Consider the following 111,584-nt stretch of genomic DNA (forward strand, 5'->3'; position numbering starts at 1 on the left):
CGAGCGATCCCGATAACGCCCACGCCATCCCGTACATGTGGGGCTCGATCGGCATCGGCTTCAACCCGCAAAAGGTCAAGGAAGTGCTCGGCGCCAACGCCCCGACCAACTCCTGGGACCTGCTGTTCAAACCGGAAAACGCCGAGAAGCTCAAAGCCTGCGGCATCAGTTTCCTCGATTCGCCGACTGAAATGATCCCGACCGCCCTGCACTACCTGGGCTACCCGGTGAACGATCAGGACAAACAGCACATCGCCGAAGCCGAGGCGCTGTTCATGAAGATTCGCCCGAACGTGGCGTACTTCCATTCCTCGAAATACATCTCGGACCTGGCCAACGGCAACATCTGCGTGGCCGTCGGTTACTCCGGCGACGTGCTGCAGGCCAAGGCCCGCGCCCAGGAGGCCGGGGACAAGGTGAAGATCGACTACAGCATCCCGAAAGAAGGCGCCGCCAGTTTCTACGACATGCTCGCCATCCCTCGCGATGCCGCCAACGTCGAGAACGCTTACCTGTTCATGAACTTCCTGATGCGCCCCGACGTGATCGCCGACATCACCAACAACATCGGCTACAGCAACGCCAACGCGGCGGCCACGCCGCTGGTCGATGAAGCGATCCGCAACGACCCGGGCTCCTATCCGCCGGAAGCGGTAATGGCGACGCTCTATGCCGTGCCGGACCAGCCGATTGCCATCCAGCGGATCATGACCCGTGGCTGGACCAAGGTGAAACTCGGCCAGTAATTCACTCAATTGATCTGTTGAGCCTGATATAGCCATCGCGAGCAAGCTCGCTCCCACAGGGATAGCGCGAACTTCAAGGTACATGCCGTACCTGTGGGAGCGAGCTTGCTCGCGATGAGGCCAGAACCTCCAGCACACATTTCAGCTTTACCCATTTCCGTTCACGCAGCGCCTTACCACCGCTGCCTCTCCTGCAAGTAGAACGGCCTCACCTGGCTCCCTCGGTTCAGGTGAATTTGGCGCCCTCGGGCGCCTTTTTTATTGGGGATCAATCAAAGGCCATTCGGCCAGCGCCCGATAACGGCCCTTGTGGGATTCGAACAGGGTGAATCGGTCGGCACGCAGGAAGAATTCCGGTGCGGTCGTGGACTCCGGCACCGGTGCCCGATACTGCCGTGCCAAGGTCAGGTGCGGACGATATTCCCTTGGTGCTTCCTCCAGCCCGAACGGCAACATCGCCTGTTCCAGGGCATACACCAGGCGCAGCAATGCCGGGGGCGCCTGCTGCGGCGCGAGCACCAGCGCCCCTGCCCTGCGCCACACGTCCAGCCGATCCAGCACCACCGTCAAGCGCTCGCCCGGTGTACGGATGGACGCCGCAGCGGTGCAGAGCTCGGGAATCTGCGCCACACCCACCGCCCCCAAAAACTTCAGCGTCAGGTGAAAGTTTTCCGTCGGCACCGGCCGTCCGTTGCGCAGTTGCAGCGCACTGCGCCACTGGGCGATCTCCCGGCGCATGGCCGGGGCACAGTTCAGCGCAAAGAACAGGCGTTTGAACGGCTCGCGGGTTTCGTCGCTCATGCCGGGCACCTCCTGGGAAGACTGCCTGAGTGTACTCAACCCTCGCGTACCGGCCAGCGCATTTCTGGCGCCGTGGGGCATGCGCGTTATAGTTCTAGCATCGAGAAAAACCGGAGGGGGCCATGCGACAGATCATCAGCAAGGAACCATGGTGGGCCAGACCGCCCGAGCCCGGCCAGGATGAACTCAAGCTGGAATGGGGCTGGCTGGTGCATTACAGCGAAGGCGAGCCGCGCTTCGAGTTCATCCGCGAGCGGCCGACGGACGACGAGATCCGCCAGCGCAAGAGTTGCAGGATCACCCCGACGCCGGAGTGATCCCGCGTGCAGTGTCAGGCCTGGAGGAGCACTTCGAACCCGCCGTACACCATGCGCTGGCCGTCGAAGGGCATCGGATTGACGTCCGGCTTCATGCGCGGGTCCTGCATCATCTTGTCCATTCCGGCATTGCGGGTGGCCTTGTCCGGCCAGATGATCCAGCCAAAGGCAACGGTTTCGCCTTCCTTGAGCTTCACCGACATTGGAAACGAGGTGACCTTGCCTTCCGGGACATCCTCGCCCCAGCATTCGACCACGCTCAAGGCACCGTTTTCCTTGAAGACCAAGGCGGCGACTTTGGCGTGCCTGATGTATTGCTCACGGTTGGCGGTGGGTACGGCAGCGATAAAACCATCGACATAAGACATGAGTGTTTCTCCTTGGGTCATGGGGTGTGCTGCTGGGTAGTCGGTTGCGCTGGCGTCCGATCGACAGTGCCGGTGCTCAAACCGACCGGCGGTGCAGTGCGTTCCGCCAGGCTGCCTTCGATCTGCGCCGCCATGTAAAGCGTGCAGGCCATGACGCCGCTGGTCGGGCTCTGCACCAGTTTGGTCCAGGCCTTGTCGAAGGTATTGCCCAGGCTACGGCGAATCAGCGCCTCGCTATCGGGCCGGTCAAAGGCCTGGATGAATGCGCGAATGCCAGCCACCCCTAGCGTGATCAAGCCACCGGCCAGTTTCCCGGTCGCTGCGGCCACGGCGCTGGCGGCCCCGCGCGGGGCCATCTCGGCTTCCATCCGCCGGCTGGCGCGCCTGGCCACCGGCGCCATCGCGGTGTCGGTCGAGCCCACCCCCTTGTCGCCACCGGCCTTATGGACTTTGTCGATCAGCGCGGCGAAGGCCGGCAAGGAGTTCAGCGGTTCGGTGTGCACGACCTGGTACAACGAGGCGTCCCTCGTCGGCGGAGGCCCAAGGGCGATGGCCGGGACTTTCTGGATGCGCCCGTTGAGCTGGGCCATCGGCACGCCGTGGCGGTTGGAGATTTTCTGCAGTTCTTCCTTGAGGATGTCGACATAGAACGCCGCTGCCAGGCCGAGAATCGCATCGGGATCGATTTCCACGGCCGCCGGGGCCAGGACCTTATCCTGATAGGCTTCGAGCAGGTACGCCGCCAGGCGTTTTTCCACGGCGTCCTGCTCACCCTTGGCGCTGATGGTGTACCAGCTGACCTTCATCGACAGCCATTCCTGGGTCCAGTAACTGCTGAACCACGGAATGAAATTCTGTTCGGTCAATTCATAGACCCGTGTGCGCCAGTAATCCATGGCGCCGCGGGCGTAGATTTTGCTCTGCTCGGTGGCCGCCTGCGACGCGATGACGATCTCCCGGTCCACTTGTTGCCAGGTGCTGGCAGGAACGATTACCGGTGCCACTTCCACCGGCGCGCGCACAGATGTGGCACACCCCGCCAACACCACCAGCACGGCAATGATCAGCGAACGCAGGTTCAAGATGGCGGCTTCCTGAAGTTGGCACCGGGCGAAATGCCCGACACGCAAAACTTTCGGTTTAAGTATAGGTGGCGATGTCCCGGAGCCCGCGAAAGGGCCCGCATCAACAGCGAAAAAACCGCCATCACTTGCATCGATAATCACCATCGCCGCGATTGCCTTCCGTTTGATGGCCGTCAGCGTAGGATCGATCCCAAGCCAACACGAAACCCCGAATCGGAGGGGGACATCATGCTGATCCATCTGCTGACCTGCCTGGCTCTGACGGCTTTCACATTGTGCGTATTTTCCTGGTACGTCCTGAGCGAGGAGCAAACATCATGATTCACACCGTCACCCTCGCCGTGCGTTTTCCGGTGTTCGGCAACAATTTCTACGCGCAGAAATTCGAGTCGCGTAAAGAGTTGACTCTGCTGTTCGACGAGAAGTTCGAGGCATTGCTGATCCCGGCAGCCGATCATCACTTCAGCAACGAAGTGGTCGGGCTCAATGATCAGTTCCGTTTTTTGAATGACGTGCTGGTCGAGCATCTGCTGGATATCGAGCTGGTAAAAGGCTCGACCCGTTCGTTCGGGTTCTGACAGCAACCGCCGGTCGCCTGGGCTCACAACGTTCGCTGGCTATTGCCAATCCCCTTGGCAATATCGATCCCCCAATCCATCGCCGCTTCCATGTCCAGCATGTGCGGCCGTGGGTCGTGGTTTTCATCGATGGCCGAGCCGTCCGGCCGATAGACACCGATGAACATGCCCAACGAACCGTCCTTCAATATCTCGGCCTTGACCTTGATGTTGCATCCGTTCGATAGCGTTTCCTTGTGTTCCATATGGCGCTCGGTCATGACTGCATTGCTCCCCTGACTGAATTCAAACCCTACTGGCCATGCTAGCTCAGCCCTCCGCAATGCGCCGATTGGCAGGACCGGAGGCTTGCCCTGACAGCGGCGCAATGCCACCTATACTGAAGTCCACCTCCCCCCCCCAGGGGATCTGCACGTCCAACAATAAAAAGCAGAGGTGGAACATGGTCTGGCAGCAAGTCTACGATCCGTTCGGTAACCCGGTGCTTTCAACGCTCATGGCGGCTGTGCCGGTGGTGGTGATGCTGGCGTCCCTCGCGTTTTTCCATGTCAAGGCGCACCTGGCGGCGTTGCTCGCCCTGACCTCGGCCTTGCTGATCGCGATCTTCGCCTTCGGCATGCCGGCGAACATGGCGGGGTCGGCTGCGCTGTTCGGTGCAGCCAACGGTCTGCTGCCGATTGGCTGGATTGTGTTGAACATCATCTTCCTGCACCGCCTGACCACCGAGAACGGTTCGTTCAAAGTGTTGCAAGACTCCCTGGCGCGCATCACCGATGACCGACGCCTGCAATTGCTCCTGATCGCTTTCTGCTTCGGTGCGTTTTTCGAAGGCGCGGCCGGATTCGGCACACCGGTGGCGGTGACCGGGGCGATTCTGATCGGGCTGGGCTTTTCGCCGCTTGCCGCTTCGGGGCTGGCGCTGATCGCCAATACCGCCCCTGTGGCGTTCGGTGCCCTCGGCACGCCGATCATCACCCTGGCCAAGGTCACCGGGCTGGATGAAATGGAGCTGTCGATGATGGTCGGCCGGCAGTTGCCCTTCTTCTCGGTGCTGGTGCCGTTCTGGCTGATCTGGGCCTTTGCCGGCTGGCGCAAGATGCTGGAAATCTGGCCGGCGATCCTGGTGGCCGGGGTCAGTTTTGCCGTGCCGCAGTTCCTGGTGTCCAACTATCATGGACCGATGCTGGTGGACGTGATCGCCGCGCTGATTTCCATGGCCTGCCTGACCGGTTTCCTCAAGGTGTGGAAACCCGCCACCGTGCACACGTCCGCCGCCCTGTCCGGCCGCGTCGACAACTCGAAGATCGATGCCGAGCACGACGAAAAGCCCGTACCCACTGCAACCTTCGCCAACGAAGCGAAGCCGGCAGTGATGCGGGCGTGGATGCCGTGGATCATCCTGACGATCTTCGTATTCATCTGGGGCACCCAGGGCTTCAAGAACACCTTCGACACCCGCCCTGCCATCGACCCGCAAACCAGTGCTGCCAAGCTCGATCCTCAAGGTAAACCGCTGCGCGAGGCGAACCCGCTGTTTGCGCCGGTCGTGACCTTCACCACCCTGCACTTGCAGGTCGAGAAAGTCCCGCCAGTGGTACCCGCGCCGAAAACCGAAGAGGCGGTGTACAAGTTCACCTGGTTCACCGCCACCGGCAGCGGCATTCTGCTGGCGGCGATTGTCGGCGGTTTGCTGATGGGTTACTCGATCCCGCAACTGATTCGCCAGTACCTGCGCACCCTGTGGGTGGTGCGTTACTCGCTGATCACCATTGCGGCGATGCTCGCGCTGGGCTTCCTCACGCGCTACTCGGGCCTGGATGCGACCATGGGCCTGGCCTTCGCCGCGACGGGCATCTTCTATCCGATGTTCGGTACCTTGCTCGGCTGGCTCGGCGTGGCGTTGACCGGTTCGGACACGGCGTCCAACGTGCTGTTCGGCGGCTTGCAACGGGTGACATCCGAACAGTTGGGCATCAGCCCGGTGTTGATGGCCGCCGCCAACAGTTCCGGCGGGGTCATGGGCAAGATGGTCGACGCCCAGTCGATCGTGGTCGCCTCCACCGCCACCCGCTGGTACGGCCATGAAGGGGAAATCCTGCGCTACGTGTTCTTCCACTCGATTGTGCTGGCGATCCTGGTCGGCGGGCTGGTGTCGTTGCAGGCCTACGTCGCGCCGTTCAGCCATATGGTGGTGGGTGGACATTGAGTCTGCGCACCCTGCTCACCACGCTTGCAACGCCCGGGCTCCATCGCCCGGGCGTTGGCATTTTCCGCGCGGATTTATTGAATGAAATCCTCCTTCAGGCTGACAAATACCCCATGGACAGTCGACTGTATCAGGCCAATGATGAAGGTCGGTGGCCTCCAGCGAGAATCGTGATCCCATGAACATTCTCTACGATGAGCGCGTTGACGGCGCCTTGCCCGACGTCGACAGACAGGCGCTGTTGCAGGCTCTGCAAACCCGCTTGCCGGGTCTGGAAATCCTGCATCAGCGCGAGGAACTCAAGCCCTACGAATGCGACGGACTGTCGGCCTATCGCACCACGCCGATGCTGGTGGCGTTGCCCCGATATATCGACGAAGTGCAAGGGGTGCTGCGCGTCTGCCATGAGCTGCACGTCCCCGTGGTGGCCCGTGGCGCGGGCACCGGTTTGTCCGGCGGGGCGCTGCCCCTGGAGAAAGGCGTGCTGCTGGTGATGGTGCGCTTCAACAACATCCTGAGCATCGACCCCGCCGCCCGTACCGCACGGGTTCAGCCCGGTGTACGCAATCTGGCGATTTCCCAGGCGGCGGCACCGTTCGGCCTGTATTACGCGCCGGATCCGTCCTCGCAGATCGCTTGCTCCATCGGCGGTAACGTCGCGGAAAATGCCGGTGGCGTGCATTGCCTGAAGTACGGCCTGACGGTGCACAATGTGCTCAAGGTCGACATCCTTACCGTCGATGGCGAGCATTTGAGCCTGGGCTCCAATGCCCTCGACTCTCCCGGTTTCGACCTGCTGGCGCTGTTCACTGGCTCCGAAGGCCTGCTCGGGGTGATCACCGAAGTCACCGTCAAACTGCTGCCCAAACCGCAGACCGCCAAAGTGCTGCTGGCTGCGTTCGATTCCGTGGAAAAAGCCGGGCGCGCGGTCGGCGACATCATTGCCGCCGGCATCATCCCCGGTGGCCTGGAAATGATGGACAACCTGGCCATCCGCGCCGCCGAGGACTTCATCCACGCCGGTTATCCGGTGGACGCCCAGGCCATTCTGCTGTGCGAACTCGATGGCGTTGAAGCCGATGTCTGCGATGACTGCGAGCGGGTGCGCCAGGTGCTGCAACAGGCCGGCGCCATCGAGGTGCGCCAGGCCAGGGACGAAGCCGAGCGCGTGCGTTTCTGGGCCGGGCGCAAGAATGCCTTCCCGGCGGTGGGCCGCCTCTCGCCGGACTACTACTGCATGGACGGCACCATTCCCCGTCGCGAATTGCCCGGCGTGTTGCACGCCATCGCCGAGCTCTCGAACGAATACGGCCTGCGGGTGGCCAACGTGTTCCATGCCGGCGACGGCAACATGCACCCGTTGATCCTGTTCGACGCCAATCAACCCGGAGAACTCGATCGCGCCGAAGCCCTGGGCGGCAAGATTCTGGAGTTGTGCGTGAAAGTCGGCGGCAGCATCACCGGTGAACACGGCGTGGGCCGCGAGAAGATCAACCAGATGTGTGCACAGTTCAACAGCGATGAACTGGCCCTGTTCCATGCCATCAAGGCCGCCTTCGACCCGAGCGGCCTGCTCAACCCCGGCAAGAACATTCCGACCCTGCACCGCTGCGCCGAATTCGGTGCCATGCACATTCATGGCGGTCAATTGCCCTTCCCTGAGCTGGAGCGTTTCTGATGCGCAGCCCTGATGATTTCGATGACAGCCAGTCACTGCTGGAACAGGTCAATCAGGCGCTGGAAAACGCCACGCCGTTGCGCATCCAGGGCTCCAACAGCAAGGGCTTTCTCGGGCGCACCACGGCCGGGGAAATTCTCGACACCCGCGCGCACCGGGGCATCGTCAGTTACGACCCGACTGAACTGGTGATCAGCGCCCGTTGCGGCACACCGTTGTCGCAGCTGGAGCAGGCGCTGGACGCCGCGCAACAGATGCTGCCCTGCGAGCCACCGGCCTTCGCCGACGGCGCCACCGTCGGCGGCATGATCGCCTGTGGGTTGTCCGGGCCACGGCGCCCGTGGGTCGGTTCGGTGCGGGATTTCATACTCGGCACGCGGGTCATCACCGGTCAGGGCAAGCTGTTGCGCTTCGGTGGCGAAGTGATGAAAAACGTCGCCGGCTACGACCTGTCACGCCTGATGGCCGGCAGTTACGGCAGCCTCGGGCTGATCACCGAAGTTTCCCTCAAAGTGCTGCCAAAACCCCGGCAGTGCCTCAGTATCAGCCTGGAAATGGACGCCGAACGGGCCTTGCTGCGCCTGGCGGAATGGGGCCAGCAGCCGTTGCCGATCAGCGCGGCTTGTCACGACGGCTCACGCCTGCACCTGCGGCTTGAGGGCGGTGAAGGTTCGGTGGCGGCGGCCCACGAGCGCCTCGGGGGCGAACGGCTGGAGGCTTGCTGGTGGGACGATCTCAATGAACAGCGCTTGAGTTTCTTCGATGAAGACCAACCGCTTTGGCGCCTGTCCTTGCCGAACAACACGCCGCTCCTGTCGCTGCCGGGGCGTCAGTTGATCGACTGGGGGGGCGCCCAGCGCTGGCTGAAATCCGATGCCGAAGAAGCGTACATCCGCCAGGTGGTCGACGAGGTCGGCGGCCATGTCACCTGCTTCAGCCACGGCCTGACCGACAGCCCGTTCCATCCACTGCCCCCGGCGCTGATGCGTTATCACCGCAACCTCAAACAACAACTCGATCCACGGGGCATTTTCAACCCCGGACGCCTGTACGCGGAGCTTTGAACCATGCAGACGACCTTGAGTGAAAGCGCCAGCCATCTGCCCCGCGCCGCAGAAGCCGAAAGCATCCTGCGCACCTGCGTGCACTGCGGCTTCTGCAATGCCACGTGCCCGACCTATCAATTGCTCGGCGATGAACTGGACGGACCGCGGGGGCGCATCTACCTGATCAAGCAAGTGCTGGAAGGCAACGACGTCACACAAAAGACCCAGCTGCACCTGGACCGCTGCCTGTCGTGCCGCAACTGCGAAACCACCTGCCCGTCGGGGGTCGATTATCACAACCTGCTGGACATCGGGCGGGCGGTGGTCGATGCGGCGGTGCCGCGCCCGCTCGGTCAGCGCCTGTTGCGCGAGGGGTTGCGGCAGACCGTGCCCCATCCAGAGCTGTTCAAGAGTCTGGTCAATAGCGGTCAGGTGTTCCGCGCGCTGCTGCCCGGCACTCTGCAAAGCAAGTTGCCGCGCAATGTCTACCCGGCCAAGCCGCGGCCCATGACCCTGCGTGAGCGTCAGGTGCTGATGCTTGAAGGTTGCGTGCAGCCCAGCCTGTCGCCCAACACCAATGCCGCCGCGGCGCGGGTGCTGGACCGGTTGGGGATCAGCGTCATCGCGACCCGCGAGGCCGGTTGCTGCGGCGCCGTGGATTACCATCTGGACGCCCAGGCCGTCGGCCTCGATCGCGCCCGGCGTAACATCGACGCGTGGTGGCCGGGCATCGAAAAAGGCGCCGAAGCGATTGTGCAGACTGCGAGCGGTTGCGGCGCCTTCATCAAGGATTACGGCCATCTGCTCGCCAGCGACCCGGCCTATGCCGACAAGGCGAAAAAGGTCAGCGTGCTGGCCCGGGATCTGGTGGAAGTGTTGCGCGACGAGCCGCTGGGAAAACTTGGCATCCACGCCTCCCAACGCGTGGCCTTCCATTGCCCCTGCACCTTGCAGCATGGACAGAAACTCGGCGGTGCCGTGGAAGCACTGCTGACCGAACTCGGTTTCAACCTGACGTCAGTCCCCGACGGGCACCTGTGCTGCGGCTCGGCGGGCACTTATTCGCTGACTCAGCCCGAACTGTCGCGGCAGTTGCGCGACAACAAGCTCAACGCCCTGGAAAGCGGCCATCCCGAGGTGATTGTCACGGCCAACATCGGCTGCCAGACGCACCTCGACGGCGCGGGCCGAACCCCGGTGCGGCACTGGATCGAACTGGTCGAAGACGCCCTGCCTTAACTAAACCCTGGAGATGTCCATGAACCGCAAAGCCGTGCTGAGCCAGACCGAAGTCCAGCAGATCATCAAAGCCGCCCGCGCCGAAGCACAGGCCAATCAATGGGCCGTGACCATCGTGGTAGTCGATGACGGCGGCCACCCGCTGGCCCTCGAACGCCTCGACGGCTGTGCGCCGAGCAGCGCATATATCGCCACCGAAAAGGCCCGGACCGCAGCCCTCGGGCGGCGCGAATCGAAAAGCTATGAGGACATGGTCAACGCTGGGCGCTACGCTTTCCTGTCAGCACCGTTGCTGACCTCGCTCGAGGGTGGCGTGCCGATCGTTTTCGATGGCCAGGTGATTGGTGCTGTCGGTGTCTCTGGCGTCAAGCCCGAACAGGATGCGCAAATAGCGAAGGCCGGAGCGCAGTGTCTGAAATGAGATTTCCGCATCACCCTAGATCCCTGTAGGAGCGAGCTTGCTCGCGATAGACGTTAACGATGACGTGCACCGTCTGGGTGAGTGCGGTGCATTTGAGACCATCGCGGGCAAGCCCGCTCCTACACAGGGTCCGTGTTCAACCAGCCGAGAGGAGTTGCAGCAATGACCCGTCTGACTGCCAAAGACTTTTCCCCGCAACTGCTGGAACTCTACGACTACTACGCCCACGGCAAGATCAACCGCCGGGAGTTTCTCGACCGTGCGGCGCTGTTTACTTTCGGCGGTTTGACGGCTGGTGCCCTGCTCGCCGCGTTGAGCCCCAACTACGCACTGGCCGAGCAGGTCGAGTTCACCGATCCGGACATTCTTGCCGAATACATCACCTACCCCTCGCCCAAGGGCCACGGCCAGGTTCGCGGTTACCTGGTGCGTCCGGCCAAGGCCACCGGCAAGGTGCCGGCGGTGGTGGTCGTGCACGAAAACCGCGGGCTCAACCCGTACATCGAAGACGTCGCCCGGCGTGTGGCCAAAGCTGGTTTCATCGCCCTCGCCCCGGACGGCCTGAGTTCGGTCGGCGGTTATCCCGGCAATGACGACAAGGGCCGCGAACTTCAGGCCACGGTCGACCCGGAAAAGCTGATGAACGACTTTTTCGCCGCCGTCGAGTGGATGATGAAACACCCCGCCGCCACTGGAAAAGTCGGTATCACCGGGTTCTGCTACGGCGGTGGCGTGACCAATGCCGCTGCCGTGGCCTATCCGGAACTGGGTGCCGCCGTGTCGTTTTATGGCCGTCAGCCAACGGCCGAGGAAGTGCCACGGATCAAGGCACCGGTAATGCTGCACTACGGCGAGCTGGATACACGGATCAACGAAGGCTGGCCGGCCTATGAGAAAGCGTTGAAGGCCGGGGGCAAGACCTATGAGGCCTATATTTATCCGGGCTGCAATCATGGCTTTCACAATGATTCGACGCCGCGTTATGACGAGGCGGCGGCGAAGCTGGCGTGGGAGCGGACGTTGGGGTGGTTTAAGAAGTATCTGGTTTGACCGGAAGTTGAGGCCGGCAGAACTGGCCTCATCGCGAGCAAGCTCGCTCCCACAGGTTCCTGAGTCGTTCACAGATTATGTGCTTCGACTCGGTCCCTGTGGGAGCGAGCTTGCTCGCGATGGCGATCTCACTGCTGGTGACTACTTCGGCTGAGCCACGGTCCGCAGATACGGCTTCAAGGTCTTGAAGCCATCCGGGTATTTCTTCTTCGCGTCTTCGTCAGACACCGAGGTCGGGATGATCACATCGTCACCCGGCCGCCAGTTCACTGGCGTGGCAACGGTGTGTTTGGCATTCAGTTGCAGGGAATCGAGCAGGCGCAGCACTTCATCGAAGTTGCGCCCGGCGCTCATTGGGTAGATCAGCATGGCCTTGACCTTCTTGTCCGGGCCGACGATGAACACCGAACGCACCGTGGCGTTGTCCACCGCCGTGCGCGTGCCGCCGCTGGCATTGGGGTGGATCATGTCGTAGAGCTTGGCCACCACCAGGTTTTCGTCGCCGATCAGCGGATAGTTGACCGCCGTGCCCTGGGTCTCGGCGATGTCACCGACCCAACGGTTATGGTCACTGACCGGGTCGACGCTGAGGCCGAGGACCTTGGTGTTGCGCTTGTCGAATTCCGGCTTGAGTTTGGCCAGGTAGCCCAGTTCGGTGGTGCACACCGGGGTGAAATCCTTGGGATGGGAAAACAGGATGGCCCACCCATCGCCGATCCATTGGTGAAAGTTGAGGGTGCCTTCGGTGGTGTCGGCGGTGAAGTCCGGTGCTTCGTCGCCAATACGGATAGCCATGTTCGATCTCCTTGCAGTGATGGACAGGGACGCCGTCAGGGCAGCGAATGCGCTTTCAACGGCATGGACGCGAAACAGTATAGGAGAGGTTCCGGGACTCGCCGGCCTGCGTTGGGTGAGTCGCTACCCCACCAGCGCAATCAGCTGCTGGCGCTGGGCATCGGTCAGCATCGGGCCGAAACCGGCCCGGGCATTTTCTGCCATGTAGCGCGGATTGCCGGTGCCCGGAATCACGCAGGTCACCGCCGAATGCGACAGCAGGAACTTCAGCGCCAGTTGCGGCCAGCTCTTGACCCCGACTTGCGCCGCCCAGCCTGGCAGCGGCTTATCCCTCAGCCTGGCCAGCAAGCCGCCACCGCCGAACGGCCGGTTGCAGATCACCGCTACCCCACGCTCACGGCACAACGGCAGCAGGCGTTTCTCGACTGCGCGATCATCCAGGGCGTAGTTGATCTGCAAAAAGTCCAGTGGCTCGGCCTTGAGTACCGCTTCCACTTCTTCATAGGCTGATGCGGTGTAATGGGTGATGCCGATGTAACGAATACGCCCTTGTTCCTTCCAGTGGCGCAGGGTCGGCAAGTGCGTCTGCCAGTCCAGCAGGTTGTGGATCTGCATCAGGTCGATCCGGTCGGTTTGCAACAGGGCGAAGGATTGTTCCATCTGCGCGATGCCTTCTTCGCGGCCCCGGGTCCACACCTTGGTGGCCAGGAACGCCGGTGAGCGCGGCTCATGGATCGACAGCAGTTCGCCGATGGTCTGCTCGGCGCGACCGTACATCGGCGAGCTGTCGATCAGCTTGCCACCCTTGTCGAACAACGCATCGAGCACCACGGGCAAGTCTTTGCAGGCCGGTTGCGCAGGCTCGACATCGAATCCGCGATAAGTGCCCAACCCTACGATCGGCAAGGACTCGTTGCTGGAAGGAATGGCGCGGGTCTGCATGGTCTTGCCTCCTGTTCCCGTCGACGGCTCGGGTTGTGCACCCGCCGGACCGAACGTGAAGACCGCCGAAGCACCGGCAGCCAGCGTGAGTTCTTCTCTACGGGTGTAACCCTCAGGATGGCTCATAAAACGCTTCTCACCAGTCGCCGGGGTCCGGGCTGTTGCGCCGACAACCCGGAAAACCCGCGCCAAGGGTCGATTGACTACACTCAGAAAGCCTTGCGCCAGCCACTTTCAAACCCCGAGCAGTCAATGCCGCCCACTAACGTTAGTCGAATGTTGCGCACCCTGTTGTTACTCGTCGTCATCGTCGCTGCGTTGTACCTGGCGCTGTGCGCGGCGCTGTTCGTGTTCCAGCGGGCGCTGATTTACTACCCGCAACCGCGCGCCATCGGGACCGCCGCGACGCTGCTCACCCTGCCTGTCGCCGACGCACGGGTGCTGGTCTCCATCCGACCGCACGAGGGTCCCAACGCGCTGATCTATTTCGGCGGCAATGCCGAAGACGTCTCGCGCAACCTGCCCGGGTTCTCCCAAGCCTTCCCTGACTACGCGCTGTATCTGCTGCATTACCGTGGCTACGGCGGCAGTTCCGGCTCACCTTCCGAAGAGGCCATTGCCCGCGATGCCATCACCTTGTTCGACCAGGTGTATGTCAGCCATCCGCATGTGGCGGTGGTCGGACGCAGCCTGGGTTCCGGGGTTGCCGTGCGCCTGGCCAGCGAACGCCCGGCCGCGCGACTGGTGTTGATCACGCCCTATAACAGCCTCGAAGGGCTGGCTGCCCGTCAATTTCGCTGGTTTCCGGTGCGCTGGTTGTTGAAGGATAAATACCAGTCCTGGCGCTACGCCGCCCGCATCACGGTGCCGACTCGTCTGATTGCCGCCGAGCATGATGAAGTGATTCCGCGCTCAAGTACCGAGCGTCTGTTAAGTCATTTCACCCGCGGTGTGGCGTCATTGCAGGTGATACCGGGGACAGGACATAACTCGATCAGCGACAGCCCTGAGTACCTCAAGAGGCTGGGGGATGGGTTGTAGCAAGCAAGGTAGAACATACCTGTGACCTGTGGCCGTTCATCCGAGAATTCACCAGCACTCAATAAAAACATATTTTTATGCCTATATTGATATTGTCGAACGTTCCCACTCTCAGAGGGTGCCGTCATGAATATCAAAACCCTGGCTTTGCTCCTGCTGGCTTTCTGTGCGCAACCGGTCTGGAGCCAGACGCCCGCCGCCTCACCTGCCGCTGCCGACAGCCCCGCGCTGACCACGCGCCTGGCCGAGCGTGACCTTTGGGTCGAACACATTTTCTGGATCAGAAACTACGCACTGGCCAATCAATCCGCCGACAAAAAGCAAGCCAAAGTCGCGGCGGACCAAGTCGTCGACAACGCGACCAAAATCGCCAACAGCATCGCCCCGCTCTACGGCCAACCGGCGGCGGATCAACTGCTCAAGCTGCTTGCCGGTCACTGGGGCGCGGTGAAACACTACAGCGATGCGACCGTCGCGAAAGACGCCAAGGGCAAGCAGGCTGCCGTCACCGAGTTGACCAGCAATGCCAAGGCGATTGCGGCGTTTCTGGCTACGGCGAACCCCAATCTGCCTGAGGCGACACTGGTGACGATGTTGTCGGCCCATGGCGGTCACCACGTCGCCCAGATCGATGAGTTTGCCGCCCACGATTACGCCGGCGAAGCCCGTACCTGGGCGATGATGCGCACGCACATCCTGGCCCTGGCCGATGCGCTGACCGCCGCGCTGGTCAAGCAATTCCCTGACAAGTTCTGATATCGCGCGAGGGCATCCCATGCTGGAAGGACTGGGCCGAACACAGCAGGACCTGCTCAATGTACTGCTGCACCATGCGGGCGGCATGAGCATTGACGAGTTGGCTGAACACCTGGCCGTCACGCGCACGGCGATCCGCCAACACCTGGCGGCGCTGGAGCGTGACGCTCTGGTGCTGCGCGGCGACACCCGTCCGACGGGCCGGCGTCCGGAGCAGCTGTATCGGCTCACCGACCACGCGCGGGAGCAGTTCCCTCGCCACTATCAGCTACTGGCCAGCATATTGATTGATGAAGTGGCGGACATCATCGGTCCTGAAGCCCTGGCCTCGCTGATGCGCAGCATGGGCCGAAAACTGGCTTCGGACCTGGAACAACAGGTCGTGGATGAAGCCAGGATCGTGCAGCACATGAACCAGACGGGCTACGAAGCCGAGGTGTTTTTTCGCTCAGGAGGCACCCCGGAAATCGTCGCGCATAACTGCGTGTTCCATCGCCTGGCCGCCGAGCACCCGGTGGTCTGCGAACTGGACCTGGCCTTGATCGGCGCACTGGGCGGCGGTGAAGTCGAACACAGCGAATGCATGGTGCGCGGCGGGCATGTCTGTCGTTTCAGGCTGCGACCGAGCGAGGACCAGGATCCCGTTTAAACGGCGCACCACGCCTTACCCTTCGTCGGACGCCTCGGCTGCTGTTTGTCCGCCGTGAACCTTGTGTCGAGTCACCAGTCATACCCAGCGCTTTCCCCACTCCTATCGTCGTCATCTCATCCGAGTTGCCCGTCCCATGCGCCAAACTGTCGTTGCCTTGCGCTTTTCTTCGCTGTGCCTGTTTTCCCTGCTTCCGGTTTTTGCAAGCCCCGCCCACGCCGATGGGCAACGGCAACTGGTAGACGCCATCAACGACTATCGCGCCCATCCGCAACGCTGCGACCGGCGGCCGACGCAACGCTTATCACCCCTGAAGCTCAAGTCGAACCTGGCCCTGCCCGTTGGCTATGGTGGTGGGTTGCGGGACCGGTTAAAGGCTTCCGGCTATCAGGCAACCATGGTGCGGTCCATCCGCGTGGTGGGTGCACGGGATGCCGAAGAAGCCTTCGATATGTTCCAGGACGAGCACTGCGCCGCGCTGCTCGACAACCAATACGCCGACATCGGTGTCAGCCGCGCCGGGAGCGAGTGGCAAGTGGTACTCGCCAAGCCGGTACTCGACGGGCAAACCAGCGATCCACGCAGCGCCGCACAGGCGTTGCTGGCGCAGGTCAACGCGGCCCGGGCCAAGCCGCGACTTTGCGGTCGCCAGCGTTTTGCCGCCGCACGGCCGCTGTCCTGGAGTGCTGCCCTGGGCTCCGCAGCACAAGGCCACAGCAAGGACATGGCCTACGGCAATTATTTCGCGCATCAAGATCCCGACGGTGACATGCCCTATGACCGTGCAAAGGCCGCCGGCTACCGTGGCCGGCAGATCGGTGAAAACATCGCCGCCGGGCAAGGTTCACCCAGCAAGGCCATGGCCGGCTGGCTCGCCAGCCCCGGGCACTGCGCCAACCTGATGAACCCAATGTTCACCCAGGTCGGGGCCGCGTACGCCGCCAACGCGCGCAGCGACAACGGTGTTTACTGGACGATGCTGTTTGGCGCGCCCTGAGCCGCCGGCCGGACCCACCTTGCGGGCATTAAAAAGCCCGCACTGGGCGGGCTTCGTGGGTGAATGTAATAAGTAGGTGGCCGGCGCTGGTCTCCGGCTTACAAGGTTTATCAGGCCTCCCACAAAAGAGCCGTGAAACTGTAATGGAACTCTTCTGCTTCACACGGCATAAGGGCTGGATCCCAGCGCGGGGATCTTTCTAACCGTGTACCCTTCGGAACGCGCCCCACGTCTCCTTGCTATCCTTTTGCGCATCAGTCTGCGTCTTCACCTACAAGGTTGAGGATAGCAAAACAGGCACGATTGCCAACCGCCCTTTTAGACCGATTTCGACCAGCAGAAAACATGGCAGGATGGAAAAAAACTAAGCCCGCAGCGCGGCTCGAAAGAGGCTGCGCATCCAACATTGATGGCGCCTGACACGCCGCCTTCGCTGTAGGAGCGGGCTTGCCCGCGAAGGGGCCGTTAGCTTCAACATCAATGTTGACTGATACTCCGCTTTCGCGAGCAAGCTCGCTCCTACACAGCGAAGGGGCCGGCACATCCAACATCGGTGCCTCAGGCAGGCCGACGCACCACCCTCACCTTGCCGCTATCGCCGCCACCGCAGAACAACCGCTCGCCACCATCGGATTCCAGCCCCGACACGCCCACGCCTTCGGGCATTTTCAGGCTTTGCAGCACTTCGCCCGATTGCGGATCGATCCGGCGCAGCTCGCTTTCATCGCCTTCCCACGTGCCGTGCCACAGCGCGCCGTCCACCCAGGTCACGCCGGTGACGAAACGGTTGGATTCGATGGTGCGCAGGATCTTGCCGGTCACGGGGTCGATCTGGTGGATCTTGCGTTCGCGATACTGGCCCACCCACAACGTCCCTTCGGCCCAGGTCAGCCCCGAATCGGTGCCTGCGCCGGGGGCAGGAATGGTCGAGAGGATACGACCGGTGCGGGGGTCTATCTTGTGGATGCGGTCTTCGGCGATCTGGAACAGGTGTACCCCATCAAACGCGGTGCCGGCATGGGCAGCGACATCGATCGAGCTCAGCACCTTGCCGCTTTCCGGGTCCAGGGCGTTGATTTTATTGTTGCATGCGAACCAGACCTTTTCGCCGTCCCAGGTGACGCCGCACACGTGGTCGACATCGGCAAACGGGCCATATTCACGAATGATTTCAGCAGTTGCGTGTTTCATTCCGGCATTCCTCATTGGGGTTGGTGGCGTTCATCCTAGCCACCGGGCAGCGGCGCCGGGAGTAACAAGGTCGTCGTGAATCCCGGCACGGGCGGCGTCATCCAGCGCCGCGCGCGGCCACGGCCAAACCATTGCACCTTGCCCTCCTCCGCCAGTGTCTCGAGTGTCCGCTGTACCGTGCGCTGGCTGGTACCCAGCGCCAATGCCAGGGCGGAACTCGACCACGACTCGCCATCGGCGAGGCAGGCAAATACCGCGGCAAATTTTTCCTCGACCGGCGGCGCCAGTGTCACCACCTGTGTACACACCGGTGATTGCAGGGCAAAACCGCGAGCCGTCGCGGTGATGCCGGCCAAGGGCTTGAGTGCTTGACGCAGCCGGCCGATTTCCACGCGAAGCCGTGCGCGATGGGATTCATCCGAGAGTTTCAAACGGAACGCCCGGGCGATCAGCGTTTCCCGCGTAACGTCGGCGGGCCACGCCTCGGCCAATGTGCGGGCGAGTACGAACAGGATCGGCCTTGTAGCGAGCGACACCGACATGCCACAGCCGTGCACAACGTACCGGCAGGCATCCACCACCAGTGACGTTGAACAGAACAACGCTTCAACGTCATCGAGCAACAGCGGCCGTACTTCACCCCGCGCAATCAGGCGCGCCGCCGGGGCATCGAGCAGGCGCGCAGCGTGTTCGACCTCAGCCATCAGCGCGGCAATCCCCGCTTGACTGGCAGCTTGCCCGGCCCTGTTCAACGCCTCCCGCGCCGCGTGCGATTGCAGGCGGCGAATGGCGATCCCCGCCAGCACCAGTTCATGGGTTGCCCGCAAGGCTGGCGGCAATGGGTCGGGGTCGAGTTCGGCCAATAACTGCTGCGCCTCGTCGAGCTGACCGATCAGCAGCAACCGGCGGATTTGCAGATACCGCGCATGGGCGGCATTGACCCGGTCACCGTGGTGTTCAAGGGTGACCCGCGCCGTTTCGAGCGCCTTGACCGGCCAGCCGAGTTCCCGCGAAGCCAGGGCGATCTCGGCCTCGGCCACCACGCATCGGGCACGGGCCAGCACTTCCCTGGGCGCAAAGGCCCGTTGCGCACGCTTGACCAGCGCACGGGCCCGCACCAGATCGCCCAGTTGCGCCATGGCGATACCGCGCAGGGCCAGCGCCGGCGCATCGTCGCGCAATGCCACACGGTCCAGTGCGCCCAGCGGATTGCCCGCCGCCAGCGCCTGGGCGGCGGCCGCGATCATCGAGTCCATCGAAATCCCGCCACGCTTGTCACTCCCATCATTCGATACCCGGGTTTAGTCTAAATCACGACCTTTCACCAGGAGCGTACAACGATGAACACGCACAAAACCGCGACCCGGGAACAATGGCTGGCGGCACGCTTGCAACTGCTCGAAGCGGAAAAGGCCCTGACCCGACGCAGCGATGAAGTCGCCAGGCAACGCCAGGCATTGCCATGGGTTCGCCTCGACAAGACGTACCGTTTCGATACCGACAGCGGCGGCGCAACCCTGGCCGAGCTCTTTCAAGGGCGCTCGCAACTGCTGGTCTACCACTTCATGTTCGGGCCCGACTACACGGCCGGCTGCCCGTCCTGCTCAGCCATCGCCGATAGTTTCGACCCCGTCGTCATCCACCTGGCGAACCACGACGTGACCCTGATGGCGATATCCCGCGCGCCGTTGGCGAAACTGCAGGCCTACAAGCGTCGGATGGGCTGGACCTTTCCCTGGGCCTCGGCCGCCGACAGCGATTTCACCGCCGACTTCAACGTTTACTTCACCGAAGCGCAGCAGCGTGAAGGGCTGGTCGAGTACAACTATCAGCGCGGCGGCCATGCCATGGACGCCAGTGAAATACCGGAACCGGTGAAACAGTTCGCCGCGACGTGTGGCACCGATGCGCCGACCTACACCCGCGACCGGCCGGGGTTGAGTACGTTCGTGTTGGAAGACGGCGAGATCTATCACACCTACTCCACCTACGCCCGGGGCCTGGACGGATTGTGGGGCATGTACCAATGGCTCGACCGCGCGCCCAAGGGGCGCAATGAAACGGGGCCCTGGTGGCGCCGGCATGATGAATACCAGTGAGCGCCAGCGGCGTCACTGACCGTCGATGAAGACATCCGCCAGCTTGTCCACCAGCGCAGGCTTGGTCTGCGAGACCCGGCGCCGGGTCGCCCATTCCTGCCATTCCTCGGCACGGTCCAGGGTGTAGCGCGGCACAAAGTCGCCGCGCGACGCTGCTCCCGGTTCTGCCAGCCGGTAAAGCTGCTTCCTTCGACCATGAAATTCGGTAGGCAGGCATCGCCGTGGGTGACCGCAAGATCATAGGTTTCAGGGAGCGTCGACAGCATCTCTGCGAAAACACCCTCAGCGGTCCGACCCAGCCGCTCATCGTCAAAGTCTGCCTCGTCAACGAGCCCGGCACTCACTCGACTCCTGGCGGCGGCTATGCGCTGCTCCAAGGGGTGATCAAAGGGACATGTCTCAATTGGCATCTGGTGCAGAGTACGTAGTGCCGCCGCCAGGATGCTGATGACTTGGGGTGGAGACAAATCGTTGGCACTGGCCAGATCATGTCCAGGGACGGCACTCATGAGTAACCAATGGCGATTATTTTCTGTCGTAGCATCAAGAACTGTTGGCCCAGGCAGGTCAAGCCGGTTCATCCAGCGAAGACGCTCAATCTCTTCCGGCAGCTCACTGTGTACGCCAATGGGCTCGGACTTCACGAACAGGTGTTCCCCATTGATGCAGCGGATGCGAGAAACCTCGGCTCCTGACTCTCCGATAGTTTGTCGTTCAATAGGCGCCCCACTGAATTTTTGGGACCATTGGGTAGGAATGTACATACTGTCACTTACTCAAGTGTTGGCGGATTTACTGCCAGTCGGTTGCATGACAAGCAAGACTCAAACCCTGCTCACTTCGAAGCCAAGGCAATCACCACCGCGGACAGGTAGAGGCCAACGCCAAAGACGGTATGATTTATTAAACTGCGCATGCAGTTCTTGGCCGGCGTCGGCGTCTTGGAGGATGCAAATCCTGCCCCCATGGCGGGCTGTATAACAAAAAGCGGGACTGCCACTGTTGCCACGCCCAAAGCGATTGCTGGCAGGAAAGTGGGTTCCTGCAGCCAGGCGACGCCTTGAATGCACGCCAGTAACACCGCGAAAGCAACACCCGTGGCGTAGTGCGCCACCCAGCCCAGGATCACTTCACCTCGCACCGGCATCGCTTGCCCAATGCTGGCATGAGCGAATTTGCCTTGGCATACATGACCTACCCAGCGCCCGACGAAAGCGAAATTCAGCGTTGGAACGCCAAAGGCCTTCATGAGGAACATCCACAAATCCATGACGACGGTAGCGCCAACCCCCAACAGAAAAACGTGTGCAACCACTTCCAGCGATGCCATACCTACCTCTTGTTCATGGACCAATTAATCTTGCCGATGCATGATAGAAGTTGAAGTCAACTTCAAGTCAATGGGCTGAAAATGGATATCACTGAGGTCGTCAAACGCACGGGAATTCCTGCCCACACATTGCGTTTCTACGAGAAGAAAGGCTTGATCGCGTCAGTCAGCCCGCGCGGGGCTCGCCGTCAGTTTGCGTCTGCCGTGGTTGAGCAGTTGGCTGTTATCGCACTCGGACAGGCAGGCGGTCTCTCACTGGACGAGATACGTGCCATGCTTTCCCCGAATGGTAAGGCCGTTGTTGATAGAGACGTGCTTTTGGCCAAGGCGGATGAGATTGATGCGACCGTCAAGCAACTACAGGCGATGAGCCGGGGATTGCGGCATGCGGCCGCATGTCCAGCCCCTAGCCACGCAGAATGCCCGAGATTTCATCGGTTACTCAAGGTCGCAGCGGCTGGCGTCTTTAAACGGGGCAGGCATTCGGCGCCACATCCTGCGCCCGTTCGGCCTTGAGCACACCGCACGAGCGCAATGGAGTTCCTGGCATCCTTGGAATATGGCAGTCCCTATCTCGAGCTGGAATGTGAGTTCAACCTGGAACTGACAGCCCCCTCAGCGTCAATACTCCGACATCACCACCATCACTTCAGCGTCGGCGCCATCCTGGCCTTCCGCCAGATAAATATGACCAATCGAGCTGTTGAAATAGGCTGTTTCTCGACAGCCAATGCTGATTGATTCACCCGTTTCGAATTGAATGCGCACACGACCTGAAAGGACCACGGCGAACTCTTGTCCGGGGTGACGGATGTAGTCTTCGAACTGATTCAGCTCGCGCGCACAGATCCGCGCGTACATGGGCGTCATGCTGCGTCCGGGGAAATCCCCCGCCATCGGGTGATATTCGTAATTGCCCGTGCTGTAACCCGCCGCACTGTCGATGGCGGTGCTGACCGCCGTGGGCTGTACAGCACTGACGCCCGCCTTGGCCGGACTGAAAAGCTGGGCAATGTCCACACTCAGGGCCCGAGCGGCGGCCGCGAGTTTTTCGTAACTCACCGACACTTGCGCCAGCTCCATCTTCGACAAGGTCGACAGCGCCACGCCCGAACGCTCGGACAGTTGTTTAAGCGTCAACTTCTGGTTTTTGCGGATGACACGCAGGCGCGCACCGACCTGGGCGCGATCTATCAAGGGATGGTCCGTGGGACACGAGACTCGATCGGAACTCATGCAGACTTCTCTGTCGTACGAAAAACGGTGCCTGGGGCTGAGCCAAGACAAGGGCTGGAAATAATACCTCAAGGCAATGGGTTGACTGCGGAATTCTCATATCTTACATTTCTCGTATCTGAGAATTATAAAAATAAGGGGAAAACTTTTTTCCCCATCCCCAGAGACAGGAGTGATTTCGGTATGCAGGACAGCGAATGTTTCGATTTCGCCATCATCGGCGGTGGTATTGCGGGGGCCTCCCTGGCCTATCGCTTGGCCGGGCAAGCCAGCGTTGTGGTGCTCGAGCGTGAGAGCCAGCCGGGCTATCACGCCACCGGACGCTCCGCCGCGATGTTCATGGAAAGCTATGGCACACCGCAGATCCAGGCATTGACCCGCGCCAGCCGGGACTTCTATGAGCAACCGCCCACTGACTTCACCGAACATGCACTGCTGGAGCCTCGCGGCTGTCTGTACATCGCCGGCGAGGGGCAACAATCCCTGCTGCAACAAACCTTCGATGCCGGGCAGGCACAGGCTGGCAATGTTTCATTGATTGATACCGAGCAGGCCCTCGCGTTGGTGCCCTGCCTGCGCCCAGAGGCGATTGTCGGGGCGATGCTCGAAACCGACGCCCGTGACCTGGACGTCCACGCGCTACATCAAGGTTTTTTGCGGGCCATGCGCCGTGCCGGTGGCGTGCTGCAGTGCGATGCCCAACTGAGCGTCGCCACCCGCGAAGGTCGTCACTGGCACCTGACACTGGCCGACGGCCGCCAGTTGCGCGCACGCAACCTGGTGAATGCCGCGGGTGCCTGGGCCGACCAGGTGGCACAGCAGTGCGGCGTGCAGCCCATTGGGTTGCAGCCCTGCCGACGCAGCGCCTTTACCTTCGACGGCCCTGAAGGCATCGACTTCTCACGCTGGCCTGCGGTGATCGGCATCGACGAAAGCTTTTACTTCAAACCGGACGCCGGCCAACTGCTGGGTTCGCCGGCCAACGCCGATCCCGTCCCGCCACAGGACGTGATGCCCGAAGAGCTGGACATCGCCACCGGGATCTACCACATCGAAGCCGCCACCTCCTTGTCCATCCGCCGCCCACGCCACAGCTGGGCCGGCCTGCGCTCGTTCGTCGCCGACGGTGATCTGGTGGTCGGCTGGGACGATCACTGCGAAGGCTTCTTCTGGCTGGCGGCACAGGGCGGTTATGGCATTCAGTCAGCAGCCGGAGTTTCGCAACTGGCCTGTGCCCAATTGCTCGATCAACCCCTACCCGAAACACTGCGCCGCCAGGGCGTCGAGCCACAACGCCTGGCACCTGGCCGCCTGCGTTAATCATTCATCCCGATGAGGTTCCATAGCATGTCTGACAATCTCCAGCGTTACCCCAGCCACCTGCCCTATCCGTTCTCCAAAGCCATTCGGGTCGGCGATTTTTTGTTCCTCTCAGGGCAAGTACCGATGACCCCTCTGGGTGAAGTGGTGCTCGGTGATATCCGCGAGCAAACCGAGGCCGCCATGGCCCGCATCGGCGAGACCCTGGCCGAATGCGGGGTGGGTTTTGACCAGGTGGTGAAGGCCACGGTGTGGCTATCGGACATGCAACATTTCGCCGGTTTCAACGAGGTGTACAAGCGCCACTTCCAGAACGGCTTTCCGGTGCGCTCCACGGTCGGCGGCGCCCAGTTGGCGCTGGGGGTCGACGTGGAAATCGAAGTCCAGGCCTGGGTCGGCGCCCGCTGATCCACCCCTGCCGTTTGCCAGTGCGATGCCCCGGGACGGCCATGAACAGTGGTCGTCCCCATAAGCCATAACAAAAACAATTCGAGGGAAATCGTCATGAAAGAAAGTCTGAAAATAGCCGGTGCATTTGTCGGTGTGATTGTCGGTGCAGGATTCGCCTCCGGCCGGGAGCTGCAGATGATGTTCGTGGATTTCGGCGTATGGGGACTGCTCGGGACGGTGGTCAGCGCCGCACTCTTCACCTTTCTCGGGATGGCATTGGCGGGCATGGGTAGCCGACTACAGGCAAAGTCCCACAAGGACGTAGTCCATGCACTGTGCGGACGCTACCTGGGCACCTTTGTCGACCTGATGATCACCTTCTTCATGTTTGCGGTGACCGTGGTCATGTTGGCCGGCGGCGGCGCCTTGCTGGAACAACAGTTCGGCATTCCCGCCATGTTCGGCAGCGTGGCGGTGACCCTGATCGTGGTCGCCATCGTGTGCCTGGATGTGCAGAAAGTGATTGGCATGATCGGCGCCGTCACTCCGCTGTTGATCCTGACGGCGGTAGCGGTGGCCCTGTATGGCGTCGCCACCCGGGGCTTGAGTTTCGGTGAGCTAAATCAACTGGCCAGCCAGCAAGACGCTGGCGCAAGCCATTGGCTGCTGGGAGCGTTATTGTACGTGTCTTACAACATCGTGGCCGGGGTGCCGTTTCTGGCGATCATGGGCGGCGCTGCGAAATCCGAGAAGCAAGCCATCTGGGGTGGCATCTTCGGTGGCGCGTTGCTGGGGCTGCTGATGCTGGTGATGAGCCTGGGATTGCTGTCACGCCTGGACAGCGTGGCGGATTTGCCAATGCCCATGCTGTCCATCGCCACGGAGGTTTCGCCAGTCCTCGGTCTGCTGATGGCGGTGATCATTTTCCTGATGATCGTCAACACGGCCGTCGGTACCTTGTATTCCTTTTCGGCCCGGCTACTGCCGGCAGGCACTCGCAAATTCCGCGTCGGCTCAGCGGCCGCTGGCGCACTGGCTTTCGTCGGTAGCCTGGTCGGGTTTGTCAACCTGGTGGGCCAGGTCTATCCACTCTTTGGCTACCTGGGCTTTTTGCTGATTGGCGCAGTGGTCGTTGGCTGGTTACGCGTAGGACGCCTGGCCCAGGCTTAATCAGTCGATAGTGGCGTGCTGAGCAAAAAAACGATCAGTGCGACCATGACCATCAACGGAATCGGCAGGCCGTACGGGGCGATACTCATGCCAGCGGCTCAAATAGACTGTCAGCGTCCAGAGCAAACCGGTGCTGGCGTTGGCGGTCACAGTTCCAGCCCCATGTATGGCTGATCGATCAGAATCAGTGCCAGGTAGATCAGCGAACGGAGGACCGTTGCGCGGAGCACGCATTTGGCACAATGTTTTCTTCCTGACTCAATCGTTGAGGCCTCATGATCCGCGACTTTCGAAACGTTGACCTGGAGCCCGTATTGGACATTTGGCTACGAGCGTCAATCCAGGCGCATCACTTCATAGCCCCCGAATTCTGGCGTAGCCAGCTTGCTGCCATGCGTGAGGTCTACCTACCCGGCGCCATGTCCCGAGTGTTTGAGGCAGACGGGACGGTAGCAGGATTCTGCTCTGTATATGGAGACACACTTGCGGCGCTATTCGTATCGCCTGAGCGTCAGGGGGACGGTATAGGTACGCAGCTTCTCGCGGATGCCATGGCATCCAAGTCAACTCTACAGCTGACTGTGTATTCAGCGAATGCGCCTGGTATCCATTTCTATGAGAACCAGGGCTTTGTAGTTCTCAATGAACAACTGGATGCGCACACTGGCCACCTTGAGAAGGTGATGCGCTGGGTCGCCTAATCTGACTAATGTAGCTACAGGCGAAAGGAAAATGACAGGTCGCGCTAGCTTCAGCGTAAGCGTCTGCCCAACTGACCTTGCGTCGTTAAGGGCCCGTGATTTTCGATGGGAAGTCGGACAAGGAGCAATCAACAGCTGGCGCAACCCCGGCGGGTACTCCGTACCATCCGCGATCTCAAACCGTAACGCCGATGAAGATCAGCAGCTCCAGAAGCGACTCAGTCCATTGCCCGCGTCGTAACTTCGACGTTTGATCGCGCCTGCCCCGGGCGTTCAGAAGCGAAAGCGCAACTTATCTATCGTGCAGATGTTTTTTCAAGAACGACCGGGTTCGTTCCTGGACAGGGTTTTGCAGGATCTCTTGCGGTGCCCCCTCATGCCTGAAACGCACACCCGCAATCAGCTTGCTGGACCTGCTTGCGCAAAACTCGCGGGTACGACGAGTCTCCTCGGTCAGTGGCCAGCTCGACCTGGTCATTGAGGTCGAATCGCGAACCATTGATGATCTGAACCGGGTCAGAGATGCAGTAGCCAGTCACGAATCCGTTGAAGACATCACCACCGCTGTCGTTCTGCGGCGCGATATTGATCGGCAGAGTTCCTGATTCCCCTGGGGGAGAAGTCTTGAGACCGACTCCCCGCCAAAGCCCCCTCGATTCATGAGCAATCCGGCAACAGTGTTTATCCCGCCGACCGATTTTTGCGCCCCCGCCAAACGCCTAATATCGGCTCTACCCAAGTGAGCAAACCCAGTCAGATGCAACCCGCTCACAAGGCTGAACATCCTTGCAGGACAACGCTTCAACCACGAGGTGAAGATCATGAAACTGTTGAACATCGCACTCTTTGTTGCCCTTGGCGCCGCCGGTGCCCAGGCCTTTGCAGAGGACAGCCACTCAACTGCCGCCACCAGCCAAACGCCGGTTGAAACCTACACATACGGCACCAGGCTCGATATCAAGCGCGTCATCGAAGTATCGGAAGTTGCCGATGAATGCGGACCGGTCCCGGCGCGCATGACCTATGAAGATTCCCGGGGTCAACGCCGCACCATTGAGTACCAAGTAATGGGCAGCGGTTGCTCGAACGGTTGAGCACTGTATGGACGATGGAGGGTCGACACTCCATGCGTACAGCGCCAACCACAACGCTATACAGATGCACCGACAATTTTTTCATCAGCCGCGAGCAAACCCGGAATGGAATGCTTCAGAAATTCCACCCAGGTTTTTATTTTTGCATCCACGAACTTGCGTGACGGGTAGATCGCAAACAGGTTCAGCTCTTCAAGCCGATACCCTGGCAGTACCCGCACCAAAGTCCCCGCCCGCAGGCCCTCGACGGCCGAAGCAATCGGTTGAATACCAATCCCCATCCCGTTCTTGATCGCGAATGTCATGGCGTCAGCCGTGTTGACGTGGAAGGGCGACACCGGCGTGCTGAACGTTTCTATCCCAAGCGGGCCTTCAAACACCCAGTTCTCGGCTGGCATGACCGTGTTGACGATTCGCAGGCAATCATGGCCTTCCAGATCACCCGGCGATTCGGGCGTCCCGCGTTTTTTCAGGTAAGCCGGCGAGGCGCAGAGAATGCTGTAGGTGATACCCAGCCGCTGGGCGACAAACCCGGAATCGGGCAGGTCCCGCGCCAGTACAATCGACATGTCATAGCCTTCCTCCAGCAAATCCGGCAGCCGATTGGTCACGGTCAGGTCAAACAGAACCGAAGGATAGGTTTCTCGGTAGCGGGCAATGGCGCCGATCACGTAATGGTTGCCGATGGCCGACATGGCATGGATTTTCAGCCGGCCTGCGGGCATGACCTGCGCCGTACCCGCCTCTTCGTCGGCCTCGCGCATGTCCTGCAGAATCCGCTCGCAGCGCTGCAAATAGCGCACGCCGGCTTCGGTCAGAGCCAGGCGCCGGGTGGTGCGGTTGATCAGCCGTGTTTGCAGCCGGGCCTCCAGGCTGGAAACGGCTTTTGAAACGTTGGTCGTGGTGGTGTCCAGCATCGCGGCCGCCGCGGTGAAGCTGCCGCTTTGGGCCACTGCCGCGAAACAACGCAGGGTCTGGAAAACATCCATCGTTTTCACCTCAAGGGATAGGCAAACAGGACGGCCCCGTGACGGACCGCCCTGGCGTCAGCAACTACTGCTTGCGCGGAATGAATCCGGGGATACCGGTTTCAACCACCGAGTTGAAGCGTATACGGGTTGTGATGTCTTGCTGGATTTCAACCATGGCCCTGAGCGGCAAGGTCGAGATATCGATATTTTCCCGGATATGGCTCGGCGTTGCCGAGGTGGTCAGGAACGCTACCCCACGTTGTACCGACCAGGCCAGCGCCACCTGGGCCGGGGTTTTCTGCACACGCCGGGCGATGCCGGCAAGCACCGGGTCCTGCAGCACATTCGGTTCCATGCCATGCCCCAGTGGCGCAAACGCCAGCAGGATAATCCCGTGCGCCTTGCAGAACTCCAGCAACTCCCACTCCGGCAAATAAGGGTGGGACTCGACCTGCACCACGGCGGGTTTTATCCGGGCGTCGGCAACCAGCGCCTTCAGCGCCTGCAGCGTGATATCGGACACCCCGATGGACCTCACCCGCCCCTGATCCACCAGCCGCTCAAGCGCCCGCCACGTCTCGATCAACGTCACGCCGTCGTCGTAGATGACATTGCCCTGCTCATCCCTCGGGTCCTGGTTGTCGCCGGGTTGAAAGGCAAACGGCGTGTGGATCAGGTAGCAGTCGATGTAGTCCACTTGCAGGCGTCGGCAACTGGCTTCGAACGCGGGCTCGACGCGCTCGGGACGATGGTTGGTGTTCCACAGTTTGGTGGTGATGAACAGCTCCTCGCGCCGGACTTTGCCGGCCTCCTGCACTTCCTTCAATGCAACGCCAACCTGCGCTTCGTTGCGATAACGCTCGGCGCAATCGAAATGGCGGAAACCGGCGGCCAGCGCCTCCTTCACCGCTTCAGTCGTGGTGGCGAGATCGCGCAACAACGTACCGAACCCAACCGCCGGCATTTCGACCGCCCCATGGTTGAGCAGGAATCCGGTATCGCGCAGTCCGTCGTGAAAGGCTTCATAAGTCATGTCATTACTCCAGGCCGCAGCCATTATTGATACGAAGGTTTCTGCCCGTCGCCCGACGCAACGCGTTGCTCGAAGGCACCGACGGAGTTGCCGCCCAGCGCAACGAACAGTTGCACGGTGTCGAGGTACTGCGCGGTTTTCACGCGGATCTGTCCCAGCAGTGCCTGCTCATAGGCACGCTCCGCTTCCAGGACCTGGAGAATGCTGTTCTCGCCTTGCGCGAAGGCCTGCTGGTTCAACTGCAAACTGGTTTCGGCCGCGCGCAATGCGTCGGTCTGGGCCAGATGTTCCTCGGCGTCATGGTTGATCGCCTGCAAGGTGTCGGCGACCTGGCCGAACGAGGTAATGACCGTCTGTTGGTAACCGGCGAGTGTCGCTTTGTAGCCGTCGACGGCAGCTTGTTGTTCAGCCTTGAGCGTGCCGCCATCGAAAAGCGGTCCGGCCAACCCGGCAGCGAAACCCCAGAGTGCCGCGCCGCCATTGCCGGAAGCCGCCTGCGCCAGGGACGCGGACAGCGTGACGTGGGGATAGAGATTCGCCGTCGCCACGCCCACCGCTGCGCTGGCCATGTGCAGTTGCGCCTCGGCTTGCAGCACATCCGGCCGGTCGTGGGCCATTTCCGAAGGCAGGCTCACCGGCATGTTCGACGGCAGGGCAAACTCGCTCAAGTCGAAGTCGGGAGCGATCCAGTCCGCCGGCCCCTTCCCCGTCAGGATCGACAGCGCATGGCGTGCGGCATCGCGTTGCTGAGCAAGAGGCGGCAACAGCGTGCGGTCCTGGGCGAGACGGGTCTCGGCCAGCGATACATCGATCTGCGTGGTGCTGCCATTGAGGTGGGCCATGCGCACCAGCTCAAGGTTCCTTGCGTCATTGGCCAGCAGCTTTTCCACGGCCCGTATCTGTGCGTTGGCGGAGGCCACCAGCAACGCCTGGCTGGCGACGTTGCCGGTCAGGGTCAGGTACGCCGCTTCGTAGCGGTGCCTTTGCAGGTCGGTAAACGCCTGCTGTTGTTCAACCAGCCGCTTGTTGCCGCCGAACACATCAAGGTCGAACCCCACTCGCGGTCCTATCGCGTAGAAATTGGCGATGGAGGGTTCCTTGGTGTTGTGCAGCCGTTGACGACCGGCCACGCCAGCGAAATCAACCTGCGGATACAGCGCACCCTGCGCCGCCGCCACAGAAGACGCGGCTTGCCGGATCGTGGCATCGGCGGCCACCAGATCGAGGTTGCCGTCGATTGCTCGACGAACCACATGGTCGAGTTTCTGCGAGCGAAAGGCAGTCCACCAGTCACCACTGACCTTCCTGCCGAGGTCGATGCGAGGGTTGCCACCCTGGGCCAGACGTTGCTCGGCCTGTGGGTCATAGTGCTGCGACGTACTCGCCGCCGGTGTTTGGTAGTCGGGGCCAACGGTGCAGGCCGTCAGCAATACCAGCAGCGACAACGCCACGATCTTCGTTTGCATCCAGTAGCGGTTGATGACCAGCGCATAAGATTTCATTTGGCAAACTCCACGAAAACTAATTGGCCGCAACGGGCTTGCGAAGCAACAACACCAGCGGGCTCACCACCAGCATCACCACCATCAGGATCTTGAACTGGTCGATCACGGCGATGAACGCGGCCTGGCCGGTGATCATTTCGTTGAGCCCGTCGAGCACCTGCAACGGCGCCGAGGCCAGCGAATGCGCAGCCGCGCGGTACGGCGTCAGGTTGCTGACCAGCGCCATGTGCATCGCCTGGGTGTTGTTGAAGAAGAACAACTGCACGATCGCCACGCCCAGGGTGCTGCCGTAGACACGAGCCAGGTTGAACAGGCCTGTGCCTTCGGGGCGCAGCGTCGGGTCGAGCGTGCTGAACGCGACCTTGGTCACCGCCGGCATCAGGATGCCCAGGCCCACGCCCTGGATCGCACCGGCGACGGCCACGGGCCACTCGTCCATCAGCGGCGAATAGCCGAGCATCAGCCAGTTGGCATAAACCACCACCGCCACGCCTGCCGCCACGAAGGGACGACGGTCAAAGCGCTCGGGCAGCCGCCCCATCAGCACAAAGGCGCCAACCAGGCCCATGCCACGGGGAATCGTCAAGGCGCCGGTAGTGTCAGGCGGATAGCCGAGAATCTCGTCCAGCATCGGTGAGGTCAGGGCCATGGTCGACAACAGCACGAAACCGAGGGCGAAAAAGATCACCGTCGACAACACGAAGTTGCGGTCCTTGAGCAGGCGCTTGTTGAGGAAATGCACATTCGAGGTCAGCACATGCACCACGAACAGATAGGCCCCCAACGCAGACGCCACGGCTTCGAGCCAGATCTCGGGCGAAGCGAACCAGTCCAGGCGCTCACCCCGGTCGAGCAACATTTGCAGGCTGATCAGGCCGAGGGTGAAGGTGCCGAAACCGAAGAAATCGAACGCAGGAGGTTTCTCGGCCTTCTTTTCGGTCAGCAACAGCGCCGCCACCAGGAAGATAAACGCCGACAGTGGCACGCTGAGGTAGAACATCGGCCGCCAGCCAAAATGTTCGGCGATCCAGCCGCCGATACTCGGGCCGCTGACGATGCCGAACAGCACAATCGCCGTCCACTTCGCGCCAAACGTTGCACGCTTGTCCTGCGGCAAGGTTTCCATGGCAATCGCCATCGACAGCGGCGCCAGTACGCCACTGGCGATGCCTTGAATGATGCGCGCCCCCACGAACTCCAGCGGCGTCGCCGCCACCGTGGCGAGCAACAAGCCAAGGACGAACATCGCCAGCGCCGCCTGATACACGAGCTTCAAACCAAAGCGTCCGGCCAGCCATTGCGCGAGCGGCATGCTGATCGCACTCGCGGCCAGGTACGAAGTGAAAATCCAGCCCGCCTGATCGTCGCTCATCGACAGGCTGCCCTGAATCAACCTGAGTGCCGCGTTCGGCAGCGGCAGGTTCGCCGACTGCATGTAGGTCGCCAGCAAGGCGGCGAACCTGAGCGAGCGCGCACCCTCCCCTCCGGGGTTTACCACCGATTGGGTGTTCATCAGAAGTTACCTGCGGTCAGCAATGCCTTGAGCGGGTGCCACCAGGGGCTTTGAAACCGGGTATTGATCCGCACCGTGGCGCTGGTCCCGGAGAACAGCGGCAGTGCCGGGTCCACCTCGTCGAGCTCAAGCCGTACCGGTACCCGCTGCGTCACCTTGACCCAGTTGCCGGTCGCATTCTCTGGCGGCAGCAGCGCAAAATCCGACCCGGCCCCCGGGCTCATGCTGGTGACGTGGGCCTTGAACACGCGATCCGGGTAGGTATCGATGCGGATGGTGGCTTCCTGCCCCGGGCGCATGTGGGTCACGTCGGTCTCGCGGAAGTTGGCCTCGATCCAGATCTCGTGACCGGACAACAAGGCAAAGGCCGGCGCGCCGTTGTTCACATGGTTGCCCACCTGCAGGTCGTCAACCTTGGCCACGATGCCATCCTGCGGCGCATACACCGTGGTGTACGAGAGGTACAACTGCGCCTCGTCGAGCTGCGCCCGGGCCTCGCGCACCGTCGGGTGACTGTCGGCATCGATGTCCGGATTGCCGTTCAAGGCGACCACGGTGCTGGCGATCTGTTGTTCGATGGACGCGATCCGTTGCCGCGCCACCTTCACGTCGGTGTCGGCACGTTCGTAAATCGACTTCGAAACGAACTCAGTCGCAACCAGGGCCTTCTTGCGGGCAAAATCCTTTTGGTCGAAGTCAGCCGACTCTTTCGCCGATTGCAGTTCAGCTTGTTGCTGTCGATAGCTGGCCTTGAGCCCGTCGATACGCAGCCGCGCCACGCCCAGTTGTGCTTGCGCGCGGTCGACGGCGATCTGGAACGGTTTCGGGTCGATCCGGAACAACACCTGGCCCTTGCGGACCTGCTGATTGTCCTCGACGGCGATCTCTACCACTTGTCCAGAGATCCGCGCATTGATCGATGCCTTCGCCACTCGGGCGTAAGCGTTGTCGGTCGAAACATACGCCTGCCCCGACACATGGTGGGCATAGCCCAGCGCCGCGAACAGGATAGGAACACCCACCATCAACCAGGGGCGCAACCTCTGTTTCAGTGGTTTGTCGATACGCGAGTCAGCCGGGTTTGGGCCTGGGTGCTCGAAGGTCTGCGAAGCCGGGATATCGAACGATTTGGTCATGATCGAGTTCACCTTTAGCCGGGTAATCGGGCCGGCATCGGCAACAAGCGCCAGCGGCCCGCAGGTCAATAAATGCTGTAAACAAACAAGCCCGTGCGCGGTCAGGAGGATCGCTCCCACCGCGTCGGTTTCGTCGCCGCAACACTCAGTTCGCGCTCGGCTACCACAAACCCTGGAACAAGGAATTTCTGATTCCTTAATTTTGTGCGATGGTGTAAGAATATCCCTCGACCCACCCTCCTACAAGGATTTTGTACGACATGGCACAAAATAAATCGACAGAGGGTAAAGCCCGCGGCCGCCCTCGCGCCTACGACCCGCAGACAGCGTTGCAACAGGCGCTCGGTGTGTTCTGGAACACCGGCTATTCCGGCGCGTCGCTCGATAGCATCGCCACCGCCGCCGGCATGAATCGCCCCAGCCTCTATGCGGCATTCGGCGACAAGCACGCGCTCTATATCAAAGCGCTGGAGCAATATTGGGAGTTTGCCGCGGCGTCCATGCGCGAGGCGCTGACGGACCTAGAGCTGCCGTTGGCCGAGGCCTTGCAGCGTTTCTACGAGGGGCAGTTATCGATTTACTTCTCGGGAGACGGCCAGCCGCGCGGTTGCTTCGCCATCGGCACGGCAACCACCGAAGCCGTCGAAGACCCGGAAATTCGTGAAGTGCTGTCCGACCGCTTGAGCCGGCTGGATGCCGACCTGGAAGTTCGCCTGCAAGCGGCGAAAAATGCCGGCGAGTTGAAAGGCGATGCAGACCCGGCGGCTCTTGCCGTGCTCGCCTCGTCTCTGCTGCACAGTATTTCGATCCGTGCCCGGGCCGGTAAATCCCGAGCCGAACTGACGGCGCTGGCACGCCAGGCGATCAGAGTGATCTGCGGTGAGTGAAAAACTCGAAGATGTCCTCGCCGGACAGTTGGCCGTGATCTTCTGCGGCATCAATCCCGGAATGACGGCCGCCGCCCAGGGGCATCATTTTGCGGGGCGCGGCAATCGCTTCTGGCGCACGCTGCACCTCGCCGGGTTTACTCCCGAGGAAGTGCGGCCGGAAAACGATCGGACAATCTTGAGCTATCGATGCGGATTGACCGCGGTGGTCGAACGGCCGACGGCCAGCGCGGATCAGTTGTCCCTGCGCGAGTTCACCGCCGCCGCTGCCGATTTCGAACAGAAAATCGCACGCCATGCGCCGCGTTTCGTGGCGTTTCTGGGCAAGGCGGCGTATGGCGCGCTGTCCGGTCAGCGGGAGATTGCCTGGGGCTTGCAGCCGACGACGTTCGGCAATGCCTCGGTCTGGATCCTGCCCAACCCCAGCGGGAGAAATCGTGGGTTCAGCCTTGAGCAACTGGTCACGGCGTACCGCGAACTGCGCCTGACCGTCGACGAACAGCGACGGCTGTAATCACGCCGGAGGAATCGTCGCGAGCATACCGATCAGGATGGTCAACAGCAGAAAACCGCCGAGAAAAATCGTCATCTTGGCCATGCGGCCTCCCACACTATGAATTGGCGGTACAGGAGGCGCCGAGCGCTGCCGTACCGGAAATTTATTGTGGGCTGGTGGCTGTATCCGTTACAGAGGCAGATTGCGCTGAAAAATACGGATCAGATCCGTTTTCAGGCCGTGCTTTCGCGCGTTTCCCATAGAAAAGTTTGCGCGCGATGTCCACAAACGGCGTGACGATCAAACCGTGCAGCGTCAGGTAACGCTCGTGATCCTGCTCACCGGTGCCGTATTGAATGGCCTCGGGTGTGGACCGGGTGACGTACAGCGTGCCGAACATCCAGTCCCACAATGACAAATTGATGCCGAAGTTCTTGTTGAAGTGTCTCGGTGCATCGCTGTGATGAATCTGGTGTTGCGCCGGGCTGCTCAGCACCCGCTCAAACACCGGCCCGAAGGAAAACCAGACATGGCTGTGGCGCAGGTTGGCCGCCAGGCTATTGAAGATAAACACCATATAGGTCACGCCAAACAGCGTATAGCGGCTGATCTCCCCGCCGCAGGCGTACCAGAAGACACCGGCAAAGGCGCCGACGCAGATGATGTCCGTGAGCTTTTCGACCACTTCTTCCAGAAAGTGCACGCGGCTGGCCGTCGCCGGCACCAGCACGGGCGCCGAATGATGGACTTTGTGGAACGCCCACAGGTACCGCGAATGAAAAGCGCGGTGGCCCCAGTAATGGCTGAAATCCTTGACCAGAAATACGCCCAGCCCATAAAGCAGGGTCAGCGCCAGGTGTTCCTCCACTTGCGTGCGCGCGCCCCACAGGTGGGTGAAGAACGCGATGTAGTCCGCTGAACGCAAGACATACGGATCGACCAGGCCGACGATGGGCAACACCAGGGCAACCTTGAGGATGGCGAGTACGAAGTAATAGCGGTAGTCGAGCAGCGCCGAGCGGTGCAGGTAAACCCGACGGCCGCCGATGAACTGGCCGAACGAGCGTGCGTCGGTCAAGCCCCGGGATTTGCGCCAGCGGAACAGGCAATAAGCGGCGCCGTAAGACATGCAGAGAAAGGATAGACCGAGTCGACCGTTGACGTCGAAAATGCCCAGGAACTGCCGGGTGACCGGCTCGATCACCCACTGGAATAAATGAAAATGGATTGCGGCAAGAACATCCATACCAGGCTGCCCGACGTAAATGGAAGGGCAATAGTAAATGAGAATGAGTCTTTAGTGTGTTGAATTATGCCCAGTTGTCAGCCACCCAACGCAATGATTGCAAGGATCAGCACGCCCCCCGTGGCAGCCATGATCACCCCACCCTGCCATTGCGTGGCGCCAGCGTATCTGGCGAGCATCCAGCCGGCGATGAACAGCACCACGAGGCCGATCAGGTTGGACAGGCGGATGGCGAGTGCCGTCTGATCGAGCAGTATGAACGGCACCACCAGTGGAAATGTCGAGCACACGACCAACAGGAAAACACCGAGCGCACCCTTGAAGTCGTTCCAGCCCAGGCCCGCCCTGGTCGGCAAGGGGGGCTGCTCGAGCAGTCGACGGCGCAACAACTCCAGGCCCTCGCTGCCGGCCGCCACCGCCAATTGCAATGGCAACACTTGCGCAATGAGTGCCTGACCGGCCGCGGCGTCCGTGCCATTGCGCAGGGCGAGGTACAGCTTGATCCTGCGCGTGCGCTCGACCAGTGCGCGCAACAGGTACATGACTGCATCGGCCAGTCCCCAGGCGAGATTGCAACCGAGTGCGGCAATCATCATCGAGCGCTCGGCTGCCTGGTCTGCCGTGGCCACGCTGATGGTGCCGGTGAACGTCATGGCCATCAGCAGGCCGAAGATCACCTCGGTAATGCGCTCGACAGGGTCAAGTACAGGCGCCCTTTCGAATTGACCTTGGGTTTGCATGAATTCACCTCGCCCGGGGGTACCTGCACGATATCGGTCAACGCTTCGCCCAGGCAGCGGGTGCTCAAGCTGGATATCCGCGTCCCCGTCAAGTGTAGATTGAACGGCTACACTCATGCGCACACGTCACCTGTTTCAAGAGGAGTGATTCATGCTTGATTACTTCGCGCTGGGCCTGCTGATCTTTGTCGGGCTCATCTTGTTCTACGGGGTCATCCTGCTCCACGACATCCCCTATGAAATTGCCGTCCACCGCAACCACCCTCACCAGGATGCGATCCACGCCACCGGCTGGGTCAGCCTGTTCACCCTGCATGCGCTCTGGCCATTCCTGTGGATCTGGGCGATGGCCTATCGAGAGGACCGGGGCTGGGGTTTCAGTGACGGACACTCACCCAAAAGCCATGTGGTTCACCTCGAACAACAGGTCGCCGAACTGCAAGGGCGGATCGAGCGCCTCGAGGCGGCGACGGGCACGACACTGAGCAGGCTGCCAACGGACAATCTCGGCGAGGGCATTTGAACCATGGATCTCTTACTCATTCTGACGTATGCCGCTCTCTGCGTAGCCATCTTCAAGATCTTCCGCATTCCCCTGAACAAATGGACGGTGCCCACGGCGGTGCTGGGCGGGATCGTGATCATCGGCGCGCTGATTTTCACGATGAACTACAACCACCCCTACTCCGAGGTGGCGCGTTCCTATTTCGTATCGGTTCCGGTAATACCCGTGGTCAGCGGCCAGGTGATCGACGTGCCGGTGAAGACCAACCAGCCCCTGGAAAAAGGCGATGTGCTGTTTCGCATCGATCCCGCGCCTTTCGAATACCGGCTGAAATCCCTCAAGGCACAACTGGTTGCCGCCCAGGCCGATCGCGCCCGGATCACCGAGCTGATCAAGCGTAATTTCGGCACCCAACGGGAATTGGATGCGGTGGTCGCTCGCAGTGATGACCTGAAGGCACAACTGGACAGCGCGCAGTACGAACTCGACAACACCACGGTCCGTGCGCCGAGCAAAGGCTTCGTCACTCACGTTTCGTTGCGTCCGGGCATGATGGCCACCAAGTTGCCACTGCGCCCGTCGATGGTCTTCATTCCCGCCGAAGGGCATTACTTCGCGGCGTGGATGCGCCAGAACAGCCTGTTGCGCCTGACCGAGGGCGACGAGGCCGAAGTCGCTTTCGACGGCATTCCCGGAAGGGTTTTCGAAGGCAAGGTCAAAACCGTGGTTTCGGTCATCGCCGAAGGCCAGGTCCAACCTTCGGGCACGCTGCTCGGCTTCACCGGTTCACCACCGGCCGGCCGGGTCCCGGTGGTCATTGAAATCACCGATCCCGACTATGCCCAGTACGCCGACCAGATGCCCGGCGGCGCCTACGGCCAGGCGGCGCTGTACAGCCAGCATTTCCATCACATCGCGATGATGCGCAAGATCCTTCTGCGCATGGCCGCGTGGATGAACTACATCTTTCCGTTCCACTAACCCGGCAGCGACGGCAACTGGCTCAATCCTTGAATTGGGTCAGTTGCCGGTACAGCTAACCGGCCTGATCGCGATAGAACACGTCGTCGGTATACGGATACCACCAGTCCTGAATCTTCGGCTGGTGGTCGATGATGACCATTTTCGAGCGGCGGAACGCTTCCAGCCCCTGACGCCCGAGCTCACGCCCAAGCCCCGACATCTTCCAGCCACCGAACGGCAGCGCATCGTTGTCGATCAGCGGATTGTTGACCCAGACCATCCCCGCCTCCAGGCGCTCGGCGGCTTCCATGGCTTCGGCCAGATCCGTGGTAAACAGCGAGGCACCGAGGCCGAACGGCGAGTCGTTGGCCAACCGCACCGCTTCATCGAAATCGCTGACACGACAGATCGCCGCCACCGGGCCGAAACACTCTTCCTGAAGAATCGCCATGTCACCGGTCACGCCGGTGAGGATGGTCGGCTCATAGAACCAGCCGACGCTGTGCCCGGGTGGAATCCGTCCGCCACAGACCACTTTCGCACCCTTGGTCACGGCGTCATCGACCAGGCGCATGACTTTATTACGCGCCGCCTCGCTGACCATCGGCCCGATTTCCGAACGCTCCAGGCCATGGCCAATGCGCAAGGCACGGGCGCGCTCGGCGAATTTCGCGACAAACTCGTCATGGATTTCATCGACGACGTAGAAGCGTTCCGCCGAGGTGCAGATTTGCCCGCTCAAGTGGAACGCAGCGGTCACTGCGCCCGCCGCCGCCACTTCCAGCGGTGCATGTCGGGAGATGATCAACGGATCGCTGCCACCGGCCTCGATCACGCAAGGCTTCATCCGTTCGGCGCAGGCCACGGCAACCGCTTTGCCTGCTGCCACGCTGCCGGTGAAGGCCACCGCGTGGGTCTGCGCCGACTGCACCAACAACTGCGCGGTGACAGCATCGCCCGGCACACAGGACACCAGCCCGGGCAGCAACGCGGTGAAATGTTCCATGAACTTGAGGGTGCACAGGGTCGTGGCCTCCGCCGGCTTGATGATGCAGGCATTGCCCGCCGCCAGCGACGCGGCGACGGTCCAGCACATCAGCAGGATCGGAAAATTGAACGGCATGATGTGCACGCTGACGCCATAGGGCTCGTAGCGCACATGCTGGAACGAGCCGATCTGCGTGGTGCCGGCAACCTTGCCGGCATCGTCCCGGGCCATCTCCGCGTAGTAGCGAAAGATCGGCGCGCAGTTGGCCAACTCGCCCATGGCTTCGGGAAACGGCTTGCCCATCTCCAGGGTCATCAGGCGTGCGACTTCACGGTTGCAGGCCACGTTCTGTTCGATGGCGTTGGCCAGTTGATGCAGGCGTGCGGCGCGGCTTTTGGCATCCACTACACGCCATTGTTTTTGCGCGACGGTGGCGGCATCGATGGCGGTTTGCACATCGGCTTCGCCACACACGCCGACTTGCCCGACCGGTTGCAGGGTCGCCGGGTCAAGCACTTCGCGCACACGACCAGCGGTCAGCGGCAAGAACTCGGGATTGATGAAGCGCAAGGCAGAATCGCAGTTAAACGTGGCCATGGGATGATCCTTGAACCAATCGATAAGGGGTTTCGCGTAACGTCGCCAGGGTCTCGGCGGGCAGTTCCTCACGCCAGCCCGGCACGTGCCGGTCGAGCCATTGGCGCAGGGGCGCAAAGGCCTTGGCGTCCAGGGCGCGGACAAACAAACCCAGGGTGCGCGGCAAGTGCGCCAGGTAACCGTGCTTGCCGTCCCGCCCGGCCAGACGCACGAAAATTCCCAGCACCTTGGCGTGACGCTGGGCGGCCAGGCGCCGGTAGTCTTCGAGAAAATGCAGCGCATCCAGCTCCGGGCGTTGCAGCAGGTAATGACTGATCAGTGCCGCCCGCAGTTCCTCGGGCACATCGCGCCGGGCGTCTTCGAGCAGCGACATCAAGTCATAGGCTGCCGCCCCGACCAGGGCATCCTGGAAATCCAGCAAGCCGCAGGCGGCGACGCCTTCGCGGCCTTGCAGGAGCATCAGGTTGTCGACGTGAAAGTCGCGCAGCACCAAGGCTTCGCGACACTGTGCAACGTCGCGGCAGGCCTCGGCGAACAGCGCCAGATACTCATCGCGCAAGGCCTGTGCCGCCTCTTTGCCAATCAACAACGGCACATACCAGTCGATAAACAGCGCGTACTCGTCCGCCAGTCGATGCTCGTCGTATGGCGCCAGTTCCGCGGCTGGCGCTGCGCGATGCAACGCCACCAGCGTATCGACCGCCAGGTGATACAACGCCGACTCCGAATGCCCGGCCAGCAGCAGCCGGGTGTAGGTGTCTTGACCGAAATCCTCGATCAGCGCCAGCCCCGCCGCCTCGTTCACTTCCAGCAAGGCCGGCGCGGACAGGCCCAGCCCCTGCAACTGCCGGGCGATCCGCACGAACGGGCCGATGGGCTCACTGTCGGGGGGCGAATCCATCAGCAACAGGCCGGCGCCCTCCAGGCGGAAATAACGCCGGGTCGAAGCATCCGCCTGCAGCGCGATCAGCACTGTCTCGGCGTGACCGGCGCGGGCCAGAAAGGCAGCGCGCTGGCCTTCACGGGTTGGCAATGACGCCAATGCATCTGTCATGGCGATCACCGGATCATGTAGACCTTTTTGATGGTCTCGTGGACGGTACACACACCCTTCCAGTCCTTGCCGAAGAAGGCGGCGGTGTCCGGCTTGATCTCGATCACCTCGCCGGACTCGTGGACGTAGGTGCAACTGCCTTCGAGGAAGTGGCAGAACTCGTCGCTGGTGACATGACAGAACCACTTGCCCGGGGTGCAGATCCAGATGCCGCATTCGGACTGGCCTTCGGGGCCTTTGTGCAGCACCACGCCGGAGACACGGGATTCACCTTCAAGCATGGTCGGGATCACGCCCCAATCCTTGACGTCAGTGATGCTTAGCGGGTCGTACAGAAACGGGGTAGTCATTTATTTTCTCCAGATTTTTGTAGGAGCGAGCTTGCTCGCGATGGTCGTCAACGATGACGCGCGCTGTCTGGATGACGGCGTTGTCCTGGCGTTTTTCGCGAGCAAGCTCGCTCCTACAGGGGTGGGGTATTCAGGTTCAGGCCAGCATGTAAACGTTGCGCAGGGTTTCGCGGACGTCGCATTCACCCGTCCAGCCGGCCGGGAACAGCACCAGGGTGTTGGGACGAACCTCGATCACTTCGCCGTTGTCATGGCGGTAGGTCGCGTGCCCCGCGATGAAATGACACAACTCGTCCCGGGGAATCGACAGCCGCCAGCGTCCGGGAGTACACACCCACAATCCGGTTTCCGGGCTGTTGTTCGGGCCCTTGAACAGTAAGCGGCCGCTGGAATGCGAGACGCCTTCGACGGCGTCGCTCTGCACGCCCCAGTCCACCAGGTCGGTGCGGCTGCTGACGGCTTCGAGGTACGGCGTGATACCCGCCGTGGTGGATGAATCAGGCATGGTTAAGCACCTTGTCGAGAATCGCGGCCGCGTCTTGCGGCCCCTTGCGCGATTGCATCTGCGCGCTGGTGCGCTGCAGGCGTTGGCGCATCGCCTCGTCGTTGAGGCACGCGTGGAGTTTTTCCGCGAGCTGTTCTTCGCTCCATTCGTAGCGATCGAGCTTGAAGCCGTGGCCGCTTTCTTCGGCGCGCATGGCGTTGTCGTGGCCGTCCCAGACGTAGGACATGACGATCGCCGGTTTGCCGAAGAACAGGCACTCGGTGAAGCTGTTGTTGCCGCCGTGGTGGATCACCGCGTCGACCTGGGCAATCACCGACGGCTGCGGGAACCAGTTGGAAATCTGCACGTTGTCCGGCAGGTCCGGGTACTCATCCAGGTGTTCGCCGACGTTGAACAGTGCCCGATACGGCAGCTTGCCCACCGCCTCGATCAGGCGCTTGAGCAACTCGACGTCGCCGGAACCGAGGCTGCCGAAGCTGGCGTACAGCAGCGGCTTGTCGTTGTGGGCGCGGAACGGCGGAATCTCGTACGGCGTGTCGTGGCGCACGCAACCTTGCAGGTAATGGAAACGCTCGGCCGGCAACGGATGGCGGCGGTCGAACTTGACCGCATCCGGGTACAACAACAGGTTCATGTACGGTGAGGCTTCAAAGAAGGTGCCCAGCGGATACGGCTGCTCGCCATGGGCCTGGAGGAACTGGTTGAAGTCGTCGTGGATCGGCCCGACCACTTCTTCGAAACGCTGGCGGAATTGCGCGTGGCCGGCCTTGTCGTCGATGCTCATGCCCGACAGGTGCGGCGGGATATCCGGGTCTTCGATCTCGTTTTCCGAGCAGGATATGATCCGCACCCACGGCTTGCCGTATTGCTTGATCGCCGGGAACAGGATCACGTTGTCGACGCAGATCAGGTCGGGCTTGACCTTGTCCAGCACCGCCGGCAGGTCCTTTTGCGCCCACTTGGCGGTTTCGACGATGGCGGCCCAGCATTCCTTGACGTAGTTGTCGATCTGGCCCAGCGGCGACTTGCGGAAATTCGGAATGTGGCCGTTGATGAAATCCACCCAGTAGCGGGCCATCTCTTCGGCCGGCATCGGCGCCGACATGTTGACCCTGTGCTCTTCAAAACCATAACCGGCGTAGACACCGCTCATGCCCGGGTCGGTGAGGAACACCGCTTTATGACCCAGGGCTTCACACGCCTGGGCGATACCGACTGAGTTCAGCGCCGGGCCGTAGGCGGCTTCGGGGAAGAATGCGATCACTTTCTGTTTCATCGAGTGCTGCTCCTGCCTGGTCTTTTTATTGTTCAGCGCGTCAATACGCGGGCATGCCGGGCCTGCCAGCCCAGCCGGATGGTCGTGTCGATTGCAAAATGGGCGAATTCGAACTGTGAGGACGGCACGCGCACGATCAGCGGCTTGTCGCTGAGGGGGGTCTGCACGTGCAGGTTGGTGTCGAGGCCGTGGTAGGCGACTTCGACGATCTTGCCGCTGACCTGATTGGCGCAATCGCTGCCCTGCTCCGTCAGCACTTGCAGACGTTCGGGGCGCACCACCACGGCAACGGATTGGCCGGTCACCGGCGGCGCGTCGGTTTCGACGCTCAGCTCCTGGCCGTTGACCCGCACCGAGTGCGGGCCCGAGCGCACGCCTTCGAGCAGGTTGCTGACGCCGATGAAGTTGGCGACAAAACGACTGTTGGGGTTTTCGTAGAGTTCGGTCGGGCTGCCGCACTGGCAGACCTTGCCGCCATCGAGCACCGCCATGCGGTCGGACATCACCAGGGCTTCTTCCTGGTCGTGGGTGACGATGATGAACGTGATGCCACTCTCGTGTTGCAGGCGCTTGAGTTCCAGCTGCATCTTTTCCCGCAGCTTCTTGTCGAGGGCACCCAAGGGCTCGTCGAGCAGCAACACCCGAGGACGCTTGACCAGTGCCCGGGCCAATGCCACTCGCTGGCGCTGGCCACCGGAAAGCTGATCGGGCTTGCGCTCGGCCAGCTCGCCCAGTTGCGCGGTGCTCAGCACTTCATCGACCCGCCGGCGGATTTCGCTTTCCGGCAGGCGCTCCATCTCCAGGCCGTAGGCAATGTTCTTGCGCACGGTCATGTTGGGGAACAGCGCGTAGGACTGGAACATCAGGTTCAGCGGACGCTTGTTGGCCGGCAGCGGCGAGATGTCATTGCCGTCCAGGTAGATGCAGCCACCGCTGGGGGTCTCGAAACCGGCGAGCATGCGCAGCAGCGTAGTCTTGCCGCAGCCGGACGGCCCCAGCAGCGCGAAGAACTCGTTCTCGCGGATGCTCAGCGACACCTCGTTGACCGCCAGGCCGTTGCCATAAGACTTGCTGACCTTATCCAGGATCAATACCGCAGATGAATTATTCATGGGTGCGAGGAGCCTTGTTGAGACGCTGCGAAGCCAGCAGCGCGGTGATGCTGACCAGCATCACCAGCGTCGCCAGGGCGTTGATTTCCGGGGTGACGCCGAAGCGGATCATGGCGTAGATCTGCATGGGCAAGGTGGTGGACGCCTGGCCGGAGCCGGAGTTGAAAAAGGCGATGATGAATTCGTCCACCGACAGGGTGAACGACAGCAAACCGCCGGCCAGCACACCGGGGAAAATCACCGGCAGCAGTACCCGGCGAAAGGTGGTGAACCAGCTCGCACCGAGGTCTATCGAGGCTTCGAGGATCGAATAGTCGAAGTGCTTGAGCCGCGTGCGCACCACCGCGCAGACGAAGGCGATGTTGAACACGGCGTGGCTGATGATGATCGAGTGCAGCCCCAGGCCGACCTTGAGCAGGTTGAAGAAACTCAACAGCGCAATCGCCAGCACGATGTCGGGGATGATCATCGGCGCCATCAGCAAGGTGTCGACCACCTGGCCTTTGTGGTTGTCCTTGCGGCGCAACTCGATGCCCAGCGCCAGGAACGTGCCGAGCACGCAGGCAATCAAGGTCGCCGACAAGGCAACGATCAGGGTGTTGAGCGCCGCCGACAGAATCGCCGTGTTGTGCGCCAGTGCCGCGTACCACTTCAGCGATACGCCGCCCCAGGCGGTGGGCAATCCGGACTTGTTGAACGACAGCAGGATCAACACCAGGATCGGTATATAAAGGAAGGCGTACACCAGACCCAGGTGCGAACCCAGCACGGTGGCGCTGACAGAACGAGACTGACTCATGAACGCGCCCCTTCTGCACGACGGGCCACCAGTGCCTGGATGAACAACAGGATCAACATGATCGCGATCAGAAAGAAGCTCAGCGCCGCGCCAAACGGCCAGTCCCGCGCCGTGAGGAATTGCGAATAGATCAGGTTGCCGACCATCTGCACCTGCTTGCCGCCCAGCAGGTCGGCAGTGATGAAGTTGCCGATGCTCAGCACGAAGACAAACACCGCGCCCGCCGCGATACCCGGCACGCTCAGCGGCAGGATGATCCGGCGGAAGGTCATCCAGCCCGAGGCGCCGAGGTCTTTCGAGGCGTCCCACAATTCGTTGTTGATCCGCGACAGCGACGAGAAAATCGCCAGGATCACAAAGGGGATATAGTTGTAGACCAGCCCCAGCACCACGGACGATTCGGTGTACAGCAGGCTGATGGGGTCGCCGCTGTAGCCGAACACTTGCAGCAGGCGGTTGATCAGACCTTCGCGGTTGAGCAGGACGATCCAGGCGTAAGTACGGATCAGGTAATTGCTCCAGAACGGCAGCATCACCAGAAACAGATACACCGCCTGACGCCGCCGTGGCGCGCGGGCAATCGCATAGGCCGCCGGGTAGCCGATCAACACCGCGAATACCGTGGCCAGCCCGGCGATCTTCGCTGACTTGAGCAGGATGCCGAGGTACAGCGGATCGAACGCGCGCTGGTAGTTTTCCCAGGTGAACAACCAGTCGATGCCGCCATACGCGCCGCGTTCGACAAAGCTGTAGACCAGCACCAGCAGGCACGGAATCACCAGGAACATCAGCAGCCAGCCGAAGCCGGGCGCAAGAAGCCAGGCCGACAGGCGCCTGTCAGCATGCAAAGCACTCATTACCCATATCCTCCCGCCTCAGGGCAGAGGCGGCTTGCGAGCGTGGCGAGGCGTGCCGGGCATGCCTCGGGTCGACGTGGCGTTAGTTCTGCGCCGCCATGATTTCGGTGACGGCGCGGGTGTAGGCCTTTTGCGTGGTGCCGCCCAGGTCGCGCAATTGCTCCATTTTCAGCAGCTCGGCAGGGGCGATGGTCAGGTTGGGGTATTGCTTGAGCAAGTCAGCGGACAACCCGGCCATGGCCGCCTGGTTGGGGACTTTGTAGAGGATGTTTTCGGCGACCCAGGCGTGGTTGTCCTTGGCCAGCATGAAGTTGATGAACTTGAAGGCTTCGTCCTGGTGCCTGGAATTCTTGAGCACCACCATGGTGTCCACCCACAGGTCGGAACCTTCCTTGGGCACCACGAACCTGATTGCCGCGTTGGCCTGGGTGCCGTAGTTGCACCAGCCGTCCCACGCATGCGCCATCAGCGATTCGCCGGAAGCGAGCTTGGAGTAGAAGGTGGTGTCGTCGAAGGAGAGAATGCGTTTCTTGGTGGCGATCAGTTGATCGCGAACCGCGGCGATTTGCGCGGGGTCGTTGTCGTTGACCGACCAGCCCTTGGCGAGGAAACCGGCACCGAGCATCCAGCGGTCGGTGGCGAGCATCGTCACCTTGCCCTTGAGGGCATCGCTCGGATTGAGCAGCTCGTTCCAGCTCTGCGGCGCCGGCGTCACCTTGTCGGAGCGGTAGCAGATGCCTGTGGTGCCCCATGTGTAAGGCACGGAGAACCGGTTGCCCTGGTCATATTCCAGGTGAGTGGCTTCGGGGTAGAGGTTTTTCAGGTTGGGGACCTTGACCGGATCGATGTCCGCCAGCAGCCCCTGTTTGTGCAGGACTTCGGCGAAAGGCGAGGAGACGAACACCACGTCGTACCCTTCACCACCAGACGCCATCAGCTTGCCCATGATTTCTTCGTTGGTGGCGTGCAGCGCCTTGTCGACGTCCACACCGCTGGCAGCCTTGAACTTCTCCAGCGCATCCGGAGCCATGTAGCCGTCCCAGATGGAAATCACCATGTCTTTCGCACTTGCAGCCTGTGAAGCGATCGCCAGGGAAACGGCCAACCCCACGCACAGAAGATCATTCAGCTTGCTCATAAATACTCACCCGACGATTGTTTATTGTTGTGTTCGAAGGCAGTACGGCAAAACGAGAAACGATTACTGGTGTTTTTTTTTAGAAATTAGGACCAGTATCAAAAGATGTCAACGCTTTTTTCCGGCCTGACGACTGACCGGCGCATGACATAAGATGAGCAACCGAGCCCGACAGCGGATCACCACGAGAAAAGACGCTTGAGCACGACAGTCGAAAAAAAACCGCGCACCAATCACCTGGAACTGGCCCGGCGCATCCTCGAGCACACTCAGGAAAGCGGCCTGATGGCCGGCGACCCGGTGGCCGAACAGGCCCTGGCCCGGACCTTCCAGGTCTCGCGCACGCTGATTCGCGGCGCGCTGAAAGTGCTGCTGGAAGAAAACCTGCTGAGCCATGAAGCCGGCAAGGGTTACCGATTGCTGGCATCGCCGACAGGCCAGGCATTCAACGCCACCCTGCCGCAAGCCGAGGAAGAAGAACTGGCTGCCTCGGTACTGCGCGATCGCATGGCCGGGCGCCTGGGCGACAGCATCAGCATCAGCGAACTGATGCGCCGCTACGACATCGGCCGGCCAGCGGCGCAAAAGGCCCTGCAGCAATTGAGCGAAAGCCAGGCCATCGAGCGCGGCCCCGGCCAGTCCTGGCTGTTTCGCCCGTCGCTGAACAGCCTGGCTGCTCTGGAAGAAAGCCTGAAATTCCGCCTGATTCTCGAGCCCGAAGCCTTGCTCAGCCCGAGCTTCAATGCGGACCCGCAACGCCTGGCGCTGTTGCGTAGCGCCACGCAAAGCCTGCTCTCAAGCCCGGTGGAAGATTTCGATATCCAGCAGTTTCGCGAACTGGACATCAGCTTCCACGAACTGCTGGCCCAAAGCTGCGGCAACCGCTTCATCAGCGACGCCCTGCTCCAGCACCAGGGTCTGCGGCGCCTGCCGAACCTGCTGCCATCGGTGAGCGTGCACCGCCTGCAGGAGGCGCTGCGCGAACACCTGCAGATCATCGCGCAGATCGAACGCGGGCAGATGGAGATCGCCGCCGACCTGCTGCGCCTGCACCTGCGCCTGAGCGCCGCGCAACGCCCGCAAACCGCCAACCGTGGCATCCCGCAAAGTCATCTGTTCGGGCGTCGCTAACCGACTCGCAAAAACATGATGATTTTTTTTTGAAAATAAGACAGCATCCAAAACACCTTCAGGAGCGGCGGGGCTGACCCGCCATGGACAGTCCCTCGCCATGCAAAAACAAAAACTGATCGCCCTGTTTCCGGAAGCCAGTTTCGGCGCGGCCTTGAACTGCATTGGTATCGCCCAGTCGTTGCGTGAACTGGGCGCCAGACCGGTGTTCATCTGCCATGAACATTTCCAGGGGTTGTTCGCCGAATACGGTTTCGACGAATACCCGATTCCGCAAGTGAGCCCGTTGTCGGCGGCGGAACACCAGCACTACTGGGAGCGCTTCATCGAGCGCAGCATTCCCTACTTCGACCAGACCCCACTGGCGCAGATCGACAGCTACGTGGCGCCGGCCTGGGAAGCCATCATCGACACCGCCATCGAAGCGGAAAAACCCTTGCAGCAGTTGCTCGGCCGCCTCAAGCCCGACGTGATCGTGCTCGACAACGTGGTGATGTTCCCGGCCATTGCCAACGCCGGTTGCCCGTGGGTGCGGATGGTGTCCTGCGCTGAAACCGAGCTGCCGGATGCGGCCGTCCCGCCGTACCTGTCCGGATGCCTGGCCAGTGACACGAAGGCCTGCGAGCGTTACTCCGAGCATTACCTCAAAGCCGTCGCACCGGCCCATGAACGCTTTTCGCAGTTTCTCCTGAGCAACAATACGGCGCCGTGTCCTGCAGGGCAGTTCCTCACTGACTCGCCATGGCTGAACCTGCTGCTGTCGCCGACGCCAGTGCGCTATGAACGCCAGCAACCGCTCGACCCGCAGCGCTACGTCTACCTCGACGGCTGCGTACGACGGGAAGCGCCGTACATCGTCCCGGACTTTCCACGGCACAACGACGCGCCGCTGATCTACCTCAGCTTCGGCAGCCTCGGCGCGGCCGACACCGGGATGATGAAGCGCCTGATCAACACTATCGAAACCTTGCCGTACCGTTTCCTGGTCAACGTCGGCGCCTACCGCGACATGTACACCACCGTGCCGGACAACGTGTACCTCGACAGCTGGTTTGCCCAGCCGGCGGTGCTCAAGGAATGCGATGTGTTCATCCATCACGGCGGCAACAACAGCTTCTGCGAGGCGCTGTATTTCGGTTTGCCGTCGCTGATCATTCCGTATTGCTGGGACGGCCACGACAATGCCGCCCGCGCCGGGGAAGTCGGTGTCGGCCGCTATCTGCCGCGCTTTGCCGATCCCCTGGCCGCCCTGCCCGCCGCCCTCGAACAGCTGCTGGCGGATAAACCGATGAAACAACGCCTCATAGCGTTCAGCGAACGCATGCAGGCGACCCGCGGCACCGACATTGCCGCGCGCGCCATTCTTGATCTCTAGCCAAAACAACAAAAACCCGTCGGGCAACCGAACGCAATCGTCGCTGCCCGACACACCGCCGGAGTTTCAGCATGAATGCCCCACCGCGTCTCGATTCCCTCGACCATGTCCTGCCCCATCCCTTTTGGCAGGACACTGTCACCCCACCGCCCGCTGCACCTTCCGTCACCGGCACGGTGCAATGCGACCTGGCAGTGGTCGGTGGTGGATTTACTGGATTGTGGACGGCGTTACTGGCGCGCCAGCGCAACCCCGGGCTGAGCATCGCGATCATCGAGGCGCGACGCTGCGGCGGCGAGGCCAGCGGGCGCAATGGCGGTTTCTGCGCACCGAGCATTTCCCATGGGGTGTCCAACGCGCTCAAGCGCTGGCCGGATGAAGCACAGCAACTGATCCGCCTCGGCCGGCAGAACCTTGATGAACTGGCCGCCGACCTGCAACGCTTTGGCATGCACGTCGAGTTCGAACGCCAGGGCAAACTCAACGTCGCCAGCCAACCGTGGCAGATCGACGGGTTGCGCTCGATGCAGCGCAACTATGCGCAGTTCGGTATTGACTGCCAGTGGCTGGAAGGCAGCGACCTGGCACAGAAGCTTGATTCACCGGCGTATGCGGCCGGCCTGTTCGAGCCCAATTACGCCCTGCTCAACCCGGCGAAAATGGCCGCTGAACTGCGCCGCGTTTGCCTTGAACAAGGCATTCAGCTCTTTGAAAACAGCCCGGTCCTAAAACTGTATGCAGACAAGGACAACGTGCGCCTGCGTACAGAAAGCGGCGAAGTGACCGCTGGAAAAATCGCCCTCGCCACCAACATCGCCCCGCCGCTGCTCGGCCATCTGGCATCGAGCGTGATCCCGGTCTACGACTACAGCCTGGTCAGCGAACCCTTGAGCGATGCGCAGCTGCAAGCCATCGGCTGGACCGGCCGCTACGGCATCGCCGACGCCGGCAACCGGTTCCACTACCTGCGCAAGACCGCCGACAACCGCATTCTCTGGGCCGGCTTTGATGCCATCTACCATTTCGGCGGACGCCGCGACGAGGCACTGACCCAGCGCCCGCAAAGCTTCCAGCGCCTCGCCGAACAATTCCAACAAACCTTCCCGGCCATGGGCGATGTGCGTTTCAGCCATGCCTGGGGCGGCATCATCGACACCTCCGCACGCACCACGATGTTCACCGGTTGCGAGCACCAGGGCCGCGTCGCCTATGCCTTGGGCTTCACCGGGCAAGGGGTGTCCGCCAGCCGCTTCGCCGCACTGAACATGCTCGACCTGCTGGCCGGCGAGCGCACTGAACGCACCGAACTGATGATGACTTCCAAGGCGCCGTTCCGCTTTCCGCCCGAACCCTTGCGTTACGTCGGGGTGAAACTGGCCCAACGCTCACTGGCGCGCGAAGACCGCGACGGTCACCGCGACTGGCTGCTCAAGTCCTTCGATGCCTTTGGCATCGGCTTCGATTCCTGATCCGGAGACCACCATGTCCACAGCCCTGCCCCGGCATGTCCTCGACTTCGCCAGCGACCTTGCCCCCCGTGAAACTGAAATCAACGACCCGGCCGTGGTCGACGCGCCTTATCGCAGCAAAAGTTGGCGGCACTTTGTGGCACCCGGGAAAAACGCCGTGGCCGGCATCTGGGAGGCGGGACCGCATCGGGAGCGCTGTCAGTGCGATTACGATGAGCTGTGTCACATTCTGCAAGGCTCGGTGCGTCTGACCGATGCCGAGGGCGTTGCGCGCACGTTCGGCCCCGGTGATTCTTTCGTCGTAGCCAGCGGATTCAATGGCACCTGGGAAAACCTCACCCCGGTGCGCAAGGTCTACTTCATCCTCGGCTAACGTACCTGATTACGCCCGCTGCGCTTGGCCTGATACAGCGCATCGTCGGCACGGGTCAGCAGGGTTTCCGGCGTGTCACCGGGTTGAGCATGAGCCACGCCGAACGACGCGGTGATGGTGTCCAGCACCGTGTCAGTACCCCGGGCCTTGACCCGCAGCGCCTGGATTTTCAGGCGCAGGCGCTCGGCAAAAGCACCGGCGGCCGCCAGATCCGGGCAATCCTTGAGCACGACACAGAATTCTTCACCACCGTAACGCGCGGCAATGGCCTCGGCCGGCAGCGAGTCTCGCAACACCTGGGCGACATGCTGAAGCACGCGGTCACCCAGGGGATGGCCGTACTGGTCGTTGAAGTGCTTGAAGTGGTCGATATCCAGCATCACCAGGGCCACGCCGGTCGCCGCGTTGTTCATCGCCTGCTCGAGCTTGCGATTGAAGGTGGTGCGGTTGAGCAATTCGGTCAGGCCATCGAGGGTCGCGGCCAGTTGGGCGCGCTCCAGTTTGTCGCGCAGGCTTTTGATTTCATGCTGCGCCGACTGTAACTGGGCGAGGAAGTGTTCCTGCTGCCCTTGCATCAGCCGGGTGCTCTGTTGCAGCTGGACCAGGATGCTCGGCAAGTGCTCGCTGGCGGGCTCTTCGAGCATTTTCAGGTATTGGCCAAGGTTGGCCTGGAAATTCTGATTGCCCTTCACGCTGCGCGAAACATCGCGCTCCATGTCGTCGACCAGGTTGATCGCTTCCTGTTGCCCGGAACGGGCGTCCGTCAGTTCATCGCGGATGATGTACTCGCGAAACAGTTTGGCGGCCGACTCCGGCGGGAAATAGTCGAAGTCGCTGACCACCCGGTCCAGGTGCCGATTGAGTTCCGGCTCCTGGCCTTTGCTGTAGGTGTACCAGAGCGCGTAGTGCACCGGGTTGGGCGCAATGTTGTGACGAACCATCAGCGGCACTGCCTGCTTGAGCAACGCCGCTGCCTCGCGGGAGTCTTCCGGATACAGCGCTAGAACAGTCGCACGCGTGTCTGATTGGCTCATGGCTTCACTGTGGTTGTTATCATCGGCGATTGGCAAACTCGCTGAGCATAGCCATACGCCCGACAAACGACCATCCCGAATCACACAATCATTTCAACCCGGTACGCCTGTCCCACAGGCCCGATCAACTGTTGGTCGGCATCAAACCGGCCATGTTCTGGCGCCGACGGTACGCGGTATCGCAATTGGCCAGCCTGCTTTTGGTGGGAACGAGCCTGCTCCGGGCGGCGTTCCGACGAAGACGGCGGCACATCCAACATCGATGTGACCGACATACCGCCTTCGCGGGCAAGCCCGCTCCCACAGGTTTTTGTGAACGACATAAATCACTGGGGGGGGGCTTGCCCGCGATGAGGCCAGCACAGTCATTTGTTCAGCCTGAGGGCTTGCTGCACCGCTCCATCCACGCTAAACCCACTCAGCAGCACCCCGCTAACCTCCACCTGCGGCAACGCCGCCAACGCCGTTTGTGCGTCGTCCTTCAGACGCGCCAGAATCAGCTGTTTGCCTTCCTGATGCACCCGCACAAAAAACTCCTGCAACGCCTCGATGCTGGTGCCATCCAGATCGGGCGATTCCTCAAGACTGAGAATCACCGTATGAATCGGCGATTGCGAATGCCGGATCAGACGCAAGGCGCCGCCAAGAATCCGCTCGACGTTGGCAAAGAACAACGCTTCCCCCGGCCGCACAATCATCACGCCAGACACTGCTAGCGCCGTTGGGTGGCGTTGCAGGTCGACAAAGTCGTGACCGCCATCGATGCGTCCCAGAATCTGGATATCCGCCGCCGACATCTGCTTGAGCATCAGCAACATACTGATCGCCACCGCCACCAGCAAGCCGTCCAGCACCCCCAGCACCAACACCGCACCCACGGCGCAGATCACCAGCAAGCGGTCACGGCGCCAGATGAAATACCGTCCCAGCGGCTGCAGGCTCAAGCCGCGCCCCAGGGCATGGATGACGATGGCGGCGAGGATCGGTTCCGGGGTCAGGGCGATGTAAGGCAGAACCGTCACGACAATGATCAGCACCACCAGCGCCGCCACGACACCGGCCAGGCGCGAAGTGGCACCCGCCGCCTCATTGGCCGACGTTGCCGAATACCCTGCCCCCGCCGGCATGCCGTGGAACAGGCCGGACAACAGGTTGGATGCCCCCAGCGCAAGCAGGTCGCGGTTCGAGGTGACGCGATCACCGTGCTTGAGCGCATAGGCACTGATCGAGCCATAAGACTCCGCATACAGAATCATCACCATGGCGAACGCCAATTCACCGAGACGCAGCCAGTCGGCAAACGGCAGTACCGGCAATTTCGGCACCTCCAGGCTCAGGTCGATCACGCCGATAAGCTTCACGCCATAAGCCGGCAGGTCCAGCCACTGCCCCGCCGCAATGCCGATCACCACCACCAACAAACCACCTGGCAGGCGCCGCAAGCGCGCGAACAGCCATAACAAGGCCAGCGCCACGGCGCCGACGCCAGCCGCCGCCCAGTTCCATTGCGGCAGTTGTTCCAGCAATTGCGGCAGAAAACCCACCAGGTTGGCCTCGGTCAAATGCACGCCGACCACGCTGGCGACCTGCTTGAAAATAATGGTCAGCGCCAGGCCAAAGGCAAACCCGCGCAGCACCGGTTTGGCGATGAACGAGGTCACGCTGCCGAGTTTGAACAGCCCGGCCAGCAAAAAAAACGCCCCGGTCACCAGCACCAGGCCGATGGCCAGGGTCGAGCGAAGCTCAGGATCGCCATTGGCCAGGGTGGCGGTCGCAGCGGCCAGCACGGCGGCGGAAGATGAAGTGGCCGAGACAATCGCAAATCGGCTGGTGCCGAACAGGCCATAACACAGCAACCCGGCAAACAAGGCGATCACCCCGGCCTGGGGCGCCAGTGCGGCGATGCTTGAATAGGCGACCGCTTCGGGCAGCAACAGGCCGGCAATCGACAACCCTGCCAACAGGTCCTGCCAGCGATTGGGTTGCTCGATGGGATTAGCGTTTGGGGCGCTCGACAATCCGGTGTCTCCAGGCGAAAAAAAACCGCTGCACATATCACGTGCAGCGGCCACTGTAGCTGAAAATCAAAAGATCGCAGCCTTCGGCAGCTCCTACACCGGCCGCGAACCGCTGCGATGTATCGGTCAACCCGATCTCTTGATCTTTAACGTCAGGCAGTCAGCGAGTAGATCAGCGCCGTAATCGCCACCAGGCCCACCGCCGTCACGAAGACGTTGGACGCCTGACCGCGATAGCGTGCCATCGCCGGCACCTTGCGGATGGCGTACATCGGCATCAGGAACAGGATCGCCGCAATCACCGGGCCACCCAGGGTTTCGATCATGCCGAGGATGCTCGGGTTCAGCGTGGCGACGATCCAGCACACCACCAGCATGAACGCGGCGGTCATGCGGTCCAGGGTCTTGGCGGACGGACGCTTGCCGCTCTTGACGATCAGGCCCTTGAGGCCTTCGCTGGCGCCGATGTAGTGGCCCAGGAACGACTTGGAAATGGCCACGAAGGCTATCAGCGGCGCCGCAAAGGCGATGGTCGGGTTGCTGAAGTGGTTGGCCAGGTACGACAGGATCGACAGGTTCTGCGCCTTGGCTTCAGCCAGTTGCGCTGGCGACAGGGTCAGCACGCAACTGAAGACGAAGAACAGCACCATCACCACCATCAGCAGGTGGGCGCGGGACAGGATCTGCGAGCTGCGCGCCTCGGCGTGCTCGCCATAGCGGCGCTTCTGGTCCACGGCGAACGCCGAGATGATCGGCGAGTGGTTGAACGAGAACACCATCACCGGAATCGCCAGCCACATCGTGTGCAGCAACGCCGAAGGCGCCGGCACGCTGCTGGCGGTGGCGAGGATGCCGCCGTTCCAGTGGGGAACCAGGTACACCGCCAGGAACAGCAGCGCAACGATGAACGGGTAGACCATCAGGCTCATGGCCTTGACGATCAATTGCTCACCGCAACGTACCACTGCCAGCAGGCCGAGGATCAGCACCAGCGACAGCACGGCGCGCGGTGGCGGCATGATGTGCAGTTGATGCTCGAGGAAACTGCCCACGGTGTTGGTCAGGGCCACGCTGTAGATCAGCAGGATCGGGAAAATGGCGAAGAAGTACAGCAAGGTGATCAGGGCACCGGCCTTGATGCCGAAATGCTCTTCCACCACTTCAGTGATGTCGGCGCCTTCGCGACCGGACAGTACGAAACGGGTCAGCCCGCGGTGTGCGTAGAACGTCATCGGGAACGCCAGCAACGCCAGGATCAGCAGCGGCCAGAAACCGCCCAGGCCTGCGTTGATCGGCAAAAACAGAGTACCCGCACCAATCGCCGTGCCAAACAGGCCCAGCATCCAGGTGGTGTCTTGGCGATTCCAGCTCGACAGTGTTGCTGGTGTCGCGTCTACATAGCGTTCGTTAACGCTATTGGCCTGATCATTCATCCGGTGGGATCTCCACATTCCGGTCACTTGCCACCCGGCCTGGACGCGTCGGAATACCCGACAGGCGGCGTCCGGCCGAAACAGGGGCGCGATTCTGGAGGATTAGTGAACAGAAGCAAAGGCTTAGGTGAGGAACGGTGGTACCAGATAGATGAAAATCCCCTGTGGGAGATCCCCTGTGGGAGCGAGCTTGCTCGCGATGGCTTTGGCACATCCAACATCTATTTGACTGACACACCGCTATCGCGAGCAAGCTCGCTCCCACAAGGAATTGCGGTGTTTTCGAGGCTACGTTTCATCGCCAGATGGCATCCGTCACTTGATAAAGGTCCATCGTCATGTATTTTTAACTGACCTGCATTCCTTCTGGAGTCTTCCCATGCCACTGGTTCGCGTCGACATCAAAAAACATCAGGACCCCAACTACGCCAAGCGCATCGGCCAACTGATCTATGCCGCCATGCACAACACCATCGGCGTGCCGGAGAACGATAATTTCCAGATACTCGCCGAACACGATACGCAGCATTTCATCTTTGATCCCGGTTATCTGGGCATCAACCGCACGGACCAACTGGTGGTAATCCAGATCACCATGAGCGAAGGCCGGACCGTCGAGCAGAAACAACGCCTCTACAAAACAATCGCCGAGAGCCTTAACACAGAGCTGGCCGTGCGCCTGGAGGACGTTTTCATTAATCTGGTGGAAGTGAAAAAAGAGAACTGGTCGTTCGGCAACGGGATTGCCCAATACGCCCTCTGATACTCAACCTGCAACCCCGAGAATGCCCCATGCCCCGAGTTTCCCGCAAACAAGCCGATCTCAACCGCGAGACCATAGTCGAAGCCGCCACACGGCTGTTTCGCGAACGTGGTTTGCACGGGATCAGTGTGGTCGATGTGATGGCCGCCGCGGGCCTGACCCACGGCGGATTCTACGGGCACTTCGAATCCAGGGAAGCCCTGGCGCAAGAGGCCAGCGGCAGAGCCTTCGAGCAGGCCGCGCAGCGCTGGCAAGCGCGGGTGGCCGAGCATGACAGCAAGGACGCCGCCCGCCGCGCCGTGGTCGAACCGTACCTGTCTCGCGAAAGCCGGGACAATCCGGGCGACAGCTGCCCGGTGGTGGCCTTTGCCGGGGACATGTGCCACGAGACCGCCGAAAGTGGCTTGCGCCAAACCTACCTGCAGGGCCTGAACAACCTGCTCGATTCCCTCGGCTCGCTGCTGGACGCAGAGGACGAAGCCGGCAAACGGCAGCAGGCGCTGGTGCAGTATTCGCTGATGTTCGGCGCGCTGATGCTGTCCCGGGCCACCCGCGGCGACCCGCTCTCGGACGAGATTCTCGAAGCCGCCCGTGCCACCCTCATGTCGTCGAAACAAAGCGCCGCTCGAGCCGATTTTACGATACCCACAGGGAGCCAAGCATGCCCGTAACCGTTCTGGTACTGGTTGAAACCATCAATGATTACCTGCCCATCCTCGAGCATCAGGGCTTCCATCTGATTCTGGCCCCGACGCCCGCCGAGCGCGCCGAGGCCATTGTCGGCCACGCCGGGCAGATCGATGCCGTCCTCACCCGTGGCCCATTGGGGCTGTATGCCGATGAAATCGCCGCGCTGCCCCACCTCAAGATCATCTGCGTGATCGGTGCCGGCTATGAACACGTCGACCTGCAGGCCGCCGCCGACCGGGGCATCACCGTCACCAATGGCGCCGGGGTCAACGCCTCGTCCGTCGCCGACCATGCCATGGCGCTGCTGCTGTCGCTGGTGCGCGATATACCCCGCTGTGATGCTGCCGTACGACGCGGCGAGTGGCCGAAGATCATGCGCCCTTCCCTCGCTGGCAAACGCCTGGGCATCCTTGGCCTCGGCGCGGTCGGCATGGCAATCGCCAAACGCGCCAGCGCCGGTTTCGACATGACCATTGGTTACCACAATCGCCAGCTTCGCAGCGATGCGCCCTACACCTTCTGCTCGACCCCGACCGAACTGGCGCGCACCTCGGACTTCCTGATCGTCGCCACGCCCGGCGGCCCGGCCACCAGGCACCTGGTCAATCGCCAGGTACTCGACGCGTTGGGGCCCAAGGGATTTATCGTCAACATCGCCCGGGCCAGTGTGATTGCCACCGCTGACCTGATCAGCGCCCTGGAGCAACGCCGGATCGCCGGTGCCGCGCTGGATGTGTTCGACGCCGAACCGAAGGTGCCGGATGCACTCAAGACCCTGAGCAACGTGATCCTCACGCCCCATGTCGCCGGGCTGTCCCCGGAAGCCACCCAAGGTACCGTCGAACTGGTGGGCAAGAACCTCGTGGCGTTTTTCTCCAGCCAACCGGTGCTGACGCCGATCGACTTGCCACCTGCCACGAGCCATGTCGCCCAGTGACGGCGATTCAAACAGCTGTATCAAAAACAATGATTGGCCGGCAACACGCTCGCCTATAAGAGCCATTCGCGGTTGTGGGTGCGCAGTCTGGGCATTAGATTAGCCAATAGTTTCAGGCCTCCAGAATAAGCAGAAGGGATAAGCATGGCGCTTAATGACCAGTCCACCCGTATCCGCACCGGCGAAGAGCTCGATGCCAGCCTGATCGATCCGTACCTCAAGGCCCATATTCCGGGGCTCAGCGGCTTGCCACGGATCAGCCAGTTTCCGGGCGGCGCTTCCAACCTCACCTACTTGCTGGAATACCCCGAACAGGAATTCGTCCTGCGTCGCCCGCCCTTTGGCCACAAGGCCAAGTCGGCCCACGACATGGGCCGTGAATTCCGCATCCTCAATCAACTGCGCGACGGCTTTCCGTACTGCCCGAAAGCCTATGTGCACTGCACCGACGAATCGGTGATCGGTGCCGAGTTCTATGTCATGGAGCGGGTCAACGGCATCATCCTGCGCTCGGACCTGCCGCCGGAACTGGGCCTGGATCCGGCAAAAACCGAAGCCCTGTGCAAGAGCTTCATCGACAAGTTCGTGGAATTGCATCGCGTCGACTACAACGCCTACGGCCTGGGCGACCTGGGCAAACCCGAAGGTTACGTGGCGCGGCAAATCAAAGGCTGGAGCGATCGCTACGAAAAAGCCCTGACCCCCGATGCGCCACAATGGCAATCGGTGAAAGCCTGGCTCAACGACAAGATGCCGGCCGACCATCCGGTCTCCAGCATCGTGCACAACGACTACCGCTTCGACAACGTGATCCTCGACCCGAACAACCCGATGCAGATCATCGGCGTGCTCGACTGGGAACTGACCACCCTGGGCGATCCGCTGATGGACCTGGGCAACACCCTCGCCTACTGGATCGAAGCCGATGATCCGGCGCCGGTGCAGATGATGCGCCGCCAGCCGAGCCATGCGCCGGGCATGCTGACCCGCCGCGAGTTCGTCGATTACTACGCCGAACGCTCGGGCATCCGCATCGACAATTTCGACTTCTACTACACCTACGGCCTGTTCCGTCTGGCCGGCATCGTGCAGCAGATCTACTACCGCTTCTACCACGGCCAGACCCAGGACAAACGCTTCGCGCAGTTCATTCACATGAACAAGCTGCTGGAGCAGATGAGCTTGCAGGTCATCCAGAAATCCAACCTCTGAGCCTGATGCTATTCAATCCACCGATCCACCGAACTCCTGTAGGAGCGAGCTTGCTCGCGAAGGTCTTTAACGATAACGCTCGCTTACTGACCAAACGCAGCAAGCCGTCCCTACCAAACAGCATCAGCAAAACCCCGGCATTCGACTCGATAACAAGACTTTTTATAAGGGAATCCCAATGTCCAAGACTCAGTTGTTCGACCTCGACGGCAAGATCGCTTTCGTCTCCGGCGCCAGCCGTGGCATCGGTGAAGCCATCGCCAAACTGCTGGCCCAGCAAGGCGCCCACGTAATCGTCTCGAGTCGCAAACTCGAAGGCTGCCAACACGTCGCCGACGCGATCATCGCCGCCGGCGGCAAGGCCACCGCCATCGCCTGCCACATCGGCGAAATGGAGCAGATCAGCCAGGTCTTCGCCAGCATCAAGGAACAGTTCGGCCGCCTCGACATCCTGGTCAACAACGCCGCGACCAACCCGCAGTTCTGCAACGTGCTCGACACCGACCTCAGCGCCTTCCAGAAAACCGTCGACGTGAACATCCGCGGCTACTTCTTCATGTCGGTCGAAGCCGGCAAACTGATGCGCGAAAACGGCGGCGGCAGCATCATCAACGTGGCGTCGATCAACGGCGTTTCGCCGGGGATCTTCCAGGGCATCTACTCGGTGACCAAGGCGGCGGTCATCAACATGACCAAGGTGTTTGCCAAGGAGTGTGCGCAGTTCGGGATTAGGTGCAATGCATTGTTGCCGGGCCTCACCGACACCAAATTCGCCTCGGCGCTGGTAAAAAACGAAGCCATTCTGAACACCGCTTTGCAGCAGATCCCGCTCAAGCGCGTGGCTGACCCGAGCGAAATGGCCGGCGCGGTGTTGTACCTGGCCAGCGACGCCTCCAGCTACACCACAGGTGTTTCGTTGAATGTGGATGGTGGTTTCCTGTCCTGATGGCCTGAGTCCCACAAATCCCGGTGGGAGCGAGCTTGCTCGCGATGGCGGTATCAGATTCAACAATGATGTTTACTGATATACCGCTATCGTCGGAACGCCGCCCGGAGCAAGCTCGCTCCTACAGAGTGATACCCCCAAACGGGTCGAGGTTACTGCGTGACACAGCGAGTAGTCGTGGTGACTCGGGTCACCTGCCCGTCTTCGGCCCGTACATCGCCCAGGACATCGGTTTTATCCATGGCCTGGCAGGTGCGTTCAGGAGGTGGTCGAGTGACCGGTGGCGGCGGTGGCGGACTGGCGCAGCCGCCGAGAATCGCCACGCAGAATGCCAGCGACACAGGTGAGATAACGCGTTTCCCAAAAATATTCATAGGTTGACCCGCGATAAGTTATCGACACATTTTTGTGACAACAAAACCGGCGCGCAAAATCCACACACCTGTCACAAAAATAAATATCTGCGAATCATTGATAGTGCAGCCGGTGGCCAACACCCATAAAAGCTGACAGTTCTTACATCACAGGATCAGGGTGTTACAGAGAGTTGCTTTGCAGTTCGTAACGCAATTCTTCGATCAATGCGGCGACCGATAGCGCATTTGCACCTTAACCCTGCCCCTTCGACCGCCATTCACCAGAGAACAGTCCCTGCTCCCGCGCCCAGACAATCGCCTCGCTGCGGCTGTGCACATTGAGTTTGGAATACACCGCCGCCACATGGTTGCGCACCGTGTTCGGCGCGAGTTTCAGGCGCGCGGCGATTTCCTTGTCGGTCCGGCCTTCGCAAATCAGGCCCAGCACTTCGCGCTCACGGGCGGTCAGGTCGGTGAAGGACACGCTGGGCAACTTCGGTGAATTGACGTTCTTCACCTTGGCCAGTTTTTCGATCAGCGTGCGGCTGAACCAAGAGGCGTCCTTCATCGCTTCCTCGATGGCCGACACCAGTTCCAGCTCGGTGCGCCTGCGCTCGGTGATGTCCACCAGCACCAGCAGATAGCACGGGTTGTCTTGAATGCTCACCGTGTCCGCCGACACGGTGCAATCGATCAGCCCGGCGTCTTTTCTGCGCACGCGCACATCGATGCGGTCCAGACTGCCGGTTTTCTCCAGCGCGGCGAACAGCCAGATGCGCGCGTTTTTGTCATCGATGAAATCGATCTGCGCAATGCTGATCCCAAGCACTTCCTCACTGGGATAACCGAGGGTATCGAGGAACGCTTCGTTGACGTCCAGCACCCGTTGATCAGCCGCGCCACACAGCAGAGTCGGCACCGGGGACAGGCGAAACGCTGTGGCAAAGCCTTGCTCCGCGCTGATCCGGTCGGTGACATCGTCCATGATCAACACCAGCGATTGCGGCTCGCCATGGCTGTCGGTCAATACCAGGCCGCGCACGCGGTGGACCCAGGTACGCTCTTCGTCCGCCGCCGAGGTCACCTCCACCAGCACATCGCTGAACGTCTCGCCGCGAGCCACACGGTTGATCGGATAGCTGTCGACTGGCACGACGTGATTGTTGCGATGGCGCAAGGCGAAGCGTTTGGCATAGGCCTCGGCGTTGGCACCCAGATCGCTGACTTGCGAGACACCGTGCATGGCCAGCGCCGCCTCGTTGGCCCACAGGATGCTCTGGTCGGGGTCCAGCAGAATTACCCCGTCGGACAAACCGGCGATGATTTGCTGCAACTGGCGGCGATTGGTTTCAGTGGTCAGGACGTCCTGGCTCATGGGTTCTCCCCGCGTGCGGCGGCGCCGTCATGCGCCGGCCTGTGAAGATTACGACCGCGCGCGTTCATTATCGTGCAGATGTAGGAGCTGCCGAAGGCTGCGATCTTTTGATTTTCGACGTCAGTTGAATGGCTGAAGATCAAAAGATCGCAGCCTTCGGCAGCTCCTACAGGGATTGTGTACTCCCGAAATATTCGGAAAATGCTTTCATCCATGGCGTCCACGCTAACGGCTAACGTTCATTTGCCAATACATTTCAAGGAGGGCAAGGAATGCCTGTCGCTGCAAATGGATGTCGCCTGCGCAACGCTCGATTTTCGGAATCCGTCGTATTTATCTGCTGACCGCTGTCGCCCATCAACGAGAGCCTGTGTTCGCAAATTGGCGGATGGGCAGGCTCGTGGTCGAGCAGTTGCGTTGTGCCGATGAAGCATCGCTAGTGACCTCCATGGCCTGGGTTGTCATGCCGGATCATCTGCATTGGTTGATGGAATTGAAGCATGGCACGTTGGCCGAGTTGATGTGCCGAATCAAATCCAGAAGCAGCCGTTCGATCAATTTCATGCGTGGCGATCAAGGTCGTCTGTGGCAGCGAGGGTATTACGACCGGGCATTACGTCGTGATGAAGACATCAAGGATGCGGCCCGGTACATCGTCATGAACCCTCTGCGGGCGGGATTGGTGAAACGGGTGGGTGATTATCCCTTGTGGGATGCCATTTGGATTTGAAAGGTCAAGATCAAAAGATCGCAGGCTGCGCCAGCTCCTACGGGAAACGCGCACATCCGCAAGGGTTGTACTCGGTCAATGTAGGAGCTGGCGCAGCCCGCGATCTTTTGACTTTCAGGCTGCCAATTGACTGGCAATCGTCGCCGAAGCCGCCAGCATCGCCCGCAACAGCACCGCACACCCGGCCGCCAGGTCATCCGGCGCGGCATTTTCGATTTCGTTGTGGCTGATGCCGCCTTCGCACGGCACGAAGATCATTCCGGCCGGGCCGAGTTCGGCGAGGAAGATCGCGTCGTGCCCTGCGCCGCTGACGATGTCCATGTGCGACAGGCCCAGGCCTTGGGCGGCGCCGCGCACGGCTTCGACACAGCCTTTGTCGAAGTACAGCGGCGGGAAGTCGGCCGTTGGCGTGAGTTCGAAGGTCAGGCCGTGTTCGTCGCAGGTGGTTTCGATGACTTCGCGCACTTCGGCGATCATCGAGTCCAGGCGCGCCGGTTCCAGATGGCGGAAGTCCAGGGTCATGCGCACTTCGCCGGGGATGACATTGCGCGAGCCGGGATAGGCCTGCAGGCAACCGACGGTGCCGCAGGCGTGGGGTTGATGGCTGAGGGCGGCGCGGTTGAGCGCTCCGACGATCACCGCGGCGCCGACCAGGGCGTCCTTGCGCAGGTGCATCGGGGTCGGGCCGGCGTGGGCTTCGACGCCGCGCAGTTTCAGGTCAAACCATTTCTGCCCGAGGGCGCCCATGACTACGCCTATGGTCTTGCGTTCGTCTTCAAGGATCGGGCCTTGCTCGATGTGGGCTTCGAAATAAGCGCCCACGGCATGGCCGGTAACCTGACGCGGACCGGCGTAACCGATGGCGTTCAACGCTTGCCCCACCGTCACGCCATCGGCATCGACCTTGGCCAGGGTTTCCTCGAGGGTGAATTTTTCCGCGAACACGCCGGAACCCATCATGCACGGGGCGAAGCGCGAGCCTTCTTCGTTGGTCCAGACCACCACTTCCAGCGGCGCTTCCGTCTCGATGTTGAGGTCATTGAGGGTGCGCAGCACTTCGACGCCGGCCAATACACCGAAGCAGCCATCGAACTTGCCGCCGGTGGGCTGGGTGTCGATGTGGCTGCCGGTCATCACCGGCGGCAGGTCGGGGTTGCGCCCGGGACGGCGAGCGAAGATGTTGCCGACGGCGTCGATGCTGACGGTGCAGCCGGCATCGATACACCATTTGACGAAAATGTCCCGGGCCTGGCGGTCCAGATCGGTCAGGGCCAGGCGACAAACGCCGCCCTTGACCGTGGCGCCGAGCCTGGCCAGCTCCATGAGCGATTGCCACAGGCGGTCGCGGTTGATGTGCTGATGGCTGGACTGCAGAACGTCGACGACAGCGTTCATGATGATCTCCTCAGGCTGTTCTTATGGATTTTTCAGGTGTTTCGTCGGTGGATTCAAAGCCCTCATCGCGAGCAAGCTCGCTCCCACATTGGATCTCCAGCGTTTACAAATCCCCTGTGGGAGCGAGCTTGCTCGCGATGGGGCCATTCGCTACACCGCAGATTTAGCGACAGACGGGCTGGGCCGCATCACACTCAACCCATAATAAATAATCCCACCCAGCGCCGAGCCGGTAAACCAGCCATAGCTGTAGAACCAGCTGAACGCATCGCTGCCCAGGGACAGCAGCGTCAACACCACCGGCACGCCAAAGGCCAGGAAACCGCACCAGTTCCACGCCGGATACACGTCATCGCGGTACAGGCCGGCAAGGTCGAGTTGCTGTTTCTTGATCAGGAAATAGTCCACCACCATGATCCCGGCAATCGGCCCCAGCAGGCTGGAATAGCCAAGCAACCAGTTGGAATAGACGGTTTCGAGGCTGACGTCCGAGACAATCAGGCCCAGTTTTTTCAGCAGTTCATGGGCCATCAATGCCAACCCGACAAACCCGGTGAGCAACACCGCTTTGGTGCGGTTGATGGCCTTGGGCGCGATGTTCTGGAAGTCATTGGTCGGCGACACGATGTTGGCTGCGGTATTGGTCGACAACGTGGCGATGATGATCAGCGCCATCGCCAGTGCGACCCACACCGGGCTCTGGATATGACCGATCAGGGTCACCGGATCGGACACCGTGACGCCCACCAGTTTCACCGACGCGGCAGTCATCACCACGCCGAGGGACGCGAACAGGAACATGGTCAGCGGCAAACCGATGATCTGCCCGACGATCTGGTCCTTCTGGCTTTTTGCGTAGCGACTGAAGTCCGGAATGTTCAGGGACAGCGTGGCCCAGAAGCCGACCATCGCCGTCAGCCCGGCGGCGAAGTAGCTGGCCACGCCGGCACCTTCGGGGCGCTTGGCCGGAATCGCCAGCAATTCGCTCATCGACACGTTGGGCATGGCCCAGACCAGCAGGCCTGCGCCCACCAGCACCAACAGCGGCGCCGACAGGGTTTCCAGCCATTTGATCGACTCGGCGCCGCGAATCACCACCCACAGGTTCAGCGCCCAGAACACCATGAAGCCGATGACCTCGCCAGTGCCGCCCAGGGATTTCCAGCCCTCGAACACCGAGCCGAGGAACAGGTGAATCGCCAGCCCGCCGAACATGGTCTGGATGCCGAACCAGCCACACGCCACCAGGGCCCGGATCAGGCACGGAATGTTGGAACCGAGCACGCCGAAGGACGAGCGCAGCAACACCGGAAAGGGAATGCCGTACTTGGTGCCGGGAAAGGCGTTAAGCGTCAGGGGAATCAATACGATGATATTGGCGAACAGAATCGCCAGCAGCGCTTCGCCGACGGTCAGGCCAAAATACGCGGTCAGCACACCGCCGAGGGTGTAGGTCGGCACGCAGATCGCCATGCCCACCCACAGCGCGGTGATGTGCCATTTGTTCCAGGTGCGTTCGCGCACCTTGGTCGGTGCAATGTCGTGGTTGTAACGGGGACTGTCGAGGACATCGCTGCCGGCTTCGAGCTCGAACAAGCCGTCGCGCTCGGTCACTTGCGATCTGATCTGTTGCATGGCCGCTCCACTGTTCTTTTGATTATTGTTGCTCATCAGGGGCTGGCGGCATCAATAAACGTGCCGTGTACCCCGAATACGCATCGGGCAGTTCCATAAACACATTGCAACCAACTGATGTTTATCAGTTTTATTCGCTGACTCGATTATTTGTCAGGCCACTCAGGCCGAATGCCAGCAAGTTGTCCGGACAGTCAGGACTCAAACTGGTGCGTCGATCTTTTTTTCAATGGCTGCGCATCAACCATAGACCATACTCAAACAGCTGATTTCACATAGGAAATCTTGACTATTTTTCGATCCTGTCAAGTGCGTCAAAATGGTGAGTGGTCTCACCATTTTGGTGATTCTTGTATTTAATCGTTAAATATCAATTAGTTAATAACAGCATAAGCTTATAAAAAATATTCTTGCCGATTCTGATAAGTGCAGCTAGCGTTTAATCCTGACAGCGTTGACAGGATTAGTTCTGTGCGAGCTGTTTTGAATAAAACATCTAGAACCGGCATAAGCCGGTCATTGCCTGCGAGGAACTCGGAATGTCTCTGTTGATCCGTGGCGCCACCGTTATTACCCATGATGAAAGTTATCGCGCCGATGTGTATTGCGCAGACGGCGTGATCAAGGCCATCGGCGAAAATCTCGATATACCTGCAGGCGCCGAAGTGCTTGACGGCAGCGGCCAGTACCTGATGCCCGGCGGCATCGACCCGCACACCCACATGCAACTGCCTTTCATGGGCACTGTGGCCAGCGAGGACTTTTACAGTGGCACGGCGGCGGGACTGGCTGGCGGCACCACATCGATCATCGACTTCGTGATTCCCAATCCGCAGCAATCCTTGCTCGAAGCCTTCCATCAGTGGCGCGGCTGGGCCGAGAAGTCGGCGTCGGACTACGGCTTTCACGTCGCCATTACCTGGTGGAGCGAGCAGGTCCGCGAGGAAATGGCCGAGTTGGTCAGCCAGCACGGCGTCAACAGCTTCAAGCATTTCATGGCCTACAAGAACGCGATCATGGCCGCCGATGACACCCTGGTGGCGAGTTTCGAACGCTGCCTGGAACTGGGCGCGGTGCCGACCGTTCACGCGGAAAACGGTGAACTGGTGTATCACCTGCAACGCAAACTGATGGCCCAGGGCATCACCGGGCCGGAAGCGCATCCCCTGTCGCGCCCTTCCCAGGTTGAAGGCGAAGCCGCGAGCCGGGCGATCCGCATCGCCGAAACCCTGGGCACGCCGCTGTACCTGGTCCACGTCTCGACCAAGGAAGCGCTGGACGAAATCACCTACGCTCGGGGCAAAGGGCAACCGGTCTACGGCGAAGTACTCGCCGGGCACCTGCTGCTGGACGACAGTGTCTACCGCGATCCGGACTGGCAAACCGCCGCCGGTTACGTGATGAGCCCGCCGTTCCGCCCTCGCGGCCATCAAGAGGCGCTCTGGCATGGCCTGCAATCGGGCAACCTGCACACCACCGCCACCGACCACTGCTGCTTCTGCGCCGAGCAGAAAGCCGCTGGCCGCGACGACTTCAGCAAGATCCCCAACGGCACCGCCGGCATCGAAGACCGCATGGCGGTGTTGTGGGATGAAGGGGTGAACAGCGGACGCTTTTCGATGCAGCAATTCGTCGCGCTGACGTCCACCAACACGGCGAAGATCTTCAACCTCTACCCACGCAAAGGCGCAATCCGCGTCGGTGCCGATGCCGACCTGGTGCTGTGGGACCCGCAAGGCACCCGGACCATTTCCGCCACGACCCACCATCAGCAGGTGGACTTCAACATCTTCGAAGGCAAGACCGTGCGCGGCGTGCCCAGTCACACCATCAGCCAGGGCCGCGTGGTCTGGGCCGACGGCGACCTGCGGGCCGAACGTGGGGCCGGGCGCTACATCGAACGGCCGGCGTACCCGGCGGTGTTTGATTTGCTGAGCAAGCGGGCTGAGCTGCACAAGCCTGTTGCCGTGAAACGCTGAGAGCGGCCTTCGGCCTTTCGCTGGCAAGCCAGCTCCTACAAGGGAAATGCATTCCAACCTGTAGGAGCTGGCTTGCCAGCGAAGGCGTCGTCACAGACAACACAAAAACAATGCCCATTCAGAGGCAGCACCTCAAATAACCGTGAGGCCAAAACCGTGATCAAGACCCTGGACCATCTCCCGCATCCCCATGAGAATGCGACCGCCCTCGCCGGCCATTTCACCGATCTGGCGCCGCCGCTCAACGAGCGTCAGGCGCACCTGGAAGCCTCGCGCTGCCTGTATTGCTACGACGCGCCCTGCGTGAATGCCTGTCCGAGCGAAATCGACATTCCCTCGTTCATTCGCAACATTGCGCAGGACAACGTGCAAGGTGCCGCGCAGAAAATCCTCTCGGCCAACATCCTCGGCGGCAGTTGCGCCCGGGTGTGTCCGACGGAAATTCTTTGCCAGCAAGCCTGTGTGCGCAACAACACTCACGAATGCGCGCCGGTCATGATCGGCCTGTTGCAACGCTACGCCGTGGACAACGCCCACTTCAGTACGCACCCCTTCCAGCGCGCTGCCGCCACCGGCAAACGCATCGCCGTGGTGGGTGCCGGTCCGGCCGGGTTGTCTTGTGCTCACCGCAGTGCCATGCACGGTCATGACGTGGTGATCTTCGAGGCGCGGGAAAAAGCTGGCGGCCTCAACGAATACGGGATCGCCAAATACAAGCTGGTGGATGACTACGCGCAAAAGGAGCTTGAGTTCCTGTTGCAGATTGGTGGGATCGAAATCCGCCACGGGCAGAAACTCGGGGAGAACCTGACCCTCAGCGAACTGCATCAACAGTTCGATGCGGTGTTCCTCGGCCTCGGGCTCAATGCCAGCAAACAGCTGGGCCTGGCCCACGAAGACGCACCCGGCCTGCTCGCCGCCACCGACTACATCCGCGAACTGCGCCAGGCCGATGACCTGAGCCAACTGCCCCTGGCCGACCATTGCATCGTCCTCGGCGCGGGCAACACCGCCATTGACATGGCGGTGCAAATGGCCCGCCTCGGCGCCCACGATGTGAATCTGGTGTACCGCCGTGGCGTCGAGGACATGGGTGCCACCCATCACGAACAGGACATTGCCAAGGCCAATCAGGTGCGGCTGATGACCTGGGCTCAACCGGAAGAAGTGCTGCTCGATGACCAGGGCCGCGTGCGCGGCATGCGTTTCGCCCGCACCCATCTGGTGGAAGGTCGCCTGCAAACCACCGGTGAAACCTTCGAACTGGCCGCCGATGCGATTTTCAAGGCCATCGGCCAGGCCTTCGACGGCAGCGCCCTCAGCGATCCGCTGGCCCGTGAGCTCAAGTGTCAGGGCGAACGCATCGAAGTCGATGAACAACTGCGCACCAGCATCCCCGGCGTGTATGCCGGCGGCGACTGCACCAGCCTCGACCAGGACCTTACCGTGCAAGCCGTGCAGCATGGCAAGCGCGCCGCCGAGGCAATCAACGCTCAACTGATGCTCAACGTGGAGGCTGCGTAAATGGCCGATCTGTCGATTGTCTTCGCCGGCATCAAAGCACCCAATCCCTTCTGGCTGGCCTCCGCGCCCCCCACCGACAAAGCCTACAATGTGGTCCGCGCCTTCGAGGCCGGCTGGGGCGGCGTGGTCTGGAAAACCCTGGGGGAAGACCCGGCGGCGGTGAACGTGTCGTCGCGCTACTCGGCGCACTTCGGGGCTAACCGGGAAGTACTCGGTTTTAACAACATCGAGCTGATCACCGACCGCTCTCTGGAGATCAACCTGCGGGAAATCACCCAGGTCAAAAAGGATTGGCCGGACCGCGCGCTGATTGTGTCGTTGATGGTGCCCTGCGTCGAAGAGTCCTGGAAAAACATCCTGCCGCTGGTGGAGGCCACCGGTGCCGACGGCATCGAACTGAACTTCGGCTGCCCCCACGGCATGCCGGAACGCGGCATGGGCGCTGCAGTCGGCCAGGTGCCGGAATACGTGGAACAGGTCACCCGCTGGTGCAAGACGTATTGCTCGCTGCCGGTGATCGTCAAGCTCACGCCGAACATCACCGACATCCGCGTCGCCGCCCGCGCCGCCTACCGTGGCGGTGCCGATGCGGTGTCGTTGATCAACACCATCAACTCGATCACCAGCGTCAACCTCGAACGCATGGTCGCCAACCCCATGGTCGGCAGCCAAAGCACCCACGGCGGTTACTGCGGCTCGGCGGTCAAGCCGATTGCCTTGAACATGGTCGCCGAAATCGCCCGCGACCCGCAGACCCAGGGCCTGCCAATCAGCGGCATCGGCGGCATCGGCAACTGGCGCGACGCCGCGGAATTCATCGCCCTGGGCAGTGGCTCGGTGCAGGTGTGCACCGCGGCGATGTTGCACGGTTTCCGGATTGTCGAGGACATGAAGGACGGATTGTCGCGCTGGATGGACAGTCAGGGCTACGCCAGCATCTCGGAATTTTCCGGCCGCGCGGTGGGCAACACCACGGACTGGAAGTACCTGGACATCAACTATCAGGTGATCGCGAAAATCGATCAGGAGGCGTGTATTGGTTGTGGTCGTTGCCATATCGCTTGTGAGGACACCGCGCACCAGGCCGTGGCCAGCCTCGAGCAGGCGGACGGCACTCACAAGTATCAAGTGATCGATGAGGAGTGTGTGGGCTGCAACCTGTGCCAGATCACCTGCCCGGTGCAGGACTGCATCGAGATGGTGCCGGTGGAGACGGGCAAGCCGTTCCTGGACTGGAATCATGATCCGAGGAATCCGTATCATGTCAGCCCTTGAGGTTTTCAGCGTTTGAGATTACGCCATCGCGAGCAAGCTCGCTCCCACAGTAGATTTGTGTCGTACGTCAATCCTGAGTACACCAATGATCCCTGTGGGAGCGAGCTTGCTCGCGATGAGGCCGGCCGCTACACCACAAATCTCAAGGCTCCAACCCAATCCCCCGCAAAATCACACTGGTCACCGTCTGCACTGCTTTTTCGAACTGCATGTCCGACAGCGGCTGATGATCGTTGAGAATATTCACCTGGTGATCGAAGTCGGCATAGTGCTGGGTCGAGGCCCAGATCATGTACAGCAGGCTCGAGGGTTCCACCGGCAGGATGCGTCTATCGTCCACCCACTGGCGGATTTTCGCTTCCTTCATCTTGGCCCAGTCGTACAGGCTCGCGTCCAGCGCTGCGCCGAGGGTCGGCGCGCCATGGATGATTTCGTTGGCCCAGACTTTCGAACCGTAAGGCCGGCTGCGGGAATGGTTCATCTTGGCGCGGATGTAGCTGCTGAGCACCACACGCGGATCATCGAACATCTCGAAGCACAGCGCGTCCTGCTTCCAGACTTCCAGCAAGTCGAACAGCACGGCGCTGTACAGTTCAGTCTTGGTGCTGAAGTAGTAGTGCAGGTTGGAACGCGGCAGTTGCACTTCAGCAGCGATGTCGGCCATGGCGGTGCTGCCGAAGCCCTTTTCAGCGAAGACCTTTTCCGCCCCCAGCAGGATTTTTTCGACGTTACTGCGACGAATCTCGATCTTGTGATTGCCCATGCGGATCCCCGACAACAACGTTGGGCAAGACTAGCATCCGCTCTGGACCGCGGCGACAGGGGAAAACGAAACTTCGTACAGCCGCTGTCGTAAAGCTAAACTCTGCACACTTGGAAACTGCCTGAGGTCCCCACGATGCTGCTCAAGAAAACCCTGACCGTCACTGCCCTGCTCGGCTCGCTGCTCGCTGCTTCTTCGGTGTTTGCCCACGCCCACCTGAAAAGCCAGACACCGGCCGCCGACAGCACCGTGGCCGCGCCAGCGCAATTGCGCCTGGTGTTCTCCGAGGGTATCGAGGCCAGTTTCACCAAAGTCACGCTGACCCGGGATGGCGCACCGGTGGCGGTCAAAGCGCTGACCACCGAAGGCAGCGATAAAAAGACCCTGATCGTCACCCCGGCTGCGCCGTTGGCCGCCGGGGCCTACAAAGTCGAATGGCACGCAGTGTCGGTCGACACCCACAAAAGCGAAGGTGCCTACGCCTTCAAGGTTGGCCAGTAATTCATGGCGAGCGCGCTGGTGCTGTGCCGCTTCCTGCATTTCATCGTGGTGTTGATGCTGTTCGGGGGCTGGGTGTTCAGGCCCTTGCTTGCAAATGGCGAAACGGCACTGGATCAGCGACTGGCACGGACCTGCCGGTGGCTGGCCGTGGTGGCGCTGGCCAGCGGGGTCTGCTGGTTGCTGCTGATTACCGCGAGCATGGCCGGGGCGTGGGACGCGGCCTTCGATCCGTCGACCCTGGGCCTGGTGCTGGGCAACACCTTTTTCGGCCAGGTCTGGCGCTGGCATTTGCTGATCAACCTGCTGTTGCTGGCGTTGCTCCTGACCCCATTGCGCGCCAGCCTTGCGCTGCGCCTGATCCTCAGTGGTCTGCTGCTGGCCACCCTGGCCCCGGTTGGCCACGGCGCCATGCTCGATGGCACCGCCGGGCATTTGCTGATCCTCAATCAACTCATTCACTTGATGTGCGTGGGTGCCTGGCTCGGCGGCTTGATGCTGCTGGTGATGATCTTGCGTCAACCCGATGGGCATTCGATCCGCGTGATGTTGCAGCGCTTCAGCGGCATCGGTTACGGCCTGGTCGCCGGGTTGCTGATCACCGGGCTGATCAATGTGCGGGTGCTCACCGGGGCGTTCTGGCCGACTCCGCTGTTCAGCGGTTTCGCCTTGATCCTGTCGATCAAGGCATTGTTGGTGGCCTCGATGCTGGGCCTGGCGTTGTTCAATCGCTTGCGGATCAATGATTGCGAACAGCGTCTGCAAACACTGCGCGCCAGCGTGATGCTGGAGTGGATGCTGGGGCTCGGCGCAGTGGCGGCGGTCTCGCTGCTAGGCACCCTGCCGCCAATGATCTCTAACTGATGTATCCATCCCCTGTGGGAGCTTGCTCGCGATAGCGGCCTGACATCCAACAGAAATGTTGACTGACAGTCCGTCATCGCGAGCAAGCTCGCTCCCACAGTTTTATCCCACAGGTTTCCCGGATATCCCGAAGCCTGCACAAGTCATCGTATAACTTCCGATTGACAACCCTCGAAAATCCCGCAAATATCGCCGCCAATGTTGTACGACGACATATGACAACAATAAAAACAACAAGAAACAATGGAGCGTCACAGTGAGCAAGCTCGTCCGCAATTCCTCCGCCCGTTCTTCGCGTCCAGACTTTACCCGTCGTCATACCCTGAGCCTGATCGGCTGCAGCGGCCTGGCCCTCGTCCTGCCCATCACCTGCCAGGCCGAAGGTTTCACTGACGACGCCAAAGCCACGCTGAACCTGCGCAACGCCTACTTCAACCGCAATTACACCAACCCGGCCTATCCCCAGGGCAAGGCTGAAGAGTGGACGCAAAACTTCATTCTCGACGCCCGGTCCGGGTTCACCCAGGGCACCGTGGGCTTCGGTGTCGATGTACTGGGCCTGTACTCGCAGAAGCTCGATGGCGGCAAAGGCACCGGTGGCACACAGTTGTTGCCGATCCACGACGACGGCCGCCCCGCCGACAATTTCGGCCGGCTCGGCGTGGCGCTCAAAGGCAAGGTCTCGAAAACCGAATTGAAGGTAGGCGAATGGATGCCAGTGCTGCCGATCCTGCGCTCCGACGATGGCCGCTCGCTGCCGCAGACCTTCCAGGGCGCTCAGGTGACCTCCAGCGAAATAAGCGGCCTGACGCTGTACGGCGGTCAATTCCAGAAAAACAGCCCGCGTAACGACGCGAGCATGGAAGACATGTTCATGAACGGCAAAGCGGCGTTTACCTCGGACCGTTTCAATTTCGGCGGCGGTGAATATGCGTTCAATGAAAAGCGCACGCAGGTCGGCGTCTGGTACTCGGAACTCAGTGACATTTACCAGCAGCAATACTTCAACCTGACGCACAGCCAGCCCGTTGGCGACTGGACCCTGGGCGCCAACCTGGGCTACTTCATTGGCAAGGAAGACGGCAGTGCCAAGGCCGGTGACCTCGACAACAAGACTGCGTTCGCCCTGCTCTCGGCCAGATATGGCGGCAACACCTTCTATGTCGGCCTGCAAAAACTCACCGGTGACAACGTCTGGATGCGGGTCAACGGCACCAGCGGCGGCACCCTGGCCAACGACAGCTACAACTCCAGCTACGACAACGCCCGGGAGAAATCCTGGCAAGTGCGCCACGACTACAACTTCGTCGCCCTGGGCGTTCCGGGCCTGACCCTGATGAATCGCTACATCAGTGGCGACAATGTGCACACCGGCGCCATCACCGACGGCAAGGAATGGGGCCGCGAATCCGAACTGGCCTACACGGTGCAGAGCGGCCCGCTGAAAAACCTCAACGTGAAATGGCGTAATGCGAGCATTCGCAAGAGCTTCAGCACCAACGAGTTCGATGAGAACCGGGTGTTCATCAGTTATCCGATCAGCCTGCTGTAAACACAAAACCACTGTGGGAGCGAGCTTGCTCCGGGCGGCGTTCCGACGATGAGGCCGTAACATTCAACATCTGCATTGACTGTTATACCGCCATCGCGAGCAAGCTCGCTCCCACAGGTTCCACGCCAGTCTGGAGATCAATGCCAGCATGTATGAACCGACCCTCCGTCAATTTCCACCAATGTCGCGTTGACAAGTGCCGGAAACCCTAAGGATACTCCAGCACAGTCATACGACAACCTACAACAAATCAATAACAACAACCGCGTGTCCAGGATTCCCATGACGACCACAGCAACCGCCCGCCCCCCTTTCAATCGCCTGCTGCTGACCGGCGCCGCCGGTGGCCTCGGGAAAATCCTGCGCGAAAGCCTGCGCCCCTACGCCAATGTGATTCGCCTGTCGGATATCGCCGATATCGCGCCGGCTATCGATGACCGCGAAGAAGTGATGCCCTGTGACCTCGCCGACAAGCAGGCGGTGCATCAACTGGTCGAAGGCGTGGACGCGATCCTGCACTTCGGCGGCGTGTCGACCGAGCGCTCGTTCGAAGAGATCCTCGGCGCCAACATCTGCGGCGTGTTCCACATCTACGAAGCGGCGCGCCGCCACGGCGTGAAGCGGGTGATCTTCGCCAGCTCCAACCATGTGATCGGCTTCTACAAGCAGGACGAAGTGATCGACGCCCACTCCCCTCGCCGCCCGGACAGCTACTACGGCCTGTCCAAGTCCTACGGCGAAGACATGGCCACCTTCTACTTCGACCGCTATGGCATCGAGACCGTCAGCGTGCGCATCGGCTCCTCGTTCCCGGAACCGCATAACCGCCGGATGATGAGCACCTGGCTGAGCTTCGGCGACCTGACCCGACTGCTCGAACGCGCCTTGTACACGCCGAATGTCGGCCACACCGTGGTCTACGGCATGTCCGACAACAAGGACATCTGGTGGGACAACCGTTATGCCACGGCCCTGGGTTTTGCCCCGCAGGACAGTTCCGAAGTGTTCCGCGAAAAAATCGAAGCCCAGCCGATGCCAGCCGCCGACGACCCGGCGCGGCTCTATCAGGGTGGCGCCTTCTGCGCAGCCGGTCCGTTCGGCGACTGAGCCCGCGCCGCTCACTTGATCCCCACGACAAAAACCAAGGGAATGAGTTGCCATGCAAGCCGAATTGATTGTCGACGCCCGCAACGCCGTCGGTGAAAGCCCGGTCTGGGTGCCTGAGGAAAACGCGCTGTACTGGGTCGATATTCCCGCTGGCGGTTTACAGCGCTGGAGTGCCGAAACCGGGCAGGTGGATGCCTGGAAAACCCCGGAGATGCTCGCTTGCATCGCCCGTCATCGTGACGGAGGCTGGGTCGCCGGCATGGAAAGCGGGTTCTTCCACCTGCATCCGCGCAACGACGGCAGCCTCGACAGTGAACGGCTGGCCCGCGTCGACCATGCCCGCACCGACATGCGTTTGAACGACGGCCGTTGCGATCGTCAGGGACGCTTCTGGGCCGGCAGCATGGTGCTGAACATGGGCGCCAACGCCGCCGAGGGTAGGTTGTATCGCTACGGCGCCGGGCAGCGCGAGCCGCTCGACGCCCGACTGAGCGGTTTCATCGTGCCCAACGGCCTGGGCTTCAGCCCGGACGGACGCACGATGTTCCTGTCCGATTCCCATCCCCAGGTCCAGCAGATCTGGGCCTTCGACTACGACATCGACACCGGTACGCCTTCGAATCGACGCGTATTCGTCGACATGAATCAGTACTGCGGGCGTCCCGATGGCGCGGCGGTCGACGCCGATGGCTGCTACTGGATTTGCGCCAACGATGCCGGGTTGATCCACCGTTTTACCCCCGACGGCCGACTTGACCGCTCCCTCGCCATACCGGTCAAAAAACCCACCATGTGCGCCTTCGGTGGCCCTCGACTGGACACGCTGTTCGTGACCTCGATCCGCCCCGGCGACGACCATGACCCGCAATCACTGGCCGGTGGCGTGTTCGCCGTCGACCCCGGCGTAACAGGTTTACCCGAACCCCTTTTCAACGATTGAATGATGAGGGAGCTTCTGTGGCGAGGGATAAACCTCAAAAATCAAGTAGCAGGTCACTATGTCGCTGACACTGATCGAACTCGAAGACGAATTCACCCATCTCACCCTCGCCCCGGAACTCGGCGGCAGCATCGTCAACTGGACCGCGCGCAGCTCTGGCCAACCCTTGTTGCGCCGCGCCGATGCGCATGCCCTGAACACCGGCCTGCCCGGCAAGCTTGGCTGCTTTCCCTTGATCCCCTGGTCCAATCGCATTGCCGAAGGTGGTTTCGATTGCCCCGACGGCTGGCTGGCACTGACGCCCAACAGCCTCACCGATCCCCTGCCGATTCACGGCAGCGCCTGGCAGCAGCCGTGGCAGGTGATTTCCCGATCTGAAAATGAAGTAATCCTGCAACTGGACAGCACAACACCCTTCGCCTGGCGCTCCCGGCAACGCTTCCATTTGCACGCGGGCAAGCTGAGCATCGAAATGCACGTCACGCACCAGGCTGAAAACGCGGCGTGGCATGGTTTGGGGCTGCACCCGTACCTGCCGCGGACAGCGAACACCCGACTACAGGCACCGGCCCGGCACGTGTGGTTGTGCGACGCGGCAAAACTGCCGACAGAACTCAGCGCATTGCCGCTCGAGTGGGATTTTCAGCAACTCAAGTCATTGCCCGAAGCGCTGGTGGACAACGGTTTCTGTGAATGGGACGGCCACTGCCTGATCCATCAACCCGACCTCGGTTATGAACTCGACTGCCAGGCCACAGGCAGCGATTACTATTTGCTCTACTGCCCGGTGGGTCAGGGGTTTTTCTGTATCGAACCGGTGAGCCACCCGGTCAACGCGCACCACCTGCCCGGTCGGCCAGGCTTGCGTTTGCTGGAACAGGGCCAATCCACCGAACTGTGCTTTACCCTGCAGTATCGGCCGCTTCAGGCTGGCGCCGCCAACAGTTGACTCAACACCGCGCGCAACTTGCCGGGCTTCACCGGTTTGTTCAGCAAGGGTGCGTTGAGCCGCTGCAACGCACGCCGACAATGGTCGGTGCGGTCGGCGGTAATGATCACCGCGGGAATGTCCTGGTGGAAATGCTCGCGCAAATGTCGCACCACATCACAGCCGACCACCCCGTGATCGAGATGATAGTCCGCGAGAATCAGTTCCGGCGCCTGCCCGCGTAGCGCCGCCAGCGCAGCCGCTTCATCGGTGGCGGTCAGCACGTCGCAGCCCCACTGCCCAAGCAACGCGCTCATGCTTTCGAGAATGCTCACTTCGTTGTCGAGCACCAGTAAACGGCGGCCCGGCAGCGGGTTGCCGGTGCCCGGTTGTGGCACCGCCTGGCTCACGGGCAATGGAACCTCGTCGGATATCGGCACCTCGATGCTGAACATCGAACCCCGCCCCGGCAACGAGTACACGCCGATCTTATAGCCAAGGATCTTGGCGATGCGCTCGACAATCGCCAGCCCCAGGCCCACGCCCTTGCGGTCGGCGGCGCGGCCGACGTCCAGCTGGTTGAACTCGAGGAAGATCGAATCGAGCCGGTCCGCGGCGATGCCACGCCCGGTGTCCCAGACCTCCAGGCGCAACATCTCGCCGCGACGCCTTGCCGCCAGCAGGATGCTGCCTTCGTCGGTGTAGCGGCAGGCGTTGCTGAGGAAATTGCGCAGGATCCGCGTCATCAGCCGCAAGTCGGTGCTGATGGCGTAATCGGCCATGCGCACCCGAAGGTTCAAGCCGGCCGCCTGCGCGACGGACTGAAACTCCGAGACCAGCGGCCCGAGCAGTTCGTCGAGGCGGTACGGGGCGATGTCCGGCTTGACCGCGGCCTGATCGAGCCGGGAAATGTCGAGCAAATCCGTCAGCAGGTCTTCGGCCCCTTCCAGGGCCTGGTGAGTACGTTCCACCAGCAGTTGTTCGGCTTCCGGCAATTGGCGTTCGCGCAGGGTCGAAATCAGCAACCGCGCGGCATTCAGCGGTTGCAGCAGGTCGTGGCTGGCGGCGGCGAGGTATTTGTCCTTGCTGTGATTGGCCGCCTCGGCGGCATCGCGGGCGTCGCGCAAGGCCCGGGCGATCTGTTTACGCTGGGTGATCTGCTGCTGAAGGTTACGGTTGGCTTCGAGCAATTCATTGGTGCGCGCGACGACGCGCAACTCCAGTTCGTCATTGAGTTGCTGCAGGCGTTGCTGGGCCAGTTTGCGCTCGGTGATATCGGAAACGAACCCTTCCACCAGCCCTTCCTGGCCGGGCTTGAGCAACAGGTTCATCAATACATCCAGATGACTGCCGTCCTTGCGCCGCAAGCGGGTTTCATAGCCGTGCAGGCTGCGCTGGTGCCTGAGGATTTCGCCGATGTTTTCCAGCTCCTGCGCGCCGTCGACAAACAGGGTGCTGGCCAGGTCGGTCAGGGAGAACAGCACCTCCTGCGGGTCCTGGTAGCCGAGCATGCGTGCCAGCGCCGGGTTGGCGGCGCGCATGCCATCGTGCAGGCTGACCTGGAAGATCCCGTGCACCGCGTTTTCGAACAGCCACTTGTAGCGGTTACGCTCGGCTTCCAGATCATCCAGGCGCGCGGCCAGTTCCGGGTAATGACTCTTGCGCGCCGAATGGCTGCCCAGCCCCAGCAGCCCGGCCAGGGCTCGTTGTTGCTCGTCAGAGGGCTTCGCCATAGACGACCTCGACATCACGCTGGCTGGATTCGCGCGGGTTGGTCAGGATGCATGGATCGTGCATCGCATGCTGCGACAGGAATGGAATGTCCGAGGTCCGCACGCCATGCAAACCGAGGGTTTCGTGAAAGCCGATGGCGTGCTTGAGGGCGATCAGGTGTTCGACCAGGCGCCCACAGATCTGCCGGTGATTCAGGCCTCGGCAGTCGATGCCGAAGGTCTCGGCGATCACCTTGAAGCGCTCCGGCGCCGAGTTGTAATTGAAGGCCACCACGTGCTCGACGAGCACCGCGTTGCACAGGCCGTGGGGCAGGTCGAGAAAGCCGCCGAGGCTGTGGGACATGGCATGCACGGCACCGAGGATGGCGTTGGAAAACGCCAGCCCGGCCTGCATGCTGCCGAGCATGATTTTTTCGCGCAGGGCGATGTCGGTCGGGTTGGCGATCATTTGCACCAGGTTGCCATTGATCAGGCGCATCGCCTCCAGCGCATGGGGATCGGTCAGCGGCCCGTGGCCGGTGGACACGAAGGCTTCGATGGCATGCACCAAGGCGTCGATGCCGGTACAGGCCGACAGGAACGGGTCCATGCTCAGGGTGGTTTCCGGGTCGATCAGCGAAACGTCCGGCACCACGGCCTTGCTGACGATGGAGAACTTCATGCGCTCCTGCTGATTGGAAATGATCACGAATTGCGAGACGTCGGCCGAGGTGCCGGCAGTGGTCGGAATCAGGATCAGCGGCGGGCTGGGCACGCGGATGGTGTCCACGCCCTCGAATTCGAGAATGCTGCGGCCATGGGCGACGACGATGCCGATGCCTTTGCCGCAGTCCATCGGGCTGCCGCCACCGACGGCGACGATCACGTCGCAGTGGTTTTCCCGGTACATCTCGGCGCCGAGCATCACCTCTTCGACCCGCGGGTTGGGCGAGACATCACTGTAAAGGCAGTATTCGATGCCCAGGGCCTGCAGGCTGGCTTCGACATCGGCGACCCAGCCGGCGGCAATCACGCCGGGGTCACTGACCACCAGGACCTTGCGCGCGCCAAAGGTCTTGGCGTAATTGCCGACACTGTGCCGGCTACCGGCACCGAAGATGATTTCAGGTGAAACGAATTTGCGCAGCTGGTTGAGACTCTGGCTCATTGGAAAGCCTGTTTTTATTGTTTTGGAAGGTAGAAACCACACTAAACCATCCAGCTGTGAATGCAATCAGACCAATGGGTAGCACATTCAAGTTCACCGCAGCCCCCTGTAGGAGCGAGCTTGCTCGCGAAGGTGTGTCAGCAAAACAGGTGTCAACTGACACACCATCGCGAGCAAGCTCGCTCCTACAGGGGATTTGTGTCGCCAGACTATCCGCGATAGATCAGCTGCGAAGCCTTCGCGTTACGCAGCGTCAGATGCTCCATCCCCAACCCTGGCGCCTCGGCTTCTTCGCGGGCCTTGAGGATCACCCCGTGGTGGGGCGACTTGCTGCACACCGGATCGGCATTGGCGGCATCGCCGGTCAACATGAAGGCCTGGCAGCGGCATCCTCCCAGGTCCTTGTGCTTTTCGTCGCAGGAGCGACACGGCTCCTTCATCCAGTCATCGCCGCGAAAGCGATTGAAGCCGAACGAGTCGTTCCAGATGTGCGAGAGGCTGTGCTCGCGCACGTTGGGAAACGCTACCGGCAACTGCCGGGCGCTGTGGCAAGGCAAGGCCGTGCCGTCGGGAGTGATGTCGAGAAACAGGTTGGCCCAGCCGTTCATGCAGGTCTTGGGACGTTCCTCGTAGTAGTCCGGGGTGACGAAGATCAGCTTGCACGGGTGGCCCTGGGCTTCAAGGCGTTCGCGGTATTCATTGGTGATGCGCTCGGCACGCTGCAGTTGCTCACGGGTGGGCAACAGGCCGACGCGGTTCAGTTCGGCCCAGCCATAGAACTGGCAGGTGGCCAATTCGACGAAGTCCGCTTCCAGCTCCAGGCACAGCTCGATGATCTGCGCGATCCGGTCGATATTGTGCCGGTGGGTGACGAAGTTCAGCACCATCGGGTAGCCCTGGGCTTTCACCGCCCTGGCCATGGCCAGTTTCTGCGCAAAGGCCTTGCGCGAGCCGGCGAGCATGTTGTTCACCGCTTCGTCGGCGGCCTGGAAGCTGATCTGGATATGGTCCAGCCCGGCGACCTTGAAGTCGCGCACCTTCTGCTCGGTCAGGCCGATGCCGGAGGTGATCAGGTTGGTGTAGTAGCCCATGTCCCGGGCGGCCTTGATCAGTTCGGCGAGGTCCTGACGCACCAGTGGCTCGCCACCGGAAAAGCCCAATTGCGCGGCGCCCATGTCCCGCGCTTCACGGAATACACGAATCCATTCTTGCGTGCTCAGTTCCTCGCCGTGACGGGCAAAATCCAATGGATTGGAGCAATAGGGGCATTGCAGCGGGCAGCGGTAGGTCAGCTCGGCGAGCAGCCACAACGGTGGCCCGGGCAGCGTCTCACTCGATCCAGAATTGCGCATGGGCCACCTCCAGAAACGCCAGCACGTCTTCGTCGATCCCGGGTACCCCGGGGAAACTGGCGCTCAACCGATCAATGATCGCCGCCACGCTGCGCTGGCCATCCACCAGGTCGAGAATCTGTCCGGCACTGGCGTTGAGCTTGATCATGCCTTCGGGGTACAGCAGCACGTGGCAGTCCTGGCGGGGCTCCCATTGCAGACGAAAACCGCGACGCAAGGCCGGTGACTGCTGGCGATCGATCAGGCTCACAGGGCAATCCCCCGGTGCCAGACGTTGTCGCCGGTGACTGTGTGATACGGCGGGCGCGCAAACTCGTAGGCCATGCTCATGGCATCGAGCATGCTCCACAGCACGTCGAGCTTGAATTGCAGAATCTGCAGCATGCGTTGTTGCCCCTCGGCCGTCACGTAGTGCGCCAGGGTGATGCGCAAGCCATGCTCGACATCACGCCGCGCCTGGCTCAGGCGCGTGCGGAAATAGTCGTAGCCGGCAACGTCGATCCACGGGTAATGAGTGGGCCAGGCGTCGAGTCGCGATTGATGGATCTGCGGTGCGAACAACTCGGTCAGCGAACTGCTGGCCGCTTCCTGCCAACAGGCGCGACGAGCGAAATTGACGTAGGCGTCCACCGCAAAACGCACCCCGGGCAGCACCAGTTCCTGGGACAGGATCTGCTCGCGATCCAGGCCCACGGCTTCGCCCAGGCGTAGCCAGGCTTCGATACCGCCCTCGCTGCCGGGGACGCCGTCGTGGTCGAGGATCCGTTGCAGCCATTCGCGGCGCACGTCGCGGTCCGGGCAGTTGGCGAGAATCGCGGCGTCCTTCAGGGGAATGTTGACCTGATAGTAGAAGCGATTGGCGACCCAGCCCTGGATCTGCTCGCGGCTGGCGCGGCCGGCGTACATGGCTTGGTGGTAAGGGTGGTGGATGTGGTAGTAGGCACCCTTGGCGCGCAGGGCGGCTTCGAATTCGCTGGGGGACATTGGGGTGTCAGTCATTTTATTCTCCGGGAGTTTTTGCGGTGCCCGCGCTGGCCCTATCGCGAGCAAGCTCGCTCCCACAGGTGTTCGGTGGGAACACAAATTTCATGTACAGCAGAAATCCATTGTGGGAGCGACGGTGCGGCGATCCGACTTGCTCGCGATAGGGCCTTTGGCTACAGCTCAATACTCATGCCGTCATAAGCCACTTCAATCCCCCGCCGCTCCAGCAAAGCCCGCTCGGCCGAGTCTTCATCGAGGATCGGATTGGTGTTGTTGATGTGGATCAGCACCTTGCGCTGGCGGTTGAAACCCTCCAGCGCTTCAAGCATGCCGCCCGGGCCGCTTTGTGGGAGGTGCCCCATTTCGCTGCCCAGGCTCTGGCCGACTTCGCAGATACGCATCTCGTCGTCGCGCCACAGGGTGCCGTCCAGCAGCAGGCAATCGGCACGCTGCATCCAGCCCAGCACTTCATCGTCGATTCGGCCAAGGCCCGGGGCATAGAACAGCGAGGCGCCGTTGCGCAGGTCTTCGATGAACAGGCCTATGGTGTCGCCCGGTTGCGGGTTGCCGCGATTGGGCGAATACGGCGGTGCGTTGCTCACCAGGGGAATCGCGCGAAACTGCAAATGCTCGCAGGCCGGGATGTTGAACGGCTGGCGATCGAGGCCGACCGGTTGCCAGTGCAATCCGCCGTTCCAGTGTCCGAGCATGTTGAACAGCGGGAAACCACTGCTCAGGTCCTGATGCACGCGCTCGGTGCACCACACCGCATGCGGACAGCCTTCGCGCAGGCTGAGCAAACCGGTGCAATGGTCGATCTGGCTGTCCAGCAGCACGATGCCGGCGATGGCGCTGTCACGCAGGCGCCGCGCCGGTTGCATGGGCGCAAAACTCTCGAGTTGCGCGCGAATGTCCGGTGAAGCATTGCACAGCACCCACTCCACGCCGTCGTCGCTCAGGGCAATCGACGACTGCGTACGGCGCTGGGCCCGCAGGCTGCCATTGCGCACACCGGCGCACTGGCGGCAGTTGCAGTTCCACTGCGGGAAACCACCGCCAGCGGCGGAACCGAGAACGCGGATGTGCATGGCAGATGCTCCAGAAGGCAGGCCCGGCCAACGCAGCGGCTGGCCGGGTGATCAATCAACGGTTGGCGAAATACATCGTCACTTCGAAGCCAATGCGCAGATCGGTAAACGCGGGTTTAGTCCACATGGGTCATTCCTCTTCTTGTGCCGGGTGATTCCGGTAGAGCCATTAATGCACGGGGCATCGAGTGCCCGAATGCTACTTTCGAAGGAGTTGGCGGGGTGATTTGGTAGGGGGGGTGCGATCGTCATGCACACACAACATTGTAGGAGCGAGCTTGCTCGCGAAGGACGCAAAGACACCGTGTACATACAGACAGCACGCGGCATCGTTGACGTCCATCGCGAGCAAGCTCGCTCCTACAGGGTGGTTGCCGTTAGTGCGAGGTTAGAAGAACCCCAGCGGATTGATGTCGTAGCTCACCAGCAGGTTTTTGGTCTGCTGATAGTGATCGAGCATCATCTTGTGGTTTTCCCGGCCGACGCCGGACTTCTTGTAGCCACCAAACGCGGCGTGCGCCGGGTACAGGTGGTAACAGTTGGTCCACACGCGCCCGGCCTTGATCGCCCGGCCCATGCGGTAGGCGCGGTTGATGTCGCGGGTCCACAGGCCGGCGCCGAGGCCGAACTCGCTGTCGTTGGCAATGGCCAGGGCTTCGGCTTCGTCCTTGAAAGTGGTGACCCCCACCACCGGGCCGAAGATTTCTTCCTGGAACACACGCATCTTGTTGTGGCCCTTGAGCAGGGTCGGCTGGATGTAATAGCCGCTGGCCAGGTCGCCCTCCAGACGCTCGGCCGCGCCGCCGGTGAGCAGCTCGGCGCCCTCCTCCTGGGCAATGGTCAGGTACGAGAGGATCTTGTCGTATTGCTGCTCGGACGCCTGGGCGCCGACCATGGTCTCGGTGTCCAGCGGGTTGCCGCGCTTGATCCTGGCGATCTTCTTCATCACCTCGGCCATGAACGGCTCGTAGATCGACTCCTGCACCAGCGCTCGGGACGGACAGGTGCAGACTTCGCCCTGGTTGAAGAACGCCAGCACCAGGCCTTCGGCGGCTTTTTCGATGAACGCGGGCTCGGCGTTCATGATGTCTTCGAAGAAGATATTCGGCGACTTGCCGCCCAGCTCGACGGTGCTCGGGATGATGTTCTCGGCGGCGCAATGCATGATGTGCGCGCCCACCGGGGTCGAGCCGGTGAAGGCGATCTTGGCGATGCGCTTGCTGGTGGCCAGGGCCTCGCCGGCTTCGCGACCGAAGCCCTGGACGATGTTCAGCACGCCCGCTGGCAGCAAGTCGGCGATGAGTTCGGCGAAGACCATGATCGACAGCGGCGTTTGCTCGGCAGGCTTGAGCACGATGCAGTTGCCGGCGGCCAGGGCCGGGGCGAGTTTCCAGGCGGCCATCAGCAGCGGGAAGTTCCACGGAATGATCTGCCCGACCACGCCCAGGGGCTCATGGAAGTGATAGGCCGTGGTCAGCTCGTTGATCTCGGCGGCGCCGCCTTCCTGGGCGCGGATGCAGCCGGCGAAGTAACGGAAGTGGTCGGCCGCCAGCGGCACGTCGGCGTTCAGTGTTTCGCGCACGGCCTTGCCGTTGTCCCAGGTTTCGGTGACGGCCAGGACCTCTAGGTTCTGCTCGATGCGGTCGGCGATTTTCAGCAGCACCAGGGAGCGGTCCTGGGCCGAGGTCTTGCCCCAGGCGTCGGCAGCGGCATGGGCGGCGTCAAGGGCCTTGTCGATGTCGGCGGCGCTGGAGCGCGGGAATTCGGCGATCACTTCACCGTTGACCGGCGAGGTATTGGTGAAGTACTCGCCATTGATCGGAGCGACAAACTCGCCACCGATGAAGTTGCCGTAGCGCGGCTTGAAGGTAATGACGGCGCCTGGGGTTCCGGGTTGTGCGTAGATCATGGTGGGCCTCTGTCTGGGTCGATGCCTGTCGTGCTGACAGGCGATGAGCCGATACTAGAGAGCCCCGCGTGCCAGACGAATGCATCGTTGGCAGGAGGGGCTCTCGTTATTTGGTCGTAGGAGCGAGCTTGCTCGCGATGAACCGGAGAACGCCACGGGGTGTCAGGTTTCCAGCGTTACCGTTTACGACCATCGCGAGCGAGCTCGCTCCTACAGGGGTTATGCGGTGGAATCGGGATCAGTGCTTGGCGACGAGGTCCTTGGGCAGCTTGAAGGTCCAGAGCATGCCGCCCTGGTTGAAGTCCTTGATGCGCTTGGCCACTTCACCGCCCCACAGCGGTACCGCGCCGCCCCAGCCGGAGAGCACCGAAACGTACTGTTCGCCGTCCATTTCCCAGGTGATGGGTGAGCCGAGCACGCCGGAGCCGGTCTGGAATTCCCAGACCTTCTCGCCGGTCTTGGCGTTGAACGCCTGCAGGAAACCTTCAGGCGTTCCGGTGAACACCAGGTTGCCCTTGGTGGTCAGCACCCCGCCCCACAGCGGCGCATAGTTCTTGTGACGCCAGACTTCCTTGCCGGTTTTCGGATCGATGGCCCGCAGCACGCCGATGTAGTCTTCGTTCAATGGCTTGATGGTGAATCCGGCGCCGAGGAACGCCGCGCCTTTCTTATAGGCGATGCCTTCGTTCCAGATGTCCATGCCCCATTCGTTGGACGGCACATAGAACAACCCGGTGTCCTGGTTGTAAGCCATCGGCATCCAGTTTTTCGCGCCGAGGAACGCCGGTGCTACGAAGACCGAACTGCCCTTGACTTCCGAGCCCGGGGCGCCGGGACGGCTGGCTTCGTTGTAGATCGGCCGGCCGTTCTTATCCAGGCCGGTGGCCCAGGTGATCTTGTCCACGAACGGGAAGCCACGGATGAATTTGCCGTTGGTGCGGTCCAGCACGTAGAAGAAGCCGTTGCGGTCGGCAGTGGCCGCCGCCTTGATTTCCTTGCCGCCTTCGCTGTAGTTGAACGACACCAGCTCGTTCACGCCGTCGTAGTCCCAACCGTCGTGGGGCGTGCTCTGGAAGTGCCACTTGATGGTGCCGTCGTCCGGGTTGAGTGCCAGGCGCGATGAGGAGTAGAGGTTGTCGCCAGGGCGCAGGTGCGAGTTCCACGGCGCCGGGTTGCCGGTACCGAACAGCAGCAGGTTGGTTTCCGGGTCGTAATAGCCGCCAAGCCAAGGGGCCGCGCCGCCGGTTTTCCACAGATCGCCCGGCCAGGTCTTGCCCGCCTCGCCGCCGGAGACGCCGTTTTCCACCGCTTTGCCGTCCTTGTAGACGTAGCCCATATGGCCTTCGACCGTCGGCCGGGTCCACAGCAGATCACCGTTTTTCGGGTCGTAGGCTTCGATCTTGCCCACCACGCCGAACTCGCCACCGGCCACGCCGGTAATCAGCTTGCCGTTGATCACCAGCGGCGCGGCACTGATCGAGTAGCCTTCCTTGTGGTCGGCGACTTTCTTGCTCCACACCACCTTGCCGGTGTCCTTGTTCAGCGCCACGAGCTTGGCGTCAAGGGTGCCGAAAATCACCAGGTCGCCATACAGCGCGACGCCACGATTGATCACGTCGCAGCAGGGGCGGATGTCATCCGGCAGGCGCGCGTCGTATTGCCAGAGTTTCTTGCCGGTGCGTGCATCCACGGCGAACACCCGGGAGTAGGAACCGGTCATGTACATCACGCCGTCCTTGACCATCGGCTGCGCCTGCTGGCCACGCTGTTTTTCACCGCCGAAGGAAAACGCCCAGGCCGGTCGCAGCTCCTTGACGTTGTCGACGTTGAGAATATCCAGCGGGCTGTAGCGCTGCCCTTGAACGCCGAGGCCGTTGGTCACGACCTGTTCCGGGTTCTTCGGGTCCTGGAGAATGTCCTGGTCGGAAACCCCGGCCAATGCCTGGCCGGACAACAGCATGGCACTGAGTAGCAGGCTCAAGACGAAGGGCTGGCGACGTGCGGGATGGGTCATGACGGCTTCCTCTGCGGATTTTTGTTATGTCCGGAAAATTTTCCCGGTCTGGTGCAGATTCTTGGACGCCGCCGCCCTGGCAACAATTGCCCGCAATGAGGAGATTGCTAGTTCCTTGGTAGCAGGTCGGATGAGATGGACGTGAACGACACCGGCCCCTGTAGGAGCGAGCTTGCTCGCGAAAAACGTCAGACCACCGCGTTCATCCAGGCAGCTTGCGTTATCGTTAACGTCCATCGCGAGCAGGCTCGCTCCTACAGAAAAGCATCATTTGCTGTCGGCGGAATCCACCCGCGTCATCCGCTCGCGCTCGTAGCGCGGGTACAGATGACTGACGCTGCGGATCAGTTCGTAGCGGCTCAAATTGATGCTGGCGAAACGTTCGGGGATGGGGCTGCGGATCATCTCGGCCATGTCGCTGCCATTGGCGGCGCCGTCGCGCATCAGCTGATCGAGCCAGGTCAGGTAATCGCGCATTTGCTCGAAGGGTTGTGGATCGCTCGACACCGGGCCGTGGCCGGGTACAACCAGCGTCCAGGGCAAGCCTTGCAGGGTCGCGATGTCCGCCAGCCACACTGACAGCCCTGGACTGTTGGGCGTGGTCAGGGCCCGTTGATAAAACACCAGGTCCCCGGCAAACAGCACGCCGGTTTGCTGGTCGAGAATAGCCAGATCCGCGCCCGTATGCCCACCCAGGCTCAGCAGACGCAAATCGTGATTCCCAAAACTTTTCACGCCGGGTGTCAGTGTCTGAGTCGGCAACAACACTTCGGTGCCACGCATCCAGTCGCCGACCATGCGGTACATATTCTCGGCCATGGCATCGCCTTGCCGGTGCAACAGCTCGGTGGTGCCGGCCAAGGCACCGATCGGCACGTCGCTGAAGGCTTGATTGCCCAGCACGTGGTCCGGGTGGTGATGGGTCAGCAAGACCTCGATCACCGGCTTGTCGGTGGTGGCGGCAATGGCCTTGCGCATCGCGTCGCCGTAACGCCTGGACGGCCCGCTGTCGATCACCACAACACCGCGTTCGGTGACGATGAACGCAGTGTTGACGATGTTGCCGCCGTTGGCCTTGGTGAAGTTATCGGTGCTGCCTTCCAGCAGCCAGGTGTCCTGGGCGATCTGCCTGGGCTTGAGTGAGTATTCAAGATCGGCCAGGGCCGGCAGACTGACGCTCAGCACCATCAACAGGATCCAGCGCATGCCACGCTCCTTGAGGTCAGAGGATCGACGCATCGAACTCATTGCCGCTGTTGTCCCGTAGCTGCAGGCGCGTTTGCCCTGCCCCCTCGATGTCGAAGGCCAGGTTGGGGTTTTCGCTGACCGCGGGAAACAGCTCCAGCCGGGCCAGCACTTGCTCGCTATGGTCACGCAACTCGGCATGGTTGATGAAGAATTCCGGGATGCCACTGACCATGCCGTTGTCCATGGGATGGGCCACCTGCAAACGCAAACGGCTGAACTCGCCCCGGGGATAACGCCCGCCGAGCACTTCGCCGATGTGCTCCTCCCAGCCCGGCTGGCTGCGTACCACGCTCGGCGCAGTGCAGCCGCCACCGGCGGCGTCGATCAGGGTCGAACCGACATGCCACAGGCCGTCGCGGGTCAACACCGCCGCGCGCAAGGGCGTGGCCTGTTCGATGCGAATGCGCAACGACAACCAAGGCAACACCGAATGCAGCGGCTGGAAGTCGACGATTTTCGGCAACGGGTTCAGCTCCGCCCAGGCGAGGATTTTCACCACCTCGCCCTTGAACGCCCGGGCGTCGATTTCCAGCGGCACCTGCCGGGCATCTTCGGCAAACGGCGGCGCCAGCAACTTGACCCGATCATCGAAAACGAACGGCGCATTGCCAAGAAACTGCTGGTGATAGAACGTCCACATCACCGATGGCACCGGGTCTTTGCCGGGATCGATTTCGGCGGCCTGTGCCGCCAGGCTTAACCAGCAGGCCAACAGACAACTCCTTCGCCATTTCATCGCCTGCTCCTTATTGATACATCTCGGGCACGTCGTAACGCAGGCCGTAATGGCCGTAGATGGTCTTCACCGCGCCCTCGCGGATCAGGCCTTCGAGCGCCTCTTCCACGGCATAGGCCAGTTGACGGTTGCTTTCGTGCACCGCCATGCCGATCTCCCAGCGCTGCTTGCCCATGTTCGGATAGGCGTTCTCAGCCAGTGCCACTTGCGGGTCGGCCGCTTCATGCACTTGCCAGTCGATCTCGCCGCGCATGGCCATCACCGCGTCGACCTCACCGGCCTTCATCGCGGCAAACGCCTGGGGCACGCAGGGATAGTGATGGGTCTTGCCGGCGAGCATGCCGTTGAACACCGAGGTCAGGTAGAACGACGGCACGCTGTCGACTTCGACACCAATCGGGTGTTGCTCGAACACCGCGACGCTGGCGACCTTGTCCAGCCGCCGACGGTCATAGGCCACCTGCCATTGTTCGTTCTGGTACGGACCGAACATCACCACGTGGCCATTTTCCAGTTCGCCGAACTCGTTGCGCTTCTGCGCGTAGTCACGGTCATAGGGTACGCGCATCATCAGGTCGGCCAGTTGCTGGTTGTGCAAGGCACTGGCACGCCAGATGTAATCGCGCAGGTCGTCATCGAGCTTTTCTCCCGCCGGCGCCCAGATCAGCGTCAGGCGCACGCCGAGCGCCTTGGCCAAGGCTTCGGCGAGTTCGACATCGACACCCTGGGGCTTTCCGGCGCTTTCAAAGCTGTAGGGGGCGAAGTCCTTGTAGACCGCCACCTTCAGCTCCCCGGCGGCGATCATTTCGTCGTAGTTGCGAACCTGCGCCTGCGCCGGCTGGCAGCACAGCCACAGAGCGCCGATCAACACCGCGAGCAGGCGCATGGGTCACTCCTCGACGTGCACAGTGTCCAGATAAGTGCGCACCGCCCACAGGGCTTCCTGGCTCAGGTAGTCGGCCATCTTCGGCATGTACACCCGACCGTCGCGCACCGCGCCATGGCGCACCCGTTCGGCGAACCATTCATCGCCCGCCTCGCCGACATCGAGCATGCGCAAGTCAGGGGCGATACCGCCGGACTTGGCTTCCAGGCCATGACAGGCCGCGCAATTCTGGGTGTAGGCCGAGGCACCGATTTCCACTGCCTTGTCGTGTTCCGCAGCGGTGCGATACGGGTTCACCGCGGCCCAGCCATCGGCATCGAGTTGCACACCGGCGTCCTTGATCGGGGTCAGCCCCGGGGTCGCCACGGCCTGTGGCACCACGTTGCCGTGGGCCCAGGCGGAACCTGCGCTGATAAGACCGGCCAATAGCCCGGTCACGAGCAAGGCGTTGCGTTTTGTTGTCATTGTTATGCCCTCTGGATTGCACGCAAAACCTCTTGGCAGAGGCTATGGCGGCCATCTTAGAAAGCCCCGCGCACAGACCCCATGCTGCTTTGGTGGTCGCCACCTAGTCCCTTGGTAGTAAGGCGCTGGATGGACACCACCGGTACTTTCTGCATATTTCCTCAGCTTCACGGGCTACCTAAGCTGGCGCTACCTGTAATGGAGTGCCCTATGCGCCAGCTCATCCCTTACGCCCTGATCTACCTGTTGGCGATTGCCTGCGCCGCCGGCCTGGCCACCCAGAGCCAGGCCGCCGATGCGCGCTTGCAGGTGCGGATCGGCTACCTGGGTTATCGCCCCGACCCCGGCCCGTTGCTGTCCAACATCATCCCCGAGCCCGCCGACGCCGGGCTGCGCGGCGCCGAACTGGCGATCACCGACAGCAACAGCACCGGGCGTTTTCTCAATCACGGCTACAGTCTGGTCAGCGCCAGTGTCGACAGCCCCGAAGCCTTGCTCGAAGCGGCGAAGGCTCAGCACGAACAAGGTCTGCGTCTGTTTGTGGTGAATGCCCCCGCGACCAGCCTGCGCCAATTGAGTGCGGCACTGCCCGACAGTTTGCTGTTCAACGCCGGTAGCCCCGATGACAGCCTGCGCACCACCGATTGCCTGCCGAACGTGCTGCACACCTTGCCGAGCCGGGCGATGCTCGCCGATGCACTGGCGCAGTTTCTGGTGTTGCGCAAATGGCAGCGGGCGCTGCTGATTGTCGGCCCGACGCCGGACGATCAAGCCTATGCCGCCGCCCTGCGCCGCGGGGCCAAGCGCTTCGGCTTGCAACTGGTGGCGGAAAAACCCTGGAGCTTCGATAACGACCAACGCCGCAGCGCCCAGGCCGACATGCCGCTGTTCACCCAGACTGCCGAGTACGACGTGGTACTGGTGGCCGATGAACGCGGCGACTTCGGTGAATACGTGCCCTACCAGACCTGGTACCCGCGCCCGGTCGCCGGTACCCAGGGCCTGACCCCGGTGGGCTGGCACAAGACCGTGGAAACCTACGGCGCCGCGCAGCTGCAAAAACGCTTCGAAGCCCTGACCGGACGCTGGATGAATGACCGCGATTTCGCGGCATGGATGGCCGTGCGCAGTATCGCCAGCGCCGTGAGCAAACTGCGTCAGGCCGAGCCGATGGCGATCCGTACGCTTGAAATCAGCGACCAGTTGCCGCTCGACGGTTTCAAGGGCCGCAAACTCAGCTATCGGCCGTGGAACGGCCAGTTGCGCCAGCCGATTCCCATCGTCCAGCCCCGGGCGCTGGTCAGCACGTCACCCCAGGACGGCTTTTTGCACCCGTTCAACGAGATGGACAGTCTGGGTTACGACAAGCCCGAGGTCAGCTGCCGTTTTCCCTGATCCGATGATCACAACAATAAGGAATCTGCCATGCGCCGCACCCTGCTCTGCCGCTCCCTACTTTCCTGGGCCTTGCTCCTCGTCGCTGGCCATGCCGTTGCCAGCACTGCCTGGGTCTCCAACGAAAAGGACAACAGCCTGAGCCTGATCGACCTGCAGACCCTGCAAGTCACCGACACCCTGCCCGTCGGCCAGCGTCCCCGCGGCCTGCTGCTGTCCCATGACAACAAGCTGTTGTACATCTGCGCCAGTGACTCGGACCGGGTCCAGGTGATGGACGTGGCCACGCGCAAGATCATCAAGGAATTGCCCTCGGGTAAAGACCCTGAACAATTCGCCCTGCACCCCAACAATCGCTGGTTGTATGTTTCCAACGAAGACGATGCGCTGGTCACGGTGATCGACACCGAGACCTCCAAGGTGCTCGGCCAGATCAACGTCGGCGTCGAACCCGAAGGCATGGCGGTGAGCCCCGACGGCAAGTGGGCGGTCAACACCAGCGAAACCACCAACATGCTGCACTGGATCGACACCAGCACCCAGACTCTGGCCGACAGCACCCTGGTGGACCAGCGCCCGCGCTTCGTCGAGTTCTCCCCCGATGGCGCCCGGCTCTGGGCCTCGGCGGAAATCGGCGGCACCGTGACCATTCTCGATGTGGCCAGCCGCACCGTGCTCAAGACCCTGAACTTCCAGATCAAGGGCGTGCACCCGGACAAAGTCCAGCCGGTCGGCATCAAGCTCAGCGCCGATGGCAAGTACGGCTTCGTTGCACTGGGCCCGGCAAATCATGTGGCGGTGATCGATGCCAAAACCTTCGAGATTCTCGATTACCTGCTGGTGGGTCGACGGGTCTGGCAGATGGCGTTCACCCCGGATCAGAAGCAATTGCTGGCCACCAACGGCGTCAGCGGCGATGTCTCGGTGATCGATGTCGACAGCCTCAAGGTCAGCAAATCGGTGAAGGTCGGGCGCTATCCCTGGGGCGTGGTGGTGACGCCATGAGCGCCCTTGAAGTCAGCGACCTGAGTTTCGTCTACGGTGCTCGAGCGGCCTTGCGCAAGGTGAGTTTCAGCCTGGAACCCGGGCGTTTCGCCGCGCTGCTGGGGCCCAACGGCGCCGGCAAGTCGACTCTGATTGCCCTGCTGACCCGGCTCTATGATCTGCAGCACGGCGAGATCCGCGTCGGTGGCAATTCATTGCGCAGCGCCGCACGCCCGGCACTCAGGCAATTGGGCGTGGTGTTCCAGCAAAGCACCCTGGACCTGGACCTCAGTGTCGAGCAGAACCTGCGTTATCACGCCGCATTGCATGGCCTGTCCCGGCGTCAGACCGACCTTCGGGTCGACGCCGAACTGGCCCGCCAGGCCCTGACCGACCGCCGCCGCGAACGGGTGCGTGAACTCAATGGCGGCCATCGCCGCCGGGTGGAAATTGCCCGCGCCCTGTTGCATGAGCCGCGCCTGTTGCTGCTCGATGAAGCCAGTGTCGGCCTCGACCCGGCGAGTCGCCTGGCGCTCAATCAACACATCCGCAGCCTGTGTCGCGAGGAGCGCATCAGCGTGCTCTGGACCACCCACCTGCTCGACGAAGTGCAGCCTGGTGACGACTTGCTGATCCTGCATCAAGGCCGGCTGGTGGCCAGCGGACAGGCCGATGCCCTGAGCCTGGAGCACGGCGGCGACCTCGGTTCGGCCTTCACCCGCCTGACGACCACGGGAGCCATGCAATGACTGCTTACTGGCAATGCTTGCGCGGTATCGTGCTGCGTGAATGGCTGCGCTTTGTGCTGCAACGCACGCGGTTTCTCAGCGCCCTGGTGCGGCCGCTGTTGTGGCTGCTGGTGTTTGCCGCCGGTTTTCGCGCAGCGCTGGGAATCGCGATCATCGAGCCCTACGACACCTACATACCGTACGAGGTCTACATCATTCCCGGACTGGCCTGCATGATCCTGCTGTTCAACGGCATGCAGGGCTCACTGTCGATGGTCTACGACCGCGAGATGGGCAGCATGCGCGTGCTGCTGACCAGCCCCCTGCCCCGAACCTTTCTGCTGTGCAGCAAGCTGCTGGCCACGTCACTGATTTCGCTGTTGCAGGTGTATGCGTTCCTGGCGATTGCCTGGGTCTACGGCGTGCGGCCACCCGCCATGGGGCTGTTGCTGGCGTTGCCGGCCCTGCTGCTGGTGGCGTTGCTGCTCAGCGCCCTGGGCCTGTTGCTGTCGAACGCGATCCGCCAGCTGGAGAACTTTGCCGGGGTGATGAATTTCGTGATCTTCCCGCTGTTTTTCCTGTCATCGGCGCTGTATCCGCTGTGGAAGATGCGCGACGCCAGCGAGTGGTTGTACTGGCTGTGCGCGGTGAATCCGTTTACCCATGCGGTGGAGCTGGTGCGTTTTGCCCTGTATGAGCGCTTCAATCCACTGGCGTTGGCGGTGTGCATGGGGCTGACGCTGTTGTTTGCGTTGCTCGCCGTACTGACCTTCAACCCGCAGCATGCGGCCTTGCGCAAAGCCAACTGACAACACGCCCCCTGTAGGAGCCGGCTTGCCGGCGAAGGCGGTATGCCAGCCAACATTAATGCTGGAGCTGCCGGCCTCTTCGCTGGCAAGCCAGCTCCTACAAGGGTTCTCCACAATCACTGGAAATTACTACTTTAGTACTGGTTTCCCTGTCTATCGTCGCATTCCCAATGCCCCCCGACTGGCATGTAATAGGTCCATAACTATAAGGACTGAACCCATGCCACGTGCCCGACGTTGCCTGTTGCGCCCTGCTCTCGCCGCCCTGTCCCTGAGCCTGCTGCTGAGCACCGCGCAGGCCGACACAGCGCTGTTCTCCGCCGACGGCTATCGCATCGGCCTGTACCGCAGCCCGACGCCCGACCAGCTGCAAGGCGCAACCATCGTCGACACCCGCGCCCTGCAAACGCTGCTCGGCCAAACCCCGCGCCCGGTGCTGATCGACGTCTACCGCCGTCAGTGGCTGCAAGGGCAATTCATCGAGGACCAGCCCCATGAAAACCTGCCCGGCAGCCATTGGCTGGCCAATACCGGGGACGGTGACCTGACGCCGCAATGGCAGGACTATTTCGCCGCCAACCTGAAAAAGCTGACCGCCGGCGACCCGACGCAACCGCTGGTCTTCTACTGCCGCTCCGACTGCTGGTTGAGCTGGAATGCGGTCAAGCGCGCAGCCACCATGGGCTATAAGACGCTGTATTGGTATCGCGATGGCCTGGACGCCTGGCAAGCGGCCAACCTGCCGGTTTCGCCCGCCCGGCCCGAACCCTTTCCCTGAGCTTTACGCGTGCGTGTTGTTGCCACACCATAATCAAAATAATGAGGTGAAAGGCCATGTACAAAATTCTGATTGCCGACGATCACCCGCTGTTTCGCGAAGCCATCCACAACGTCATCAGCGACGGTTTTGCCGGCAGCGAAGTGATGGAAACCGCTGACCTGGACAGCGCCCTGGCCCTGACCCAGGAACACGACGATCTGGACCTGATCCTGCTCGACCTGAACATGCCCGGCATGCACGGGCTCAATGGCCTGATCAACTTGCGTAACGAGGCACCGACCATTCCGGTGGTAATTGTCTCCGCCGAGCAGGACAAACAGATCGTGCTGCAAGCCATCACCTACGGCGCGGTGGGCTTTATCACCAAGTCGTCACCCCGCACCCAGATGACCGATGCCATCCAGCAGATTCTCAACGGCAATGTCTACCTGCCCCCGGACATCATCCGCACCGCCAAAAGCAGCACCCACCGGCGCATGAACGACACCCCGAGCTTCCCGCCCGAACTGCTCCAGGCCCTGACCCGCAAGCAACTGCAGGTACTGGAACGCATGACCAAGGGCGAATCGAACAAGCAGATCGCCTACACCCTGGAAATCGCCGAGACCACGGTCAAGGCCCACGTCTCGGCGATCCTGCGCAAGCTCAACGTGCACAACCGGGTGCAGGCGATCCTGAGTGCCGGGGATATTGATTTCGGGTCTTATCTGCGGCGTTGACGACCGAGTCGCCCTCTTCGCTGGCAAGCCAGCTCCTACAGGATCACCGCAATCCTGTAGGAGCTGGCTTGCCAGCGAAGAGGCCCTCAATCACAGCTCAAAACTCAAGGCCGGCCAAGCAAATGACTCATCGCCGTCTTCAGCTTCATCGGCCGCACCGGTTTGTGCATCAGGGAGTGGCCCAGTTCGCGGATCTGCTGCTTGAGCTCATTGCTGTAGTTGGCCGTGATCATCATCGCCGGGATCGGTGAGGCACGACGGGCATTGATTCTTGCCACCGCATCGACACCGTTCCGGTCGTTGTCCAGGTGGTAGTCGGCGATCAGCAGGTCGGCCTCGGCATGGTCGTTGTCCACTTGCCGTGCCAGGTCCTCCTCCGACAGCGCCGTCACCACCCGACACCCCCAACCCTCCAGCAAGGTGCGCATGCCGGCACAGATGGTCGCGTCGTTGTCCAGCACCCAGATCCGTGCACCGCGCAAGCGCTCGAGCATCTGCTCGCTCATCTGCAACGCGGGCTGCGGTTTCGGCGCGGTGGCGCTCAACGGTACTTCGACCGAGAACATCGAGCCCCGGCCCGGCCACGAACGCACATGAATGCGATGCCCGAGGATGCCGGCAATCTTCTCGACGATCGCCAGGCCCAGGCCCAGGCCGCGATCCTGATCGGGTCGCTGTACATCACCGCGCTTGAACTCCTGGAAAATCTCCTCCAGGCGATGCTCGGCAATGCCCATGCCGCTGTCCCAGACTTCGATCGTCAGGCACTGGTGATGCCGCCGGCAACCGAGCACCACGCGGCCACTGTAGGTATAGCGAATCGCATTGCTCAGCAGGTTGCGCAGAATCCGCGCGAGCAACTGGATGTCGCTGCGCACCAGCGCCGAACAGCCGATGAAGTGCAGTTGCAGGCCTTCACTGCGCGCCACCTGGGTGTATTCGGCGGCCAGGTTGTCCAGCAGTTCACTGAGGGCGAACGGTGCAATGTCGGCCTTGATCACCCCCGCATCGAGCTTGGAAATATCCACCAGGGTGCCGAGCAGGTTCTCCACGTCTTCCAGGGAATTGCTCACGTTGCGCACCAGAATCTCGCTGGACATCGGCTCGCGCCGTTCCAGCAAGGCACTGGTAAACAGGCGCGCGGCATTCAACGGTTGCAGCAGGTCGTGGCTGACGGCGGCGAGGAACTTGGTTTTCGACAGATTGGCCTGCTCGGCTTCCTGCTTGGCCTCGCGCAAGCGTGACTCGACCAGGCGCCGCTCATCGATCTCGCGCAGCAGCTGGTCGTTGAGGGTAGTCAATTCCGCTGTGCGCTCGCGTACCCGCAGCTCCAGGTTCTGATAAGCCTGGTGCAGCGCCTCGGCGGTGCGGCGGCGTTCGGTGATGTCGCGGATCAGCACGAAAATCCCCACCACCTCGCCACTGGCCAGACGGTTGGGCACATAGGAGCGCAGCATGTAGCGCTCCTGGTTGTTGACGTTGGTTTCGGCGAACTCGAAGGTCACGCTCTCGCCCGCCAGTGCCCTGGCCACGTAGGACTCCAGCCGCTGGTAATGCTGTTCGCTGTGCACTTCGCGCAGGCTCTGGCCGAGCATCACGCCGCGGGGCCAGCAGTACCATTCTTCATAGACCTTGTTGGTGAACTCGTAGACCAGGTCGGCATTGAGGTAGGCAATCAATGCCGGTACGTGATCGGTGATCAGGCGAATCCAGTGTTCGCTTTCACTCAGCGCTTCGGCGTGCTGGTAGCGCTCGGTAATGTCGGTGAAGGTGTTGACGAAACCGCCGGTGGGCAACGGATGGGTGCGGATTTCCAGGACCCGGCCATCGTACAGACGCTGCTCGCATTCGCGTACCGGTCGTCCGTTGCCATCGCGACTGGCCGGGGTCAGCAGGTTCAACTCGCTGTCGGCGATCACTTCGGCAAACGGACGATGGGCAGCCACCGGCGCCAGGCCGCTCAATTCCAGGAAACGCCGGTTCCACAATTCCAGGATGCCCTCGGCGCTGACCATCGCCACCCCTTGGGACAGGTTGTCGACCGCCCGTTGCAACAGATGCGACTTCTGCGCCACCGCCTGCTCACGGCGTACGGTTTCGCTGAGCTTGACGTCGGTAATGTCGGTGAACAGAATCACCCGCCCACCTTCCTGGGTCGGCCGCTCGCTGACTTGCAGCCAGCGCCCGTTCTGCAGGCGGTACAGCAGGTTTTCGTCGGCATGCCCGCGCGGCTCTTCGGTGAACAGGCCGTTGTTCATCATCAACCGCTTGACCTCGGTCAGGCGCATGCCGGCGTTGATCCGCACCCGGCTGTTGCTCCAGAACGCCTTGAAGCGACTGTTGAACAGCACGATGCGCTGCTCGGCGTCGAACAGCACGAAGGCGTCTGAAATACTTTCGATGGCGTCGATCAGGTGTTGATGCGCCGTTTCCGCGCGCAAGCGGGCTTCGCTGAGCAAATGATTACCGGCCTTGAGTTCGGCCATGGCCTGGTTCAGGGCATCGGTGCGTTCGCGCACTTGCTCGGCCAGCACCACCGAATGCTGGAATGCCGCGTACGGATCGTTGCCGCGGGTCACCCCGGACTCGACCCGTTCGATCAGTGCGCCATTGATGCGCTGCAGTTTATGGTTTTCCAGGCGCAGCCCGGCCAGCTCGGCCTGCAGCTCAGCGATGTCCTGGGGCACGGCCACGGGCAATGGCAACGCCGGTGAAGGTCTGGTTGATGTGCATGCCATTGAACTGTTCTCCATAGGTGTTGAAACCCATCACCCGTTGCTCACGCAAAAACGAGCCGATCTGATCAAGGCTGCCGTCGTCTTCGAGCTCCAGACGCCGCAGGAAACAGTCGCAACCGATGGTCAGCAGCAAATCGCCCAGGCGCTCCTGCAACCCTTCGAACAGGCTCTGCAGGTTCGGCAGCATCGGCCCCGGGGTCATGGCGGTGAGGACGATGCCGTTTTCCACGGCGCAGTAGAAACTCAGGCTCAGGTCCGGATGTACCTGCTGGATGGCCCGCACGTAGTACTGCTGGTTGATTCGCACTGCCAACGGGTGCGCGGCGAAGACCCGGTGATCGAGCTGCGCCACCGGCACGCCGATGTGCCGGGCGTACTCGGCGGCGGCCGGCTCGGCATTGAGTTCGAAGACCCGGCGCAAGGTGCTGTCGGCTCCGGTGACCACCAGCTTCTCGGCGCGGGGCAGCACGTGGTGGGTGGTGAACACTTCGAAATCCAGCCAGGTATTGACCAGCACCACCACGGCCGCGCCGCTGTGGAACTCGCCATCGAAGTACACATGGGTATGGGTCAGGTAGTTATCGTCGCCGGCCGAGCCGCCGAAATGCGGAATGTCGCCCAATGCCGCGCTCAAGGCCGCCAGGACCATTTCTTCGCGGCTGGACAGGCCATCGAGCAGGGTCAGGGCAAAGCTGTTGCCCTTGATCGGGGCCAGGGTGTTGCTGCGACAACCACTGACCAGGCGCTCGACCATTTGCTGGGCGTCGATCAGGCTGAAGTGCTCCATCTGGTCGATCAGCTCGATCGCGATGGAAAAGTGCCGGTGATCGAAACCCACCGCCGTCACGCAATTGCGCCCGTAGCCCAGCGGGGTGATTTCCCCGGCGCTGGTGCAGCCCGCCAGGCGAATTCCGCCGAAGCTTTGCTGCAAGGCCTGGCCCAGCGCCTGCAAGTCGTACTCGGCGGAACAGAAGAACAGCACGAACCCCAGGTGCGGATGCAACAACTGTCTGGCCAGTTCCTGCGCGACCTGCCGGGCATCGGTGGCCTGGGACATCGCACTGACGACGCCTTCGCTCTGCTGCATCCTTACCTCCCGCAGGTGCGTGTGTATTAGGCACGAGTGTACGAAGCCTGCGAGGTGCAACGAATGCTACTTGGGTAGCGGGTAGCCGCTTCGATGGGATGAGACGGTTGGCGACCCTCGCCGCGATGCGCACGGCCAGGGCCACCTCCCGGGGTTACCAGGTCAGCACCGCACCCACGGCAAAGGTGTCGGTGTCTTCGTTCTGCTCGCTGGTGTCGTGGCCGTTGATTTCGAACTGGTTGTACTCGGCCACCAGCTTGAGGTTGTCGTTCACGTCATGGAACAACGCGATGCCGCGGGTCTCGTAGTCTGCGCCGCTGCCGACCACGCCATTGCCATCGTCATTGGTCTTGCCGTAGGACAAGGCCAAGCGGTTCTTGCCCAGTTTGTAGGAGCCCTGCAACAGGTAGCCGTCGCTGTCGACGTTGCGCAGGGTCGGCTCGCCGGCATTGTTGGTGAAAAACGGGTTGATGCCCTTGGCCTGGAAACCGGACCCGGTGAGGGACAAGCCGCCCATCTTCGCCTGCACGCCATAACCGACACCTTTGGAGGTGACGGTCTCGACCGTGGAATCGGTGTTGTCCGAGGTCTGGTAGCTGCCGTTGACCCAGCTGTAGATCTTTGCCCCGGCCAGGTCGAACTGATAGGTGACTTCGCTCTCGGTACGCGGGTTTTCCTGATAGGCCTTGCCCGTCGGGCTGCTGTCGTTGGTGTCCACCGGGTCCATGATGCCGACCGCCACGCGCAGACCGTCCATCACCGGGGTGCGATAGGTGATCTGCGAGGTCGGGAACGGATACGGGTAACCGGTGCCAATGTTGCCGAACGACACCCCGCCGCCATCCACCAGCCCCAACGTATCGCTGACCTGGCCGTAACCGGCGAGCATTTCGTCGAGCAGGATGTTGGAACGGGCGAACAGCCCGAAGTCTTTGCCGATCAGCACTTCGCCCCACTGCGGGTTGGCCACGGTGCCGAAGAACTGCCGCACATCGATGGCGGTGTCGGTGCCGTTGGTTTGGCTGTCGTTGATGGTGACCCAGAACGAGGCGCGGGCACCGAGCTTGAGATCGTCTACCTGCTTGCCCATGTTGAACCCCAGGTAGTTGGGCAAAAAGCCCATCTTGACCCGCGACTGCCGACGGTCGAACTGCTCGCCGGCGCGGTCGACATCGCTGTTCACGTAGAAGGCGTTGATGTAGCCGTCGGTGGAGAACGTGGTCTGGTCCTTGTCGTACAGCATGATATCCGCCTCGGCCAGCGGGCTCAGGCCAAGGGCAGACAGGCTGGCGATGAAGGCAGGCAGAAAACGATGCGTGACGTTCTTATTGTTGTGCATGGCGCGCTCCGAAACGGGGGACTAAATGTCGGAGGCGATTATCGAAACCTGACCGGCGGCGCCATACGCTGCCTTGGGGCTGGTTTTGAAGTGCTTTGGAATGGACGGCTGTGCGCGACAACTAAGACGTACGACCGCTTGTCGGCAGGGCAAGCCACTAAAGTTGTAAAGAACCGCTTTCCGTAGGAGCCGGCTTGCCGGCGAAGACGCACTTGAAGCCCCCTTCGCCGGCAAGCCGGGCTCCTGCAAGTCAAGCGCTCGCTTTTATCAGCATGTACACGGCGACCCCGAAACAGATGCTGGCGAACCCGACCTGCAACGCCCGCGCCGGTACCTGGGCGCAGAGCTTGCGGCCAACGATCATGCCGAAAATGCTGGCGACGATGAAGATGGCGCCGACGCTGTCGATGCGCACGCCGGCCTGGAACGCGCCGATCACGCCGATGGCCGAAATCAGGCTGATCACCATCAGCGACGTGGCGATGATCCCGCGCATCTGCACATCGGTCAGTTGCTTGAAGGCCGGGACGATCAGAAAGCCGCCACCCACCCCCAGCAACCCCGACACCACCCCCGTCACCGCACCCAGTGCGGCGAGGGTCGCGGTGCATTTGGCGGTCCAGGAAAAGCGCCCGGTCTGTTGATCGAGCATGCAGTTCTTCTGGCCCCAGTTGGCGTGACCGTGATCGCTGGGGCCCTCGTCCTTGCGCTCGCGGCGCAACATCCGCCCGGCTACCACGACCATCAGCAGGCTGAACAGGATCATCAGGATCTTTTCCGGCAACTGATGGGCGAAGTAGATGCCCAGCGGCGAAAACACCGCGCCCAACGCCGCGATCAGCAACGCCGCGCGATAACGCACCAGGCCATGGCGCAAACCGTCGATGGCGCCGACCGCTGCCGCACTGCCCACCGCGAACAACGCCACCGGAGCGGCCTGGGTCATGCTCCAGCCCAACCCCAACACCAGGGCCGGGACCGCAAGGATACCGCCGCCGGCGCCGGTCAAGCCGAGCACCAACCCCATCACTACGCCAAACAGACTTGCCAGCAACATAGGGAGTTCTCAGTTGTGCCGGGAGTCGGGTTCGATCACGGTGATGTTCAGATGCGGGCTACGCTTGAGCAGGCTGGCGACAAGGCCGATACCCGCTGTGCCGTCGCCGATGACCACGATATCTGCACTGATGGATGGTCCCCAGTGTTGATCGTTCATTGCTTGTTCCTTTTGCTGCACTGTAGGAGCGAGCCTGCTCGCGATGGTCGCTAACGATTACGCGTGTTATCTGTATAAACGCGGTGCCATTACGTCCATCGTCGGAACGCCGCCCGGAGCAAGCTCGCTCCTACAGGTTCGGTGTGTTTGCTGGCATTTAAGGTTGAACCCAGCTTTTAAGCACCGCCCCGCAATAAAGCCCGGAGAGGGTTTTCATCACCTGGATCACTTCGTGACTGGCGAGACCATAAAAAATGTACTTGCCTTCACGACGGGTAGCGACCAGTCCTTCATCGCGCAGGATACCCAATTGCTGGGACAGGGTCGGCTGGCGCACGCCGGTCATTTTTTCCAGCTCGCCTACGTTGCGCTCACCCTGGGTGAGCTGGCACAGGATCAACAGGCGATCCTCATTGGCCAGGGCCTTGAGCAGCGCACACGCCCTGGAGGCCGAGGCGCGCAGTTGGGCGACTTCACATTCGGTCAGACTGGATTGCATTTGCAGGATGCCTTCAACGTCACTTAAGCTGTGAACATTATGTTTTTATATAAAGTGTTGCAACCCATGACTGACTTTTCTACCCCTGCACAGGTTCGTGTCCATGCCCGCGCTGATTGAAGCTTTCCTCGACCCTGCCTCCTCGACCTACAGCTACGTGGTCTACGAGGCGGATGGAGGCCAGTGTGCGATTGTCGACCCCGTGCTCGATTACGACGCAGCCTCCGGGCGTACCGCGACCACCCAGGCCGACAAAATCATCGCCTTCGTCCACGCCCGTCACTTGCAGGTGCAATGGCTGCTGGAAACCCACGCCCACGCCGATCACCTGTCCGCCGCTCCATACCTGCGCGGGCAGCTGGGCGGCAAGATCGCCATTGGCGAGTCGATCAGCAAGGTGCAGGACGTGTTCAAGGCGCTGTTCAATCTGGAGCCCGCCTTTCGCGTCGACGGCTCCCAATTCGATCACCTGTTCGCCCCCGACGAATCGTTCATGATTGGCAATCTCAAGGCGACCGCCCTGCACGTGCCCGGTCATACGCCGGCGGACATGGCCTACCTGATCGGCAACGAGGTGATCCTGGTCGGCGACACGCTGTTCATGCCGGACGTGGGCACCGCGCGCTGCGACTTTCCCGGCGGCAATGCCAACCAGATGTACGCCTCGATCCACAAGCTGCTGGCCTTCCCCGCCAGCGTGCGCCTGTACATCTGCCACGATTATCCGCCCGAGGGCCGCGCCCCCGAATGCATGACCACCGTCGGTGAACAGCGCAAAAGCAACATCCACGTGCGCGACGGCATCGACGAAGCCGCCTTCGTCGACATGCGCACCCGGCGTGATGCCGGGCTGGGCATGCCGACGCTCTTGCTGCCGGCGATCCAGGTTAATGTGCGGGCGGGGAATTTGCCGCCGGCCGAGGGCAATGGCGTGACTTACCTGAAAATCCCGATCAATCAGCTCTAACCCTGTAGGAGCTGCCGAAGGCTGCGATCTTTTGATCTTCAGCGATCCAACTGTCGCCAGAATCAAAAGATCGCAGCCTTCGGCAGCTCCTACAAAGCGCGATCTTTTGATCTTCAGCGATCCATCTGTCGCCAGAATCAAAAGATCGCAGCCTTCGGCAGCTCCTACAAAGCGCGATCCTTGATTTTCAGTTACCCAACGTCAGCCCATTCGCCGGCAACGGCAGTGCGGTCTTATAGCGCACCTGCTTGAGCGCAAAGCTCGAGCGGATGTTCGCCACCCCCGGCACTTTGGTCAGAAAGTCCATCATGAAGCGCTCCAGCGACTGGATGGTCGGCACCAGCACCCGGATCAGATAGTCCGGGTCGCCGGCCATCAGGTAGCACTCCATCACCTCGGGGCGATCGGAAATCGCCTCTTCGAAATGCTGCAGCGCCTCCTCCACCTGCTTCTCCAGGCTGACGTGAATGAACACGTTCACATGCAGCCCCAGCAGGTCGGCATCGAGCAGCGTCACTTGCTCGCGAATCACCCCCAGTTCTTCCATGGCCTTGACCCGGTTGAAACACGGCGTCGGCGACAGGTTCACCGAACGCGCCAGGTCGGCGTTGGTGATGCGTGCGTTCTCCTGAAGGCTGTTGAGAATGCCGATGTCAGTACGGTCCAGTTTGCGCATGAGACAAAACCACCTGTTTTTTGTGTTTATGCAGGTTTTTTATCTGCAAATGATCTTTAGCGCAACGAAACAGAGAGAAATATTCTTCTTGGGCGGGCCTATGATTGTTGTAGGACAAGATTTCTTCTACCGAACGAAATCTGTCAGCTCACTACAAGAAATTCACAAGATCGAGCGTAGAAGCCATGACCCAAGCGTATGAACCGCTGCGCCTGCACGTCCCCGAACCCTCGGGCCGTCCCGGCTGTAAAACCGACTTTTCCTACCTGCATCTGACCGATGCCGGCACGGTGCGCAAACCCCCTATCGACGTTGAACCGGCTGACACGGCTGATCTGGCCCGTGGCCTGATTCGCGTGCTCGACGACCAGGGCAATGCCCTTGGGCCGTGGGCCGAAAACGTGCCGGTGGAGATCCTGCGCAAGGGCATGCGTGCCATGCTCAAGACCCGCATCTACGACAACCGCATGGTGGTCGCCCAGCGTCAGAAAAAGATGTCGTTCTACATGCAGAGCCTTGGCGAAGAAGCCATCGGCAGCGCCCAGGCCCTGGCCCTGAACATCGACGACATGTGCTTCCCGACCTACCGCCAGCAAAGCATCCTGATGGCCCGCGACGTACCGTTGGTCGACCTGATCTGCCAACTGCTGTCCAACGAGCGCGATCCGCTCAAGGGACGTCAGTTGCCAATCATGTACTCGGTCAAGGAGTCCGGTTTCTTCACCATCTCCGGCAACCTCGCCACCCAGTTCGTGCAAGCCGTGGGCTGGGGCATGGCCTCGGCGATCAAGGGCGACACCAAAATCGCTTCGGCGTGGATCGGCGACGGCGCCACCGCCGAGTCGGACTTCCACACCGCCCTGACGTTCGCCCACGTGTACCGCGCACCGGTGATCCTCAACGTGGTCAACAACCAGTGGGCGATCTCCACCTTCCAGGCGATTGCCGGTGGTGAAGCCACCACCTTCGCCGGTCGTGGCGTCGGTTGCGGCATCGCCTCCCTGCGGGTCGACGGCAACGATTTCTACGCGGTCTATGCCGCCTCGGCCTGGGCTGCCGAACGTGCGCGCCGCGGCCTCGGCCCTACCATGATCGAATGGGTCACCTACCGCGCCGGTCCGCACTCGACCTCCGATGATCCGTCCAAATACCGTCCCGCCGATGACTGGAGCCACTTCCCGTTGGGTGATCCGATCGCGCGCCTCAAGCAGCACCTGATCAAGACCGGTCACTGGTCCGAAGAGGAACACGCCGCGGTCAGCGCCGAACTGGAGGCCCAAGTGATCGCCGCGCAGAAAGAAGCCGAGCAGTACGGCACCCTCGCCGGCGGCCAGATTCCGAGCGCCGCGACCATGTTCGAAGACGTCTACAAAGAGATGCCGGAGCACTTGAAGCGCCAGCGTCAAGAGTTGGGGATCTGACATGAACGATCACAACAACAATATCGAGCTGGAAACCGCCATGACCACGACCACCATGACCATGATCCAGGCCCTGCGCTCGGCCATGGATGTGATGCTTGAACGTGACGACAACGTCGTGGTCTTCGGCCAGGACGTGGGCTACTTCGGCGGCGTGTTCCGCTGCACCGAAGGCCTGCAAGCCAAGTACGGCACCTCCCGGGTGTTCGACGCGCCGATCTCTGAAAGCGGTATCGTCGGCACCGCCGTGGGCATGGGCGCCTACGGCCTGCGCCCGGTGGTGGAGATCCAGTTCGCCGACTACGTGTACCCGGCCTACGATCAGATCATTTCCGAAGCCGCGCGCCTGCGTTATCGCTCGGCTGGCGAATTCACCGCGCCGATGACCCTGCGCATGCCCTGTGGCGGCGGCATCTACGGCGGCCAGACCCATAGCCAGAGCATCGAGGCACTCTTCACTCAGGTATGCGGTCTGCGCACCGTCATGCCGTCCAACCCCTACGACGCCAAAGGCCTGCTGATTGCCTCCATCGAAAACGATGACCCGGTGATCTTCCTGGAGCCGAAACGACTGTACAACGGTCCTTTCGACGGCCACCACGAACGCCCGGTAACCCCGTGGTCGAAACACCCCGCCGCACAGGTTCCGGACGGTTACTACACCGTACCGCTGGACGTTGCCGCTATCGCCCGTCCGGGCAAGGACGTCACCGTACTGACCTACGGCACCACCGTCTACGTGTCGCAAGTGGCCGCTGAAGAAAGCGGCGTGGATGCCGAAGTCATCGACCTGCGCAGCCTGTGGCCGCTGGACCTCGAAACCATCACCAAATCGGTGAAGAAAACCGGGCGCTGCGTGATCGTTCACGAAGCCACCCGCACTTGCGGCTTCGGCGCCGAACTGACGGCGCTGGTGCAAGAGCACTGCTTCCACCACCTGGAAGCGCCGATCGAACGCGTCACCGGTTGGGACACTCCCTACCCGCACGCGCAAGAGTGGGCGTATTTCCCAGGCCCGTCCCGAGTGGGCGCGGCGTTGAAACGGGTCATGGAGGTCTGAATGGGCACGCACATCATTAAAATGCCGGACATTGGTGAAGGCATTGCAGAAGTTGAATTGTCGGTATGGCACGTCAAGGTCGGCGACATGGTCGTCGAAGATCAGGTACTGGCCGATGTCATGACCGATAAGGCGATGGTCGATATCCCGTCGCCGGTGCATGGCAAGGTCATTGCCCTCGGTGGCCAGCCGGGTGAAGTCATGGCGGTCGGCAGCGTGCTGATCAGCATTGAAGTCGAAGGCGCGGGCAACGTTAAGGAGTCGGCGCAACCGGCACCTGTTAAAGAAGCGCCTGTGGCCGCAGCCAAAGTAGAAACCGTGGTTGAAAGCAAACCGGCCGCTGCCCCAGCGCCGAAAGCTGCCGTTTGCCAGGGCCCGATGGTTGCTCGCGAGGCCGATGAGCGTCCGCTGGCCTCCCCGGCCGTGCGCAAGCATGCGCTGGACCTCGGTATTCAGCTGCGTCTGGTCCGAGGCACCGGCCCTGCCGGCCGCGTACTGCACGAAGATCTCGACGCCTATCTGGCTCAGGGTCAGTCGACCGCCTCGGCACCGGTGGCGGCTGCTTACGCCCAACGTACCGATGAACAGCAGATCCCGGTGATCGGCATGCGCCGCAAGATCGCCCAGCGCATGCAGGACGCCACCCAGCGTGCCGCCCACTTCAGTTATGTCGAAGAAATCGACGTCACGGCTGTGGAAGAGCTGCGCGCGCACCTCAACGAAAAACACGGCGCCACCCGCGGCAAGCTGACCTTGCTGCCATTCCTGGTCCGCGCCATGGTCGTCGCCCTGCGCGACTTCCCGCAGATGAACGCCCGTTACGACGACGAAGCCCAGGTCATTACCCGCCTCGGCGCGGTACATGTCGGCGTCGCGACCCAGAGCGATGTCGGCCTGATGGTGCCGGTGGTGCGTCATGCCGAAGCCCGCAGCCTGTGGGACAGCGCAGCGGAAATCGCTCGCCTGGCCAACGCCGCACGCAATGGCAAGGCCAGCCGCGACGAGTTGTCCGGTTCGACCATTACCCTGACCAGCCTTGGCGCCTTGGGCGGCATCGTCAGCACGCCGGTGCTGAACCTGCCGGAAGTGGCGATTGTCGGCGTGAACAAGATCGTCGAACGGCCAATGGTGATCAAAGGCCAGATCGTGATCCGCAAGATGATGAACCTCTCCAGCTCCTTCGATCACCGCGTGGTCGACGGCATGGACGCGGCGCTCTTCATCCAGGCCATTCGCGGCTTGCTCGAACAACCCGCCACTCTGTTTGTGGAGTAACGAATGCAGACTTTGAACACCACGCTGCTGATCATCGGCGGCGGCCCCGGCGGTTACGTAACAGCGATCCGTGCCGGCCAGCTGGGCATTCCGACCATTCTGGTGGAAGGCCAATCCCTGGGCGGCACCTGCCTGAACATCGGCTGCATTCCGTCCAAGGCACTGATTCATGTCGCCGAGCAGTTCCACCAGACCCGGCACCACAACCAGCACTCGGCGCTGGGCATCAGCGTCTCGGCGCCGACCCTGGACATCACCAAGAGCGTCGAGTGGAAGGACGGCATCGTCGATCGCCTGACCACTGGCGTTGCGGCGCTGCTGAAAAAGAACAAGGTCCAGGTTGTTCAAGGCTGGGCCAAGGTCATCGACGGCAAGACCGTTGAAGTCGGCGACACGCGTATCCAGTGCGAGCACCTGGTGCTGGCCACCGGTTCGAAAAGCGTGAACCTGCCGATGCTGCCGATTGGCGGGCCGATCATCTCGTCCACCGAAGCCCTGGCGCCAACCTCCGTGCCCAAGCGCTTGATCGTGGTCGGCGGCGGTTACATCGGTCTGGAGCTGGGCATTGCCTATCGCAAGCTGGGCGCCGAAGTCAGCGTGGTGGAAGCGCAGGAGCGCATCCTGCCGGCCTACGACGCCGAATTGACTCAACCGGTGCACGACGAACTGAAAAAACTCGGCGTAAAGCTTTACTTGAAACATAGCGTTCAAGGTTTTGATTCTTCTAACAATACCTTGCAAGTACTGGAACCAGGCGGCGAGACCCTGAACCTGGAAACCGATCAGGTGCTGGTGGCCGTCGGTCGCAAGCCGAACACCCAGGGCTGGAACCTCGAAGCGCTGAACCTGGCCATGAACGGTTCGTCGATCAAGATCGACCACCGCTGCCAGACCAGCATGCGCAACGTGTATGCCATCGGTGACCTGAGCGGCGAACCGATGCTCGCGCACCGGGCCATGGCCCAGGGCGAGATGGTCGCCGAGCTGATCAGCGGCAAGACCCGCGAGTTCAACCCGACCGCCATCGCCGCCGTGTGCTTCACCGACCCGGAACTGGTGGTAGTCGGCAAGACCCCGGACGAAGCCAAGGCCGCAGGCCTGGACTGCATCGTGTCGAACTTCCCGTTCGCCGCCAATGGCCGGGCCATGACGCTGGAGTCGAAAAGCGGCTTCGTGCGCGTGGTCGCCCGTCGCGACAATCATGTGATTGTCGGCTGGCAGGCGGTGGGCGTTGGCGTGTCGGAGCTGTCCACGGCGTTTGCCCAGAGCCTGGAGATGGGCGCGCGGCTGGAAGACATCGGCGGCACCATCCATGCGCATCCGACGCTGGGTGAGGCGGTGCAGGAAGCGGCGTTGCGGGCGTTGGGGCATGCGTTGCATCTGTGATTCAGAGCGATTGATGGCGGCAGAGATGGCCCCATCGCCAGCAGGCTGGCTCCCACATTTGGAATGCGTTCCCCTGTGGGAGCCAGCCTGCTGGCGATTTCTTGAGGCCAACTCGATTTATCTGTCTGTCATCCGATAGTCCGGGCTGCGAAATGGGCCCGGAATGAAGTATTGTTGTCCCCATCCAAAAAACGTCAGAAGCCTTGAACCGTTTCGGCGGTTGTTAAGAGATAGAGGGTGTCATGGGTAACGAAAGCATTAATTGGGACAAGCTGGGTTTTGACTACATCAAGACCGACAAGCGCTATCTGTCGTACTTTCGCAATGGCGAGTGGGACAAGGGCACCCTGACCGAAGATAACGTGCTGCACATCAGCGAAGGCTCCACTGCCCTTCACTATGGCCAGCAATGCTTCGAAGGCATGAAGGCCTACCGTTGCAAGGATGGTTCGATCAACCTGTTCCGCCCGGACCAGAACGCCCTGCGCATGCAGCGCAGCTGCGCCCGCCTGCTGATGCCGCAGGTGGACACCGAGCAATTCATCGAAGCCTGTAAAGCAGTGGTCCGCGCCAACGAGCGTTTCATTCCGCCGTACGGCACCGGCGGCGCTCTGTACCTGCGCCCGTTCGTGATCGGTGTGGGTGACAACATCGGCGTGCGTACCGCCCCCGAGTTCATCTTCTCGATCTTCTGCATCCCGGTCGGCGCCTACTTCAAGGGCGGCCTGACCCCGCACAACTTCCTGATCTCCAGCTACGACCGTGCCGCGCCACAAGGCACCGGTGCCGCCAAGGTCGGTGGCAACTACGCCGCCAGCCTGATGCCGGGTTCCCAGGCCAAGAAAGCGCATTTCGCCGACTGCATCTACCTGGATCCGCTGACCCATACCAAGATCGAGGAAGTCGGTTCGGCCAACTTCTTCGGGATCACCCACGACAACAAGTTCGTGACCCCGAACTCGCCATCGGTACTGCCGGGCATCACCCGTCTGTCGCTGATCGAACTGGCCCGGTCCCGCCTGGGTCTGGATGTGGTCGAAGGCGACGTGTTCATCGACAAACTGTCGGACTTCAAGGAAGCCGGCGCTTGCGGCACCGCTGCAGTGATCACGCCAATTGGCGGCATCAACTACAACGACCACCTGCACGTGTTCCACAGCGAAACTGAAGTCGGCCCGATCACCCAGAAGCTCTACAAAGAGCTGACCGGCGTGCAAACCGGCGACATCGAAGCGCCAGCGGGCTGGATCGTCAAGGTTTGATCTGACGCCAGACGCACAAAAGCCCCCCATCGGGTGACCGATGGGGGGCTTTTTCACGGGCGTAAAAAGATCGCAGCCCCTGTAGGAGCTGCCGCAGGCTGCGATCTTTTGCTCTTCTCCTCAATATCCAACCGCAAATCGACCCCGAACCGCCCCGCTACCTCCTTGCGCCCCAACGCCGTCAACGCCAACGCGCGACTGTCCAGATCCTGGGTCACCCACTTGCGCTTGAGCGCCGTTTGCAGCAACGCCGCACCCAGCGATCCGCCCAGATGCGGCCGACGCATGCTCCAGTCCAGGCACGGGCAGGCGAAGCGGCGGCGCAAGGTGCTCAAGTCCTGTACCTCGATCCCAAGCCCCTGAAACATTGCCGAACCACTGTCACTCAAGCGATAGGCCTGTTCGTCGGTTTCCTCGAGCCAGCCCGCTTCGAGCATCCGGTCATGCATCAGCACCGCCAG

The 111,584-nt window shown here is 61.6% G+C and carries 109 protein-coding genes and 5 pseudogenes (2 of these 114 cut by a window edge); 56 read left to right on the top strand and 58 right to left on the bottom strand.

Annotated features, from left to right (window positions below):
- Window positions 1-746 carry the 3' portion of a polyamine ABC transporter substrate-binding protein gene (locus tag AC1DKH_RS04790; protein WP_477797576.1) on the top strand. The gene continues 352 nt to the left of window position 1, outside the view, so the window shows 746 of its 1,098 coding nt (coding positions 353-1,098); the start codon falls outside the window, past its left edge; the stop codon is at window positions 744-746.
- A gap of 258 nt (window positions 747-1,004) precedes the next feature.
- On the opposite strand, the gene thpR is transcribed toward AC1DKH_RS04790, so the two are convergent.
- Window positions 1,005-1,547: an RNA 2',3'-cyclic phosphodiesterase gene (thpR, locus tag AC1DKH_RS04795; RefSeq protein WP_477797577.1), complete on the bottom strand. Its 543-nt coding sequence runs from the start codon at window positions 1,545-1,547 to the stop codon at window positions 1,005-1,007.
- A gap of 122 nt (window positions 1,548-1,669) precedes the next feature.
- Between thpR and AC1DKH_RS04800 the strand changes: the two genes are divergently transcribed.
- On the top strand, window positions 1,670-1,864 hold the full coding sequence (locus tag AC1DKH_RS04800) for a hypothetical protein (protein ID WP_056727280.1): 195 nt from the start codon (window positions 1,670-1,672) through the stop codon (window positions 1,862-1,864).
- A 14-nt stretch (window positions 1,865-1,878) separates the two neighbouring features.
- Here AC1DKH_RS04800 and AC1DKH_RS04805 read toward each other — a convergent pair whose 3' ends face one another.
- Together AC1DKH_RS04805 and AC1DKH_RS04810 are read right to left on the bottom strand one after the other, a co-directional pair.
- The gene (locus AC1DKH_RS04805; protein WP_477797578.1) at window positions 1,879-2,232 is read right to left on the bottom strand and encodes a DUF1428 domain-containing protein; all 354 of its coding nucleotides are present in this window, start codon (window positions 2,230-2,232) and stop codon (window positions 1,879-1,881) included.
- Window positions 2,233-2,249: 17 nt separating this feature from the next.
- Window positions 2,250-3,314, bottom strand: coding sequence for a hypothetical protein (locus tag AC1DKH_RS04810; protein WP_477797579.1), 1,065 nt, complete (start codon window positions 3,312-3,314; stop codon window positions 2,250-2,252).
- Between the two features lie 320 nt (window positions 3,315-3,634).
- Here AC1DKH_RS04810 and AC1DKH_RS04815 point away from each other — a divergent pair, with 320 nt between their 5' ends.
- Complete coding sequence (locus tag AC1DKH_RS04815; RefSeq protein ID WP_477788482.1) at window positions 3,635-3,895, top strand: hypothetical protein; 261 nt, start codon at window positions 3,635-3,637, stop codon at window positions 3,893-3,895.
- Between the two features lie 23 nt (window positions 3,896-3,918).
- Here AC1DKH_RS04815 and AC1DKH_RS04820 read toward each other — a convergent pair whose 3' ends face one another.
- The gene (locus AC1DKH_RS04820) at window positions 3,919-4,155 is read right to left on the bottom strand and encodes a hypothetical protein (protein WP_090456183.1); all 237 of its coding nucleotides are present in this window, start codon (window positions 4,153-4,155) and stop codon (window positions 3,919-3,921) included.
- Window positions 4,156-4,337: 182 nt separating this feature from the next.
- Between AC1DKH_RS04820 and AC1DKH_RS04825 the strand changes: the two genes are divergently transcribed.
- From AC1DKH_RS04825 to yghX, 6 genes are all read left to right on the top strand, one after another.
- A complete protein-coding gene (locus AC1DKH_RS04825) occupies window positions 4,338-6,101 on the top strand; it encodes an L-lactate permease (protein WP_477797580.1) in 1,764 nt (587 codons plus the stop codon).
- A 178-nt stretch (window positions 6,102-6,279) separates the two neighbouring features.
- Window positions 6,280-7,779, top strand: a complete 1,500-nt coding sequence (glcD, locus tag AC1DKH_RS04830) for a glycolate oxidase subunit GlcD (RefSeq protein WP_477797581.1) — start codon at window positions 6,280-6,282, stop codon at window positions 7,777-7,779.
- Complete coding sequence (glcE, locus tag AC1DKH_RS04835) at window positions 7,779-8,843, top strand: glycolate oxidase subunit GlcE (protein WP_477797582.1); 1,065 nt, start codon at window positions 7,779-7,781, stop codon at window positions 8,841-8,843. The genes glcD and glcE overlap by 1 nt, the downstream gene beginning before the upstream one ends.
- Before the next feature lie 3 nt (window positions 8,844-8,846).
- On the top strand, window positions 8,847-10,064 hold the full coding sequence (gene glcF / locus AC1DKH_RS04840) for a glycolate oxidase subunit GlcF (RefSeq protein WP_477797583.1): 1,218 nt from the start codon (window positions 8,847-8,849) through the stop codon (window positions 10,062-10,064).
- A gap of 19 nt (window positions 10,065-10,083) precedes the next feature.
- Window positions 10,084-10,485 (top strand): heme-binding protein, encoded by a 402-nt coding sequence (locus AC1DKH_RS04845; protein ID WP_477797584.1) that lies wholly within the window; start codon window positions 10,084-10,086, stop codon window positions 10,483-10,485.
- Window positions 10,486-10,647: 162 nt separating this feature from the next.
- Complete coding sequence (yghX, locus tag AC1DKH_RS04850) at window positions 10,648-11,535, top strand: YghX family hydrolase (protein ID WP_477797585.1); 888 nt, start codon at window positions 10,648-10,650, stop codon at window positions 11,533-11,535.
- 141 nt (window positions 11,536-11,676) lie between these two features.
- On the opposite strand, the gene AC1DKH_RS04855 is transcribed toward yghX, so the two are convergent.
- Both AC1DKH_RS04855 and AC1DKH_RS04860 read right to left on the bottom strand, forming a co-directional pair.
- Window positions 11,677-12,330 (bottom strand): peroxiredoxin, encoded by a 654-nt coding sequence (locus tag AC1DKH_RS04855; RefSeq protein WP_477797586.1) that lies wholly within the window; start codon window positions 12,328-12,330, stop codon window positions 11,677-11,679.
- A 123-nt stretch (window positions 12,331-12,453) separates the two neighbouring features.
- On the bottom strand, window positions 12,454-13,398 hold the full coding sequence (locus AC1DKH_RS04860) for an aldo/keto reductase (RefSeq protein WP_477797587.1): 945 nt from the start codon (window positions 13,396-13,398) through the stop codon (window positions 12,454-12,456).
- 126 nt (window positions 13,399-13,524) lie between these two features.
- Here AC1DKH_RS04860 and AC1DKH_RS04865 point away from each other — a divergent pair, with 126 nt between their 5' ends.
- The 4 genes from AC1DKH_RS04865 to AC1DKH_RS04880 all read left to right on the top strand — a co-directional run bounded on the left by AC1DKH_RS04865 (window position 13,525) and on the right by AC1DKH_RS04880 (window position 16,715).
- Complete coding sequence (locus tag AC1DKH_RS04865) at window positions 13,525-14,313, top strand: alpha/beta hydrolase (RefSeq protein WP_477797588.1); 789 nt, start codon at window positions 13,525-13,527, stop codon at window positions 14,311-14,313.
- A gap of 126 nt (window positions 14,314-14,439) precedes the next feature.
- A complete protein-coding gene (locus tag AC1DKH_RS04870; protein ID WP_477759953.1) occupies window positions 14,440-15,069 on the top strand; it encodes a hypothetical protein in 630 nt (209 codons plus the stop codon).
- 19 nt (window positions 15,070-15,088) lie between these two features.
- Window positions 15,089-15,718, top strand: a complete 630-nt coding sequence (locus AC1DKH_RS04875) for a helix-turn-helix transcriptional regulator (protein WP_477797589.1) — start codon at window positions 15,089-15,091, stop codon at window positions 15,716-15,718.
- 136 nt (window positions 15,719-15,854) lie between these two features.
- A complete protein-coding gene (locus AC1DKH_RS04880) occupies window positions 15,855-16,715 on the top strand; it encodes a CAP domain-containing protein (protein ID WP_477755653.1) in 861 nt (286 codons plus the stop codon).
- A gap of 558 nt (window positions 16,716-17,273) precedes the next feature.
- On the opposite strand, the gene AC1DKH_RS04885 is transcribed toward AC1DKH_RS04880, so the two are convergent.
- Together AC1DKH_RS04885 and AC1DKH_RS04890 are read right to left on the bottom strand one after the other, a co-directional pair.
- Window positions 17,274-17,906: a Vgb family protein gene (locus AC1DKH_RS04885; RefSeq protein WP_477797590.1), complete on the bottom strand. Its 633-nt coding sequence runs from the start codon at window positions 17,904-17,906 to the stop codon at window positions 17,274-17,276.
- 35 nt (window positions 17,907-17,941) lie between these two features.
- Complete coding sequence (locus tag AC1DKH_RS04890) at window positions 17,942-19,162, bottom strand: tetratricopeptide repeat protein (protein ID WP_477797591.1); 1,221 nt, start codon at window positions 19,160-19,162, stop codon at window positions 17,942-17,944.
- Window positions 19,163-19,246: 84 nt separating this feature from the next.
- Here AC1DKH_RS04890 and AC1DKH_RS04895 point away from each other — a divergent pair, with 84 nt between their 5' ends.
- On the top strand, window positions 19,247-20,005 hold the full coding sequence (locus tag AC1DKH_RS04895) for a DUF899 domain-containing protein (RefSeq protein ID WP_477797592.1): 759 nt from the start codon (window positions 19,247-19,249) through the stop codon (window positions 20,003-20,005).
- A 12-nt stretch (window positions 20,006-20,017) separates the two neighbouring features.
- On the opposite strand, the gene AC1DKH_RS04900 is transcribed toward AC1DKH_RS04895, so the two are convergent.
- The 3 genes and pseudogenes from AC1DKH_RS04900 to AC1DKH_RS04910 all read right to left on the bottom strand — a co-directional run bounded on the left by AC1DKH_RS04900 (window position 20,018) and on the right by AC1DKH_RS04910 (window position 21,335).
- Window positions 20,018-20,140 (bottom strand): hypothetical protein, encoded by a 123-nt coding sequence (locus tag AC1DKH_RS04900; protein WP_477797679.1) that lies wholly within the window; start codon window positions 20,138-20,140, stop codon window positions 20,018-20,020.
- A 47-nt stretch (window positions 20,141-20,187) separates the two neighbouring features.
- Window positions 20,188-20,769: pseudogene (locus tag AC1DKH_RS04905) on the bottom strand (APH(3') family aminoglycoside O-phosphotransferase); the annotation flags it as partial.
- A gap of 71 nt (window positions 20,770-20,840) precedes the next feature.
- On the bottom strand, window positions 20,841-21,335 hold the full coding sequence (locus AC1DKH_RS04910; RefSeq protein WP_477797593.1) for a DUF2938 domain-containing protein: 495 nt from the start codon (window positions 21,333-21,335) through the stop codon (window positions 20,841-20,843).
- An 81-nt stretch (window positions 21,336-21,416) separates the two neighbouring features.
- Here AC1DKH_RS04910 and AC1DKH_RS04915 point away from each other — a divergent pair, with 81 nt between their 5' ends.
- Window positions 21,417-21,851: a helix-turn-helix domain-containing protein gene (locus AC1DKH_RS04915; RefSeq protein WP_477797594.1), complete on the top strand. Its 435-nt coding sequence runs from the start codon at window positions 21,417-21,419 to the stop codon at window positions 21,849-21,851.
- Between the two features lie 105 nt (window positions 21,852-21,956).
- On the opposite strand, the gene AC1DKH_RS04920 is transcribed toward AC1DKH_RS04915, so the two are convergent.
- Window positions 21,957-22,571, bottom strand: coding sequence for a helix-turn-helix domain-containing protein (locus AC1DKH_RS04920; RefSeq protein ID WP_477797595.1), 615 nt, complete (start codon window positions 22,569-22,571; stop codon window positions 21,957-21,959).
- A gap of 183 nt (window positions 22,572-22,754) precedes the next feature.
- Between AC1DKH_RS04920 and AC1DKH_RS04925 the strand changes: the two genes are divergently transcribed.
- From AC1DKH_RS04925 to AC1DKH_RS04940, 4 genes are all read left to right on the top strand, one after another.
- A complete protein-coding gene (locus tag AC1DKH_RS04925) occupies window positions 22,755-23,891 on the top strand; it encodes an NAD(P)/FAD-dependent oxidoreductase (RefSeq protein WP_477797596.1) in 1,137 nt (378 codons plus the stop codon).
- A 27-nt stretch (window positions 23,892-23,918) separates the two neighbouring features.
- Complete coding sequence (locus AC1DKH_RS04930) at window positions 23,919-24,299, top strand: RidA family protein (protein WP_218431882.1); 381 nt, start codon at window positions 23,919-23,921, stop codon at window positions 24,297-24,299.
- A 96-nt stretch (window positions 24,300-24,395) separates the two neighbouring features.
- On the top strand, window positions 24,396-25,451 hold the full coding sequence (locus tag AC1DKH_RS04935; RefSeq protein ID WP_477753305.1) for a YkvI family membrane protein: 1,056 nt from the start codon (window positions 24,396-24,398) through the stop codon (window positions 25,449-25,451).
- A 275-nt stretch (window positions 25,452-25,726) separates the two neighbouring features.
- Window positions 25,727-26,152 (top strand): GNAT family N-acetyltransferase, encoded by a 426-nt coding sequence (locus AC1DKH_RS04940; RefSeq protein ID WP_477797597.1) that lies wholly within the window; start codon window positions 25,727-25,729, stop codon window positions 26,150-26,152.
- A gap of 292 nt (window positions 26,153-26,444) precedes the next feature.
- On the opposite strand, the pseudogene AC1DKH_RS04945 reads toward AC1DKH_RS04940, so the two are convergent.
- Window positions 26,445-26,528: pseudogene (locus tag AC1DKH_RS04945) on the bottom strand (polar amino acid ABC transporter ATP-binding protein); the annotation flags it as partial.
- 4 nt (window positions 26,529-26,532) lie between these two features.
- Here AC1DKH_RS04945 and AC1DKH_RS04950 point away from each other — a divergent pair.
- Both AC1DKH_RS04950 and AC1DKH_RS04955 read left to right on the top strand, forming a co-directional pair.
- A pseudogene (locus tag AC1DKH_RS04950) lies at window positions 26,533-26,757 on the top strand (Lrp/AsnC ligand binding domain-containing protein); the annotation flags it as partial.
- Between the two features lie 216 nt (window positions 26,758-26,973).
- A complete protein-coding gene (locus AC1DKH_RS04955; RefSeq protein WP_477753303.1) occupies window positions 26,974-27,246 on the top strand; it encodes a DUF2790 domain-containing protein in 273 nt (90 codons plus the stop codon).
- Between the two features lie 56 nt (window positions 27,247-27,302).
- On the opposite strand, the gene AC1DKH_RS04960 is transcribed toward AC1DKH_RS04955, so the two are convergent.
- The 5 genes from AC1DKH_RS04960 to AC1DKH_RS04980 all read right to left on the bottom strand — a co-directional run bounded on the left by AC1DKH_RS04960 (window position 27,303) and on the right by AC1DKH_RS04980 (window position 33,404).
- A complete protein-coding gene (locus tag AC1DKH_RS04960) occupies window positions 27,303-28,235 on the bottom strand; it encodes a LysR family transcriptional regulator (protein WP_477753302.1) in 933 nt (310 codons plus the stop codon).
- A 64-nt stretch (window positions 28,236-28,299) separates the two neighbouring features.
- Window positions 28,300-29,250 carry an aldo/keto reductase gene (locus AC1DKH_RS04965; protein ID WP_477797598.1) on the bottom strand — a complete coding sequence of 317 codons (951 nt, stop codon included), beginning with the start codon at window positions 29,248-29,250 and terminating at the stop codon, window positions 28,300-28,302.
- 23 nt (window positions 29,251-29,273) lie between these two features.
- Entirely contained in the window at window positions 29,274-30,752 is a 1,479-nt protein-coding gene (locus AC1DKH_RS04970) for an efflux transporter outer membrane subunit (RefSeq protein ID WP_477797599.1), read from the bottom strand.
- A gap of 19 nt (window positions 30,753-30,771) precedes the next feature.
- Window positions 30,772-32,268, bottom strand: coding sequence for a DHA2 family efflux MFS transporter permease subunit (locus AC1DKH_RS04975; protein ID WP_477797600.1), 1,497 nt, complete (start codon window positions 32,266-32,268; stop codon window positions 30,772-30,774).
- Window positions 32,268-33,404, bottom strand: coding sequence for an HlyD family secretion protein (locus AC1DKH_RS04980; RefSeq protein ID WP_477797601.1), 1,137 nt, complete (start codon window positions 33,402-33,404; stop codon window positions 32,268-32,270). The genes AC1DKH_RS04975 and AC1DKH_RS04980 overlap by 1 nt, the downstream gene beginning before the upstream one ends.
- Before the next feature lie 260 nt (window positions 33,405-33,664).
- Here AC1DKH_RS04980 and AC1DKH_RS04985 point away from each other — a divergent pair, with 260 nt between their 5' ends.
- Both AC1DKH_RS04985 and mug read left to right on the top strand, forming a co-directional pair.
- Window positions 33,665-34,291, top strand: coding sequence for a TetR/AcrR family transcriptional regulator (locus tag AC1DKH_RS04985; protein WP_477797602.1), 627 nt, complete (start codon window positions 33,665-33,667; stop codon window positions 34,289-34,291).
- Window positions 34,284-34,805 carry a G/U mismatch-specific DNA glycosylase gene (mug, locus tag AC1DKH_RS04990; RefSeq protein WP_477797603.1) on the top strand — a complete coding sequence of 174 codons (522 nt, stop codon included), beginning with the start codon at window positions 34,284-34,286 and terminating at the stop codon, window positions 34,803-34,805. The genes AC1DKH_RS04985 and mug overlap by 8 nt, the downstream gene beginning before the upstream one ends.
- A 145-nt stretch (window positions 34,806-34,950) precedes the next feature.
- Here mug and AC1DKH_RS04995 read toward each other — a convergent pair whose 3' ends face one another.
- Window positions 34,951-36,033: a sterol desaturase family protein gene (locus AC1DKH_RS04995; protein WP_477762287.1), complete on the bottom strand. Its 1,083-nt coding sequence runs from the start codon at window positions 36,031-36,033 to the stop codon at window positions 34,951-34,953.
- A 77-nt stretch (window positions 36,034-36,110) separates the two neighbouring features.
- Entirely contained in the window at window positions 36,111-36,773 is a 663-nt protein-coding gene (locus AC1DKH_RS05000) for a hypothetical protein (protein WP_477753294.1), read from the bottom strand.
- A gap of 151 nt (window positions 36,774-36,924) precedes the next feature.
- Here AC1DKH_RS05000 and AC1DKH_RS05005 point away from each other — a divergent pair, with 151 nt between their 5' ends.
- A complete protein-coding gene (locus AC1DKH_RS05005) occupies window positions 36,925-37,296 on the top strand; it encodes a DUF3302 domain-containing protein (RefSeq protein ID WP_477753293.1) in 372 nt (123 codons plus the stop codon).
- Between the two features lie 3 nt (window positions 37,297-37,299).
- Window positions 37,300-38,259, top strand: coding sequence for an HlyD family secretion protein (locus AC1DKH_RS05010; protein ID WP_477797604.1), 960 nt, complete (start codon window positions 37,300-37,302; stop codon window positions 38,257-38,259).
- Window positions 38,260-38,314: 55 nt separating this feature from the next.
- Here AC1DKH_RS05010 and AC1DKH_RS05015 read toward each other — a convergent pair whose 3' ends face one another.
- The 9 genes from AC1DKH_RS05015 to AC1DKH_RS05055 all read right to left on the bottom strand — a co-directional run bounded on the left by AC1DKH_RS05015 (window position 38,315) and on the right by AC1DKH_RS05055 (window position 46,917).
- Window positions 38,315-39,826, bottom strand: a complete 1,512-nt coding sequence (locus AC1DKH_RS05015; protein WP_477797605.1) for an aldehyde dehydrogenase family protein — start codon at window positions 39,824-39,826, stop codon at window positions 38,315-38,317.
- Window positions 39,813-40,880: an aminoglycoside phosphotransferase family protein gene (locus tag AC1DKH_RS05020; RefSeq protein WP_477797606.1), complete on the bottom strand. Its 1,068-nt coding sequence runs from the start codon at window positions 40,878-40,880 to the stop codon at window positions 39,813-39,815. The genes AC1DKH_RS05015 and AC1DKH_RS05020 overlap by 14 nt, the downstream gene beginning before the upstream one ends.
- 5 nt (window positions 40,881-40,885) lie before the next feature.
- A complete protein-coding gene (locus AC1DKH_RS05025) occupies window positions 40,886-41,230 on the bottom strand; it encodes a cupin domain-containing protein (RefSeq protein ID WP_477797607.1) in 345 nt (114 codons plus the stop codon).
- 136 nt (window positions 41,231-41,366) lie between these two features.
- Window positions 41,367-41,735 (bottom strand): cupin domain-containing protein, encoded by a 369-nt coding sequence (locus AC1DKH_RS05030; protein ID WP_110661545.1) that lies wholly within the window; start codon window positions 41,733-41,735, stop codon window positions 41,367-41,369.
- On the bottom strand, window positions 41,728-43,011 hold the full coding sequence (locus tag AC1DKH_RS05035) for a nucleotide disphospho-sugar-binding domain-containing protein (protein WP_477797608.1): 1,284 nt from the start codon (window positions 43,009-43,011) through the stop codon (window positions 41,728-41,730). Before AC1DKH_RS05035 ends, AC1DKH_RS05030 begins: the two co-directional genes overlap by 8 nt.
- Window positions 43,012-43,043: 32 nt before the next feature.
- Window positions 43,044-44,123, bottom strand: coding sequence for an ABC transporter ATP-binding protein (locus tag AC1DKH_RS05040; RefSeq protein ID WP_477797609.1), 1,080 nt, complete (start codon window positions 44,121-44,123; stop codon window positions 43,044-43,046).
- On the bottom strand, window positions 44,116-44,922 hold the full coding sequence (locus tag AC1DKH_RS05045; RefSeq protein WP_477797610.1) for an ABC transporter permease: 807 nt from the start codon (window positions 44,920-44,922) through the stop codon (window positions 44,116-44,118). The genes AC1DKH_RS05040 and AC1DKH_RS05045 overlap by 8 nt, the downstream gene beginning before the upstream one ends.
- On the bottom strand, window positions 44,919-45,779 hold the full coding sequence (locus AC1DKH_RS05050) for an ABC transporter permease (RefSeq protein WP_477753285.1): 861 nt from the start codon (window positions 45,777-45,779) through the stop codon (window positions 44,919-44,921). Before AC1DKH_RS05050 ends, AC1DKH_RS05045 begins: the two co-directional genes overlap by 4 nt.
- A gap of 82 nt (window positions 45,780-45,861) precedes the next feature.
- Window positions 45,862-46,917, bottom strand: a complete 1,056-nt coding sequence (locus AC1DKH_RS05055) for a polyamine ABC transporter substrate-binding protein (RefSeq protein WP_477797611.1) — start codon at window positions 46,915-46,917, stop codon at window positions 45,862-45,864.
- 198 nt (window positions 46,918-47,115) lie between these two features.
- Here AC1DKH_RS05055 and AC1DKH_RS05060 point away from each other — a divergent pair, with 198 nt between their 5' ends.
- The 4 genes from AC1DKH_RS05060 to AC1DKH_RS05075 all read left to right on the top strand — a co-directional run bounded on the left by AC1DKH_RS05060 (window position 47,116) and on the right by AC1DKH_RS05075 (window position 51,265).
- Entirely contained in the window at window positions 47,116-48,048 is a 933-nt protein-coding gene (locus tag AC1DKH_RS05060; protein ID WP_477797612.1) for a GntR family transcriptional regulator, read from the top strand.
- Window positions 48,049-48,148: 100 nt separating this feature from the next.
- On the top strand, window positions 48,149-49,423 hold the full coding sequence (locus AC1DKH_RS05065) for a nucleotide disphospho-sugar-binding domain-containing protein (RefSeq protein WP_477797613.1): 1,275 nt from the start codon (window positions 48,149-48,151) through the stop codon (window positions 49,421-49,423).
- A 71-nt stretch (window positions 49,424-49,494) separates the two neighbouring features.
- Entirely contained in the window at window positions 49,495-50,892 is a 1,398-nt protein-coding gene (locus AC1DKH_RS05070; protein ID WP_477797614.1) for an NAD(P)/FAD-dependent oxidoreductase, read from the top strand.
- A 13-nt stretch (window positions 50,893-50,905) separates the two neighbouring features.
- Window positions 50,906-51,265, top strand: a complete 360-nt coding sequence (locus AC1DKH_RS05075; protein WP_477797615.1) for a cupin domain-containing protein — start codon at window positions 50,906-50,908, stop codon at window positions 51,263-51,265.
- On the opposite strand, the gene AC1DKH_RS05080 is transcribed toward AC1DKH_RS05075, so the two are convergent.
- From AC1DKH_RS05080 to AC1DKH_RS05090, 3 genes are all read right to left on the bottom strand, one after another.
- Window positions 51,262-52,299, bottom strand: a complete 1,038-nt coding sequence (locus tag AC1DKH_RS05080; protein ID WP_477753279.1) for a GGDEF domain-containing protein — start codon at window positions 52,297-52,299, stop codon at window positions 51,262-51,264. The genes AC1DKH_RS05075 and AC1DKH_RS05080 overlap by 4 nt on opposite strands.
- A 365-nt stretch (window positions 52,300-52,664) precedes the next feature.
- Window positions 52,665-54,317, bottom strand: coding sequence for a SulP family inorganic anion transporter (locus AC1DKH_RS05085; RefSeq protein ID WP_477797616.1), 1,653 nt, complete (start codon window positions 54,315-54,317; stop codon window positions 52,665-52,667).
- A 152-nt stretch (window positions 54,318-54,469) separates the two neighbouring features.
- A complete protein-coding gene (locus tag AC1DKH_RS05090) occupies window positions 54,470-55,750 on the bottom strand; it encodes a serine/threonine transporter (protein WP_477797617.1) in 1,281 nt (426 codons plus the stop codon).
- A gap of 379 nt (window positions 55,751-56,129) precedes the next feature.
- Between AC1DKH_RS05090 and AC1DKH_RS05095 the strand changes: the two genes are divergently transcribed.
- The 5 genes from AC1DKH_RS05095 to AC1DKH_RS05115 all read left to right on the top strand — a co-directional run bounded on the left by AC1DKH_RS05095 (window position 56,130) and on the right by AC1DKH_RS05115 (window position 60,298).
- Entirely contained in the window at window positions 56,130-56,513 is a 384-nt protein-coding gene (locus tag AC1DKH_RS05095) for a tautomerase family protein (RefSeq protein ID WP_477797618.1), read from the top strand.
- A gap of 29 nt (window positions 56,514-56,542) precedes the next feature.
- Window positions 56,543-57,184 carry a TetR/AcrR family transcriptional regulator gene (locus AC1DKH_RS05100; RefSeq protein WP_477797619.1) on the top strand — a complete coding sequence of 214 codons (642 nt, stop codon included), beginning with the start codon at window positions 56,543-56,545 and terminating at the stop codon, window positions 57,182-57,184.
- Window positions 57,175-58,140: a 2-hydroxyacid dehydrogenase gene (locus AC1DKH_RS05105; protein ID WP_477797620.1), complete on the top strand. Its 966-nt coding sequence runs from the start codon at window positions 57,175-57,177 to the stop codon at window positions 58,138-58,140. The genes AC1DKH_RS05100 and AC1DKH_RS05105 overlap by 10 nt, the downstream gene beginning before the upstream one ends.
- A gap of 144 nt (window positions 58,141-58,284) precedes the next feature.
- Window positions 58,285-59,352, top strand: coding sequence for a phosphotransferase family protein (locus AC1DKH_RS05110; RefSeq protein ID WP_477797621.1), 1,068 nt, complete (start codon window positions 58,285-58,287; stop codon window positions 59,350-59,352).
- A 178-nt stretch (window positions 59,353-59,530) separates the two neighbouring features.
- A complete protein-coding gene (locus tag AC1DKH_RS05115; RefSeq protein ID WP_008004617.1) occupies window positions 59,531-60,298 on the top strand; it encodes an SDR family oxidoreductase in 768 nt (255 codons plus the stop codon).
- Window positions 60,299-60,450: 152 nt separating this feature from the next.
- Here AC1DKH_RS05115 and AC1DKH_RS05120 read toward each other — a convergent pair whose 3' ends face one another.
- Window positions 60,451-60,672, bottom strand: a complete 222-nt coding sequence (locus tag AC1DKH_RS05120; protein WP_477797622.1) for a hypothetical protein — start codon at window positions 60,670-60,672, stop codon at window positions 60,451-60,453.
- 235 nt (window positions 60,673-60,907) lie between these two features.
- Complete coding sequence (locus tag AC1DKH_RS05125) at window positions 60,908-62,029, bottom strand: helix-turn-helix transcriptional regulator (RefSeq protein WP_477797623.1); 1,122 nt, start codon at window positions 62,027-62,029, stop codon at window positions 60,908-60,910.
- 272 nt (window positions 62,030-62,301) lie between these two features.
- On the opposite strand from AC1DKH_RS05125, the pseudogene AC1DKH_RS05130 reads away from it, so the two are divergent.
- Window positions 62,302-62,759: pseudogene (locus AC1DKH_RS05130) on the top strand (REP-associated tyrosine transposase).
- Between the two features lie 114 nt (window positions 62,760-62,873).
- Here the strand turns inward: AC1DKH_RS05130 and AC1DKH_RS05135 are convergent.
- Both AC1DKH_RS05135 and AC1DKH_RS05140 read right to left on the bottom strand, forming a co-directional pair.
- On the bottom strand, window positions 62,874-64,154 hold the full coding sequence (locus AC1DKH_RS05135) for a Zn-dependent hydrolase (protein ID WP_477797624.1): 1,281 nt from the start codon (window positions 64,152-64,154) through the stop codon (window positions 62,874-62,876).
- Between the two features lie 150 nt (window positions 64,155-64,304).
- Window positions 64,305-65,789, bottom strand: a complete 1,485-nt coding sequence (locus AC1DKH_RS05140; protein WP_477797625.1) for an NCS1 family nucleobase:cation symporter-1 — start codon at window positions 65,787-65,789, stop codon at window positions 64,305-64,307.
- Window positions 65,790-66,328: 539 nt separating this feature from the next.
- Here AC1DKH_RS05140 and hydA point away from each other — a divergent pair.
- From hydA to preA, 3 genes are all read left to right on the top strand, one after another.
- Window positions 66,329-67,768 carry a dihydropyrimidinase gene (hydA, locus tag AC1DKH_RS05145; RefSeq protein WP_477797626.1) on the top strand — a complete coding sequence of 480 codons (1,440 nt, stop codon included), beginning with the start codon at window positions 66,329-66,331 and terminating at the stop codon, window positions 67,766-67,768.
- Between the two features lie 156 nt (window positions 67,769-67,924).
- Window positions 67,925-69,292 (top strand): NAD(P)-dependent oxidoreductase, encoded by a 1,368-nt coding sequence (locus AC1DKH_RS05150; RefSeq protein WP_477797627.1) that lies wholly within the window; start codon window positions 67,925-67,927, stop codon window positions 69,290-69,292.
- Window positions 69,293-70,567 (top strand): NAD-dependent dihydropyrimidine dehydrogenase subunit PreA, encoded by a 1,275-nt coding sequence (gene preA, locus AC1DKH_RS05155; protein ID WP_477797628.1) that lies wholly within the window; start codon window positions 69,293-69,295, stop codon window positions 70,565-70,567.
- Between the two features lie 142 nt (window positions 70,568-70,709).
- Here preA and AC1DKH_RS05160 read toward each other — a convergent pair whose 3' ends face one another.
- Window positions 70,710-71,330: a TetR/AcrR family transcriptional regulator gene (locus tag AC1DKH_RS05160; protein ID WP_477797629.1), complete on the bottom strand. Its 621-nt coding sequence runs from the start codon at window positions 71,328-71,330 to the stop codon at window positions 70,710-70,712.
- Between the two features lie 135 nt (window positions 71,331-71,465).
- Between AC1DKH_RS05160 and copC the strand changes: the two genes are divergently transcribed.
- From copC to AC1DKH_RS05190, 6 genes are all read left to right on the top strand, one after another.
- The gene (gene copC, locus AC1DKH_RS05165; RefSeq protein WP_477797630.1) at window positions 71,466-71,831 is read left to right on the top strand and encodes a copper homeostasis periplasmic binding protein CopC; all 366 of its coding nucleotides are present in this window, start codon (window positions 71,466-71,468) and stop codon (window positions 71,829-71,831) included.
- A gap of 3 nt (window positions 71,832-71,834) precedes the next feature.
- On the top strand, window positions 71,835-72,692 hold the full coding sequence (gene copD / locus AC1DKH_RS05170; RefSeq protein WP_477797631.1) for a copper homeostasis membrane protein CopD: 858 nt from the start codon (window positions 71,835-71,837) through the stop codon (window positions 72,690-72,692).
- A gap of 256 nt (window positions 72,693-72,948) precedes the next feature.
- Entirely contained in the window at window positions 72,949-74,244 is a 1,296-nt protein-coding gene (locus tag AC1DKH_RS05175) for an OprD family porin (RefSeq protein ID WP_477797632.1), read from the top strand.
- A 282-nt stretch (window positions 74,245-74,526) separates the two neighbouring features.
- Window positions 74,527-75,351: an NAD-dependent epimerase/dehydratase family protein gene (locus AC1DKH_RS05180; RefSeq protein WP_477754760.1), complete on the top strand. Its 825-nt coding sequence runs from the start codon at window positions 74,527-74,529 to the stop codon at window positions 75,349-75,351.
- A gap of 52 nt (window positions 75,352-75,403) precedes the next feature.
- Window positions 75,404-76,291, top strand: coding sequence for an SMP-30/gluconolactonase/LRE family protein (locus tag AC1DKH_RS05185; RefSeq protein WP_477797633.1), 888 nt, complete (start codon window positions 75,404-75,406; stop codon window positions 76,289-76,291).
- Between the two features lie 58 nt (window positions 76,292-76,349).
- A complete protein-coding gene (locus AC1DKH_RS05190) occupies window positions 76,350-77,240 on the top strand; it encodes an aldose 1-epimerase (RefSeq protein WP_477797634.1) in 891 nt (296 codons plus the stop codon).
- On the opposite strand, the gene AC1DKH_RS05195 is transcribed toward AC1DKH_RS05190, so the two are convergent.
- The 13 genes from AC1DKH_RS05195 to pedF all read right to left on the bottom strand — a co-directional run bounded on the left by AC1DKH_RS05195 (window position 77,216) and on the right by pedF (window position 90,781).
- Complete coding sequence (locus tag AC1DKH_RS05195) at window positions 77,216-78,952, bottom strand: PAS domain-containing hybrid sensor histidine kinase/response regulator (protein ID WP_477754757.1); 1,737 nt, start codon at window positions 78,950-78,952, stop codon at window positions 77,216-77,218. The two genes, AC1DKH_RS05190 and AC1DKH_RS05195, sit on opposite strands and share 25 nt — an antisense overlap.
- Entirely contained in the window at window positions 78,936-80,099 is a 1,164-nt protein-coding gene (gene ercA, locus AC1DKH_RS05200; protein WP_477797635.1) for an alcohol dehydrogenase-like regulatory protein ErcA, read from the bottom strand. Before ercA ends, AC1DKH_RS05195 begins: the two co-directional genes overlap by 17 nt.
- A gap of 209 nt (window positions 80,100-80,308) precedes the next feature.
- Window positions 80,309-81,451 carry a pyrroloquinoline quinone biosynthesis protein PqqE gene (gene pqqE, locus AC1DKH_RS05205; RefSeq protein WP_477797636.1) on the bottom strand — a complete coding sequence of 381 codons (1,143 nt, stop codon included), beginning with the start codon at window positions 81,449-81,451 and terminating at the stop codon, window positions 80,309-80,311.
- A complete protein-coding gene (pqqD, locus tag AC1DKH_RS05210; protein WP_310059085.1) occupies window positions 81,429-81,701 on the bottom strand; it encodes a pyrroloquinoline quinone biosynthesis peptide chaperone PqqD in 273 nt (90 codons plus the stop codon). Before pqqD ends, pqqE begins: the two co-directional genes overlap by 23 nt.
- Window positions 81,698-82,450, bottom strand: a complete 753-nt coding sequence (gene pqqC, locus AC1DKH_RS05215; RefSeq protein ID WP_477797637.1) for a pyrroloquinoline-quinone synthase PqqC — start codon at window positions 82,448-82,450, stop codon at window positions 81,698-81,700. Before pqqC ends, pqqD begins: the two co-directional genes overlap by 4 nt.
- A 158-nt stretch (window positions 82,451-82,608) precedes the next feature.
- A complete protein-coding gene (gene pqqB, locus AC1DKH_RS05220) occupies window positions 82,609-83,523 on the bottom strand; it encodes a pyrroloquinoline quinone biosynthesis protein PqqB (protein ID WP_477797638.1) in 915 nt (304 codons plus the stop codon).
- A 55-nt stretch (window positions 83,524-83,578) separates the two neighbouring features.
- Window positions 83,579-83,650, bottom strand: a complete 72-nt coding sequence (pqqA, locus tag AC1DKH_RS05225) for a pyrroloquinoline quinone precursor peptide PqqA (protein WP_003253598.1) — start codon at window positions 83,648-83,650, stop codon at window positions 83,579-83,581.
- A 261-nt stretch (window positions 83,651-83,911) separates the two neighbouring features.
- The gene (gene exaC / locus AC1DKH_RS05230; RefSeq protein WP_477797639.1) at window positions 83,912-85,432 is read right to left on the bottom strand and encodes an acetaldehyde dehydrogenase ExaC; all 1,521 of its coding nucleotides are present in this window, start codon (window positions 85,430-85,432) and stop codon (window positions 83,912-83,914) included.
- A gap of 238 nt (window positions 85,433-85,670) precedes the next feature.
- Window positions 85,671-87,446, bottom strand: a complete 1,776-nt coding sequence (locus tag AC1DKH_RS05235; RefSeq protein ID WP_477797640.1) for a PQQ-dependent methanol/ethanol family dehydrogenase — start codon at window positions 87,444-87,446, stop codon at window positions 85,671-85,673.
- A 267-nt stretch (window positions 87,447-87,713) separates the two neighbouring features.
- Complete coding sequence (locus AC1DKH_RS05240; protein WP_477797678.1) at window positions 87,714-88,652, bottom strand: quinoprotein relay system zinc metallohydrolase 1; 939 nt, start codon at window positions 88,650-88,652, stop codon at window positions 87,714-87,716.
- Between the two features lie 16 nt (window positions 88,653-88,668).
- On the bottom strand, window positions 88,669-89,430 hold the full coding sequence (locus AC1DKH_RS05245) for a quinoprotein dehydrogenase-associated SoxYZ-like carrier (RefSeq protein WP_477797641.1): 762 nt from the start codon (window positions 89,428-89,430) through the stop codon (window positions 88,669-88,671).
- Between the two features lie 10 nt (window positions 89,431-89,440).
- The gene (locus AC1DKH_RS05250) at window positions 89,441-90,316 is read right to left on the bottom strand and encodes a substrate-binding periplasmic protein (RefSeq protein ID WP_477797642.1); all 876 of its coding nucleotides are present in this window, start codon (window positions 90,314-90,316) and stop codon (window positions 89,441-89,443) included.
- A gap of 3 nt (window positions 90,317-90,319) precedes the next feature.
- Entirely contained in the window at window positions 90,320-90,781 is a 462-nt protein-coding gene (pedF, locus tag AC1DKH_RS05255; protein WP_477754592.1) for a cytochrome c-550 PedF, read from the bottom strand.
- A 210-nt stretch (window positions 90,782-90,991) separates the two neighbouring features.
- Here pedF and AC1DKH_RS05260 point away from each other — a divergent pair, with 210 nt between their 5' ends.
- From AC1DKH_RS05260 to AC1DKH_RS05285, 6 genes are all read left to right on the top strand, one after another.
- A complete protein-coding gene (locus AC1DKH_RS05260) occupies window positions 90,992-92,176 on the top strand; it encodes an ABC transporter substrate-binding protein (protein WP_477797643.1) in 1,185 nt (394 codons plus the stop codon).
- A 30-nt stretch (window positions 92,177-92,206) separates the two neighbouring features.
- The gene (locus AC1DKH_RS05265) at window positions 92,207-93,181 is read left to right on the top strand and encodes a YVTN family beta-propeller repeat protein (protein WP_477797644.1); all 975 of its coding nucleotides are present in this window, start codon (window positions 92,207-92,209) and stop codon (window positions 93,179-93,181) included.
- Window positions 93,178-93,909 carry an ABC transporter ATP-binding protein gene (locus AC1DKH_RS05270; RefSeq protein ID WP_477797645.1) on the top strand — a complete coding sequence of 244 codons (732 nt, stop codon included), beginning with the start codon at window positions 93,178-93,180 and terminating at the stop codon, window positions 93,907-93,909. The genes AC1DKH_RS05265 and AC1DKH_RS05270 overlap by 4 nt, the downstream gene beginning before the upstream one ends.
- Window positions 93,906-94,697: an ABC transporter permease gene (locus tag AC1DKH_RS05275; RefSeq protein WP_477797646.1), complete on the top strand. Its 792-nt coding sequence runs from the start codon at window positions 93,906-93,908 to the stop codon at window positions 94,695-94,697. Before AC1DKH_RS05270 ends, AC1DKH_RS05275 begins: the two co-directional genes overlap by 4 nt.
- Window positions 94,698-94,917: 220 nt before the next feature.
- The gene (locus tag AC1DKH_RS05280; RefSeq protein ID WP_477797647.1) at window positions 94,918-95,475 is read left to right on the top strand and encodes a PQQ-dependent catabolism-associated CXXCW motif protein; all 558 of its coding nucleotides are present in this window, start codon (window positions 94,918-94,920) and stop codon (window positions 95,473-95,475) included.
- A 56-nt stretch (window positions 95,476-95,531) separates the two neighbouring features.
- A complete protein-coding gene (locus AC1DKH_RS05285; protein ID WP_108215949.1) occupies window positions 95,532-96,197 on the top strand; it encodes a response regulator transcription factor in 666 nt (221 codons plus the stop codon).
- Window positions 96,198-96,301: 104 nt separating this feature from the next.
- Here the strand turns inward: AC1DKH_RS05285 and nahK are convergent, their stop codons facing one another.
- The 6 genes and pseudogenes from nahK to AC1DKH_RS05315 form a co-directional block, all read right to left on the bottom strand.
- A complete protein-coding gene (gene nahK, locus AC1DKH_RS05290; protein WP_477797648.1) occupies window positions 96,302-98,935 on the bottom strand; it encodes a hybrid sensor histidine kinase/response regulator NahK/ErcS' in 2,634 nt (877 codons plus the stop codon).
- Window positions 98,865-100,022 (bottom strand): nitric oxide-sensing protein NosP, encoded by a 1,158-nt coding sequence (gene nosP, locus AC1DKH_RS05295; protein ID WP_223461945.1) that lies wholly within the window; start codon window positions 100,020-100,022, stop codon window positions 98,865-98,867. Before nosP ends, nahK begins: the two co-directional genes overlap by 71 nt.
- Window positions 100,023-100,176: 154 nt before the next feature.
- Window positions 100,177-101,361, bottom strand: coding sequence for a porin (locus AC1DKH_RS05300; protein ID WP_477754601.1), 1,185 nt, complete (start codon window positions 101,359-101,361; stop codon window positions 100,177-100,179).
- A 250-nt stretch (window positions 101,362-101,611) separates the two neighbouring features.
- The gene (locus AC1DKH_RS05305) at window positions 101,612-102,418 is read right to left on the bottom strand and encodes a sulfite exporter TauE/SafE family protein (RefSeq protein WP_477797649.1); all 807 of its coding nucleotides are present in this window, start codon (window positions 102,416-102,418) and stop codon (window positions 101,612-101,614) included.
- Between the two features lie 15 nt (window positions 102,419-102,433).
- Window positions 102,434-102,577 (bottom strand): annotated as a pseudogene (locus AC1DKH_RS05310) (pyridine nucleotide-disulfide oxidoreductase); the annotation flags it as partial.
- Between the two features lie 157 nt (window positions 102,578-102,734).
- Window positions 102,735-103,076: an ArsR/SmtB family transcription factor gene (locus AC1DKH_RS05315; RefSeq protein WP_477754603.1), complete on the bottom strand. Its 342-nt coding sequence runs from the start codon at window positions 103,074-103,076 to the stop codon at window positions 102,735-102,737.
- A 103-nt stretch (window positions 103,077-103,179) separates the two neighbouring features.
- Here AC1DKH_RS05315 and AC1DKH_RS05320 point away from each other — a divergent pair, with 103 nt between their 5' ends.
- Entirely contained in the window at window positions 103,180-104,043 is an 864-nt protein-coding gene (locus tag AC1DKH_RS05320) for an MBL fold metallo-hydrolase (RefSeq protein WP_477797650.1), read from the top strand.
- Between the two features lie 187 nt (window positions 104,044-104,230).
- Here the strand turns inward: AC1DKH_RS05320 and bkdR are convergent, their stop codons facing one another.
- A complete protein-coding gene (gene bkdR, locus AC1DKH_RS05325) occupies window positions 104,231-104,719 on the bottom strand; it encodes a Bkd operon transcriptional regulator BkdR (RefSeq protein WP_007976593.1) in 489 nt (162 codons plus the stop codon).
- A 185-nt stretch (window positions 104,720-104,904) separates the two neighbouring features.
- Between bkdR and AC1DKH_RS05330 the strand changes: the two genes are divergently transcribed.
- The 5 genes from AC1DKH_RS05330 (at window position 104,905) to AC1DKH_RS05350 (ending at window position 111,123) form a co-directional block, all read left to right on the top strand.
- Window positions 104,905-106,140, top strand: a complete 1,236-nt coding sequence (locus AC1DKH_RS05330) for a thiamine pyrophosphate-dependent enzyme (RefSeq protein ID WP_477760366.1) — start codon at window positions 104,905-104,907, stop codon at window positions 106,138-106,140.
- Window position 106,141: 1 nt separating this feature from the next.
- Window positions 106,142-107,200 (top strand): alpha-ketoacid dehydrogenase subunit beta, encoded by a 1,059-nt coding sequence (locus tag AC1DKH_RS05335; protein WP_477755845.1) that lies wholly within the window; start codon window positions 106,142-106,144, stop codon window positions 107,198-107,200.
- Window positions 107,201-108,475: a dihydrolipoamide acetyltransferase family protein gene (locus tag AC1DKH_RS05340; RefSeq protein ID WP_477797651.1), complete on the top strand. Its 1,275-nt coding sequence runs from the start codon at window positions 107,201-107,203 to the stop codon at window positions 108,473-108,475. It abuts the gene before it with no gap.
- Window positions 108,476-108,478: 3 nt separating this feature from the next.
- Entirely contained in the window at window positions 108,479-109,861 is a 1,383-nt protein-coding gene (gene lpdA, locus AC1DKH_RS05345) for a dihydrolipoyl dehydrogenase (protein WP_477797652.1), read from the top strand.
- A gap of 242 nt (window positions 109,862-110,103) precedes the next feature.
- Window positions 110,104-111,123 (top strand): branched-chain amino acid aminotransferase, encoded by a 1,020-nt coding sequence (locus AC1DKH_RS05350; RefSeq protein WP_223455986.1) that lies wholly within the window; start codon window positions 110,104-110,106, stop codon window positions 111,121-111,123.
- A 53-nt stretch (window positions 111,124-111,176) separates the two neighbouring features.
- Here the strand turns inward: AC1DKH_RS05350 and AC1DKH_RS05355 are convergent, their stop codons facing one another.
- A protein-coding gene (locus AC1DKH_RS05355) for an ArsR/SmtB family transcription factor (RefSeq protein ID WP_477797653.1) crosses the window boundary here: on the bottom strand, window positions 111,177-111,584 show its 3' portion. Its footprint extends 363 nt past the window's final position; only the last 408 of its 771 coding nucleotides appear in the window; its start codon lies off the right edge, out of view; its stop codon occupies window positions 111,177-111,179.

This window comes from Pseudomonas sp. 05L36 (assembly GCF_056398125.1).

Bases quoted from the DNA above. Each gene is read 5' to 3' on its own strand.
- thpR (WP_477797577.1), bottom strand. From the start codon at position 1,547: ATGAGCGACGAAACCCGCGAGCCGTTCAAACGCCTGTTCTTTGCGCTG.
- AC1DKH_RS04800 (WP_056727280.1), top strand. From the start codon at position 1,670: ATGCGACAGATCATCAGCAAGGAACCATGGTGGGCCAGACCGCCCGAG.
- AC1DKH_RS04805 (WP_477797578.1), bottom strand. From the start codon at position 2,232: ATGTCTTATGTCGATGGTTTTATCGCTGCCGTACCCACCGCCAACCGT.
- AC1DKH_RS04815 (WP_477788482.1), top strand. From the start codon at position 3,635: ATGATTCACACCGTCACCCTCGCCGTGCGTTTTCCGGTGTTCGGCAAC.
- AC1DKH_RS04820 (WP_090456183.1), bottom strand. From the start codon at position 4,155: ATGACCGAGCGCCATATGGAACACAAGGAAACGCTATCGAACGGATGC.
- AC1DKH_RS04825 (WP_477797580.1), top strand. From the start codon at position 4,338: ATGGTCTGGCAGCAAGTCTACGATCCGTTCGGTAACCCGGTGCTTTCA.
- glcD (WP_477797581.1), top strand. From the start codon at position 6,280: ATGAACATTCTCTACGATGAGCGCGTTGACGGCGCCTTGCCCGACGTC.
- glcE (WP_477797582.1), top strand. From the start codon at position 7,779: ATGCGCAGCCCTGATGATTTCGATGACAGCCAGTCACTGCTGGAACAG.
- glcF (WP_477797583.1), top strand. From the start codon at position 8,847: ATGCAGACGACCTTGAGTGAAAGCGCCAGCCATCTGCCCCGCGCCGCA.
- AC1DKH_RS04845 (WP_477797584.1), top strand. From the start codon at position 10,084: ATGAACCGCAAAGCCGTGCTGAGCCAGACCGAAGTCCAGCAGATCATC.
- yghX (WP_477797585.1), top strand. From the start codon at position 10,648: ATGACCCGTCTGACTGCCAAAGACTTTTCCCCGCAACTGCTGGAACTC.
- AC1DKH_RS04855 (WP_477797586.1), bottom strand. From the start codon at position 12,330: ATGGCTATCCGTATTGGCGACGAAGCACCGGACTTCACCGCCGACACC.
- AC1DKH_RS04860 (WP_477797587.1), bottom strand. From the start codon at position 13,398: ATGAGCCATCCTGAGGGTTACACCCGTAGAGAAGAACTCACGCTGGCT.
- AC1DKH_RS04865 (WP_477797588.1), top strand. From the start codon at position 13,525: ATGCCGCCCACTAACGTTAGTCGAATGTTGCGCACCCTGTTGTTACTC.
- AC1DKH_RS04870 (WP_477759953.1), top strand. From the start codon at position 14,440: ATGAATATCAAAACCCTGGCTTTGCTCCTGCTGGCTTTCTGTGCGCAA.
- AC1DKH_RS04875 (WP_477797589.1), top strand. From the start codon at position 15,089: ATGCTGGAAGGACTGGGCCGAACACAGCAGGACCTGCTCAATGTACTG.
- AC1DKH_RS04880 (WP_477755653.1), top strand. From the start codon at position 15,855: ATGCGCCAAACTGTCGTTGCCTTGCGCTTTTCTTCGCTGTGCCTGTTT.
- AC1DKH_RS04885 (WP_477797590.1), bottom strand. From the start codon at position 17,906: ATGAAACACGCAACTGCTGAAATCATTCGTGAATATGGCCCGTTTGCC.
- AC1DKH_RS04890 (WP_477797591.1), bottom strand. From the start codon at position 19,162: ATGGACTCGATGATCGCGGCCGCCGCCCAGGCGCTGGCGGCGGGCAAT.
- AC1DKH_RS04895 (WP_477797592.1), top strand. From the start codon at position 19,247: ATGAACACGCACAAAACCGCGACCCGGGAACAATGGCTGGCGGCACGC.
- AC1DKH_RS04910 (WP_477797593.1), bottom strand. From the start codon at position 21,335: ATGGCATCGCTGGAAGTGGTTGCACACGTTTTTCTGTTGGGGGTTGGC.
- AC1DKH_RS04915 (WP_477797594.1), top strand. From the start codon at position 21,417: ATGGATATCACTGAGGTCGTCAAACGCACGGGAATTCCTGCCCACACA.
- AC1DKH_RS04920 (WP_477797595.1), bottom strand. From the start codon at position 22,571: ATGAGTTCCGATCGAGTCTCGTGTCCCACGGACCATCCCTTGATAGAT.
- AC1DKH_RS04925 (WP_477797596.1), top strand. From the start codon at position 22,755: ATGCAGGACAGCGAATGTTTCGATTTCGCCATCATCGGCGGTGGTATT.
- AC1DKH_RS04930 (WP_218431882.1), top strand. From the start codon at position 23,919: ATGTCTGACAATCTCCAGCGTTACCCCAGCCACCTGCCCTATCCGTTC.
- AC1DKH_RS04935 (WP_477753305.1), top strand. From the start codon at position 24,396: ATGAAAGAAAGTCTGAAAATAGCCGGTGCATTTGTCGGTGTGATTGTC.
- AC1DKH_RS04940 (WP_477797597.1), top strand. From the start codon at position 25,727: ATGATCCGCGACTTTCGAAACGTTGACCTGGAGCCCGTATTGGACATT.
- AC1DKH_RS04955 (WP_477753303.1), top strand. From the start codon at position 26,974: ATGAAACTGTTGAACATCGCACTCTTTGTTGCCCTTGGCGCCGCCGGT.
- AC1DKH_RS04960 (WP_477753302.1), bottom strand. From the start codon at position 28,235: ATGGATGTTTTCCAGACCCTGCGTTGTTTCGCGGCAGTGGCCCAAAGC.
- AC1DKH_RS04965 (WP_477797598.1), bottom strand. From the start codon at position 29,250: ATGACTTATGAAGCCTTTCACGACGGACTGCGCGATACCGGATTCCTG.
- AC1DKH_RS04970 (WP_477797599.1), bottom strand. From the start codon at position 30,752: ATGAAATCTTATGCGCTGGTCATCAACCGCTACTGGATGCAAACGAAG.
- AC1DKH_RS04975 (WP_477797600.1), bottom strand. From the start codon at position 32,268: ATGAACACCCAATCGGTGGTAAACCCCGGAGGGGAGGGTGCGCGCTCG.
- AC1DKH_RS04980 (WP_477797601.1), bottom strand. From the start codon at position 33,404: ATGACCAAATCGTTCGATATCCCGGCTTCGCAGACCTTCGAGCACCCA.
- AC1DKH_RS04985 (WP_477797602.1), top strand. From the start codon at position 33,665: ATGGCACAAAATAAATCGACAGAGGGTAAAGCCCGCGGCCGCCCTCGC.
- AC1DKH_RS04995 (WP_477762287.1), bottom strand. From the start codon at position 36,033: ATGGATGTTCTTGCCGCAATCCATTTTCATTTATTCCAGTGGGTGATC.
- AC1DKH_RS05000 (WP_477753294.1), bottom strand. From the start codon at position 36,773: ATGCAAACCCAAGGTCAATTCGAAAGGGCGCCTGTACTTGACCCTGTC.
- AC1DKH_RS05005 (WP_477753293.1), top strand. From the start codon at position 36,925: ATGCTTGATTACTTCGCGCTGGGCCTGCTGATCTTTGTCGGGCTCATC.
- AC1DKH_RS05010 (WP_477797604.1), top strand. From the start codon at position 37,300: ATGGATCTCTTACTCATTCTGACGTATGCCGCTCTCTGCGTAGCCATC.
- AC1DKH_RS05015 (WP_477797605.1), bottom strand. From the start codon at position 39,826: ATGGCCACGTTTAACTGCGATTCTGCCTTGCGCTTCATCAATCCCGAG.
- AC1DKH_RS05020 (WP_477797606.1), bottom strand. From the start codon at position 40,880: ATGACAGATGCATTGGCGTCATTGCCAACCCGTGAAGGCCAGCGCGCT.
- AC1DKH_RS05025 (WP_477797607.1), bottom strand. From the start codon at position 41,230: ATGACTACCCCGTTTCTGTACGACCCGCTAAGCATCACTGACGTCAAG.
- AC1DKH_RS05030 (WP_110661545.1), bottom strand. From the start codon at position 41,735: ATGCCTGATTCATCCACCACGGCGGGTATCACGCCGTACCTCGAAGCC.
- AC1DKH_RS05035 (WP_477797608.1), bottom strand. From the start codon at position 43,011: ATGAAACAGAAAGTGATCGCATTCTTCCCCGAAGCCGCCTACGGCCCG.
- AC1DKH_RS05040 (WP_477797609.1), bottom strand. From the start codon at position 44,123: ATGAATAATTCATCTGCGGTATTGATCCTGGATAAGGTCAGCAAGTCT.
- AC1DKH_RS05045 (WP_477797610.1), bottom strand. From the start codon at position 44,922: ATGAGTCAGTCTCGTTCTGTCAGCGCCACCGTGCTGGGTTCGCACCTG.
- AC1DKH_RS05050 (WP_477753285.1), bottom strand. From the start codon at position 45,779: ATGAGTGCTTTGCATGCTGACAGGCGCCTGTCGGCCTGGCTTCTTGCG.
- AC1DKH_RS05055 (WP_477797611.1), bottom strand. From the start codon at position 46,917: ATGAGCAAGCTGAATGATCTTCTGTGCGTGGGGTTGGCCGTTTCCCTG.
- AC1DKH_RS05065 (WP_477797613.1), top strand. From the start codon at position 48,149: ATGCAAAAACAAAAACTGATCGCCCTGTTTCCGGAAGCCAGTTTCGGC.
- AC1DKH_RS05070 (WP_477797614.1), top strand. From the start codon at position 49,495: ATGAATGCCCCACCGCGTCTCGATTCCCTCGACCATGTCCTGCCCCAT.
- AC1DKH_RS05075 (WP_477797615.1), top strand. From the start codon at position 50,906: ATGTCCACAGCCCTGCCCCGGCATGTCCTCGACTTCGCCAGCGACCTT.
- AC1DKH_RS05080 (WP_477753279.1), bottom strand. From the start codon at position 52,299: ATGAGCCAATCAGACACGCGTGCGACTGTTCTAGCGCTGTATCCGGAA.
- AC1DKH_RS05090 (WP_477797617.1), bottom strand. From the start codon at position 55,750: ATGAATGATCAGGCCAATAGCGTTAACGAACGCTATGTAGACGCGACA.
- AC1DKH_RS05095 (WP_477797618.1), top strand. From the start codon at position 56,130: ATGCCACTGGTTCGCGTCGACATCAAAAAACATCAGGACCCCAACTAC.
- AC1DKH_RS05100 (WP_477797619.1), top strand. From the start codon at position 56,543: ATGCCCCGAGTTTCCCGCAAACAAGCCGATCTCAACCGCGAGACCATA.
- AC1DKH_RS05105 (WP_477797620.1), top strand. From the start codon at position 57,175: ATGCCCGTAACCGTTCTGGTACTGGTTGAAACCATCAATGATTACCTG.
- AC1DKH_RS05110 (WP_477797621.1), top strand. From the start codon at position 58,285: ATGGCGCTTAATGACCAGTCCACCCGTATCCGCACCGGCGAAGAGCTC.
- AC1DKH_RS05115 (WP_008004617.1), top strand. From the start codon at position 59,531: ATGTCCAAGACTCAGTTGTTCGACCTCGACGGCAAGATCGCTTTCGTC.
- AC1DKH_RS05120 (WP_477797622.1), bottom strand. From the start codon at position 60,672: ATGAATATTTTTGGGAAACGCGTTATCTCACCTGTGTCGCTGGCATTC.
- AC1DKH_RS05125 (WP_477797623.1), bottom strand. From the start codon at position 62,029: ATGAGCCAGGACGTCCTGACCACTGAAACCAATCGCCGCCAGTTGCAG.
- AC1DKH_RS05135 (WP_477797624.1), bottom strand. From the start codon at position 64,154: ATGAACGCTGTCGTCGACGTTCTGCAGTCCAGCCATCAGCACATCAAC.
- AC1DKH_RS05140 (WP_477797625.1), bottom strand. From the start codon at position 65,789: ATGCAACAGATCAGATCGCAAGTGACCGAGCGCGACGGCTTGTTCGAG.
- hydA (WP_477797626.1), top strand. From the start codon at position 66,329: ATGTCTCTGTTGATCCGTGGCGCCACCGTTATTACCCATGATGAAAGT.
- preA (WP_477797628.1), top strand. From the start codon at position 69,293: ATGGCCGATCTGTCGATTGTCTTCGCCGGCATCAAAGCACCCAATCCC.
- AC1DKH_RS05160 (WP_477797629.1), bottom strand. From the start codon at position 71,330: ATGGGCAATCACAAGATCGAGATTCGTCGCAGTAACGTCGAAAAAATC.
- copC (WP_477797630.1), top strand. From the start codon at position 71,466: ATGCTGCTCAAGAAAACCCTGACCGTCACTGCCCTGCTCGGCTCGCTG.
- copD (WP_477797631.1), top strand. From the start codon at position 71,835: ATGGCGAGCGCGCTGGTGCTGTGCCGCTTCCTGCATTTCATCGTGGTG.
- AC1DKH_RS05180 (WP_477754760.1), top strand. From the start codon at position 74,527: ATGACGACCACAGCAACCGCCCGCCCCCCTTTCAATCGCCTGCTGCTG.
- AC1DKH_RS05185 (WP_477797633.1), top strand. From the start codon at position 75,404: ATGCAAGCCGAATTGATTGTCGACGCCCGCAACGCCGTCGGTGAAAGC.
- AC1DKH_RS05190 (WP_477797634.1), top strand. From the start codon at position 76,350: ATGTCGCTGACACTGATCGAACTCGAAGACGAATTCACCCATCTCACC.
- AC1DKH_RS05195 (WP_477754757.1), bottom strand. From the start codon at position 78,952: ATGGCGAAGCCCTCTGACGAGCAACAACGAGCCCTGGCCGGGCTGCTG.
- ercA (WP_477797635.1), bottom strand. From the start codon at position 80,099: ATGAGCCAGAGTCTCAACCAGCTGCGCAAATTCGTTTCACCTGAAATC.
- pqqE (WP_477797636.1), bottom strand. From the start codon at position 81,451: ATGCGCAATTCTGGATCGAGTGAGACGCTGCCCGGGCCACCGTTGTGG.
- pqqC (WP_477797637.1), bottom strand. From the start codon at position 82,450: ATGACTGACACCCCAATGTCCCCCAGCGAATTCGAAGCCGCCCTGCGC.
- pqqB (WP_477797638.1), bottom strand. From the start codon at position 83,523: ATGCACATCCGCGTTCTCGGTTCCGCCGCTGGCGGTGGTTTCCCGCAG.
- exaC (WP_477797639.1), bottom strand. From the start codon at position 85,432: ATGATCTACGCACAACCCGGAACCCCAGGCGCCGTCATTACCTTCAAG.
- AC1DKH_RS05235 (WP_477797640.1), bottom strand. From the start codon at position 87,446: ATGACCCATCCCGCACGTCGCCAGCCCTTCGTCTTGAGCCTGCTACTC.
- AC1DKH_RS05240 (WP_477797678.1), bottom strand. From the start codon at position 88,652: ATGCGCTGGATCCTGTTGATGGTGCTGAGCGTCAGTCTGCCGGCCCTG.
- AC1DKH_RS05245 (WP_477797641.1), bottom strand. From the start codon at position 89,430: ATGAAATGGCGAAGGAGTTGTCTGTTGGCCTGCTGGTTAAGCCTGGCG.
- AC1DKH_RS05250 (WP_477797642.1), bottom strand. From the start codon at position 90,316: ATGCGCCTGCTCGCGGTGTTGATCGGCGCTCTGTGGCTGTGCTGCCAG.
- pedF (WP_477754592.1), bottom strand. From the start codon at position 90,781: ATGACAACAAAACGCAACGCCTTGCTCGTGACCGGGCTATTGGCCGGT.
- AC1DKH_RS05260 (WP_477797643.1), top strand. From the start codon at position 90,992: ATGCGCCAGCTCATCCCTTACGCCCTGATCTACCTGTTGGCGATTGCC.
- AC1DKH_RS05265 (WP_477797644.1), top strand. From the start codon at position 92,207: ATGCGCCGCACCCTGCTCTGCCGCTCCCTACTTTCCTGGGCCTTGCTC.
- AC1DKH_RS05270 (WP_477797645.1), top strand. From the start codon at position 93,178: ATGAGCGCCCTTGAAGTCAGCGACCTGAGTTTCGTCTACGGTGCTCGA.
- AC1DKH_RS05275 (WP_477797646.1), top strand. From the start codon at position 93,906: ATGACTGCTTACTGGCAATGCTTGCGCGGTATCGTGCTGCGTGAATGG.
- AC1DKH_RS05280 (WP_477797647.1), top strand. From the start codon at position 94,918: ATGCCACGTGCCCGACGTTGCCTGTTGCGCCCTGCTCTCGCCGCCCTG.
- AC1DKH_RS05285 (WP_108215949.1), top strand. From the start codon at position 95,532: ATGTACAAAATTCTGATTGCCGACGATCACCCGCTGTTTCGCGAAGCC.
- nahK (WP_477797648.1), bottom strand. From the start codon at position 98,935: ATGGCATGCACATCAACCAGACCTTCACCGGCGTTGCCATTGCCCGTG.
- nosP (WP_223461945.1), bottom strand. From the start codon at position 100,022: ATGCAGCAGAGCGAAGGCGTCGTCAGTGCGATGTCCCAGGCCACCGAT.
- AC1DKH_RS05300 (WP_477754601.1), bottom strand. From the start codon at position 101,361: ATGCACAACAATAAGAACGTCACGCATCGTTTTCTGCCTGCCTTCATC.
- AC1DKH_RS05305 (WP_477797649.1), bottom strand. From the start codon at position 102,418: ATGTTGCTGGCAAGTCTGTTTGGCGTAGTGATGGGGTTGGTGCTCGGC.
- AC1DKH_RS05315 (WP_477754603.1), bottom strand. From the start codon at position 103,076: ATGCAATCCAGTCTGACCGAATGTGAAGTCGCCCAACTGCGCGCCTCG.
- AC1DKH_RS05320 (WP_477797650.1), top strand. From the start codon at position 103,180: ATGCCCGCGCTGATTGAAGCTTTCCTCGACCCTGCCTCCTCGACCTAC.
- bkdR (WP_007976593.1), bottom strand. From the start codon at position 104,719: ATGCGCAAACTGGACCGTACTGACATCGGCATTCTCAACAGCCTTCAG.
- AC1DKH_RS05330 (WP_477760366.1), top strand. From the start codon at position 104,905: ATGACCCAAGCGTATGAACCGCTGCGCCTGCACGTCCCCGAACCCTCG.
- AC1DKH_RS05335 (WP_477755845.1), top strand. From the start codon at position 106,142: ATGAACGATCACAACAACAATATCGAGCTGGAAACCGCCATGACCACG.
- AC1DKH_RS05340 (WP_477797651.1), top strand. From the start codon at position 107,201: ATGGGCACGCACATCATTAAAATGCCGGACATTGGTGAAGGCATTGCA.
- lpdA (WP_477797652.1), top strand. From the start codon at position 108,479: ATGCAGACTTTGAACACCACGCTGCTGATCATCGGCGGCGGCCCCGGC.
- AC1DKH_RS05350 (WP_223455986.1), top strand. From the start codon at position 110,104: ATGGGTAACGAAAGCATTAATTGGGACAAGCTGGGTTTTGACTACATC.